The organism is Zhihengliuella sp., assembly GCF_031178195.1.
Lineage (GTDB): Bacteria > Actinomycetota > Actinomycetes > Actinomycetales > Micrococcaceae > Zhihengliuella.
On sequence record NZ_JAPSJL010000009.1, the window covers coordinates 57,672 to 155,954 of the forward strand.

Here is a 98,283-nt window from a genome sequence, read left to right on the forward strand (position 1 = left end):
GTCCGCCGGTCCGGCCGGCCGGGGCACGGCGCGCGTGTACGCGCGGGTCTGCGCGTGGTCGGTGGGGATGACGCTCGTGGCGTCGTCCGCCCGAAGGGAGCCGTCCGGGTCCAGCACCTGCGTGTGGTCGTCCACGTCCGAGCGGTCCTGACCGTCCGCTCCGGTCGGGAGGACCGCGGTCGCGTCGGACTGCATACCGCCGCGCTGCCCGAGGACCTCGGTGGCACCGTCGGTGCCGCTCTCGTGCCCGGCAGCGGTACGGCCCGCGTCCTCGGTGAGGACGCTCGTCGCGTCGGCGTCGGCCGCGGCGTCGGAGGCGGCCACGGGCGCCTCGGCCTGCGCCCGGGCGGCCGCGGCCACCGCGGCGGGCGCGACGACGCCGAGCTGCTCGTCGGTGAGCGTCGACCGGATGTGCTCGATCTCCCCGAGTAGGGCGTGTGCGTCGTGGGGGCGCTTCTCCGGGTCCTTGGCGGTGCACCACTCGACGAGCTCGTCGAGGTCCTGGGCGAGACCCGGGACGCGGTGGGAGGGGGGTGGGACGGTCTCGTTGACGTGCTTGAAGGCGACGTTGATCGGCAGTTCGGCGGCGTGGGGCTGCCGTCCGGTGAGCAGCTCGTAGAGCATGATCCCGACGGCGTAGAGGTCGCTGCGCTCCTCGGCCGGCTCGCCGGTGACGAGCTCGGGGGAGACGTAGGCGACGGTGCCGACGAGCGTGCCCGTGGCCGTGTGGTTGGTCGTGGCGCGTGCCAGCCCGAAGTCGGCGACCTTGACCCGGCCGGTCGCCGGCAGCAGGACGTTCTCGGGCTTCATGTCGCGGTGGACGAGTCCGGCGTCGTGCGCGGCCGCGAGTCCCTCGGTCACGTCCTGCATCAGCTCGAGCGTGCGGCGGGGCGTCAGTGCGCCCTCGGCCCGGAGCAGGTCGCGCAGGGTCCTGCCGCGGATGTACTCCATGACCAAGTAGGCGTGGGGGCCGTCGACGCCCTGGTCCAGGACGTTGACGATGTGCTCGTGGGAGACCTTCGCGGCGTTGACGGCCTCGGCCTCGAAGCGCGCGACGACCTGCGGATCCTGCGCCAGATGCGGGTAGAGGAGCTTGACGGCGACGTCGCGGAGCAGGCGCAGGTCCGTGGCGAGGTAGACGGTGGACATGCCGCCGTTGGCCAGCCGGTGCTTGATCCGGTACCGGCCGTCAATCGTCTGCCCCTGGAGTGGGTCGTCTCGCAACTGTGCCACCGTTCGATCGTAGTCAGCTCGGGCCTAGCCGCGACGGACCGACGCGGGCCCCGGCAGGGGATTCCCGCCAGGCGCGCGGCCGCGTCGGCGCAGCACTCCCGGCAGTCACCCTCCGGCCGTGGGGCGGCGAAAAGCCCCGCGGCCGGGATGCCCGCGGGGCTCGTGATGCCAGCTGTGTGCCAGTGCTAGAGGCGCTCGTTGCGGAGCGCCGGTGCCGTTCCTCCGGTCAGGAGGCGCGGCGGGCGCGTGCGGCGCGGCGCTTGAGCGCGCGGCGCTCGTCCTCGCTCATGCCGCCCCAGACGCCCGCGTCCTGGCCGGACTCGATCGCCCACTGGAGGCAGGTGTCGATCACTTCACACGTCCGGCAGACGCTCTTGGCCTCTTCGATCTGCAACAAGGCCGGGCCGGTGTTCCCGACGGGGAAGAAGAGTTCCGGGTCCTTGTCCAGGCAGGCCGCGCGGCTACGCCAATCCATGCTCGATGATGCTCCTAAATCTGAGGTACGTGGTGGTCGGGACGAAGCGCTCGAGGTGCGTTCCCGACGGTCGAAGCGGATCTGGGCCGCGTGACACCGTGCCTCAAATCGCCGACAATCAAGGCTGTCACGTTACGTATACGTAAACAAGGGTCCAACTGGAGAAAACGAGGCCCGCCGGTGAGGCCTTCATCACAACTCTGCCCTATGATGTGCCCGTCGCGGAAGGGTGCCGATGCGCTTTCCTCCGAGCCTCCCGCGGCCGGCTCGTCTGTCCGGCTCGAACGGGCCGCCGACGTCCGACTAGGCTCGTGCGCATGACCTCCGATCCCGTCGAGCCGCAGCGGTCGCACCAGGTGCGCGCCGGGCTGCGCACGCCGCAAGTCCTGACTGTCGTGGCCGTCCTCGCCGCGGAGGCGCTCCTCATGCTGGGACTGGCGGTGGCCGCGCTGATCGAGATCACGAGCCCCGGCATCGTGGGAGTGCCTGGACGCGTCTTCCTCCTGGTCATGATGCTTGCCGCAGCGGCGTGGCAGGGCTGGGTCGCGTGGAAGTACCTCACCGGCAAGGCGTGGACCCGCGCCGCGATCGTCGCGTGGCAGGTCTTCCAGATCATCCTCGCCGTGCCCATGCTCGATCCAGGCAACGGCAGTACGACGGCACTCACCGGCTGGGCGCTCCTTGTGCCGGCCGCCGTCGCACTCCTCTGCCTCTTCTCCCGCAGCTCCACCGAGCACCTCGCCGCAACGGAGGCCCGTCGCTAGCCTGACCCGGCCCGGCCGCCCCTGCGTCAGGCGTCACGCGCCGAGAGCACGCAGAACTCGTTGCCCTCCGGGTCGGCCAGGACCGTCCAGGTGGCGTCGGCCGGCTGGCCGACGTCGATGACGGAGGCTCCCAGGCGGACCAGGCGCTCGATCTCGGCTGCGCGTTCGTCGTCGGTCTGCGGGGCGAAATCCCAGTGGAGGCGGTTCTTTCCGGTCTTCGTCTGGCCGGAGGGTACGAAGACCATGTTCGGCGGCACGCGTTCGAAGGGCAGCTGGCTGGTCAGCTCGCCGGCCCACGGCGGGACGACCACCGCTTCGAGCTCCGAGTCGACCCACACCTGCCATCCGAGGGCCTCGGCCCACCAGTGGGCCAGCGAGTGGTGGTCCACCGCGTCGACCACGGTCGAGTACCAGCGCAGTCCCACGTCAGCGGTCGTCGTCCGTCAGGTCCTCGCGCATCGGTGCGTCCTGCACCTCTTGCGGGTCCGTGTCGTCCGTGAAGGGTTCGCTCTGCCGGAACTCCTCGCGGTGAGCCGGCTTGGCCCCTTTGATTCCGCCGTCCGCCTCGTGCTGCATCTCCTCGTCCAGCTCGGGCCCGTGCTTGTCGCTGCCGCGCTCTGCCATGGCTACGCCTCCGCCTGCTTGCTCGTCTGGTCGCTCGCCGTCTGATCGCTCTCGAGATCCGGGCCATCGTCGTCGGCGATGCCTCGTTCGGCCCGGATCGCCTCGTCGGACGTCCCCGGCGGCGCCGGGTCGGTCGCCGGCGGGACGTCGGCCGGAGCGAAGTCCTCGAGGCCCGCGGCGGCCCGCTCCCGCTCCTCGGCGGCCGTGTAGTCCTCGTCGCTCACGTCCTCGGGCATCTTGCCGTGGCCGCGGCGAGTCGGTGTCACCACCGGGTCCGCGCCTGAGTTGATGACATCGTCCAGATTCGGGCCGTCCGGATCCTGGTTTCCTGGGTTCTCGTCTGCTCTCATGATTCCTCCCCGCGGCTCGGGAGCCGCTCTGGTCGATCGGGCCTACTGCTCCGGCCCGCACGGGGCCGGGGCTGAGAACGCTACGCCGGGACGGCAGCGAACGACAGGGATCGCTGGGTTCGGGTGCAAGGTTCTGCGAGACTTCCCAGAGAGCGTTCGGGTGCTTCCCGGAAGCTTTCTCCGAGCTTCGAACCTGCCCTTGCCAGCCGGTGGCCATGAGCCTATCTTGAGCATTGTTAGTCCCCTTGAAAGGCCAAATGCGGCCGGAACGCCGGCCCCGATCTCAAGGAAGGCAAACCGATGAGCACACCGTCCAGAACCGAGGCAGGCCGAACTGCGCTGCAGAAGACCGCCATCGTCGTGGGAGCCGTATTCCTCCTCGTCGGCATCCTCGGCTTCATCCCCGGCATCACCACCAACTACGACCAACTGACGTTCGCGGGACACCACTCCGAGTCGATGCTCATGGGCATCTTCCAGGTGTCGGTCCTGCACAACATCGTCCACCTGCTGTTCGGCGTCGCCGGGCTCGCGCTCGCCAAGAGCCACGCGGGGGCGTACAACTTCCTGCTCTGGGGCGGAGTCATCTACCTGGTGCTCTGGCTCTACGGCCTCTTCATCGACCTCGACAGCGCTGCCAACTTCGTCCCGGTGAACTCGGCCGACAACTGGCTGCACTTCGTCCTCGGCGTCGGCATGATCGGCCTGGCGCTGCTCCTGCGCCGTCGCGGGGATCCAGCCGACCGTCGATAGGACGCTCACCCGCGACGATCAGTCTCGAAACCACGGGCTGCCCCGGTGCGCGAGCGCCGGGGCAGCCGGCTGTCCGGTCCGTCGCGGTGCCCCAGTGTGTGATCGTCGTCGAAGGGTCGCCTCGTCCCAGCGCTCGGTGACCGCGTGGCTAGTCGCAGAAGATCTGAATACTCTGGAGCCGACCGTCGATCATCGTCATTCCCCGGCCAGGGGGCGCATCGTCCGGCGGGGTGATGCGCCAGTTCCAGAGATCCCCGTCGCTCGAGGATCGGGGGCCGAGGAGTATGCCGTCCGGGGACTGTCGCGCATGGTGGCCCAACGGGAGGCTGGTGTAGAGCTGTGGGCCGGGGCGGGCTGCCATGACGACGGAGGTCCCAGCATCGAACCACTCTTCGACCTGCCGCCTCGCCGCTGTGTCGAGGCGTGTGGCGTCGTCGATGAGTACGACATCGGGGCGTTGACGCTGCGACGCGGCGGAGCCGCCTGGACCCGCCTCCGCGGGGAAGGCCGAGGTGGGTGCCCCGGGGGGTTCCCACCCCGCGTCGTCCCCGCTAGGGCAGTAGAGAACATCGGCGGACGGTTGTCGCTCGACGATCAGTCTGCACACGGTGGCGAGCAGCGTTGTCTTACCCGTGCCCGCGGCGCCGATGACGACACCGAGACGCCCCGGGCACCAGGCCCAGGGTGACCCATCGGGGGATCGGAGCCCAACCGGCAGGTCCCCCGCGGGGTCTCCAGACCGACGTGGACGCCCAGAGCAGTTGAGCGGCCCGGCGCCGGACTCAGCGAGCGCTGTGCCTGAGCTGCGACGTGCCGCACGGGCAGGCAGCGGTATTGCGCGGAACTGGGGCAGATACGCCGGTGGAGCTGTCGGATCGTCCTCGGAGGATGACACCGGAGCCCCGGAGCCCTGGAATTCTGGCCGCGGGCGTCGATCGTCCAACGGCGTCACGAGTTGCGCGGCGATGCCCTCCGGCGGGGACTCCGGACCGATATAGACACTTCGGCCGGGGTGGGAGCGGACCGGTACGGTTCGCGGCCACATCATCGTGGTCTCCCGGCCGAGCCCGCTCGGGCACAGGAGACGATGCTCGGCGAGCGCGAAGAATCGAGCCGAGGTAAGGTCTCGATCCCCAGTGATCACAAGACTGATATTGCGCGTCTCCGCAGTGCGGGCGAGCCGCGCGAGCGTCTCGTCCAGTCGGGCGAACTGCTGGGTGGGGAGAGCGGACGACCACCCGGCGAGCGACGCGACGACAATCAGAGTCGGCGCTGAGAATCGTGCCTCGTCCAGCACGTCGAGAACTTCAGCCAGCCGTTGCGGGGCCTCTGATGAGGCCCATCCGGACACACGCGGCAACTCAGCCAGCCCACCGGTCATCGTGCCGGAGCCGTCCAGGACGTAGACGTGGTGTTCTTCGTCGAGACGGGCGACCTGGTCGACGAGATGTACCAGCGTCGGTCCAGCGCCCGACTGTGGCCCGCCCACCAAGGCCAGACGGCGCATCTCGATAGACCAGATAAGGGGGCGGTGGCGAAGACGCTCCACGTCGTCGAGCAGGCCGATGGGGACGGCGGACGCACCGCTGTCGCTGGGCGCGCCCGCTGTCGGCAGGTCGGACGGTGGAAGCCGCAGCGGCAGCTCCGGCGAGAACAGGGCATGTGCGGCACGGATGCAGTCTGGCTGGGCGAGAGCCATCGGAGCCGTGGGGAGGGGCCGCACCCCGCGGTGCGCTGACCGCTGCCGGCTGGCCCCGATCGTCGCCCCGAGCTCGGTCAGAGACCAGTGGAGGACGCCATCGGTGACGCGGGCTCCCTGGAACGCGATGGCATCCTCGCCGCTGCGGCGTAGGAATCCACGTCCCGGTACGTCGCCCGTGAGCCGCGCGGGCGAGGTGGTTCCGACGAGGTCCTGGGCGTCGAAGTCGCTGAGCACGCGCAGACAGACTGTCGTGTTGATATTGGCGCGCATCTCTGCGGTGACGACGCCCTGCGGGCGTTGCGTGGCCAGAACCAGGTGAACGCCGAGCGACCGGCCGACAGCGGCGATGCGCAGCAGTTCCGGCAGCGCCTCTGGGACCTCGTCGGCCAGGACCCGGAACTCGTCGATGACGACCAGCAATCGGGGAAGGAACTCCTTCGGCGAGGGCTGATCTGCCGTCACGGACCGTGCCGCGCTGTAGCCGGGCACGCCCAGCCTGCCGAGGACTCGTTCGCGACGTCGCAGTTCGTGCCGCAGGCTGCGAAGGAAACGGGCCGCGGATTCCTCGTTCAGATCGGTCACCAGCCCGTGGGCCTGCGGCTCGCGTGCGAACTCGCCGAGCGTGGCGCCACCTTTGAAGTCGACGAGGACCAACGCGAGCTCGTTGGGACCGTAGCGGTGAATGAGGGAAGCAAGCATGGTCCGCAGCAGTTCCGACTTCCCGGAGCCGGTGGTGCCGGCGACGAGAAGGTGCGGACCGTCCTTCACGAGGTCGATGTCGAGGTCCCCGGCCGTGTCCCGTCCCAGAGCGAACCGGAGTGCGTCGGCGGTGGATCTGGCCCATCCCGGTTCCGTGGGGAACCAGACGGCCGATCCCGGGAGCGTGACGCCCGCCGGACGGCGCGGCGAAGAACTGGCCAATGCCGCAGCGAAGCGCCGGACCGTCGACCGGCGGGCCCCATCGAGCTCCACGGGATGGCGTTCGTCGCCGCTCTCCAGCCACGCCCTTGGAGGTCCCTCGTCTTGCCGCTTCCGAGGTCGGGGCCCTGACCACCGCGGCGAGACCGACGTCGTTTCAGAGGACGACGACGTCACGAGGCGCCAGGCGTCTCCGGAGTGCGCGACGCCGTCGTACACCACGACCGAAGGTGCCGCTCTGCTGCAGCCTTCGCCCGGGCGTGCGGCTGCCGCGGAAAGACAGCGGACGCGCTCGGCGGCGGCCGAGTGCTCTGATTCCGGCACCAGCCAGACGGAGGGCCGAGCGCCGGATGCCTCCGGAGTACCGCATCGCACGCCCGGGACGAACTCCAGCTCGACGGGGAGCGGGCATCCCGGCGAGATGTAGAGGTCCACCTCGCCCTGCGCCGCCAGCTCCAGCAGGCGCACGACGACGGCATTGCCGACCGCAGGAGGGACCGCACCGCAGGCGCCGGGTGCCAGATCGAGGATTCGGGGCCCCTGGGCGGTCGGTAGAGTCGTCGGCCGTCGCCCCTCCTGAAACCGTACGACGGGCACGACGGGACCGGCACCCAGGCGCAGGGCGATCGAGGAGGGCCGGCGCTCGCCGTCGGCGTGTCCTCGGGCGGGCACCGGCCCGTCGTGTGGGCGCTGGGAGGCAGCTGTCCTTCCGGATCTCCGCTCGGCGATCACCCGGAGGACGATGTCGCCCAGAGGCGGGCAGGCGTTCTCCAGTACCTCGGCTTGGCGGACGGCAGTGTCCCGGAGGCGTGCGACGAGCCTGCGTCGTCGCTGGATCTCGGCGACCGCGGGCACGCCGCCCGTGAGCAGACCGAGCGCGCTGAACGCCAGGAAGTACCAGGATCCCAGGGCGAGCGCGAGGACGACCGCGATCGCCACCGGAGCGGCAGCCGACGTCAGCATCAGCCAGGGGCGGGACCGGCCCGCGCCCTCGCCGAAATCATCGGCCGGCAGAGAACACGACGCGGATGAGGAGGGGCCGGGCTCCGGCGGTCCCAGCACACAGAAGTCGGTGGTGCCCATCCGAAAGTCCTCTCCGAGGCGGACGGGCGATACGACACCGTTTCCGGCGCGGACTGCTATCCCCGAGGTGTCGACCGTGAGCGTCGCCTCGCACCGGGAGATGGCCGGATCCAGGACCAGGAGTTCGCCGGTGTCCCGGCCGATGCGGTAGACGCCCCGGGCGAGGGGGAGGATGCGGCCGCTGTCGGGACCGGCACGGGTGACCAGCCAAAGGCCGGGCAGGCAGGCCGCACTCGTGCTCTCTCGCGGGAAGGGAGTCAGCAACAACGGCTCGGAGGCGTCGATCGAGGGGAGATCGTGGAGGGGGACACCTCCAGCGAAGAGCTCGTAATGCACATCGCGACTGCGGAGCGCCCCGGCGAGCATTCGCCCCGTCGGCGATTGCGCTGCATCGAGGCGGAAGTGCCGAACCGAGCCGGTGCCGTCTGGAGTGCACCCCGCCACTGTGACATGGGCGTGCATCGGGTTTCCCTTTCATTTCGAGGGCCTCAGGGCGGTCTCAATCTAAGGCGGAGGCGAGGTTGTTCACGGGCGCAGGGGGCCCGTTGTGGATCGGGAAACACTTATCCACATCAGGAAACGGCGGTTGGTCGTCCTCCGGCCCGCTGGCTAAGGTCGGATAGTCAACGGATGAGACCTACCCCACCCGGGCCAGCAGAAGGGCTACACGACACGTGAACGGCGTCAAGATCGTGGAGGAAGAAGTACGTGAGGTCATCCGTGCTCGCGGCCTCGACCCGGCCCGGGAGAGCAACGAAGTGCGGAGGATCGTTCGCGAAGCAGTTCGCGACTATGACCAGCGGTCTATTCGTGGCGGTCTGCCACGGTTGACCACTCTGGACGAAGCGTTCCGCGTTGTCTTCGATGCCGTTGCCGGCTTCGGGCCGCTCCAACCCCTGCTGGACGATCCGGAGGTCGAGGAGATCTGGATCAACGGGCCGACGCAGGTCTTCTGCGCCCGACACGGTGTCAGCGAGTTGACGTCGATCCGGCTGGAAGCGGAGGAGATCCAGACGCTGGTCGAGCGGATGCTGAAGCCGTCAGGACGCCGGTTGGACCTCTCCTCACCGTTCGTCGATGCACAGCTTCCGGACGGGTCCCGGCTCCACGTGGTCATACCCGACATCACTCGCGAGCACTGGTCCGTCAATATCCGCAAATTCATCGCCCGGGCACAACGGCTCGAGCAGCTCGTCGACCTCGGGTCTCTCACCGCTCAGTCGGCTCGGTACCTGCAGGCCGCCGTCTCCAGTGGCATGAACGTGCTGGTCTCAGGAGCCACCCAGGCGGGCAAGACAACTATGCTCAACTGCCTCGCCTCCGCCATCGGGAGTCGTGAGCGCGTCATCACCATCGAGGAGATCTTCGAACTGCAGGTCAAGCGTCGTGATGTGGTCTCGATGCAGTGCCGTCAGGCCAACCTCGAAGGCGGCGGAGAGATCTCGATGCGGCGTCTGGTCAAAGAAGCGCTGCGTATGCGCCCAGATCGGATCATCGTCGGCGAAGTGCGTGAAGCCGAGTCCCTCGACATGCTGATCGCCATGAACGCCGGCATCCCGGCCATGGCCTCGTTGCACGCCAACAGCGCCCGGGATGCCATCACCAAGATCTGCACCCTCCCGTTGCTCGCCGGCGAGAACATCTCGGCGCAGTTCGTGGTGCCCACCGTCGCGTCCAGCATCGATCTGGTCGTCCACTGCGAGAGGACCGTCTCCGGTCACCGGCAGATAGCCGAAATCGTCAAGCTCGGACGGCGGGTGGAGAACGGCATCATCGAGACGTCGCAGGTCTTCGACCGGCGAGACGGCGCGCTTGTCGTGAACGAGACTGCTGACCTCGAACACGACAAGTTCGACCGGCACGGTGTCCGGACGGCCGATCTCCTGACGGCAGTTCCATGAGCCTGCTGCTGGGAGCCCTCTTGGGGCTGGGACTGCTGCTGGTCTGGCAGTCGTTCTGGACGCGTCCGGAGAAACCGCGCCGCAACCGACGAGCGAGTCGGTTCGAGCGGTTGATCCTCCGGTCGGGAGTCCGCGGTCTCACCGTGAACGGCTATTACGCCGCGTCGGCCGTTTGCGCCGTCCTAGTCGCTCTGGTGGTCCTGATCCTGACCACCTCGCCGGTTATCGCCACAGTCTTCGCGCTTTTCGGATCCCTGGTTCCGACGGCGGTTCTGCGGTGGCGGGCGAATAAACGGACCAATGACCTCCGGGAACTCTGGCCGGATGTCGTCGATCACCTGCGGTCAGCCATCCGCGCGGGGCTTCCGCTACCCGACGCTCTCTCCCAGCTCTCCACCCAGGGGCCGGCCGAGCTCCGCGAACACTTCCGCGAGTTCGCCCTGGACTACCGAGCGACGGGTCGATTCGATGACTCCATCCAACGGCTCCGCCACCGGCTGGCCGACCCGGTGGCGGACAAAATCGTGGAGGCCCTGCGCATCACCCGCGAGGTCGGCGGCTCCGACCTGGGGATCATGCTCCAGACACTGAGCACCTTCCTCCGGGAGAGCGCCCGCACCCGAGGCGAGCTGGAGGCGCGGCAGTCCTGGACCGTCAACGCCGCGAGGCTGGCGGTCGCCGCGCCATGGATCATTCTCCTCCTGCTGGCGATGCAGCCGCAGGCGGTCGCGGCCTACTCCACCCTCGCCGGCGCCTTGGTGCTCGTCGGCGGACTCGCGGTGTCGGCCGTGTGCTACTGGGCGATGCTCCGCATTGGCACGCTGCCCCAGGAAGAGCGGGTGATCAAATGAGCGCTATGACCGCCTGGGCGGTCGCGGTGGGTCTTGCCTTCGGCTCCGGAGCCTGGCTCGTCGTGATCCGCAGTCCTGCTATGCGAGCGACGCGTTTCGCGGACCGCGTAGCACCCCAGCTCCGCACCGGACGTCCGGAAGCCCGTCTGCTCGAAGACGCGGGGGAGCCCTCTGCCTTCGGTCCGCTGGCTACGATCTTCGCGCCACTCCTGCGCGATCTTCTGGTCTGGGTGAACCGGGTCAATCCGGTCGGACGGAATCTGGAGGACCGCCTCGGACAGGCCGGACTGCGGATGACGCCCACAGACTTCAGGGCATCCCAACTCGTCTGGGCAGCCGGCGGATTTGCGGCCACTGTCGTTTGGTCCGTCCTGGCGGCGGGGCTCGGTACCGTCAACTGGTTCGTTGCCGGTGTCCTGATCCTGGTCGGGACGGTGGGCGGCTACGTTCTGCGCGAATGGTTCCTCGGAGAACAGGTGCAACGCCGCCGTCGACGCATCCTGAGCCAGTTCCCTGCGATCGCCGAGTTGTTCGCGCTCGCGGTCGCAGCGGGCGAGAGCACCACGGGAGCGATCGAACGGATCGCGCGCACGGCGGAGGGCGACCTTGCGGACGAGTTCAAGCTGACGCTCTCGGGTCTGCGCTCAGGACAGACGCTCTCCTTCGCCCTGCGAGCCATGTCGCGTCGCGTCGATCTCGCCGCGATGGGCCGGTTCGTCGATGCGCTGACCGTGGCCATCGAACGCGGCACGCCGATCGCGGATGTAGTGCGCGCCCAGGCGCAGGACGTCCGCGACGCCGCCAAACGCGAGCTCATGGAGACGGCGGGCAAGAAGGAGATCGGCATGCTGGTGCCCGTCGTCTTCGGAGTGCTCCCGTTGACGGTCGCGTTCGCCGTTTTCCCCGGCCTGTCCTTGATCGACCTCAGCCTATGACGCGTGTAGGCACCCCGCCCGGCCCGCCCTGAACCTGTCTTGACCGCTAATTTCACTTGCCCCGCTCATCAAGAGGAGACAACACATGAGGAAGAACCCCGGAAAAAGCATGGAAATCGGCCACCGCTTGCTGCTGGCGACAATGAGCGCAGTCCTCATGCTGGCTGAGCGTGCACGCCGCGACGAGCGTGGCGACGTGCCGGGCTGGGTGATGATCACGTTGATGTCCGCCGTCCTTGTCGCCGCGCTGCTCGCCATCGCCGGGCCGCGTCTGAGCGCTCTGTTCCAGCAGGCCATCGACCGCGTCTCCGGCCTGGGCTGACTGGTGACCGGGCACGGGGCGATGCGCCGTCGCCGCCCAACCACCCGTTGCGAGGAACGACGATGGACAGGATCCGGAAGTGGCAGGTGCCCACGTCGGGCAGCGAATCCGAGCGAGGCACGGCCGTCGCGGAGTTCGTCATGGTGGTCGCGCTGCTGACGGCCGTCTTCCTCTCTGTCCTCCAGCTGACACTGTTGCTCCATGTGCGGAATACGATCATGGACGCTGCTGCTGCTGGGGCGCGCTACGGCACACTGGCAGATCGGAGTCCCTCTGATGGAGTCGCCAGGACGCGAGAAATCGTCAGCGATTCGCTGTCGCCGGTTTTCGCCGAGCACGTGACGGCGCGGAGCATCAGTCGCGGAGACCTGCAAGGACTGGAGATCACGGTGGAGACCCACGTGCCACTCGTCGGATTTCTGCCGGTCGCGGGCCGCATGAGCGTCGAGGCGGAGGCGCTGCGCTATGACTGAACTCTCCCTGTCCCAGGAGCCCCGTACCGCGCCCCCAGGGACTCGGATGGCGCCGCGCTCAAGAGGCGGAGTCGTCTGGAGCGACGAGGCTGGATCCGCCATCGTCGAGTTCACGATGCTGGGGGTGCTGCTGCTGGTACCGCTCGTCTACGTCGTCCTGGCAGCCGGTCAGTTGCAGGCGGCCAGTTACGCCGCAGTCGCGGCCGCGGACCACGGAGCCCAGGTCTTCGCGATGGCGCCCGGTGAATCCGCGGGAGCAGCGAGAGCGAACGACGCCGTCCAACGGGCCGTGGCGAACATGGACCTTGGAACGGACGGAGCCGAGATGACGTACCGATGCCATGACGGGTGCATGAGTCGCGACGGATCGGTGACGGTCACCGTGCGCGTTCCAGTCCCGCTCCCGCTGCTTCCGCCGGGGGTCCAGACCTCCGTCGGGTCGGTCAGTGCGGAGTCGACGCGCGTGTTCGGGACGCTGTGATGGGTTGTCACCACCCGCGGGCAGGCCGCCCCGCGTCCGACGCCCGCCGACGGCGCCGATGCGAGGGCGAGGACGGGCAGACGACCGTGCTGATCATCGGATACGTCATGATTGCGCTGCTGGCTCTCGCCGCGATGCTCGCTGCGACGTCGGTCAATCTGGAGGCCCGGAGGCTGCAGTCGGTCGCGGACAGTACAGCCGACGCCGCAGCCAACGGAGCGACGACGACATCGAACGGGATCAGCGTCGGTCTCACCGACGGGACCGTCAGGGCGCGCTCAAGCGCCTTCCTCGCCACCATCAACGCCGAGGGGCGCTTCACGGGGCTTCGGCTGGATTCGGCGCGGGCCTCGGCCGACGGGACGACGGCGTTCGTCCGTCTCACCGCGACAGTCCGACCGCCGATCGTCGGCTGGATCACGCCCTGGCAGATACCGATTCACGTCTCTGGCGACGCACGGACCGCGATGCGGCAGTAGGCTCGCTCCCACGGGGTGCTCGTCGGCGACCGGAGGAGAAGCAGGACCCGTCCGTCAGTCGCCGAGAGCCAGGATGCCGCGCGAACTGGCCTCGACGACCTCATCCAGCCACTCCGGAACGGAGCTGCGGACATAGGGCCGGACCAGCCCGTAGGGCCCCTCGATCGCAGCCATCCGGACCAGGGTCTGGTGCCGCTGCGTCCGCCGGGGATAGCGCGCTTCGGCGAGTTCGGTCAGCCGGCGGTGGACGTCGACGTTCACCTGCTCCACCTCCGCCCGGCAGGACACCGGCGCGGTCTCCGCCAGACGGGACTGGCGGAACAGCGTCATGGCGGCGGCGTCGGACTGGTGCTCGCGCGTGAAACTAGGGACGGAGACGGCCATCCCCAGCAGGGCGCGCTGCGGGTCGGGGTCGCCGCCGGCAGCGAGATAGTGCTCGTGGAAGCGGCGGACGCTGCGCAGCCACAGCTGCACGAGGAGCTCGTCCCGGGAAGGGAATCGGTGGTAGATGGAGCCACTGGGCGCGCCGAGCCGGCGGGCGATGGCGCCGACCTTCACCTCCGTCCCGTGCTCCAGGACCTCGCGCGCCGCCGCGTCCAGGATCCCGTCGTGGGAGAACTTCGCTGCCGGCATCCCTCCATGCTAGCCCTCTGGCGAGAGGCCTCTCTAGAGAGTAGTCTCCAATAAGCGCGACGAAGGAGGCGGCTGTGCGCCGATCACTGTTCACTGGCTGGAGCGGGCGGGCGCTCGCCCCGTGTGCTGTGCTGACCGCCGCGGCCGGGATCGCCCTCGCGGTGCAGGGTCAGGCGGCCTACGCGGACCGCATCTCGCCGGTGTGGGCGCCGCTCGTCGGCGCGTTGCTCGCCTTGATGTGCGTGGCCGCGACCCGGCGCCGCAGGCTCTGGTGTATCGCCGCGACGGTCTTCCTCCTGCCCCCGACCATGGCGGGCGTGTTCCATGCGCTGCGGGTGCTGGGGGCGATCCCGTTGCCGGTCGACTGGCTGGCCCTCGTCGGCTCTGTCGGCGCCGCCCTCACTCTCTGGGCGGCGTGGGCGCTCTGCGACCCGTTGCGGAGCGGGAACGGCCGCCCGCTCCAGACACCCCGCTGGGTGGCCCTCGCCGGACTGTGCGCCGCCCTGGCCTATCCGGTGCTGAAGACCCTCTGGCTCGTCGGGCTGGACTGGCTCACGCCGCACGGTGTGAGCCACCGGGTCGACGCGGCCTACGCCGTACCGGTCGCCCTCGCGTTGCTCGGCGGAGCGGCCACGGTGGTCGCCCTGCGGTGGTGGGACGCACCCGCGCCGACCTGGGCGCACCCGGCGGCCGCGACCGGGGGCCTGATGCTCGTGGGGCTGGGGGCCTGCGGTGTGAACGCCACGCTCACGACGGCCACGGCCGAGGGGCCGGCCCTCGGCGCCGTGGTCTACGGCAGCTGGCTGCTGTGGGGCCTCGCGACGCTCGCCGTGGCGGCCAGGCTCTCCCCGGCGCGAGGCGCCCCCGTTGCGTCCCGCGCGGCGCCTCTGGCCCGCTGAACTCCGCCCGGCCAGGGCGAGGCGTCCGCGTCTGCCGGTGCGCCGTCGCGGTGAGCGGCGGCCGCGGCCGGTGCTCGATCGCGTAGGCTTGGGTCACCATGGCTTCAATTGATTTTTCCGAGGAGATCCGCGCGCTCCGCGCCACCTACGCCAACGTCGAGCAGGTGATCGACGTCGAGAAGCTGGAGGCCGACGTCGCACGCCTCTCCGAGGCGGCCGGCGTGCCGGACCTCTGGGACGATCCCGCCGCCGCGCAGAAGATCACCTCCGAGCTCTCCCACCGCCAGCACGAGCTCAAGCGCGTCCGCGAGATCGGCAGCCGCATTGACGACCTCGAGGTGATGGTGCAGCTCGCCGCCGAGGAGGACGACGCCGACACCCTGACTGAGGCCGGCAACGAGCTCACTGCGCTCAAGCGAGCGCTCTCCGAACTCGAGGTCGTCACCCTGCTCTCCGGCGAGTACGACGAGCGCGCCGCCGTGGTCACCATCCGCGCCGGCGCCGGCGGCGTCGACGCCGCGGACTTCGCCGAGATGCTGATGCGCATGTACCTCCGCTGGGCCGAGCGCAAGGGCTACCAGACCACCGTCATGGACACCTCCTACGCGGAGGAGGCCGGCCTGAAGTCCGCCACCTTCGAGGTCAACGCACCGTACGCCTTCGGCACGCTCTCGGTGGAGGCGGGCACGCACCGGCTGGTGCGCATCTCGCCCTTCGACAACCAGGGCCGCCGCCAGACGTCGTTCGCCGCGGTCGAGGTCATCCCGCTCATCGAGCAGACCGACTCGATCGAGATCCCCGAGAACGAGATCAAGGTGGACGTCTTCCGCTCGTCCGGGCCCGGCGGGCAGTCCGTGAACACCACCGACTCGGCGGTGCGCCTGACGCATATCCCGACCGGGATCGTGGTCTCCATGCAGAACGAGAAGTCGCAGCTGCAGAACCGCGCCGCCGCGCTGCGCGTCCTGCAGTCCCGGCTCCTGCTCGTGAAGAAGCAGGAGCAGGACGCCAAGAAGAAGGAACTCGCCGGCGACGTCAAGGCGTCGTGGGGCGACCAGATGCGCTCCTACGTCCTCAACCCGTACCAGATGGTCAAGGACCTGCGCACCGACCACGAGGTCGGCAACACCGGCGCCGTCTTCGATGGCGAGATCGACGACTTCATCGACGCCGGCATCCGCTGGCGGGCAGGTCAGCGCACCAACGCCGAGTAAGCGCTCATTAACTCCCTCTAGTGACCCAGCCCACTCCGGGGGCTAGGATCGGGGCAGGCGGCCGGACCGGTCGCCGACACCGTCGCGGGAGGACCCATGGCCATCGACAAGACCTTCAGCAGCGCCGACGAGGCGGTGGCCGACATCCCGGACGGCGCCACCCTCGCCGTCGGCGGGTTCGGGCTCTCCGGCAATCCCATGGCGCTTATCGAGGCGCTGCTGGAATCCGGCGCCACCGACCTCTCCGTGGTCTCCAACAACTGCGGTGTCGACGGCTGGGGTCTGGGCCTCCTGCTCGCCGCGGGACGGATCCGGAAGATGACCTCCTCGTACGTGGGGGAGAACAAGGAGTTCGCCCGCCGATACCTCTCGGGCGAGCTCGAGCTCGAGCTCACGCCCCAGGGCACGCTGGCCGAGAAGCTCCGCGCCGGAGGCTCCGGCATCGCCGCCTTCTTCACCCGTACCGGCGTCGGGACCCTCGTCGCCGAGGGCGGCCTGCCCCAGCGGTACGACGCCGACGGGAACGTCGTGCAGGCCTCCTCGCCGAAGGAGGTGCGCACCTTCGCGCCCGGGGGAGTCGAGAACGAGTACGTGCTCGAGGAGTCGATCGTCACCGACTTCTCCCTGGTGCACGCGCTGCGCGGGGACCGTCACGGCAACCTCGTGTTCAACAAGGCCACGCGCCAGTTCGCCCCGCCCGCGGCGATGGCCGGACGGGTGTGCATTGCCCAGGTGGAGGAGCTCGTCGAGCCGGGCGAGATCGACCCCGACCAGGTGCACCTGCCCGGGGTCTACGTCCACCGCATCGTCGAGGTCGGGCCGGACATCGAGAAGCGGATCGAGAAGCGGACCGTCCGCGCGGCGGAGGGGGAGGTCTGAGATGGGACTGACACGCGATCAGATGGCGCAGCGCGCCGCCCGGGAGCTCAACGACGGCGACTACGTCAACCTCGGCATCGGACTGCCGACGCTCGTGCCGAACCACGTGCCCGACGACGTGACCGTGGTGCTCCAGTCGGAGAACGGGATCCTCGGCGTCGGTCCCTACCCGCAGGAGGACGAGGTGGACCCGGACCTCATCAACGCCGGCAAGGAGACCGTCACGGTCAAGCCGGGGGCCAGCTTCTTCGATTCGGCCACCAGCTTCGCCATGATCCGCGGGGGGAAGATCGACGCGGCCATCCTGGGCGCCATGCAGGTCTCCGTCGCCGGCGACCTGGCCAACTGGATGATCCCGGGGAAGATGGTCAAGGGCCCGGGGGGAGCCATGGACCTCGTCCACGGTGCCGCCCGCGTGATCGTGCTCATGGAGCACGTCGCCAAGGACGGAACCCCCAAGATCCTGCCCGAGTGCACGCTGCCGCTCACGGGGCGCGGGGTGGTGGACCGCATCATCACCGACCTGGCGGTCATCGACGTGACCGACGACGGGCTGCGGCTGGTCGAGACGGCTCCCGGGGTGAGCGTCGAGGACGTCGTCGCCGCGACCGGTGCGCCGCTCACGACCGGTTGAGCGGCGCGCGAGCCCTGTGATCACGGCTCAATAACGACACGCAGGAGGTCCTGCGGGGGCGCGTCCCCGTCGACGACTAGAGTGCGAGGTGCCGGTGCTGTCACTTCTCCCAGCAAAAGTCCCGCGCCCATGATCGAAACCGGTGGTCTGCGCGGGCGGAACCGACATGATTCGATTCGAGAGCGTCACGAAGGTCTACGACCAGAAGTCGCGCCCCGCACTCAACGACGTCGACCTCGAGATCGACCGCGGGGACTTCGCCTTCCTCGTGGGTCCATCCGGATCCGGGAAGTCGACGTTCCTGCGCCTGATCCTCCGCGAGGATCGCGCCACCACCGGCAATGTCTACGTGGCCGGCAAGAACGTCGCTTCCGTGCCGTCCTGGCGCGTGCCCCGGCTGCGGCGTGGCATCGGCGTCGTCTTCCAGGACTTCCGCCTCCTGCCGAACAAGGACGTCTTCGGCAACGTCGCCTTCGCCATGCAGGTGATCGGGCGCAAGCGCCACGCCATTCGCGAGACGGTGCCCGAGGTCCTCAAGCTCGTCGGGCTCGAGGGCAAGGAGCGGCGGCTGCCGCACGAGCTCTCCGGCGGCGAGCAGCAGCGCGTGGCGATCGCCCGGGCCATCGTGAACAAGCCGGGCATCCTCCTGGCCGACGAGCCGACGGGCAACCTCGACCCGGCCACCAGCGTCGGCATCATGAACATCCTCGACCGGATCAACCAGAACGGCACCACCGTCGTCATGGCCACGCACGACGACGACATCGTCAACAGCATGCGCCGCCGGGTCGTCGAGCTGGACAACGGCAGCGTCGTCCGCGACGAGAGCGCCGGTGAGTACACGGCCATGATCCCGATCGTCAACGCCGACGGCACCCGCGAGCTACGCCCGGCCAAGGGCATCGCCCCCGCTGCCGGCGGGCAGGCCATCGCCCCCTTCGACTCCGAGGAGGACGAGCTGTGAGGCTCGCATTCATTCTGGGCGAGATCGGCACCGGTCTCCGCCGCAACCTCTCCATGGTCGTCTCGGTCGTGCTGGTCACCTTCGTCTCGTTGACCTTCGTCGGCGGCGCGGCCATGCTCCAGCAGCAGATCGGCCAGATGAAGGGTTACTGGTACGACCGTGTCCAAGTCGCGATCTTCCTCTGCGGCGAGAACTACGGCAGCGAGACCTGCGCGGACGGCGCGGTCACCGAGGAGCAACGGGCCGATATCGAGGCGATGATGGAGTCGCCGGCCGTCGCGCAGTACATCGAGAGCTACGTCTACGAGTCCAAGGACCAGGCGCTCGGCCACTTCCGCGAGCAGTTCGAGAACTCGCCGATCGTGGACACCGTGACCGCGGACCAGCTGCCGGAGTCCTACCGCATCCGACTCGTCGACCCGGAGAAGTACGAGGTCATCAACGAGCTGTTCTCCTCGATGCCCGGTGTCGACGTGGTGGTGGATCAGCGCGAACTGCTGGAGCAGATCTTCTCCATCATGACGGTCGCCTCGTTCGTCTCGCTGAGCATCGCCGGCATCATGATCGTCTGCGCGGTCCTGCTGATCGCGACGACCATCAGGCTCTCGGCCTTCAGTCGACGGCGGGAGACCGGCATCATGCGCCTGGTGGGCGCCTCGAAGCTGGTGATCCAGCTGCCGTTCATCCTGGAGGGGGTCATCGCGGCCCTCATCGGTGCCGCGCTCGCCACGGGTGCGCTGTGGGCCGTGGGCCAGTTCTTCATCGAGGGCAAGCTCGCCAAGGAGTATCCGGACACGGCGTTCATCTCGAGTTCCGACGTCTGGATCATCGCTCCCGGCCTCGTCGCCCTGGGCGTGGTTCTCGCCGGGGTCTCGTCAATGTTAACTTTGAGGCGGTACCTTAAGGTTTGACCGTTGTCATTCCGTGACAACACCTGCATCACCACCGCGTGCTCCGCGAACCGGGGAGCGCCGACCGGAAGGATACTTCTTGGCACAGCGACAGAGCTGCACCTGGCCTCGGGCCGTCCTCAGCAGCGCAGTGGCGGCGATGCTGGTCCTGAGTCTCGGTGCGACTGCTCGCGCCGACGACCTCGACGACAAGAAGCAGGAGATCGAGCAGCAGATCGACGGGCTGCAGACGGACCTGGAGTTCCTCGACGCAGACATCCAGGAGACCGCGGCGAAGCTGCAGGAGTACCAGTCGCAGCTGCCGGCCGCGCAGCAGGCACTTGCTGACGCCGAGGGACGCGTCCAGACCGCGAGCAACGAGGTCGCGGCCCTGGCCGGACGCGTGGCCGCCGCAGAGCAGACGCGCGACGACCTCAACCGCCAGCTCGAGGAGGACGAGGCGAAGATCGCCGAGACCCGCGAGATGATCGGACAGATCGCGACGTCGGCGTACAAGCGCGGCGGCGTCTCCACCGACCTCAGCCTGATCCTCGGTGCGGGCGAGGGCGGCGACCTCGCCAACGGCCTCGACCTGGCCGGGCAGGCGCTCCGCAGCCAGAATGCCGCCCTGACCGACCTCACGCAGCGCGCGGCCACCGAGCGCAACGCCGAGGCGCGCCTGGCCGCCGTCGAGCAGGAGATCAAGGAGCTCAAGGCCGAGGCCGACGCCGCCCTGGTCCGCGAGCAGCAGGCCCGCGACGCGGCGGCCGCGCAGAAGCGGGAGGTCGACTCGCTCATCAGCAAGGCGGCCGCGCTGAGCGAGGAGCTGGAGGCGAAGAAGCCGCAGATCCAGGAGCAGATCCAGGCCCACCAGGCGGAGCACGAGCAGGTCGTCGCCGACATCGCCGAGCGTCAGGAGCGCCTCCGCCGGGAGGCCGAGGAGGCCCGACGCAAGGCCGAGGCAGAGGCCAAGCGCAAGGCCGAGGAGGCTCGGCAGGCCGCCGAGCGCGCCCGGGCGCGCGCGGACGCCGCCGCGAAGGAGGAAGCCGAGCGCAAGCAGCGCGAGGCCGAGGCGGCCCGCAAGGCTGCCGACGAGGCCGGGGGAGGCGCGCCGTCGTCGAGCAGCGGCGGCGGTGGGCAGAGCAGCGGCGGCGGCAGCTCGAGCGCCAGCACCAGCTCGTGGGGCCTGCAGTCCCCGGCCCCGGCCGGCGCCTACATCACGTCCGGCTTCGGCTGGCGTCCCACGCCGGCGGGCACCATCGACTACGGCGGAGCCGGCGGCTACATGCACGCGGGCCTCGACTGGGGCGTCGGCGGTGCCTGCGGCCGGCCCGTGTACGCGGCCGCCGACGGCGAGGTCTGGTTCTCCGGCTGGGGAGGCAGCTCGGGCAACAAGGTGACGCTGAACCACGGCGTGGTCCGGGGCAACGCCCTGGCCACCAACTACCACCACCTCGCCTCGCAGGCGGTCAGCGAAGGCCAGAACGTCTCGCGCGGTCAGGTCATCGGCTACGTCGGGACCACCGGCAACTCGACCGGCTGCCACCTGCACTTCGAGACCATCCTCAACGGCAAGGCCGTCAACCCGATGGGTCTGCTCTGATCCTCGGGTGAGTGCCGCCGGAGGCGGCTCGGAGCGGTCCGCGGCGCATCCCGCCGCGGACCGCTCGCGTTCGCGGGTCTGCCGTAGGATGGAGGTTCTGCCATGGGGTTGAGTACGACGACGAAGGGAGGTTCCGTGGGCAAGAAGACGGAGGCCAAGGATCCCAGCAACAGGGTCATCGCGAGCAACCGCAAGGCACGTCACGACTTCGAGGTGCTCGACACCTACGAGGCCGGCATGGTGCTGACGGGCACCGAGGTGAAGTCGCTGCGCGAGGGCAAGGCCTCGCTCGTCGACGGTTTCGCGCAGTTCTACCGCGACGAGCTCTATATCGAGCAGATCTACATCCCGGAGTACCTCAACGGCTCCTGGACCAATCACACGGCGCGGCGCCGGCGGAAGCTGCTGCTCCACCGCCAGGAGCTCACGAAGATCCAGCGCCAGCTCGGCGATGCCGGCAACACGATCGTTCCGCTGCAGCTCTACTTCAAGGACGGCCGGGTCAAGCTCGAGATCGCGGTCGCACGCGGCAAGCGCGAGTTCGACAAGCGGCAGACGCTGCGGGAGAAGCAGGACAACCGCGAGGCGCTGCGCGCGATGCGCGAGCGCAACCGGCGCAGCGCCTGACGCCGACCGATGGCCCCGCCCGGCGCGGAGGGAGGCCCGGGTCGACAGGCGCTCGCGGGTGGCCTATCGTTAATGGGTGCCGCTCAGCGGTGCACCGAAGCTGTCGGGGCCGGGAATGAAACCGGCGTCGAGGGCGTTACACTGAAGGTCTGCGGTTCCGGCCGCGGAGGTCGCCGACGGTTCGCCGTCGTTGACAACAGAATACGGGGATGATCGGTTTCGACGGTGTGAGTCGCGTCGGGAGAAGCGGGCCGAGGATGCAGAGTTATCTCGTAAACGCTCTCTGCAAAACAATAAGTGCCGAATCTAAGCGCACTGACTTCGCTCTCGCTGCCTAAGCAGCCAGACAGTCCGTCAGCCAGAGGTTGCTATCGCCCCTGAATCTGGCGTCGATTAGATAGCCACTGCTGAGTGCACTTGTCGCTGGTGCACTCGGGACTTTTCAGCGACTGTGCCCAGGGATGACGAGCCGCTTGTTTGCGTGACGGCTCATGGGGCAGAGAAAACCCACAGCAAACTGCGCCCGGAGAAGACCAGGCAACACCACATCGGACGCGGGTTCAATTCCCGCCATCTCCACCCCTGAAGGGCCCCGGGATCACCTCGATCCCGGGGCCCTTCGCATGCCCGAAACCCCACGTCGCAGCGTGTTTCGTCGCGGTGCAACGGTGATCTGTGCGGGCCCGCGCCGTGCCCTAGAATGGTGAAGCCGCCGACCACTGGAGACGCCCCGAGGCGAACTCCGCAGCAGCGGCGTGCACTCAGCAGACCGGCAGAGAGGCGAACTAACGTGAAGGCAGCCAACGCAGCATCCTTCGTCCTCGAGGTCGCGTTCGTCTGCTCGGTGATCCTCTGGGCCATCGACGTCCCCGGGCTGAGCCCTCTGGTGGCGACCCTCGCCGCCGGGATCCCAGCGCTCGTCGTGACCGCGGTCTTCCTCTCCGCCCAATCGAAGTGGCGGCTGCTCTGGCCGTTGCGCGGCGTGGTCGCGCATCTGCTCTACCTCGGCGGTGCGATCGTGCTGATCGTGCTCGGATATCTCACGCTCGGCTGGATCTTCGTGCTCCTGGTGCTCCTCTCGGCGGTGCTGAACTGGCGGCTCCGTCGGGGCTTCGCCGCGCAGGACGCCGACATCGCGGCGAGCCGGAGCCGCGCCAGGGAACGCCGTCAGGCCCGCAGGACCGGAGCGACCGGACGCCGCGCAGCCCGGTGAGCTAGGACCGGTGAGCGAGGACCGGTGGGCGACGCGGACGCGCTAGCCCCCGGCGAGCCTCCACGTCATCCAGGCCGCCGCGGTCAGGCCGACGGCGGCGCCGCCCCAGCCGAGCAGCACGTTGAGCGAGAGGTTCAGCAGCGCTGCCCACCGGCGGTCCTCCCGCCACAGTGACGCGGTGGCGACGGCCAAGGAACTGTAGGTGCTCAGGCCCCCGCAGAGCCCGGCCGCGACCATCGTCTGGACCGCGTGGCCCAGCCCGAGCGATCCGGATGCCCCGATGGCCGCGCCCAGCACCAGCGAGCCGAGGACGTTCACCAGGAGGGTGCCGCGGGGAATGCGGAACGGGTGCGGGGGAGCGAGCCGGCCGTCCAGCCAGACCCGCAGGACGGATCCAGCCGCCCCACCCAGTCCGACGGCGATCACGACGCCGAGGGTCATCGCTCCGGCCTCCGCTCGTGAGGGGACTGTGTGTGCGGGTCCGGCGTGGCCGGATGCGGCATCGTCGGATGGCTCCTCGCGGCGCCGTGCCTGCTGCCGATGGCCAGACCGGCCGCCGCCAGCAGGCAGCAGACCAGCGCCATGCCCAGCGTCCAGCCCAGGGCGCCGGCGATGACGCCGGGGTCCGGCACGGAGGGCCCCGGGAGGGTTCGGCCCGGCAGCGACAGGACGCCCGGGAGCATCACCGCGACGGCCGAGAACGTCGTGAAGGAGCCGAGGAATCCGCCTCCGAGCGCCAACCGCCAGCGTTCGCCCATCCGGCCCGATGCCTGCCACCACCCGGTCAGGAGGCCGAGCACGAGGCACCCGGCCGCATTGGCTGCGAGCGTCCCCCACGGCAGGTGCGCGGCGTCGTCGTATGCCACGGAGAGGCCGAGGCGCGCGAGCGTGCCCGCGAACCCTCCGGCCCCTACCGCCAGGAGGGACCGGAAATCCGGTCGGCCGGTCACGGCTGCCTCACGCGTCCAGCCGCCGCACCCAGATGGAGCTGACGGCGGCCTCCGGCAGCACGGTTCGGGCCGGCGCCACGTCCAGGGTCGCGCCGGGAACCGCGCCGGCGTCGGCGCAGGCCCGCAGAATGTCCGGGCTGGAGTCGCTCACGCGGACCACCAGCGCTTCGCCGTCCGTCACCGTGTCCAGCCGCTCCGCCTCCTGCCGGCGCGGATCGCCCTGCGAGGTGGGGATCGGATCGCCGTGCGGGTCGGCCGTCGGATGGCCCAGCAGGGCGTCGATCCGGTCCACGAAGCGCTGCGAGACGGTGTGCTCGAGCACCTCGGCCTCGTCGTGCACCTCGTCCCACGAGTACCCGAGGTGCTCCACGAGGAAGGACTCGATCAGGCGGTGGCGGCGGACCACGGAGAGCGCCGCGCTGAGTCCCTCCGGGGTCAGGTTCACCGAGCCGTACGGCGGGTGGTCCAGGAAGCCCCGCGAGACGAGCTTGCCCACCATGGCCGTCGCCGAGGCCGGCGCGACGCCCAGAGCGGTGGCCAGCCGCCCCGTGGTGACGTCGGCGGGCGCCCACTCGCGCAGGGCGTAGACCACCTTCAGGTAGTTCTCCTCGCTGGGGCTGAGGCGGGGGACCGGGCTCGCCGGGGCCTCGGCCCCGGGCGCTGACGTCTCGGGCCCCGGGGCCGGGGGCGGCGGGTTCTCGGGCGGCGGGTTCTCGGGCGTCGGGTTCACGCGGCGGTCCTTCTGGCACGGGCTCGGGGGATGAGGCCCTGTTCGGGGGCTCCGACATACGCTACCGCGAAGGCCAGCGCCTGGGTCAGGACGATCGCGGCGCTGGCGGAGACGTCGACGTAGTAGGCCGCATAGAGGCCGGCCACGGCGGACGCCACGCCGAGCCCGGCGGCCCAGACCAGCATCCGTCCGAACCGGCGGGTGAGCAGGAACGCCGTCGCGCCGGGGATGATGAGCATCGCGACCACGAGGATGATGCCCATGGCCTGCAGGCTCGTGACGACGGTCAGCGCGAGCAGGCCCAGGAGCAGGAAGTGGAGGACCCGCGTGTTGATCCCGATCGCGTGCGCGTGCACGGGATCGAACGCCATGAGGGTCAGGTCCTTGCGCAGGTAGAGCACGACGGCGAGGGTCAGGACGCCGAGCACGCCCACCTGCACGAGCTCGCCCGTGCTCGTGCCCAGGACGTTCCCGAACAGGATGTGGCCCAGGTCCACCTCGCTGGGGGTCTTCGAGACGATCGCCAGGCCGAGGGCGAAGAGCGTGGTGAAGACGACGCCGATCGCCGTGTCCGCCTTCAGGTCGGTGGTGGAGCGCAGCCCGCCGATGAGGAGCACGGAGCCGAGGCCGAAGGCCAGCGCCCCGACGGCGAAGGGCAGGCCGAGCAGATAGGAGAGCGCGACGCCGGGGAGCACGGCGTGGGAGATCGCGTCGCCCATGAGGGACCAGCCCATCAGGACGAGCCAGCAGGACAGGACCGAGCAGACGAGCGCGGCCGCCAGCGCTGCGAGGAGAGCATGGGTCATGAAGCCGTAGGAGAACGGCTCGGTGAGGGCGTTGAAGACGGTCTCGATCATGGCGTGTCCTCCGTCGTCCTGGGGGTGTTCGGGTCCGGGGCGCCGCCCGGCCCGGGTGCTCGGGTCCGGTCGCTTCCCGGGGCCGGGCGCTCGGCCCGACCCGGTCCGCTGAACGCCTGGGCCAGGTTCGCCTCGGTCAGTACCTCCGCCGGGGTCCCGGACGCGACGACGCGCTGCTGCAGCAGGAGGGCGCGCGAGCAGTACTCGGGCACGCCCGCCAGATCGTGCGTGGACATGAGGATGGTCCGTCCCTCGTCGGTGAGGCGTCGGAGCTCGCCCATGATCAGCCGCTCCGAGGCCGTGTCGACGCCGGCGAACGGCTCGTCCAGCAGGAGTAGCTCCGCGCCCTGGGCGATGCCGCGCGCCACGAACGCCCGCTTGCGCTGCCCGCCGGAGAGTTGTCCGATCTGCCGGTCGGCGAGCCCGGCCAGGTCCACCCGGGCGAGTGCGTCGGCGACGGCATCGCGGTCGCCGGGGCGGGGCCGGCGTGAGCGCCCCATGCGTCCGTAGCGGCCCATCATGACGACGTCGTGCACGCTGACGGGGAACGTCCAGTCCACGTCCTCCGCCTGGGGCACGTAGGTGATGAGGCCCGATTTGCGGGCCGACGTCGGGCCGCGCCCGAAGAGGGAGACGGCACCGGCGGTGGGGGACACCAGACCCATGAGGGCCTTGAACAGCGTGGACTTGCCGCTGCCGTTGACGCCGATGAGCCCGCAGAGCTCGCCGGCCGGCAGGGCGAAGTCGACGTCGTCGAGTGCGCGGACGCTCCCGTAGTGCACGCTGACGCCGCGCACCTCGATGGCGGTGGTGGTCACGGGCGGGCCTCCGTTCCGAGGGCGTCGGTGATGAGCTCGAGGTCGTGGCGCAGCAGCGAGACGAAATCCGGAACGGGGCCGCCCGGGGGCGAGATGGAATCGACGTAGAGCGGGCCGGCGAGCTCCGCGCCCGTCGCCTCGGCCACGTGCCGCTGCGCTCCGTCGTCCACGGTGGTCTCGCAGAACACGGCGGGCACGTCGTGCGTGCGGACGAAGTCGATCTGCGCCTCGATCTGCCGGGGGGTCCCCTCGACGTCCGAGTTGACGGGCCACAGCGAGTGCTCGCGCAGGCCCAGGTCTCGCGCCAGATAGGAGAACGCGCCCTCGCAGGTCACCAGGGCGGCGTCGTCGGGCAGCCGGGCGGCGGCGTCCGCGACGAGGGCGTCCAGCTCACCCTTGAGCCGGTCCGCGTTCGCCCGGAAGTAGTCGGCGTCCCGGGGACTGAGCCGGGCGAGTGCCTCGGCCGCGTTGTCGGCGTACACGGCGGCCGCCGAGGGGGCCATCCAGGCGTGGGGGTTGGGACGGCCGGAGTACTCGCCCTGGGCGATGTCGATCGGCTCGACGCCGGCCGAGAGGATCACGCGCTCGGCCTCGAGCGTCTCCGTGAACTGCTCGAACCAGCGCTCGAGGCCCAGCCCGTTGTCCAGCACCATGTCGGCCTCCTCCAGCCGGACCAGGTCAGACGGCGTCGGCTCGTAGCCGTGGATCTCCACGCCGGGCTTGGTCAGCGAGATGACCTCGACCCGGTCACCGGCGACCGTCTGGACCAGCGAGGCGAGGACGCTGAACGTCGTCAGCACCACGGGCCCGTCGGCGGCGGGTGCTCCGGCGGTCGCGGAGCCGTGCGACGGCACCGTCGCATCGGGTGCGGAGCAGGAGGTCAGCGCGGCGAGCCCGGCGAGGGCCAGGGGCAGGACCACGGCCCGGAGGGCGCCCGCGCGCAGGCTCCCGGGCAGCGGGCGCGGTCCCGGCGGGCCGGCGACAGATTTAGCCATGCCTAAAAACGTCATGGCTCAATAGTGCACCCCGGCCCGCGCACGCGCAATCCGGGCCGCGGCCGTGACGCGGGGAGACCTGGTGCCGGTCGCTCGAGGGAGGGGTAGCGGGGGCGCGGATCTTCAGCGGGGAGCGAGGATCCCGAGTACCTGGTCGTGGAGGAGCGCGTTGGTCGCCAGGGCGTTGCCGCCGTCGCACCCCTCCACGCCGTCGAGCGACGTGAAGCGTCCGCCGGCCTCGCGGACGATCGGGACGAGCGCCGCCATGTCGTGCAGCGCGAGCTCCGGCTCGGTGGCGATGTCGACGGCTCCCTCGGCGAGCAGGCAGTAGGACCAGAAGTCGCCGTAGGCGCGGGTACGCCAGACCTGGTCGTGCAGCTCGAGCATGCTGTCCAGGCGGTCCTGCTCCTTCCAGCCCGTGAGGCTGGAGTAGGAGAGCGAGGCATCCGAGAGCTGGCCGACCTTGGAGACCTGGAGGCGGGAGGCACGGGTCATGGACTTGCCGGCGAAGGCGCCCATGTCCTTGGCGGCCCACCAGCGCTTGCCCAGTGCCGGGGCGGAGACGACGCCGACGACCGGCTCGTCCTCGTCCATCAGCGCGATCAGCGTCGCCCAGACGGGGACGCCGCGCACGAAGTTCTTGGTGCCGTCGATCGGGTCGACGATCCAGCGGCGCGGTCCGTGGCCGGTGGTCCCGAACTCCTCGCCGACCACGGCGTCGCGGGGACGCGAGCGGCGCAGCTGGCCGCGGATGGCCTCCTCGGCGGCCCGGTCGGCGTCCGTGACCGGCGTCAGGTCCGGCTTCGTCTCCACCGACAGGTCGAGCGCCTTGAAGCGGTCCATGGTCACCGAGTCGACGTTGTCGGCCATGACATGGGCCAGGCGCAGGTCGTCGTTGTACGTCATCACGTCGCGGGTCATGGATTCAAACCTACCGCAGGGCCGTCGCCGCAGGTCACCGCATGACCGGACGGCTGACACCGGGCCGGGCGAGCGCCGTCGGCCGGACGACGCCGTCTACTCGACCGTTCCGAGCTCCTTGACCGTCTCCGCGTCCTCGGCGCCGATGAGGCGCCGGTAGGAGGCGAGCCGCTCGGGGCCGCGGTCGCCGGCGTTCCCGGAGGCGACCCAGGCATCGAGCCCGCAACCGGGCTCGGTCGCCGCGTGCGTGCAGCCGCGCGGGCACGACTGGGAGCCGGGCAGGAGATCCTCGAACCCCTCGAGGATCCGGTCCGGCTCCACGAGGGCCAGTCCGAAGGAGCGGATGCCGGGGGTGTCGATGAGCCAGGAGCCGGCGCTGGCGTCCGGGATCCGCAGCGCGAGCGCCGAGGACGAGGTGTGCCGTCCGCGCCCGGTCACCGCGTTGACACCGCCGGTGGCCCGCTCGGCACCGGTGAGGGCGTTCACGAGGGTCGACTTCCCCACCCCGGAGTGGCCGAGGACCACACTGACCTGGCCGTCCATCAGGGCGAGGAGGCTCTCGAGCGCCTGCCGCTCGAGGCGGGCGGACGCGCCCTCGGCGGAGCGGGCATCGACCCCGCTGGCCTCGTCGGCGGTGCTGCGGCTGACCACGATGTCCAGATCGAGGTGCGTGTAGTTCGCCAGCAGGCCCGCCGGGTCCCTGACGTCCGCCTTGGTGACGCAGAGAACCGGGTGGATCCCGGCATCGTAGGCGGCGACGAGGGCACGGTCGATGAAGCCCGTGCGGGGTTCCGGGTTCGCGGCGGCCACCACGATGACGAGCTGGTCCGCGTTGGCGACGACGACGCGTTCGACCGGATCCGTGTCGTCGGCGCTGCGGCGCAGCACCGTCCTGCGCTCCTCGATCCGCACGAGCCGGGCGAGCGCGTCGGGCTGGCCGGAGGTGTCGCCGACGAGGCCGACGAAGTCGCCAGGGACCACGGGGCGCCGGTTGAGCTCGCGGGCCCGGGCCGCGACGACGAGGCGCTCCTCCCGGCCGCCCTCGTCGACGAGCGCGGTGTAGCGGCCGCGGTCGACCGTGATGATCCGTCCGCGGACCGCGTCGGCGTGGGCCGGACGGTCCTTGGTGCGTGGCCGTGTGCCCCGCTTGTTGGGACGGATCCGGACCGAGGACTCGTCCCAGTCCTCGTGGCGGCGCCCCATCAGGCGCCCTGGGCCGGCGCCGTACTGACCGGGGCGGCCGCGGCGGATCGGTCCGCTGTCGCCGCCAGGCCGGTCCACAGGTCGGGGAACTCGGGCATCGTCTTGCCGGTGGCGGCGATGTCCTCGACGAGCACCCCGTCCACGGCGAGGCCGAGGATCGCGGCGAACGTCGCCATGCGGTGGTCCGCATAGCTGCGCACGAGCGCGCCCGAGAGCGGTCGCGGCCGGATGACCAGGCCGTCCTCGGTCTCCTCCGCGTCGCCGCCGAGGCGGTTGATCTCCGTGACCAGGGCCTCGAGCCGGTTGGTCTCGTGCCCGCGCAGGTGCGCGATGCCGGACAGCCGCGAGGGGCCGTCGGCCAGGGCGCAGAGCGCGGCGACGGTGGGTGCGAGCTCGGACGTGTCGGCCAGGTCCGCGCCGTGGACGGCGCCCGTGCCGCGGACGGTGAGCACGCCGTCGTCGTACTCCACCTCGCCGCCCATCCGGGCGAGGATGCTGCGCCACTGGTCGCCGACCTGCGTGGTCTTCTCGGGCCAGCCCGGGACGCGGACGGTGCCGCCGGTGGCGAGCGCGGCGGCCAGGAAGGGGCCCGCGTTCGACAGATCCGGTTCGATCTCCACGTCGAGGGCGCGGACGGGGCCGGGCGCCACACGCCACGACGACGGCGCGGCGGATTCGACGTGCACTCCGCTCTCGCGGAGGACCTCGACCGTCATGCCGATGTGGTCGAGGCTGGGAACGGACTCGCCCACGTGCTCGACCACCAGACCGCCGGGAAGGCGCGCGCCGACGAGCAGGAGCGCGCTCACGAACTGGGAGGACTGGCTGGCGTCGATCCGCACCCGCGTGGGCTCGGCGGCCGAGGACGTGGCCAGCTCTCCGCCGGAGACGGTGAAGGGGAGCGAGCCGCGGCCGTCGTCGTCCACGTCGACGCCGAGCTGGCGCAGGGCGTCGACGACGGGGCCCATCGGCCGGGTGCGGGCGTGCGGATCGCCGTCGAAGGTGGCCTGCAGCCCGGTGAGCGCTGCCAGCGGCGGAACGAAACGCATGACCGTGCCCGCCAGGCCGCAGTCGACCGCGACGGATCCGCGCGTCTCGCGGGCGAAGTCGATGGGGGTGACCGCCAGATCCGGTCCGTACGGGCCGGACCCCTCGATCTCCTCGATCCCCGCGCCGAGCGCGCGCAGCGCCGCGATCATCAGCACCGAGTCACGGGAGTGCAGCGGCTTGCGCAGGCGGGAGGGGCCGTCGGCGATGGCTGCGAGGAGCAGGTAGCGGTTCGTCAGGGATTTCGACGCCGGGACCACGACGGTGGCGTCGACGCCGGAGCGGACGCGGGGTGCGGGCCAGCCGGCCGCTCCGGCCTCGCCGGGCCCGGGCGATCGGTGCGCGTCAGTGCTCAAGAATGCCCTCGGCGGTCTTGGCGGCGCTCTTGGCGCTGCGGCGGACGGTGCGGGAGGCCTTCTGACCGGCCTTGGTGAGATCCTTGCGGGCGCTGCGGCCGAGGTGCTGGGCGCGCCACGCGACGGAGGGGGCACCGCTCGTGTCGGCCGCGGCGAGCAGGACTCCGCCGGACAGCGAGGCGGTCTTCAGCTTGTCGGCGACGGAGAGGTCCTTGTAGTCGTCGGCGGCACCGATGAGGGACGAGACCACCAGGGCTGTGGCGGACAGGCGCGGGGAGCGGCCGAGCGCGTAGAAGAGGCCGGCCACCAGCTGCACGCCACCGAGCAGGCGGGCCACGGTCTCCGGCCGGTCGGCGAGCGAACGGACCTGCGGGCACTTCGACGCGATCTTCTTCAGGCTGCCGCGGAGGTTGTCGGCGGTCTCCTGCGGCTTGGTGAGGCGCTCGTATCCGGCATACACGAAACTGGATGCGAGCAGCGGGCGGGCGAGCACGCGGATGGCAGACATTCTTCCTCCAACTGGTTGAGGCGACGTTGTCGGCACTAGTCTTGCAGATTTTCCCGGCGCCGGGCCCCAGCATGACCGGTACTCAGGGAATAGCCAGCGTGGGTGGTGCGTTGATCCGAGCAGACCGGGCGGATTCCGCACGGTGGCGGACCGGCAGGAGCGACGAGGAGCGAGGTGGGCATGAGCGCAGGAGGAGTCCTGTTGGAGGCCCCGGGCCCGAGCGTAGACTGGGCGGCGATGACCGACTCAACAGATGGCCTGATCACCGCCGACTCCGACGGCGCCGCGGCGGAGACCGACGCCGAGCGGGATGCCCGGTTCGAGGCCGACGCGCTGCAGTACGTGGACCAGTTGTACTCGGCCGCGCTGCGCATGGCACGGAATCCCAGCGACGCCGAGGACCTGGTCCAGGAGGCGTACGCCAAGGCCTACTCCGCGTTCCACCAGTACAAGCCGGGGACCAACCTCAAGGCCTGGCTCTACCGGATCCTGACCAACACGTACATCAACCTCTACCGGAAGCGGCAGCGCGAGCCGCAGCGCTCCAGCACCGACACGGTGGAGGAGTGGCAGATGGCCCAGGCCGCCGAGCACACGTCCACGGGACTGCGCTCGGCCGAGGCGGAGGCCCTGGACCACCTGCCGGACTCCGCGGTGAAGGACGCGCTGGCCGCCATTCCGGAGGAATTCCGGCTCGCGGTCTACTTCACGGACGTCGAGGGGTACGCCTACAAGGAGGTCGCCGAGATCCTCGGCGTGCCGATCGGCACCGTCATGTCGCGCCTCCACCGCGGGCGCAAGCAGCTGCGCGAGCTCCTGGCCGACTACGCGGCGGAGCGCGGGCTGGGGCGGAGCAGCGGCAAAAAGACCACGGGCACTGAGCAGGAGAAGAAGTAATGGGCGACTGCAACTCGCTGGGCGATTGCGATGACACGCGCATCGAGCGCCTCTATGAGTACCTGGACGGCGCGCTGTCCAAGGAGGACCTCAACGATGTGCGGCGCCACCTCGAGCATTGCTCGGAGTGCGCGCAGGAGTACGACCTCGAGTGCATCATCCGCTCGGTGGTGAAGCGCAGCTGCACGGATACGGCGCCGCAGACGCTCAAGAGCCGCATCATGATGCGGATCAGCGAGATCCGGATCGAGGTCGGCCACGGCTGATGTACCGAGGCGGCTGCCTCGGCCTGTTACCGCAGGGCTCGCTGCAACGAAGGAGGCCGGCACCAGTCGAACTGGTGCCGGCCTCCTGTGCTTCGCGGCGGGAACGCTCCCGCCGGACGCGTCGACTAGCTGTTGGGACGCTTGCCGTGGTTCGCCCCGCCACGCTTGCGGTCGCGACGCTTGCGAGCTCGCTTGCTCATGGTGACTCCTTCGTTCGAGGTTTCATCCGAAAAGGACTGCCCATTAGTCTTCCATACCGGTCGGGCCCGGCCTAACGCAGGGCCGGCTCAGCCGGCGGTCGGCTCGGCCAGGCCGAGCCACTGATACCAGCCGCGATGCAGGACCAACCACGCCACGAGGCCGTGCCCCGCCTGGCCCGGCACACCGGAGTTGGCCGCCAGGTCCGATCGCCACTGCTGGTGGTTTTGGAGCGGCGAGAAGGTATCGACGAACGCGTGGTGGCGGCGGCTGGTGACATCGGCGTAGGCGGCTGAGAGCTCGGCCAGACGGGCGTTGCGCTCGGCGTCGAGGCTCGGGGGAGGCCCCACCACCAGGGCCTTGATGCTCGCCTGCGAGGCCGCGTCGAGGATGTTGGCCAGATTCAGCCGGCTGCGGGCCGTCGAGAGGTCCTCGTCGAGATCGGCGTCGGAGAGAGCGATGACCACGCGATTCTCGGCCGCTTCGGAGAACCGCGGCCCTGCCTCGGCCAACCAGCGCTGCGCGAGCGCCTCGGTGCCCTCCCGCGGCGCCGCCAGCTGGAAGCTCTCGATCCTGACGTCGTCGTTCTGGGTGCGGGCCAGGACGCGGCCGTACCAGCCGAGCGCCCGCGGGTCCCCGTGCCCGGCCAGCAGTTCGTCGCCGACCGCGACGAGGCGGATGATGCGCTGTTCCACGAATGACCTTTCTGGTGGGGTAAGGGCAACCCTAGCAACGCGCCCTGTTAATCGAGTGATCCGGTCGGGGACCGACTCGGACCACGAGGGGGACGGACGCGGCTGCGTCCGTCCCCCTCGTTGCCGTGCGTGCTATCCCTGGTGGGAGAACACCTGGTTGAGTAGTGTGGCCTGCTCGACCTCGTGCCGCTTGTGCGAGCCCGCCGCCGTGGAGGCGGAGGCCGGACGCGCGGCGAGGTGGAGCTCCCGGTCGAGCTCGTCGGCCAGGCTCAGGCCGATGAACGGCCAGGGGCCCTGGTTCTGCGGCTCGTCCTGGGCCCAGACGACGTCGGCGTTCGGGTACTTCGCCAACTCCGCCCGGATCTCGTCGACGGGGAGCGGGTAGAGCTGCTCCACGCGGACGATCGCGATGGTCCCGTCCTCGGCCTTCTTCCGCGCGGCCGCCAGATCGTAGTACAGGCGACCGGAGACCAGCACGACGCGCTTGACCTTGCCCGCGTCCAGCTCGCCGGCGTCCGGGATGACCTTCTGGAACTCGCCCTGCGTGAATTCCTCCACCGAGGAGGCCGCCGCCTTCAGGCGCAGCAGCTGCTTCGGAGTGAACACCACCAGCGGCTTGCGCGGACGGGCGTAGGCCTGGCGGCGCAGGAGGTGGAAGTGGTTGGCCCCCGTGGTCGGGTTGGCGACGACCATGTTGTCCTCGGCGCACATCTGGAGGAAGCGCTCGATCCGGGCGGAGGAGTGATCCGGTCCCTGGCCCTCGTAGCCGTGCGGCAGCAGGAGGACCACCGACGAGCGCTGGCCCCACTTCTGCTCGGCGGAGGAGATGAACTCGTCGATGACCGTCTGGGCGCCATTGACGAAGTCGCCGAACTGCGCCTCCCAGAGCACCAGAGTGTCCGGGCGCTCGACGGAGTAGCCGTACTCGAAGCCCATCGCCGCGTACTCGCTGAGCAGCGAGTCGTAGATGCGCACGTTCGCCTGGTCATCGGAGAGGTGCTGCAGCGGCATCCACTCCTCGCCGTTGGAGCGGTCGTGGAAGACGGCATGGCGCTGGACGAAGGTGCCGCGGCGCGAGTCCTGGCCGGCGAGTCGCACCTGCACGCCCTCCATGGCCAGCGAGCCGAACGCGGCCATCTCCGCGAAGCCCCAGTCGATGCCGCCCTCGGTGGCCATCTTGTGACGGCGCTCCAGGAGGGCCTTCAGCTTCGGGTGGACCGTGAAGGTCTCCGGGATCTCGACGTGGACCTCGCCGATCCGCGCCAGGGTCTGCGGGCTGATGGCGGTCGAGTGGGGGCTCGCCACACCCTCGTCGCGCTGCGAGTCCGGCAGCTCGAGATCGTTGATCGTCCCGTCGGCGTTGATGACCGGGATCGGGGACGTCTGGGCAGCGTGCGTCTCCGAGAAGACGCGCTCCAGACGCTCCTGGTAGTCGCGCAGCGCCTGGTCGGCCTCCTCCTGCGTGATGTCGCCGCGGCCGACGAGGGCCTCGGTGTACAGCTTGCGGGTGGAGCGCTTCGCCTCGATGAGGTTGTACATCATGGGCTGGGTCATCGAGGGGTCGTCGCCCTCGTTGTGGCCGCGGCGGCGGTAGCACACGAGGTCGATGACGACGTCCTTGTTGAACTTCTCGCGGTACTTGAACGCGAACTGCGCCACCCGGACCACGGCCTCGGGGTCGTCGCCGTTGACGTGGAAGACCGGCGCCTGGATCATCTTGGCCACGTCGGTGGAGTACACGGACGAGCGCGACGACGTCGGCGCCGTCGTGAAGCCGACCTGGTTGTTCACGACGACGTGGATGGTGCCCCCGGTCCGGTAGCCGCGCAGCTGCGACAGGTTCAGGGTCTCGGCGACCACGCCCTGCCCGGCGAAGGCGGCGTCGCCGTGCACGAGGATCGGCAGGACGGAGAACCCGTCGCTGCCCTTGTTCAGGCGATCCTGCTTGGCCCGGGCGATGCCCTCGAGCACCGGGTTCACGGCCTCCAGGTGCGACGGGTTCGCCGCCAGGTACACCTTGGTCTCGTTGCCGTGGTCCGAGACGTACTTGCCCTCGGTGCCCAGGTGGTACTTGACGTCGCCGGAGCCCTGCACCGAGCCGGGCACCTGCGTGCCCTCGAACTCGCGGAAGACCTGGGCGTAGGTCTTGCCGGCGATGTTGGTCAGCACATTGAGGCGGCCACGGTGGGCCATGCCGATGGTGACCTCGTCCAGGCCCTGGTCGGCGGCGTCGGAGATGATCGCGTCCAGCAGCGGGATCAGCGACTCCCCGCCCTCCAGGGAGAACCGCTTCTGGCCGACGAACTTCGTCTGCAGGAACGTCTCGAACGCCTCGGCGGCATTGAGCTTGCCCAGGATGCGCAGCTGCTCCTCGCGCGTCGGCTTGGAGTACTCGTGCTCCAGCTCCGACTGGAACCAGTCGCGCTCCTCGGGATCCTGGATGTGCATGTACTCGATGCCGGTGGTGCGGCAGTAGGAGTCGCGCAGGACGCCCAGGATCTTGCGCAGCTTCAGGCGCGGCTTGCCGCCGAATCCGCCCGTGACCCACTCGCGGTCCAGGTCCCACAGGGTCAGGCCGTAGGTCTGGATGTCCAGGTCCGGGTGCCGGCGCTGGACGTACTCGAGCGGGTTCGTGTCGGCCATCAGGTGGCCGCGGACGCGGTAGGCGTGGATCAGCTGCTGGATGCGCGCGATCTTGTTGACCTCGAGCTCCACGTCGACCTGGTTGTCGGCGACCCAGCGCACTGGCTCGTACGGGATGCGGAGCGCCTCGAAGATCTCGTCGTAGAAGCCCTGCTCGCCCAGGAGCAGGCTCTCGACGATGCGCAGGAACTCGCCCGAGCCGGCGCCCTGGATGACGCGGTGGTCATAGGTGGAGGTGAGGGTGATGATCTTGCCGATGCCCTGGTTGGCGATCGTCTTCTCCGCGGCGCCGCGGAACTCGGCGGGGTACTCGAGCGCGCCGACGCCGACGATCGTGGCCTGCCCCTTGGACAGCCGCGGGACGGAGTGGACGGTGCCGATGCCGCCGGGATTGGTCAGCGAGACCGTGGTCCCCGCGTAGTCGTCGGCGGTCAGCTTGTTGGCGCGGGCGCGGCGGATCAGGTCCTCGTACCCGTTCCAGTACTCGGTGAAGTTGAGCGTCTCGGCCTTCTTGAGGTTCGGGACCGCCAGCATGCGGGTGCCGTCCGGCTTGGGGAGGTCGATCGCGATGCCGAAGTTCACGTGCGCGGGCTGGACGGCGGCGGGCTTGCCGTCGATCTCGGCGTAGGTCACGTTCTGCGACGGGAAGAGCTTCAGCGCGCGGACGACGGCGAAGCCGATCAGGTGTGTGAAGGAGACCTTGCCTCCGCGAGCCCGGGCGAGGTGGTTGTTGATGACGATGCGGTTGTCGATCAGGGCCTTGGCGGGCACGGCGCGCACGGTCGTAGCGGTGGGGACCGTCAGCGATGCCTCCATATTGGTGACGATCGCCTTGGCCGGACCGCGCAGCGGCGAGACCTTGTCCTCCTCCGTCGACTCGACGGGCTCGGACTTGGGGAGTTCGGCCGGGATCGGGGCGGCCTTGGCCGGCTTCTTGGCCTCCTCCTTCGGAGCCTCCCCCTGAGAGGACTCGCCCTGGGCAGCCGGGTCCTTCGCTCCGGCGTCGCCCGTGCCGGGCTCGCTGGGGACCCGGTCGGCGGAGCGTCCGGCGGTGGACTCGCTCGAGGCATCGGCAGTGCTGGTCGTCGAGTCGACGACGCGTGCGTGGGTCGCGGCCGCACGCGGGGCGGCGTCCCGCGGCTCCTTCGCCGGTTCAGCCGCGGCCGGCGTCGCCGCGTCCCGGTTCGGGGCGCCGTCCTCGCCGTCCTCGAACGATTCGAAGATGTCCCACCACTTCTTGTCGACCGAGTTCTTGTCCTCGCGGTACTGCTGGTACAGCTCCTCGACAAGCCACTCGTTGCCTCCGAATTCCTCCGTCAGCTGGTGGTGCGGTTGATCTGGCACGTTGATACGCCTCTTCCCTGGGTTGCCTCGCCGCAAGCACCGCGCGGTCATGCCGCCACAGTGCAGTTTTGGACCTCGAGCCAGTCTAGTGACAATCGCGGCGCCGTTGCGAATCCCCCAGGGGACGATCGGCCGGAGGCGTTTCCCCCTGCGACGAGCGGTCCCGCGGCACTCGCTGCCCGGCTTGTCAGGCGCGCTCGGCCGGCTCCGAGGGGCCTGCCCCGTCGTCGTGCTCCGGCGTGTCGCGCGGCGGGCGGTCCGAAGGCGAGGGGTAGGGCGAGGGGGAGGGGGAGAGTGCCTCGTCGAGGGCGGCCAGTAGCCGGGCCTCCCCGATGACGCGGAAGTGCCCCATGGACTCGAGCTCGATGTTCACCGCGCCGGGAAGCCGGCTGCCGCCGGGGATGTGCGGGTCGAAGCTGCTGTAGACGCTGGTGATGCGCTGGTTGACGTGCAGGTTCTCCCGCAGCTGGCGCAGCGTGGCGTTCCGGGGCGAGAAGGCCCGGATGCTCGGCGCGAGGAAGAAGTCCGCGTACACCGACCCGGAGAAGGGGGAGTTCACGGCGACGAGCCGGGCCACCCGGTCGCCGGCCCCCGGCATCGTCATGAGGTACTTGCCGATCAGCCCGCCCTTGCTGTGCGCGACGAGGACCACGTCCCGGAGCTCCTGCTCCTCCAGGTAGTCCTTCACGAGCGCGGCCATCGCGGGAACGGTGCCGCGGTTGTAGCCGAGCTTGGAGACGACGTGCACCGGGTGCCCTGCCCGGTGGAGGTGCTCGGCGACGGGGTGCATGAACTGCCAGTTCTCGTAGATCCCCGGCAGGAGGACCACGGGTGGCTTCGAGGATCCCTCCGGGCGCCGCGCGTAGGCCGCGGCCTCGCGCCGGAACAGGAAGCCATGCACCTGCCAGTAGCCGACGTACGCGTAGTCCAGGGCCCAGGCCCACCCGAGCCGGACGCGTCTGCGGAGCCATCGCAGGGGCCCGCGGCCGGCGCGGCCCCTCACAAGGCCTCCGGCAGGCAGATCCGGGCGACGGCCCCCGGGCTCCCGTGCATCGCCACATGTGCCTCGCCGGGGATCTCCGCCACCTGCGCGGCCGGGCTGGACAGCCGCAGCCGCTCCAGCCACGCCAGCGGTGCGATCGGGTCCCGCTCGCCACGGATCAGGCGCACCGGGCCGTGCACCCGCTCCAGGGTCTCCTCGAGGCGATGCGCAAGCATCGGCCGGAGCGTGCGGAAGTACCAGACGGGGCCGGCGCGGAAGTAGTCGGAGAGCACGACGGCGTTGGCCGCTGCGGACTCGTGCAGCATGTCCTGGGCCAGCCGGAGTCCCTGGCGCAGCGCCGTGCGCTCCCGATCGTTCGTGGTGGGGCCCAGCAGCACCAGCGACCGGGCCAGCCCGGGGTGCCGGGCGGCGGCCTCGGCCGCGACCTGGCAGCCCATGGACTGCCCGACGAGGACGACGTCGGAGATGCCGGCCCGGCGCAGGGCCTCGGCGGCGGCGTCGGCGAACTCGGGGATGGCGAGGGTCCGGCCCGGCTTCGGCATGGAGCCGAAACCGGGGAGCTCGATCGCGTGCACCGCGGTCCGCTCGGCGAGCACGGCCGCCAGCGGTTCGAAGTACCGCGGCGAGACGCCGATCCCGTGGATCAGGACTACGGGCGGCACCGATCCGCGGCGGGTGCCCGCGGAGACGAGACCGACCAGGAGGTCGCCGACGGCGACGCGAGTCCTGCGGTCCCAGGGCCCTCGCGGCGACCTCCGCCATCGTGAGTACGCTCTCGGCAAAGTCGTCATGCTCCAGACTAGGCTCCCCGGGCCGGCTCCGCAGGGCCAGGCCGGCGCGTGGCTCGCGCGGCGCCGCAGCCCGGGCGGGCTCCGCGGGCCCGCCGGCAGGGTCTGCGGGCCGGGCACGACCGGACCGGCCGTGTCATGGACGTCTGCGGGGTGCCCGGGTCTGCCTCTAGACTGGAGGCCTTATGGACAGTCACTCTCTTGGCCGGCCCGTCGCTACCGTAAAGGGTGCGCGAAGTGCCGGCATCGCCCCAGTCTCTGTTTCTCACCACCCCGCCTCCCCTCGACCCGACGCCGATGCCGCGACCGGTCGCCCGGTCCCGTCGTCGGACGCGGAGGCTGCGGCACCCTCCAGCGGTGCGCAGGACCCCGCCGGGGACGCGTCCGGCTCGGAGCCCTCCCAACGGGTCCAGCCCGCATCCGCCGGCCCTCGGGGGGAGTGCTGAGATGGAATTCCTCTACCTCGGCTTCGGCCTGCTGCTGATCCTGGGCACCGGCTTCTTCGTCGCCGTCGAGTTCTCGCTCGTGGCGCTGGACCAGGGCAGCGTGCGCGCTGCAGTGAACGCCGGCGACACGAAGGCCGAGCCGCTCCTGCGCTGCCTCCGGTCGCTCTCGACCCAGCTCTCCGCCTGCCAGCTCGGCATCACCGTCACCACACTGCTCACCGGCTACGTCATGGAGCCGTCGGTCGGGCGCCTGCTGACCCCGGTCCTCGAGGGATGGGGTCTCGGCGCGGCCGCGGCCCCCGCATCGCTCGTCGTGGCCATGGTGCTCGCGACGCTGCTGTCGATGCTCATCGGCGAACTCGTCCCCAAGAACCTGGCGATCGCCAAGGCCTTCCCGCTGGGCCGGGCGCTCGCCCGGCCGCAGCTGATGTTCACCGCCGTGTTCCGCCCGGCGATCGTGGTGCTCAACGGGTTCTCCAACCGCGTCCTGCACCGCTTCGGGCTGGAGGCCAAGGAAGAGCTCTCCAGTGCCCGCAGTCCGCAGGAGCTCGCGTCCCTGGTGCGGCGCTCGGCCGACCTCGGCACCCTCGACCGGGACACCGCGAACTTCCTGTCGCGCTCGCTGCGCTTCTCCGAGCGGACCGCCGCCGACGTCATGACGCCGCGGCCGCGGATGGAGGCCGTGCGCGCGGAGGCGCCGCTGGCGGACGTCATCGGCCTCGCCCGCCGCACCGGCTACTCCCGCTTCCCGGTCATCGGCGACTCGGCGGACGACATCCTCGGCGTCACCCATGTCAAGAAGGCCGTGTCCGTCCCGCGTGAGAAGCGGCCCGGCCTGGTCGCCGCCAACATCATGTCCGACATCATCTCCGTCCCCGAGACGGTGCACCTGGACTCGCTCCTCTCCGACCTGCGGGAGGCCAACCTGCAGGTCGCCGTCGTTCTGGACGAGTACGGGGGCACCGCGGGCATCGTCACGCTCGAGGACCTCGTCGAGGAGATCGTGGGCGACGTCGCCGACGAGCACGACCGGACGCTGCCTGGCGTGCTGCAGGCCGCCGGCGGGGACTGGTACTTCCCGGGTCTGCTCCGGCCCGACGAGGTCGGCGAGCAGATCAAGGGCCTGACGATCCCGGACGATGCCGCGTACGACACGGTCGGCGGGTTCATCATGGACCAGCTGGGGCGGATCCCCGCCGTCGGGGACTCGATCGACTGCGACCACGGCACGCTCGAGGTCGTCCGCATGGACGGCCGCCGGGTGGACCGGGTGCGGTTCGTGCCCGCCCGGGACGACGACGCAGGCCACGACGGCGAACGCGCCGACGACGAGAGGAGCACCCGATGAGCGACTGGATGGGCATCTTCTGGCTCGTCGTTCTGCTGATCGGCAACGCGTTCTTCGTCGGCGCGGAGTTCGCCGTGATGTCGGCGCGCCGCAGCCAGGTCGAGCCGCTCGCGGAGTCCGGCAACGCGCGGGCCAGGACCGCGCTCTACGCGATGGAGCACGTCTCGCTCATGCTGGCCGTCTGCCAGCTGGGCATCACCGTCTGCTCCCTCCTCATCCTCAACGTCGCAGAGCCGGCCATCCACCACCTGGTGGCCGGCCCGCTGGAGGCCGTCGGCGTCCCGTACGGGATCGCCGGGCCGGCCGGATTCGTCGTCGCGCTGCTGCTGGTGACGTTCCTGCACGTGACCTTCGGCGAGATGGTGCCGAAGAACATCGCCGTCTCGGTCGCCGACCGAGCCGTGGTGCTGCTGGCAACGCCGTTGGTGGCGATGTCGAAGGTCTCCTACCCTGTGGTCGCCCTGCTCAACTGGCTGGCCAACGGCCTGCTGCGGCTGATGCGCGTGGAGCCCAAGGACGAGGTCACGTCGACGTTCACCCTGGAGGAGGTGCACAGCATCGTCGCCGAGTCGACCCGGGAGGGCCTCGTCGACGACGAGTCCGGGGTGATCTCCGGCGCCCTCGAGTTCTCCGAGCACGTCGCCGGAGGACTGATGGTCCCGCTCCACGAGGTGGTCACCCTGCCGGGCACGACGACGCCCACGGAGTTCGAGCGCGCCGTCGGCCGCACGGGGTTCTCGCGCTTCGTCATGGAGGACGACGACGGCGATCTGGCCGGCTACCTCCACCTCAAGGACGTCATGAGCATCCCGCCGCACCGCTCCGACGACCCCATCCCGGTCACGCGCCTGCGCTCGCTGGCCAACATCGGGTACGACGCCGAGGTGGAGGACGCGCTGTCCGTCATGCAGCGCACGGGCTCCCACCTGGCCCGCGTGATCGCTGCCGACGGAGAGACGCGCGGCATCCTCTTCCTCGAGGACGTGATCGAGGTGCTGGTCGGCGAGATCCGCGATGCCACCCAGTCCCGCGGGGCCCGGCGCCGGGGCGGCTCGGCCCACGGGACCAGCGCCGCGACGCCATAGCCAACGGCTAAATGAAAATCATTCGCATTTGATGTAGGGTGGGGGCGTCCGGCCGGAGGCTCCCACCCCGCCGGGACGACCCCGATGCTCAGAACCGCGGCTGCCGGAGCCGGTCCATCCGCTCCGGCGCCCTCGATGCGAAAGGCAGGACGCCCCGTGCGCCGTCGACCTCTTCCCCTCCTCGCTGTCGGCCTGACGGCCGGGACGCTCGTCCTCGCCGGCTGCTCGACCGGTGCCGCCTCCGGCGGCGGTGACGAGGGCGGCGCCGGCGGCATCACGGTGGTGGCCTCCACGAGCGTCTACGGCGACATCGCCGAGAAGATCGGCGGCGACGGAGTCAGCGTCGAGTCGATCGTCGATTCGGTGGCCCAGGACCCGCACTCCTACGAGGCGACCGTCCAGGACAAGCTGGCGGTCTCGAAGGCCGACGTCGTCATCGCCAACGGCGGCGGATACGACGCCTTCATGGAGCAGCTCCTGGCCGATACCGAGGTGGATCCCGCGCGGATCGTGACCGTCTCCGAGCTCGCGGAGGCCGCGCATGCTGAGGGCGACGCCGCGCCGGGGGAGAACACGGGAGGCACCGCCTCGCCGGAGGCCTCCCACGAGGGGCACGACGACGCAGCCCACGACGAGGCGGCCCACGACGAGGCCGCCCACGGCCACGAGCACGGAGATGGCAACGAGCACGTCTGGTACGACTTCCACGTCATGCAGGCCGCGGCCGAGGAGGTGGCCGCGGCGCTCGTGGCGGCCGACCCCGGGAACCGTCAGGCCTACGAGGACAACGCCGCCGCCCTGGGAGCGGAACTCGGGGAGCTCGAAACCCGGGTGCAGACGCTCGCCGAGGGCGCGGGGGGCCGCAGCTACGCCATGACGGAGCCGCTGCCGTACTACCTCATGGAGGAGGCGGGCCTCACCGACGCGACCCCGGAGGGTTACAGCGAGACCGTCGAGCACGGCGAGTCCGTGCCGCCGCTGCTCCAGAAGGAGCTGCTGGACGCCCTGGCCGCAGGCGAGATCGCCGTCCTGGCCTACAACCCGCAGAGCGCCAGCCCGCAGACGGAGGCCGTCCGGGCCGCCGCCGAGGAGGCCGGAGTGCCCGTCGTCGACCTGACGGAGACGCTCCCGGACGATCAGGATTATGCTGACTGGATGTCCGCGAACCTCGACGCGCTGGAGGCGGCCCTTGCCGGCTGACCCCTCCACCCCGCCCGACCGTCGCGCCGCACCGGCCGATCCCGGCGCATCTCTCACCCCAGCGGTGAGCCTGCGCGGTGCCACCATGGCGTTCGGCGACCGCGTCCTCTGGCAGGACCTCGACCTCGACGTCGCCCCCGGCGAGTTCGTCGCCGTGCTCGGCCCCAACGGGTCGGGGAAGTCGACCCTGCTGAAGGTCATCCTCGGGTTCAAGGAGCTCTCGGCCGGCGAGGTGCGGATCGACGGCCGCGCCCCGGACCTGCGGGCGCGCAACGTCGGCATCATCCCGCAGCAGAAGACCTTCCCCGAGGACACGCCGCTGCGGGCCCGGGACATGGTCGCCCTCGGCATCGACGGCCACCGCTGGGGACCCCGGTTGCTCGGGCGCAGGAGGCTCAGGGAGCGTGTGGACGCGCTGCTGGAGCAGGTGGGCGCGTCGTCCTACGCGGACCAGCCCGTCGGGATCCTCTCCGGCGGAGAGCAGCAGCGCCTGCGCGCGGCCCAGGCCCTGGCCGACGACCCGAAACTGCTCCTGTGCGACGAGCCGCTGCTCTCGCTGGACCTGCACCACCAGCGCGCCGTCTCGTCCCTGATCCACCACCAGGCCTGCGACCACGGAGCCGCGGTCCTGTTCGTAACCCACGAGATCAACCCCGTCCTGCAGTACGTGGACCGCGTGGTCTACCTCGCCGGCGGCCGGTTCCACATCGGCACCGTCGACGAGGTGATGACCAGCGAGGTGCTCTCCGACCTCTACGACAGCCCCATCGAGGTGTTCCGCACCAACGGCCGCATCGTCGTCGTCGGTGTCCCGGAGACCATGGAGCACCCGCACGGACTGCACGCCGAAGCGATCCACGAGTCGGAAGACGACGCCCGATGAGCCCGAACGACCTCTGGTCGACGATCTTCTCCTTCGAGAACTACGCCGAACTGCTGCCCCTGGTGCAGAACTCGATCATCGCCGGGGCCCTGCTGGGCCTGGTCGGCGGGATGATCGGCGTCTTCGTCATGATGCGGGACATGGCGTTCGCCGTGCACGGCATCGCCGAGCTGAGCTTCGCCGGCGCTGCGTTCGCGCTCCTGATCGGGGCCAACGTGGTGGGCGGGTCGATCGTCGGCGCGGTCCTGGCGTCCCTCGTCCTGGGCCTCATGGGCGCCCGCGCCAAGGACCGGAACTCGATCATCGGCGTCCTGATGCCGTTCGGACTCGGACTCGGCATCCTCTTCCTGGCGCTCTACGAGGGACGCAGTGCCAACAAGTTCGGCCTGCTCACCGGCCAGATCGTCGCGGTTGACACCGTCCAGCTCGGACTCCTCGCCGGCTGCGGCGCGGTGGTGATCGCGGGCCTGCTCCTCATCTGGCGGCCGCTCACCTTCGTCAGTGTCGACCCGGCCATCGCGGCCTCCCGCGGCGTGCCCGCCGGCTGGCTCTCCGTGGTGTTCATGGTCCTGCTGGGCCTGGCGGTGGCGCTGTCCATCCAGATCGTCGGGGCGCTGCTGGTGCTGAGCCTGCTGATTACCCCGGCCGCCGCGGCGCTCGCGGTGTCGGCCCGGCCGGGGCTAACGGTGGCGCTGTCGGTCCTGTTCGCGACCGTGTCCGTGGTCGGCGGCATCATGCTGGCCCTCGCGGGCCGGCTGCCGATCAGCCCGTACGTCACCACGCTCTCGTTCCTGATCTACGCGGTGTGCCGCGTCATCGCCTGGCGGCGGACGCGGGTGCGGCACCGCATCGCCGTCTGAGACGTGCACGACGGCGGTGCGTCGCGGGGCGGTCCGAGCGACCTCGCCGGACGGTCTCCGGGCTGCCGGACGCGTCGCGCCGTCGTGGGGGGCTACCCCCGGGAGCAGTCTGGGCAGAGCCCGAAGATCTCCACGGTGTGGCCGGGGTCGGTGAAGCCGTGCTCGGCGGCGATGCGTGCGGTCCATGCCTCCACGGTCGGGGCCTCGATCTCGACGGCTCGCCCGCACTGCCGGCAGACCAGGTGGTGGTGGTGCCCCGCGACCTCGCAGCGGCGGTAGATCGCCTCGCCCTCGCCGGAGCGGAGGACGTCCACGGCGCCGTCGTCGGCCAGGGACTGCAGGATCCGGTAGACGGTCGCGAGCGAGACCCGGTGGTCGCGGTCGTGGAGCCAGCGGTGCAGGTCCTGGGCGCTGACGAAGTCGTCGAGTTGCTCCAGCGCCCCGGTCACCGCCCGGCGCTGCTTGGTGACGCGGACGGTGCCCTCGCGTCCCTCGGCCGAAGCCGGAGCGGGGGCCGCAGCGGCAGGCGCCGCAGGGGAGGAGGGCGCCGGGACGCCGTCGGCCGTGCTGCGGGTGGGGTCTGGCGTGCCGGACATGCTCGCTCGCTCCTGCTGGTCGCCTTCTTGAGAACCGTTCCAGCCTACCAGCGGGGTCGATCCCGGCCGCCCAGCCGGGGTTGACCGCGCCGTGCCGGTGAATAGGGTGTGGCCATGGAACTCACGCGATTCGGACACTCCTGCGTCCGCCTCGAGCGCGACGGCCGCGCCCTGGTGATCGACCCCGGCACCTTCGCCGACGCCGCCGGCGCTCTGGCCGCGGGGCCCGTCCACGGGGTCCTCGTCACCCACGAGCACCCGGACCATCTGGACCACGACGTCGTCGTGCCGTGGCTCGCCGAGCACCCGGAGGTGCCGTTCCACGCGCCGGGCGTCGTCGTCGACGACGTGCGCTCGCGCCTGTCCGGGCGGTCCGGGCTGCACACGGCCGAGGCGGGGCAGAGGCTCGACGTCGCCGGGTTCGAGGTCCACACCGTCGGCGGGCAGCACGCCGTCATCCACCCGCTCATCCCCTACGTGGCCAATCTGGGCTACGTCGTCGACGGGAGCGTCTACCACCCCGGGGACGCCCTCGTGGTGCCGCCGGTGGAGGTGGACACCCTCCTGGTCCCGCTCCACGCGCCGTGGTCGAAGTCCGCGGAGGTCATCGACTTCGTGATCGCCGTCCGCCCGCGCCGCGCGATCCCGATCCACGACGGCCTCCTCAACGACCGCGGGCGCGAACTCGTCCTCGGCCATGCCGCCCGCCTCAGCGCGCCCTTCGAGGTGGAACTCGTCGATCCCGTGCCCGGTGAGCCCCTGCGGCTCCCGCCCCGCCGGAGAGCGCACGCGTCGGGTACATTCGAGCCATGAGCACAGTCTTCACCAAGATCATCGACGGCGAGATCCCGGGACGCTTCGTCTGGAGCGACGAGAACGTCGTGGGCTTCCTGGACGTGCGGCCGCAGACCACGGGGCACGTGCTGGTGGTCCCGCGCCGCGAAGTGGACCGGTGGACCGAGGCCGAGCCGGAGCTGCTCGGCGAGGTCATGCGCGTCGCGCAGGCCATCGGACACGCCCAGGTGGAGGTCTTCGGCTCCGCGCGGGCCGGGCTGACCGTCATGGGGTTCGAGGTCCCGCACCTGCACGTCCACGTCTGGCCCGTCGACTCGATGGCCGACTACGACTTCGCCCACCCGCAGGGCGCCACCGACGACGCCAGCCTCGACGCGGCGGCCCAGTCGCTGCGCGACGCGCTGCGACGCGCCGGCCATGGGGACGCGGTCCCCGCGGACTGAGCCGCGCCGACGCCTCGTCCGCCCGGGAGGGCGTCCTCAGCGTCCGGCGGGCAGCGCGGCCGCGGCCTCCCGCATCGCCGTCCTGATGCGCTTCTCGGAGACCGTGTGGGCCGTGCCGAGCTCCTGGGCGAAGAAGCTGACGCGCAGCTCCTCGATCATCCACTTCACCCGCGACAGCGCAGCCGGCGTCCGGACCCCGGTGGGCACCCGGTCGAGGGCGGCGTCGTACTCGTCCTCGAGCGCCTGGACGGCGAGCATGTGCTGGTTGTCCCGGGTGACCGCGCCGGCCTCGAGCTTGTCGAGCCGGATCTCGATGGCGCGCAGATAGCGCGGCAGGTGGGCCAGCTGTGCGTAGCCGGTCGCCGCGACGAAGCCCGGGTGCACCAGCTGGTCCAGCTGCGCCCGGATGTCGCTGAGCGCGTGCACGAGGGCCAGCGAGGACGCCTTCTTGATCCGCTGGTTGATCCGCCTCGCCGCCGAGAGGGCCTGCTCAACCACGGCGGTCACCGAGAACACCGTGTCGATCAGCTCGGCCCGCACGTGCTGGAAGAGCGCGTCGAACTCCGCCCGCGTGAACGGCAGGTCCGCCGGCACGAGCTTGTCGATGGCCGTCAGCGCGCAGTCGGCGATGAGCGACTCCACCGAACCGTGCGGGTTCTGCGTGAAGACCAGCTTCTCCTTGTTGTTCAGGTGGTCCAGGACGTAGCGGTTCGGCGACGGGACCTTGAGCATCAGGAGGCGCACGACGCCGGAGCGGTGCGCCGAGAGCTGCTCGTCCTCGTCGCGGAACACGGTCAGCCGGACCGAGTCGCCGTCGTCCACGAGGGCCGGAAAGCCGGTGATCGTCTGGCCCGCGACCTCGGAGCTGATCCGGCGCTCGATGGCGCCGGAACGGCCGAGGTCCTCCGTCCAGTCGGTGAGACCGGACCGCTCCCAGACGACGGCGGCCCCTGCACCGGTGCTCGGACTCGAACCGGAGGGGGGCCTCTGCGTGCCCCGACCGGCGGCGGCTCCGCTCCGGCGCGAGTCCTCGGCGCTGTGCCCGTGGCCGGTCGCCTTCCCGCCGGGGGCGTTCCCGCTGCGCCCGGGCACGGCGGTCGGGGTGGCGGCGTCGGCCAGCTGTTCGCCGCCGGCGCCGAGCGAGGCGGCGAGGGCACGCCGGTTCTCCGCCGCGAGGCGCTCCTGGAGCAGGGCGAGACTCTTGTCCGTGCCGAGGACCCTGCCGCCGTCGCCGATCACCTGGAAGGTGGGCTTCAGGTGCGGCGGGACGGCGTCCCAGTTCCACGAGCCGGGTGGGACGATCTCCCCGCGCAGGCGCCGCAGGGCCAGCTCGAGGGAGGGTTCCAGCTCGTCCGCGGCGGGATCGAAGTCCCGCTCGAGCGCCCCCACGGCCTGGCGGGCGACGTCGGGCGCGGGGACGAAGTTCTTCCGCACCTGCTTCGGCAGCGACTTGATGAGGGCGGTCACGAGTTCGTGCCGCAGGCCGGGGATCTGCCAGCGGAACCGCTCTGGATCGAGCTGGTTCAGGAACAGCACCGGGACGCGGACCGTGACGCCGTCGGTCTCCCTCGCCTCCTGGGTGGGGTCGAACTCGTAGGTCAGCTCGAGCGAGAGGCTCCCGTGCCGCCACTGGCGCGGGTAGGCCTCCAGGTCCACGTCGTCCGCGTCGACGGCGAGCACGGCGTCGGGGTCGAAGTCCAGCAGCGCCGGGTCGTCCCGCCGGGCCTGCTTCCACCAGCGGTCGAAGTGGCGTTCGGAGGTGACCTCCGCACCGAGGCGCTGGTCGTAGAAGTCGAAGAGATCCTCGTCCGAGATCCGCAGGTCGCGGCGGCGCAGACGCGTCTCGAGCTCCTCGACTTCTTGCAGCAGCTTCCGGTTGCGATGGAAGAACTTGTGGTGGGTGCGCCAGTCGCCCTCGACCAGCGCATGGCGGATGAACAGCTCCCGCGCCAGGGGAGCGTCCACGCGGTCGTACTGGATCCGGCGCTGGGCCACGATCGGCACGCCGAACAGGGTGACCTTCTCGTAGCCCATGACGGAACCGTTGCGGCGCGACCAATGGGGCTCGGAGAAGCTGCGCTTGACCAGATCGCCGGCGACCTCCTCCACCCACTCCGGCTTGAAGATCGCGACCGTGCGGGCCCAGAGGCGCGAGGTCTCGACGAGCTCGGCGGCCATCACCCAGTCGTGCTTCTTCTTGAACAGGGCCGAACCCGGGAACACCGCGAAGCGGGTCCCGCGCGCCCCGACGTACTCGCGCTTGCGGTCGTCCCAGAGGCCGATGTGGCTGAGGAGGCCGGAGAGCAGGGAGGTGTGGATCCGCTCCTCGAGTCCCGAGGGATCGACAGGCCCGGGGGCGAGCGTGATGCCCAGCGGCTTGGCGAGCTGGCGCAGCTGGGTGAAGAGGTCCTGCCACTCGCGGACCCGCAGGTAGTTGACGAACTCCTTCTTGCACAGCCGCCGGAAGGCGGAGGAGGAAAGGTCGCGCTGCCGCTCCTGCAGGTATTTCCACAGCAGCAGGAAACTCGTGAAGTCCGACTTCTCGTCACGGAACCGTGCGTGCAGCTCCGCGGCGCGCTGCCGCTGGCCCGTCTCCTCGCTCGGGCGCTCGCGGGGGTCCTGGATGGTCAGCGCGGCCGCGAGGACCATGACCTCCTTCGCGCACCCGCGACGGCCGGCCTCGATGATCATCCGCCCCAGGCGCACATCGAGGGGCAACTGGGCCAGCTGCCGGCCGATCTCCGTGACCCGCGGGCTCTTCCCGGCCGTCACGGCGCCGAGCTCGCGCAGCAGGGTGACGCCGTCGTTCACGGCCTTGGCGTCCGGCGGCTCCACGAACGGGAACTCGGAGACCTCGGCCGGGGAGCGGACCACGCCGATGGCGCTCATCTGCAGGATGACGGCGGCGAGATTGGTGCGCAGGATCTCCGGGTCCGTGAACTCCGGCCGGGACTCGAAGTCCTCCTGGGAGTAGAGGCGGATCGCGATGCCGTCGCTCACGCGGCCGCAGCGGCCGGAGCGCTGGTTGGCGCTGGCCTGGGAGACGCGCTCGATCGGCAGCCGCTGGACCTTGGTCCGGTGCGAGTACCGGGAGATGCGCGCGGTGCCCGTGTCGATCACGTACTTGATGCCGGGAACCGTCAGGGACGTCTCCGCCACGTTGGTGGCGAGGACGATGCGCCGCTGCGGGCCGGTCCGGAAGACCCGGTGCTGCTCGGCGAGCGACAGCCGCGCGAACAGGGGGAGGACCTCGGTCCCGGCGAGGCGCCGGCTGGCCGCGATCCTGGCGCGCAGGGCCTCCGCGGCATCGCGGATCTCCCGCTCGCCGGAGAGGAACACGAGGATGTCGCCGGGCGGCTCCTTCGCGAGCTCGTCGACGGCGTCACAGATCGCGTCCACCGGGTCCCGGTCCTCGTCGCGGGCCGCGGCCTCGTCGTCGAGCTCGTCGGCGTCGTGTGCCTCGGCCGGGTTCAGCGGCCGATAGCGAATCTCCACCGGGAACGTGCGCCCGGAGACCTCGATGATCGGCGCGGGGCGCTCCGGCTCCCCGAAGTGCTGCGCGAAGCGCTCCGGGTCGATGGTCGCCGAGGTGATGACGATCTTCAGGTCCGGGCGCTGGGGGAGGAGACGCTTCAGGTAGCCCAGGAGGAAGTCGATGTTGAGGCTGCGCTCGTGGGCCTCGTCGATGACGATGGCGCTGTAGCGCTTGAGCAGCTTGTCGTGCTTGATCTCCGCCAGCAGGATGCCGTCGGTCATGACCTTCACCCGGGTGCGCTTGGACACCTCGCCCGTGAAGCGGACCTGGAAGCCGATCTCCTCGCCGAGGTCGACGCCGGTCTCCTCGGCCAGGCGTTCGGCGACGGTGCGGGCCGCCAGCCGGCGCGGCTGGGTGTGGCCGATCATGCCGCGCTCGCCGAGTCCGAGTTCGAGGAGCATCTTCGGCAGCTGGGTGGTCTTGCCGGAGCCGGTCTCGCCGGCGACGACCACCACCTGGTGCTCGCGGATGGCCGCCATGATGTCGTCGCGGCGTGCGCTGACCGGCAGTGTCTCGGGATAGGTCAGGGAGATGGCCATGATGCCCGCCAGTCTATCCGCGGGCCCGGTCGCCCGCCCGCCGACGACGTACCGGGCGCGAACCTGTCGCCGCGTGGGCGACCCGACGGGATCCGGAGGCCGTTGGATCGACCCGGGGACGCGAGTCAATCCGGACGGTCGTCCACGGGAGCGGCCGCAACTCCGGCCGCTGGATGGACGATTCGTCGCCGGATTCCCGATACAAGCGCAATTTCGCAGCGCTGGTCCGTCGGAAAGCACCGAACCGTCCAGGGTGGCCGGTCCGGAGAGTAAAAAGTGATGTTTCTCACGGGTAGGATTCTGAGTACTTCGTGGGGGAGTCGAATGGACTGGGCGTTCCCCGTAGATGCGGGTATCCCCGCTGCAACAACAAGGAGCATCATGAAACTCGCAAAGGCAGCACAGGTCGCGGCAGGCATGGCCGCGACGGCGCTCGTCCTCTCCGCCTGCGGCGGATCCGGGAACGGCGGCGACGGCGGGGACGGTGGCGGCGGAGCCGCCGGCGAATCCGTCAAGATCGGGATCAGCCAGATCCAATCCCACCCGTCGCTCGACGCGGTGCGGGAAGGCTTCAAGACCGGCCTCGAGGAAGCCGGCTACACCGATGTGCAGTACGACGAGCAGAACCCGCAGGGCGACCAGGCGACGAACACGGCGATCGCCGGGCAGTTCGCCGCGGACTCGGAGATCGATCTGGTGCTCGGCATCTCGACGCCGTCCGCGCAGGCGCTGACCCAGTCCGTGACGGGGGTGCCGGTCGTCTTCTCGGCCGTGACCGACCCGGTCGAAGCCAGCCTCGTCGAATCGCTGGAGGCCCCCGGCGGCAACGTCACGGGCACCAGCGACAAGAACCCGGTGAAGGAGCAGCTCCAGCTGCTCCAGGAGCTGAGCCCCAAGGCCAAGAAGGTCGGCATCGTCTACTCCTCCGGCGAGGTCAACTCGCAGGTGCAGGTCGACTGGGCCAAGGAGGCCGCGGACGAGCTCGGCCTGACCATCGAGGTGGCCGCCATCTCGGCGTCGTCCGAGGTGCAGCAGGCTGCCGCAGGCCTCGACGTCGACGCGTTCTATGTGCCGACCGACAACGCGGTGGTCTCCGCCCTCGAGGGCCTCCTGCAGGTCGCCCAGGACAAGGGCGTTCCGGTCATTTCCGCGGATGGCTCCTCGGTCGAGCGCGGCGCGACCGCGACGTACGGCATCAACTACGAGAAGCTCGGCGAGCAGACCGGCCGCATGGCCGCCCGCATCCTCGACGGTGAGGCCGATCCGGCCACCACGCCGGTCGAGACCATCGAGGAGGTCGAGCTGTACGTCAACACGACCGCAGCGGAGAAGGTCGGCGTGGAGATCCCGCAGGAGATGCTCGACGAGGCCGCAGAGGTCTACGAGTAGACCTCGTGGCAGGGCACGGCGGCCGGAAGGCCGCCGTCCCGACCTCCAGCACCCTCCCTGCATGCCGTGTGGCCGGTCCCGCGACCGGCCACACGGCATGCCGAAACGCACCTTCCCACCACAAGCCAAAGGGATCCACCCATGATCACAGCGGTTGAGCTGGGTCTGATCTACGCGATCATGGCCCTGGGGGTCTACCTGACCTTCCGCATCCTCGACTTCCCGGACCTGACGGTCGACGGCTCCTTCACCACCGGTGCCGCCACCGCGTCCATCCTCATCGTCAACGGCACCGACCCCTACCTCGCGACGGCCGTGTCCTTCTTCGTCGGCGCGCTCGCCGGCGTCATCACCGGTCTGCTCCACACCAAGGGCAACATCGACGGCCTGCTGGCCGGCATCCTGACCATGATCGCCCTCTACTCCATCAACCTGCGCATCATGGGCAAGGCCAACGTGCCCCTCCTCGGCGAGGACACCGTCCTCTCCCCGCTGCGCGACAACGGCCTGCTCGGCACCTGGCCCTCGGTCGGGCTGCTGTTCGTCGGCTGCCTCGTGGCCGTGGCGATCATCGTCTGGTTCCTCCACACCGACCTCGGCATGGCCATGCGCGCCACCGGCGACAACCCGGAGATGATCCGCTCGCTCGGCGTCAGCACGGACAACCAGAAGATCCTCGGGCTCGCGATCTCCAACGGACTCGTCGCCCTCTCGGGCGCCTTCATCGCCCAGTACCAGGGTTTCGCCGACATCGGCATGGGCATCGGCCTCATCCTCATCGGCCTCGCCTCGGTGATCGTCGGCCAGGCGATCTTCTCGCAGCGGTACATCTGGTTGGCCGCCCTCGCGGTGGTCTTCGGCGCCGTCATCTACCGCGTGGTGATCCAGTTCGCGCTCAACGCCGGCCTGGAGGTCAACGACATGAAGCTGATCTCCGCAATACTCGTGGTGCTCGCCCTCGTGCTGCCGCAGATGAAGGCGTTCGGCGCGCTGGGCCGCCGCCTGCGGATCACCTCCCGCGGCGCCCGGGACACCGACCCGGACCCCGCCGTCGAGCCGGAGCCGAAGGAGGCTCAGAATGCTTGAGATCGCCAACCTGAACAAGACGTTCTTCCCGGGCACCGTCAACGAGCGCCGTGCTCTGCGCGACATCAACCTCACGCTGCAGGAGGGCGAGTTCGTCACCGTCATCGGCTCCAACGGCGCCGGCAAGTCCACGGTCCTGAACATGGCGGCCGGGAAGCTGTTCCCGGACACCGGGACCGTCCGCGTGGACGGCGAGGATGTCACCAAGCTGCCAGACTTCAAGCGGGCCAAATACCTCGGCCGCGTCTTCCAGGACCCCATGGCCGGCACCGCCCCCACGATGACCATCGAGGAGAATCTGGCCCTGGCCCTGGGACGCGGGCAGTTTCGCGGGCTCGGCACGGGAGTGACGAGCAGGAAGCGCGAGCAGTTCGTCGACGAGCTCGAGACGCTCGAGCTCGGACTCGAGAAGCGGCTGAAGACCAAGGTCGGGTTGCTCTCCGGCGGCCAGCGCCAGGCGCTCAGCCTCCTCATGGCCACGCTCACCGGCCCGAAGATCCTCCTGCTCGACGAGCACACGGCCGCGCTGGACCCCCAGCGGGCCGCTCTGGTGACCCGGCTGACCATCGAGGCCGTCGACCGGCACCGGCTGACGACGCTCATGGTCACGCACAACATGGAGCAGGCGCTCAAGGCCGGCAACCGGCTGATCATGATGCACGACGGTCAGATCATCCTGGACCTCGACGCGGAGGCGAAGGCCGCTATGACGGTCCCAGGACTGCTGCACGAGTTCGAGAAGATCAAGGGCGCCCAGCTGGACGACCGGACGATGCTCCAGTAGCACCGGCGGGAGCGCGGGGCGGGCACGGCTGCGGCCCCGCGCCCCCGCCCCGAGGACGACGAAGGCCCCGGAACCACCGATTCACTCGGCGGTTCCGGGGCCTTCTCACACGGTGCCCTCGAAAGGATTCGAACCTTCGACCTTCCGTTCCGGAGACGGACGCTCTATCCCCTGAGCTACGAGGGCCTTCATGCCCCACGCGCTGACTGCCGCAGGACCTAGAAGAGCTTAGCAGGACTCGGCCCGCAAACCCGAAATCGGCCCGACCGCGTCGCCGAGCACCCGGGCCGGTCGCGCCCCGCCGGTCGTCGGTCGGGGAACGGGCGGGCACGACCGCTATCCTTGACGCGTGACTCCAGAACAGCTCTCCCATGCCATTTCCGCTGCCCTCGCCGAATCCGTCGCCGCCGGCGACTTCGCGGTCGAATTACCGGACACGGTGAAGGTGGAGCGACCCAAGAGCAGGGAGCACGGGGACTGGGCGACCAACGTCGCCCTCCAGCTGGGCAAGAAGGCGGGGATGAACCCGCGCGACTTCGCGCAGGTGCTGGCGGCGCGGCTGGAGACCGTCGACGGGATCGCCGGCGCCGAGATCGCGGGCCCCGGCTTCCTGAACATCACGCTCGATGCGGCCTCCGCCGGCGCGCTCGCGCAGAAGATCGTCGAGGCCGGCACCGAGTACGGCACCAACGACGCATTGGCCGGACGCGTGGTGAACCTCGAGTTCGTCTCCGCCAACCCCACCGGCCCGCTGCACATCGGCCACACCCGATGGGCGGCCCTCGGCGACGCGATCGGCCGTGTCCTGCGCGCCTCCGGCGCCGACGTCACCCGCGAGTACTACATCAACGACGCCGGCAACCAGATGAACGTCTTCGCACAGTCGGTCTACAACCGTCTGCACGGCCTGCCCGTGCCCGAGGGCGGCTACCCCGGGGCCTACGTCCAGGAGCTGGCCGAGGCGGTCCGTGCGCGGCGCCCCGGCGTCGAGGAGCTGCCGGAGGCCGAGGCCCTCCCGGTCATCCGCGACCTCGCCTACCGCGCCCAGCTCGAGGACATCAAGGCCACCCTGGCGGACTTCGGCGTCGAGTTCGACGTCTACTTCTCCGAGCAGGAGCTGCACGACGGCGGCGCGGTCGAGCAGGCGGTGGCCCGCCTGCGCGAGCAGGGCCATGTCTTCGACGACGGCGGTGCCGTCTGGCTCCGCACCACCGACTTCGGCGACGACAAGGACCGCGTGCTGCTGCGCGCCAACGGCGAGCCCACGTACTTCGCGGCCGACGCCGCGTACTACCTCTCGAAGAAGGACCGCGGCTTCACCGAGAAGATCTATCTCCTGGGCGCCGACCACCACGGCTACGTCAACCGGCTCAAGGCGATCGCCGCGTGCGCCGGCGACGACCCGCAGGCGAACATCGAGATCCTCATCGGCCAGCTGATCTCCGTCAACGGGGCCAAGCTGTCCAAGCGCGCCGGCAACATCATCGAGCTGCGCGACCTCATCGACTGGCTCGGCGCCGACGCGCTGCGCTACTCGCTGGCCCGCTACCCGGCCGACTCGCCGATCGCGATCGACCCGGAGCTGCTGCAGAAGAAGACGAACGACAATCCGGTCTTCTACGTCCAGTACGCCCATGCGCGTTCCTGCGCCGCGGCCCGCAACGCGGCCGAGAAGGGCGTGGACCGCTCCGCGTTCGATGCCTCGCTGCTCACGCACGAGACCGAGAACGACCTGCTGGCCCTCCTGGCCCAGTACCCGCACCAGGTGGCCCAGTCCGCCGAGTTCCGCGAGCCGCACCGGGTGGCCCGCTACCTCGAGACCCTGGCCGGGGCGTACCACCGCTGGTACGGCGCCTGCCGCGTCGCCCCGCTGGCCGACGAGGAGGCCACCGACCTGAACCGCACGCGCCTGTGGCTCAACGACGCCACCACCCAGGTCCTCGCCAACGGCCTGGCACTGCTCGGCGTCACCGCACCGGAGAGGATGTAGCGCATGCCCGCCTCCGCACTCGCCCCCGCCTGGCTCTCCTACCCGACGGACGCCAACGCGCTCCGCGAGCCCCTCTGGGCCGCCGGCGTCGCCCGGAACGACGACGGCGAGGTCGCCGTCCAGGGGATCCCGGTCTCCGAGCTCGCCCGCGAGTTCGGGACCCCCCTGTTCGTCCTGGACGAGGACGACTTCCGCGCCCGCGCCCGCGCCTTCCGCGACGCGTACGACGAGGCCTTCGCCGATCTCGGCGGCGGGGTCGACGTCTACTACGCCGGCAAGGCCTTCCTCTCCGTCGAGGTGGCCCGCTGGGTCACCGAGGAGGGGCTCCGGCTGGACACCTCCTCCGGCGGGGAGCTCGCCGTCGCCCGCCGCGCCGGGGTGCCCGCGGCGAACCTCGGACTGCACGGGAACAACAAGTCGGTCGCCGAGATCGAGGCCGCCCTGACCATGGGCCTGGGCCGGATCATCGTCGACAGCCTGGACGAGCTGGAGCGGCTCGGCGCGATCGCCGAGCGCCTCGACGTCACCGGCCGGGTGATGCTGCGGCTGACCCCGGGCGTCCACGCCTCCACCCACGAGTACATCGCCACGGCGCACGAGGACCAGAAGTTCGGCCTCTCCATGGTGGACGACGGCGGGGGAGCGCCCGCCGAGCGCGCCGTGGCCGCCGCCCTGGCCCACCCGCACCTCGAGCTGCTGGGCATCCACGCGCACATCGGCTCGCAGATCTTCGACGCGGCCGGCTTCGCCGTGGCGGCGCAGAAGATGCTCGGCTTCCTCGCCCGCGTCCGCGACGAGCACGGCGTCGAGCTGCCCGAGCTGGACCTGGGCGGTGGCTACGGCATCGCCTACACCGAGCAGGACACGCCGCGTCCCCCGGCCGAGCTCGCGGCCGCGATGGCCGGCGTCGTACGCGAGACCCTCGCCGAGCACGGCCTGGCCGCGCCGCGCCTTTCCATCGAGCCGGGCCGGGCGATCGTCGGGCCCGCCGCGTTCACGCTCTACGAGGCCGGCGTGCGCAAGACCGTCCAGGTGGACCACGCGGACGGGACGCTGCCACGCCGCTACGTCTCCGTGGACGGCGGCATGAGCGACAACGCCCGCCCCGTGCTCTACGACGCGGACTACACCGCCGTCCTCGCCTCTCGTGTGACGGACTCTGACGCGATTGTTTCCCGCGTGGTTGGCAAGCACTGCGAATCCGGTGACATAGTCGTCAGGGATGTCTACCTGCCGGAGGACGTCGCTGCCGGCGATCTGCTCGCCGTGCCCGCCACCGGTGCCTACTGCTGGGCTCTGGCCAGCAACTACAACTATCTGGGGCGCCCGGCCGTCGTCGCGGTCCGGGACGGACGCGCGCGCGTCATCATCCGCAGGGAGACCGAAGACGACTTGTTGGCCCGAGACATGGGATAGGTACTGATTGATGACTGTGAAGGTTGCGCTGCTCGGCTGTGGGAACGTGGGATCGCAGGTGGCGCGGATCCTGCTGGAGCAGTCGGACGAGCTCGCCGCCCGCGTGGGCGCGCCGCTCGAACTGACGGGCATCGCGGTCCGCGATCCCGAGGCACCCCGTGAGGGCGACCTGCCGCGGGACCTCCTCACCACGGACGCGCACACCCTGATCGACGGCGCCGACATCGTCATCGAGCTCATGGGCGGCCTGGAGCCGGCCGGCGAGTACATCGAGCGGGCCCTGCGCCGCGGCGCGTCCGTGGTCACCGGCAACAAGGCCCTCCTGGCCGCGCGCCTCCCCGAGCTCACCGAGGCTGCCAACGACGGCGGTGCCCAGCTGCTCTACGAGGCGGCCGTCGCCGGTGCCATCCCAATCCTCCGCCCCATCCGCGAGTCCCTCGCCGGCGACGACATCACCAAGGTGATGGGCATCGTCAACGGCACCACCAACTACATCCTCGACGCGATGGACAGCTCCGGCGCGCAGTTCGACGAGGCGCTGGCTGACGCGCAGCGCCTCGGCTACGCGGAGGCTGACCCCACCGCCGACGTCGAGGGGCACGACGCCGCCGCGAAGGCCGCGCTGCTGGCCTCGCTCGCGTTCCACACCACATTCGCTCTCGAGAACGTCCACTGCGAGGGCATCACCTCGATCAGCGCGGAGGACGTCGCCGCGGCCGAGGACGCCGGCATGGTCATCAAGCTCCTCGCGATCGCCGAGCGCGGCACCGACGCCGGCGGCGGCGAGGGGATCAGCGTGCGCGTGCACCCCACGCTGCTGCCCCGCGAGCACCCGCTGGCCGCCGTGCGCGGTGCGTTCAACGCCGTGTTCGTCGAGGCGGAGAACGCCGGCGAGCTGATGTTCTACGGCCAGGGCGCCGGCGGCGCGCCGACGGCCTCGGCCGTCATGGGCGACGTCGTCTCCGTCGGCCGCACACGCGCCACGCAGGCCGCCGGCGCCTCCGTCGCCGAGCCGCAGCCGCGCCCGTCCCGCCCGCTCGGCATCGAGGACGCCACCACCAGCTACGCCCTGAGTCTGGACGTCTCCGACGAGACGGGCGTGCTGGCCGAGATCGCCGGCATCGTCGCCCGGCACGGCGTCTCGATCGAGACCATGCGCCAGACCGCCTCCGCGGAGGACGGTGCCGGGTCGGCGCGCCTGCGCATCATCACGCACGTCGGCCGCGAGGCCGCCCTGGCCGCCACGGTGGCCGACATCGAACAGCTCCCCGTCGTCAAGGCGGTCTCGTCCGTCGTGCGAGTCGAAGGAAAGTAAATGGCACATCAGTGGCGCGGCGTCGTCCGCGAGTACGCAGACCGCCTCCCGGTCACCGAGCAGACCCGGGTCATCACGCTGGGCGAGGGCGGCACCCCGCTGGTGCACGCCCCCGCGCTCTCGGCGCACACCGGCAACGAGGTCTACCTCAAGGTCGAGGGCATGAACCCGACCGGCTCCTTCAAGGACCGCGGCATGACCATGGCGATCACCGCCGCCGTCAACGCCGGGGCCAAGGCCGTGGTCTGCGCCTCCACCGGGAACACGTCCGCCTCCGCGGCCGCCTATGCGGCGCAGGCCGGTCTGACCTGCGCGGTCCTGGTGCCGGACGGCAAGATCTCCCTGGGCAAGCTGAGCCAGGCGATCGCCCACGGCGCCGAGCTGCTCCAGGTGGACGGCAACTTCGACAACTGCCTCGAGGTCGCCCGCAAGCTCAGCGAGAACTACCCGGTGTTCCTCGTGAACTCCGTGAACCCGGCCCGGATCGAGGGCCAGAAGACGGGTGCGTTCGAGGTCGTCGACATCCTCGGCGACGCACCCGACTACCACCTGCTGCCGGTCGGCAACGCGGGCAACATCACCGCGTACTGGAAGGGCTACAAGGAGTACGCCGCGCCGTACGCGTCGGAGACCGCCGGCGAGCTGCCCGCCGTATCCACCCGGACCCCCGTCCTGTGGGGCTTCCAGGCCGAGGGCGCCTCGCCGATCGTCAAGGGCTATCCGGTGACGGAGCCAGAGACCATCGCGACGGCGATCCGCATCGGCAACCCAGCCTCGTGGGAGCAGGCCGAGGCCGCCCGCGACGAGTCCGGCGGTCTGATCGACTCGGTGACCGACGAGGAGATCCTCGCCGCCCACCGCTGGCTCTCCTCCAAAGAGGGGGTCTTCGTGGAGCCGGCCTCCGCCGCGGGCGTCGCCGGGCTCCTGAAGTACCACGCGGCCGGCGAGGCGCCCGAGGGCAAGACCATCGTCATCACGGTGACCGGCCACGGCCTCAAGGACCCGCAGTGGGCCCTGAAGAACGCCGACGGCGAGGACGTCCAGCCCACCAAGGTGCCGTTCGACGTCGTCTCCGTGGCCGCGGCGCTCGGCCTGGAGGCATAGCGCCCCGTGGAATCAGCGCACGCGCCGCGGATCCGGACCGGCCAGCACGTCACCGTCACCGTCCCCGCCACCACCGCCAATCTCGGTCCGGGTTTCGACAGCCTCGGGCTGGCTCTGGACCTGACGGACACGCTCGAGGTCCGCACCCTCGCCCGCGGCGGTCTGGACCGCGACCTGCCCGGAGGCTCCGCGAGCGACTCCGCAGGGACCGACTCCGCAGCAACGGGGGACGCCGCCGCCCTGTACGAGGAGCTGACGACGCCGCAGGCGCGGGTCCGCGTCCTCGTCACCGGCGAGGGCGCCGAGTCGCTGCCGGACGACGAGACACACCTGATCGCCCGCACGATCCTCGAGCGCTGGGAGCAGCTCGGCGTCGCCGCTGCGGATCTGGAGATCCGGGCGACCAACCGGATCCCGCACGGCCGGGGACTCGGCTCGTCGGCGGCGGCCATCGTCTCCGCACTCGCCGCAGCCGACGCCCTGCTGCCGGAGACCGCTCGCGGCGGGCTGGACGGCCGCGACGCGCTCTTCGAGGAGGCCGCCCGCCTGGAGGGGCACCCCGACAACGTGGCCCCGGCCGTGTACGGCGGGCTGACCCTGTCCCTCACGGACGACGGCGGGATGCGCACCCACCGGCTGCCGCTGGACGCCGAAGTGGTCCCCGTGGTCGCGATTCCCGACGTCGAGCTCTCCACCCGCGCGGCGCGGGGACTGCTGCCCGCGACCGTCCCGCACGCCGACGCGGCGGCGAACTCGGGCCGCGCCGGACTGCTGATCCACGCCCTCACCAGCGCGCCGGAGCTGCTGCACGAGGGAACCCGCGACTACCTCCACCAGGACTACCGCGCCGAGGCCATGCCGGAGTCGAGTCGGCTCATCGCCGCCCTCCGAGCAGCGGGATACGCCGCCACCGTCTCCGGCGCCGGGCCAACGGTGCTGATCCTGGCCCACGGGTCCGACCAGGCCGAGGCCGTGGCCGCGCGGGTGCGCGCCGGCGAGTTCGACGACGGATCCGGCGCCTGGCGCGTGGAGATTCCGGGCCTGTGCGCCTCGGGTGTTATGGTGGAGAGGCATTAGCGGCCAGATCATGCTGGCGATGCATCGAGCATCGGTCTTCCATCCATGGTTTCCCTCCGGCCCAATGCGGCTCTCGCCGCCCAGACGTCCATGGGCATCCCTGATGCTCATCGACGGTGTTCAGTGCATTTCGCCTCTGGCCGGACACGCGTGAGTCCGAACGCCCATCGCGGCGTGTTCTCGACATAGGTCAGGCACCACCTCTCCGCGTGCCTGACGAGACACCATGACGCGGGCCAGATCTGACCTGACCCGCCCGACGAGGGAGAAGGAAACCTTCGTGACAGAAACCACGAGCCTCGAAGCAGGCGTGGACAAGACATCCGCCAACAACACCGGCCTGGCCGGACTCAAGCTGGCCCAGCTGCAGGCCCTCGGCTCGCAGCTCGGTATCACCGGCGCCCGCCGCATGCGCAAGTCCGACCTCGTGACGGCCATCGCCGACCACCAGCGCGGTGGAGCCGTCGCCGACCGGTCCAAGAAGCCGGCTGAGGCCGCCGCCGAGCAGTCCGGCACAGACGACGGCGCCCAGGCCAACGACGCCGCCCAGGCCGACACCGCGACGAAGGCCAAGTCCTCCAAGGCCAGGAGCGAGGGCCCGGTTGACACGGCCGAGTCCGACGACGCCGCCGAGGCGCCGGCCAAGCGCACCAGCCGCGGCCGCCGCAACCAGAAGGCCGCGGCGGAGCCGCAGGCACCGGCCGAGGCCGTCGCGGAACCGGCGAAGGAGTCGGCCTCCCAGGAGCCAGCAGCCGAGCAGCCCGCCGCCGAGGCCGAAGAGGCCACCGGCCGCGGTCGCCGCGGCCGCCGGGGCTCCCGCCGCGCCGAGTCCGCGCAGACCGACACCTCAGCACCGGCCGACGAGTCGGCACCGTCCAATGGGTCGGCACCGTCCAACGGGTCGGCACCGTCCAACGGGTCGGCACGGGGCGATTCCGCCGGCCAGGGCGACTCCGACGCTGCGGCCGACAAGTCCGGCGAGTCGTCCCAGGACGCCGCTCGCAAGACCAGCCAGGAGCCCGCGCGGAACGAGGGCTCCGAGAAGGCCGATGCGGCCTCCGAGCGCCAGCCCGCCCGGGACGACAGCTCCGACGAGCAGAACGAGCGCGGCGGACGCAACCGCCGCGGGCGCAACCGCCGTGGCCAGCGCGACGACAGTGACTCGGAGCAGCGCAATGACCAGCGCGGCAACGATCAGCGCGGCGCCGACCAGGGCAAGCAGCAGGACTCGGACCAGGGCGGCGACAACGACGACCGGAACGACGACGACCGCGGCGAGCGCCGCAATCGTCGCAATCGGAACCGGAACGACCGGAACGACCGCAACGACCGTTCGGATCGGAACGATCGCAACGATCGCAAGAACAACCGCAACGACCGCAACGAGCGCCGTCGGGGTCGCGGTCGCGGCAACCAGCCCGAGGTCGACGAGACCGAGCTGAGCGACGACGACGTCCTGCTGCCCGTCGCCGGCATCCTCGACGTCCTCGACAACTACGCATTCCTGCGCACCTCCGGCTACCTGCCGGGGTCGAACGACGTCTACCTCTCCCTGAACCAGGTCAAGAAGTACAACCTGCGCAAGGGCGATGCCGTCGTCGGCGCCATCCGCGCCCCGCGCGACGGCGAGAGCAACAGCAATGCCGGGAACCAGCGCCAGAAGTTCAACGCCCTGGTGAAGCTGACCAGCATCAACGGCAAGGCGCCGGAGGACAACAAGAGCCGCGTCGAGTTCAACAAGCTCGTGCCGCTGTACCCGCAGGAGCGCCTGCGCCTGGAGACCGACCCCAAGCTCGTCGGGCCGCGCGTGATCGACCTCGTCGCGCCCATCGGCAAGGGCCAGCGCGGCCTCATCGTCTCCCCGCCCAAGGCGGGCAAGACGATGGTGCTGCAGTCGATCGCCAACGCGATCACGCTGAACAACCCGGAAGTGCACCTCATGATGGTCCTCGTGGACGAGCGTCCCGAGGAAGTCACCGACATGCAGCGCTCGGTCAAGGGCGAGGTCATCGCCTCGACGTTCGACCGCCCGGCCGACGACCACACCACGGTCGCCGAACTGGCCATCGAGCGGGCCAAGCGCCTCGTCGAGATGGGCATGGACGTCGTGGTGCTCCTGGACTCCATGACCCGTCTGGGCCGTGCCTACAACCTGTCCGCGCCGGCCTCCGGCCGGATCCTCTCCGGCGGTGTGGACTCGTCTGCGCTGTACCCGCCCAAGCGCTTCTTCGGCGCCGCTCGCAACATCGAGAACGGCGGCTCGCTGACCATCCTCGCCACCGCCCTGGTGGAGACCGGGTCCAAGATGGACGAGGTCATCTTCGAGGAGTTCAAGGGCACCGGCAACATGGAGCTGCGCCTGTCCCGGAAGCTCGCGGACAAGCGCATCTTCCCGGCGGTCGACGTCAACGAGTCCGGCACGCGCCGCGAGGAGAACCTGCTCTCCCCGGACGAGGTCAAGATCATGTGGCGCCTGCGCCGCGTGCTCTCCGGCCTCGACACGCAGCAGGCCCTCGAGGTCCTGACCACCAAGATCCGGGAGACGCAGTCCAATGCGGAGTTCCTGATGACGGTGAGCAAGACCACGCTGGCCTCCAAGTCGGAGAACTAGCGACACAGCGCGCCCGGAGCCGCACCCCGCGCGGGGTGCGGCTCCGGGCGCGTCCGCGTTAACGCCGTCGTGCTCCTCCCCGCTCTGCCCGACGCCGGGCCGGGACGGGCACGACGGCGGTCGCGAACGAACCGCATACACTAGACAGGCGCGCAGCCACGCGCCGGAGGCGCCGCCGCCAGAACCGCCCACGCCGGGCGACACGGAAAGAAGTGAGTGATGTTTGAGTCCGTCCAGGGCCTGCTCGACGAGCACGCCGAGCTGCAGAAGCAGTTGTCCGACCCCGCGGTCTACGCCGATCAGGCGAAGGCGCGCAAGCTGGGACGGCGCAGCGCGCAGCTGAACGGCATCGTCGAGGCGCACCGGCGCTGGAAGCAGATGAGCGAGGACCTCGAGGCCGCCCGCACCATGGCCGACGAGGATCCCGAGTTCGCGGCCGAGGCCGAGGAGCTCGAGGCCGCGCTGCCCGCAGCGGAGGAGAAGCTGCGCCGGCTGCTGATCCCGCGCGACCCCAACGACGCCCGCGACGTGATCCTCGAGGTCAAGGGCGGCGAGGGCGGCGACGAGGCCGCCCTGTTCGCCGCGGACCTGCTGCGCATGTACTCCCGCTACGCGGAGGCCAGGGGCTGGAAGACCGAGCTGATCTCCTACACGGAGTCCGACCTCGGCGGCTACAAGGACGCGCAGATGGCCATCAAGGGCAACTCCAACGATCCGGCAGAGGGCGTCTACGCGCACCTGAAGTTCGAGGGCGGGGTCCACCGCGTCCAGCGTGTGCCCGTGACGGAGTCCCAGGGCCGTATCCACACCTCGGCCGCCGGTGTCCTGGTCCTGCCGGAGGTCGACGAGCCGGAGGAGATCGACCTCCACCCGAACGACCTGAAGATCGACGTCTACCGGTCCTCCGGCCCGGGCGGCCAGTCCGTGAACACCACGGACTCCGCCGTGCGCATCACGCACCTGCCCACCGGGATCGTCGTCGCGATGCAGAACGAGAAGTCCCAGCTGCAGAACCGCGAGGCCGCCCTCCGCGTCCTCCGGTCGCGGCTGCTGGCGCACCAGCAGGAGCAGATCGACGCCGAGAACTCCGCCGTGCGCGCCTCCCAGGTGCGCACGATGGACCGCTCCGAGCGCATCCGCACGTACAACTTCCCGGAGAACCGGATCGCCGACCACCGCACCGGGTACAAGGCCTACAACCTGGACACCGTCATGAACGGCGAGCTGGACCCCGTCATCCAGTCCTGCATCGAGATGGACGAGGCCCAGCGCCTCGCCGCCATCGGCGACGAAGCGCAGCCGTAGACCGTGCCGGCGCCGGGCCTGGACCCCTTCCTCCGGGAGTGCGCCGCGCGGCTCTCGGCCGCCGGCGTGCCCTCGCCGCGTGCCGATGCAGAGCTCCTCGCCGCGCACGTCCTCGGCGTGGGCCGCGGGCGGGTCGGTGCGCTCCGGCTGGCGGGCCACGCGCTCGCGGACGACGACGCCGAGCGCCTCGCGGCGCTGGTGGACGAGCGCGCGGCGCGAGTGCCCCTGCAGCATCTGACCGGCGTGGCGCACTTCCGGCACCTCGAGCTGCGGGTCGGCCCGGGAGTGTTCGTCCCGCGGCCCGAGACCGAGGCCCTGGCGGGCCTGGCGATCGATGCGGCCGCGGCGGTGATCGCGCGGCGGGGGAGCGCCGTCGTCGTCGACCTCGGCACGGGATCAGGCGCCATCGCCGCGGCCGTCGCCTCCGAGGTGCCCGCCGCGCGCGTCCACGCCGTCGAGCTGAGCGAGCACGCGGCGGCGTGGGCCGAGCAGAACCTCGCCCCGCACGGCGTCGACCTGCGCGTGGGCGACCTGCGGACCGCCTTCGAGGACCTGGACGGGACGGTCGACGTCGTCGTGTCCAACCCGCCCTACATCCCCGCCGGAGCGGTGCCCGTCGACCCGGAGGTGCGCGAGCACGATCCCGGACTCGCCCTGTACGGAGGAGGCGCCGACGGCATGGAGCTGCCGCGCGCCGTCGAGCGGACCGCGGCCCGGCTGCTCGTCCCCGGCGGCCTCGTCGCGCTCGAGCACGCGGAGGTGCAGGAGGAGGCCATGCAGGAGATGTTCCGCGGGGCCGGGGCCTGGGCCACGATCGCCGGGCACCGCGACCTGACCGGGCGGCCGCGCTGCACGTCGGCCGTCCGCCGGGAGGGCTGAGGTTCCGCTCCCGCTTCCCGGGGATCGCCCGGGGAACGTGCGAGAATGCATCTCGTGACTTCACGATTCGACTGCCAGGACGCCGCTGACCGCACCGCAGGTCTGGATGCTGCCCGGGAGGCCCTCGCGGCCCGACAGTGCGTCGTACTCCCCACCGACACGGTCTACGGCATCGCCGCTGACGCGTTCTCCCCGCAGGCCGTCGCCACGCTGCTGGCGGCCAAGGGTCGGGGCCGGACCATGCCGCCGCCGGTGCTCATCCCGCGCCCCGAGACCCTCGACGGGCTGGCCACCGAAGTGCCCGATGCCGCCCGCAAGCTCGCCGCCGAGTTCTGGCCGGGTGCCCTGACCATGATCCTCAACGCGCAGCCGTCCCTGACCTGGGACCTCGGCGAGACCAAGGGGACCGTCGCCCTGCGCATGCCCGACGACGACGTGGCACTGGAGCTGCTCCGTGCCGTCGGCCCGCTGGCCGTGTCCTCCGCGAACCGCTCCGGGAACGCGGCCGCAACGAACATCGACGCGGCGGAGGACCAGCTCGGCGAGGCCGTCGCCGTGTATCTCGGCGACGGGGAGCGCCGGCAGGGGGAGCAGGACGCGCTGCCGTCGACCATCGTCGACTTCACCGGCGACGTGCCTGCCGTCGTCCGTCAGGGAGCGATCGCCCTCGACGACCTCCGCCGCGTGGTGCCGGAGATCCTCGGCCTCGGCGAGCAGCCGGCCGGCACCGAGGAGCGCGGTTCGGCACTCGACGCAGCTGGCTCGGCCGTCACGGACCATCCGGAGGCCTCGGCCTCTGACTCGGGCTCCGCCGGGACCGGGGCCGGACCCGGCGTCACGGACCCGTCCGAGACGACGGAACGGTAGACCGGCCCCGCATGACCTCCTATCTCGTCCTGATCGCGCTCTCGTTCGTGACGGCGTTCGCCTTGACGCCGCTCGTCCGGCGGATCGGGCTCCGGGTCGGCGCGGCGTCGTCGATCCGGGACCGCGACGTGCACAGCGTCCCGATCCCCAAGCTCGGCGGCGTGGCCATGATCATCGCCATCCTGGTGGGGCTCGGCGTCGCCTCGCGGATGGATTTCCTGCAGGGCTCGTTCGCCGACCCGGGACCGGCCGTCGGCGTCCTCGTCGGGGCGCTGCTGGCGCTGGTGCTCGGCATCGTGGACGACCTCCTGGACCTGCGCTGGTACGTGCAGCTCGTCGGACAGGTCAGCATCGGCACCGTCGTGGCGCTCTCCGGGGTCCGGCTCGAAGCCATGCCCGTCGGCTGGATCGGCATCAAGTCCGGCCCGGTCCAGTTCGCGCTGACCGTGTTCCTGATCGTCCTGACGATGAACGCCATCAACTTCGTCGACGGGCTCGACGGCCTGGCCGCCGGCGTCGCGGTCATCGGCGCTACCGCGTTCTTCATCTACTGCTACACGCTGGCCCGTACGATCAACCAGTTCGACCACTCGAACTTCGCGGCGATGCTGATGGCCCTCCTCCTGGGCGCCTGCCTCGGATTCCTGCCGCACAACTTCAATCCGGCCAAGATCTTCATGGGGGAATCCGGGGCCCTGATCATCGGCCTGATGATGTCCGTCGCCGCCATCATGGTCACCGCGGACGTCGGCGCCCAGGAGGGCTACCGGTTCCGCAATATCCCCGCGTACATGCCGATCATCCTGCCGGTGGCCGTCATCCTGCTGCCGCTGCTGGACTTCGCGCTCGCGGTCATCCGGCGCACGGCGCACGGCCGCTCGCCCTTCTCCGCGGACCGCGGCCATCTGCACCACAAACTGGTCGACGGCGGCTACACCCAGCGCCAGGCCGTCCTGGTCCTGTACCTGTGGTCGGGGATCGTCGCGTTCGGGTCGGTGGCGTTCATCTTCCGCCAGTTCGACTGGAAGACCATCGTGGCCGTCGACCTGCTCCTCGCCATCGGCGCGGGCTATCTGACGATGCGCCCGTGGCTGCGCCGGGGCGTGGCGCAGCGGCGTCACGCGGCGGGCCTCGACCGGCCGCCGCACCACGGGTCGGGCAACGAGCCCCCGGGCGACGCCGGCGGCTGAGCCGACCGCGCACCGGACTCTCTACGTACTGTAGAATTGTGCGGGTGCCGTGGGGCGGCCGGTGGGCCGCCTCCCGCCGCACACGACTCTCCGCCAGGACCAGACCGACGGGACGTACATGGGCAGGACCGCTCCGCAGCACGGCGCGCGCATCCCGCGCGCTGCGGGGGAGACCCCGCAGCCGTGGCTGACGCTGCTGCGCGCCTGCTCGCTCGCCTCGGTGGGCCTGGCCGCCGCGCTGGCCATCGCGGGACTGCTGGCAGCGGGAATCGAGGCCGCGCTCAGCGCCATCGGGGCGGTCGTCCTCGTCCTCGTCTTCTTCGGCATCACGCTGCTGATCGGTCATGTCGTCGGCCGGCGCAACCCGCGCGCCGCCCTCGGGGCGTTCATGTTCGGGTACCTGATCAAGGTGGTCGGTTTCGGCGCTGCGGTGTTCCTGCTGGGCACGCCCGACTGGATCGACCGGCTCTGGTTCCTGATCGGCGGGGTCGCCGGAGTCGTCGTCTGGCAGGCGACGGAACTGATCGTCTTCTCGCGGCTCCGCTTCCAGTTGTACGACGACGAGTCCGCCCCGGCGGACAAGGGAGGCCGACCGTGAAGGACGACCACTTGGTCCATCGCGAACCGACCAACGGCTCGTGGACCCGCGAGTTCATCAACTACGGCGTTGGCGGGTTGATAGCCTTCGGTTTGATAGGCTGGGGTTTGGATTTCTTGCTGCAAACTCGCTGGATCTGGATCGCCGGCGCCGTTCTGGGCGCCGTAGCGGGATGCCTCCTGGCGAACGAGCACCGCAAGGCCTACCGGCAGCGCCAAGACCGCGGCGACACCGCCTCCTAAAGACTTCACGAAGTACACGTCCGTGCGATCATCCGACGGACACAGATATGCCCAAAGACGGACACTGCAGAGAGGAAACGCGTTGATCGCGCTTGCGCTTCCGGCGGCTACCAACGAATCCGAGGGATTCGTTCCCCCGACGATTGATGATTTGCACCTTCCGGAGATCCTTCCGTGGGGAGCACACTACGGCGAGGGATTCGGCAAGCAGATGCTGCTGGTCCTGCTCTCCGTCGCCCTGATCTCCTGGTTCCTGGTCGCTGCCTCGCGCCGCCGCCAGATGGTCCCGGGCAAGTTCCAGTTCCTCGGCGAGTTCAGCTACAACTTCGTCCGCAACAGCGTGGGCAAGGACCTGATCGGCGAGAAGGACTTCCGCCCGTACGTCCCCGTGCTGGTGTCGCTGTTCTTCTTCATCCTGGTGAACAACCTGTTCGGCTCGATCCCGCTGCTGCAGCTGCCGACGACCTCGCACGTGGGCACCTCCTACGCGCTGGCCGGCATCGTGTACATCCTCTGGATCGTGCTCGGCATCCGGACCCACGGCATCGGCTACTTCAAGGTCGCCGTCGTCCCGTCGGGCGTGCCGAAGGCGTTCCTGCTCCCGGTCGTCCTCATCGAGATCGTCTCGAACTTCGTGGTCCGCCCGCTGACGCACTCCCTGCGTCTCTTCGCGACCATGCTCGCCGGGCACATGATCATCGCCCTCGCAGCCTCCGGCTCGGCCTTCCTCCTGACCCAGACCTCGGGCATCGTCCCGGCGCTCGGTGTGCTCACCATGGCCGGGGGCGTCGGCATGTACCTGTTCGAGATCTTCATCCAGGTCCTGCAGGCCTACGTCTTCGTCCTGCTGACGGCCGTCTATATCCAGGGCTCGATCTCCGAAGCCCACTAATTAGGTGTCCCTCTTCGCGGGGGTCGACGTTAACGCAATCAACCTGCCCGATCGGTCCGACCGAGACGGCATCGTGAAAGGAAAACAATGGAAATCTCCGGCAACCTCAATGCGATCGGTTACGGCCTCTCCGCCATCGGCGGCGGCATCGGCGTGGGCCTCGTGTTCGCCGCCTTCATCAACGGCGTCGCCCGTCAGCCGGAGGCCCAGCGCGTCCTCCAGCCGCTGGCCTTCATGGGTCTGGCCTTCACCGAGGCGCTCGCCATCCTCGGTCTCGTGTTCGCCTTCGTCTGGCAGTGATTTCGGGCTGAACTTACCCAAAGTCAGTCCATACACTCTTCAGAAAGACGGGTGAAGTATGAACGACGCAGTTCTCTATGCGGCTAGCGAGGCCTCTAACCCGCTGGTCCCGAACGTGTGGGAGATCCTGGTCACCACGCTGGGCTTCGCAGTACTGCTCTTCATTGTGACCAAGTACGTCGTCCCTGCGTTCGAGAAGACGTACGAGGAGCGTGCACAGGCGATCGAGGGCGGCATCGCCAAGGCGGAGGCCGCGCAGGCCGAGGCCAACGCCGCGCTCGACGAGTACAAGAAGCAGCTCACGGACGCTCGCGCGGAGGCCAACCGCATCCGCGAGGAGGCCCGCGCCGAGGGCGCCCAGATCCTCGCGGATCTGAAGGAGAAGGCCGCTTCGGAGTCCGCGCGGATCACCGAGCAGGCCCACGTCCAGATCCAGGCCGAGCGCAACGCAGCGATCACGTCCCTGCGGACCGAGGTCGGCACGCTGGCCACGGAGCTGGCGAGCAAGATCGTGGGCGAGTCGCTCAACGACGACGCCCGCGCGGGCCGTGTCGTGGACCGCTTCCTGGCTGATCTCGAGACCCAGCAGAGTGCAGGTGCATCGAAGTAATGGCAGGCGTATCGAGCGAGTCATTGGCTGCGGCGCAGGCGCGGCTGGAACCGGTTCTGGCCGACGCTGACCTGTCGCTCGCCGAGGACCTCTTTTCCATCCTGGGCCTGCTGGACAGCAACGCCGGTCTGCGCCGCGCCGTGACGGATCCGGCACGCGACGGCAAGGACAGGGCCGCGCTGATGTCGCGGCTGGTCGCCGGCAAGGTCTCCGCCGCGGCGGAGAGCATTGCGGCGGACCTTGCCTCCGCGCGCTGGCGCTCGGCACGCGACATCGGGGACGCCCTGGAGACCCTGGCCGCGACCGTCGCCGTCGCGGTGGCGGAGCGGCACGGCGGCTCCGAGGGGCTGGGGGCACTCGAAGAGGAGCTCTTCGCGTTCACGGAGGTCGTCGGCTCGAGCCACGATCTCCAGCGTGCCCTCGACGATCCTCAGGCCGGCGGCAGCGCCAAGGCGGATCTGGCCCTCAAGCTGGTCCCGCTGGCCGGCGAGCCGGCCCGGCTGCTGATCCGCCAGGCCGTCTCGGCCCCGCGCGGCCTGAAGCCGGCCGCGCTGGTCAACCGGTTCATCGAGTTGGTGGCCGAACGGCAGCAGCGGTGGATCGCGCACGTCAGCGTCACCCGTCCGCTGACGGAGGACCAGATCAACCGGCTGCAGGCCGGGCTGAACAACGCATACGGTCGCACGCTGACGCTCAACGTCAGCGTGGATCCCGACCTCATCGGCGGCATCCGCGTCGCCATCGGCGACGAGGTGCTGGACGCGACCATGGTTGCGCGCCTGAACGAGTTGCGCCGCAAGGTGGCGGGCTAGACGCTCCGGCGTCCACCCGCCGCATTCAGACTGAATCAAACATCAGGTCGTCGCTCTGGGTCACCAGGGAAGGCGACAGAACACAGGAGAGCAGGGACTGCAGATGGCCGATTTGACCATCAATGCCGATGACGTCCGCAATGCCTTGACCGAGTTCGCGGCGTCCTACGAACCGGGCGCCGCAGATCGGGTCGAGGTCGGTCGCGTCACCACGGCAAGCGACGGCATCGCCAAGGTGGAGGGTCTTCCCTCCGTCATGGCCAACGAACTTCTTGAATTCCAGGACGGCACTCTGGGCCTGGCCCAGAACCTCGACACCCGCGAAATCGGCGTCGTGGTCCTCGGAGACTTCACCGGCATCGAAGAGGGCCAGGAGGTGAAGCGCACCGGCCAGATCCTCTCTGTCCCCGTCGGCGACAACTTCCTCGGCCGCGTGGTCGATCCGCTCGGCAACCCGATCGACGACAAGGGCCCCATCCAGGCCGAGGGCCGCCGTGCCCTCGAGCTGCAGGCCCCGGGCGTCACCGAGCGCAAGTCGGTCCACGAGCCGCTCCAGACCGGCATCAAGGCCATCGACGCCATGATCCCGATCGGCCGTGGCCAGCGTCAGCTGCTCATCGGCGACCGTCAGACCGGCAAGACGGCCATCGCCGTCGACGCCATCCTGAACCAGCGTGCCAACTGGGCGTCGGGCGACGTCAACAAGCAGGTCCGCTGCATCTACGTCGCCATCGGTCAGAAGGCCTCCACCATCGCCGGCGTCCGCCAGACGCTGGAGGACCAGGGTGCCCTCGAGTACACGACGATTGTCGCCTCGCCGGCCTCCGACCCCGCCGGCTTCAAGTACCTGGCCCCCTACGCCGGCTCGGCGATCGGCCAGCACTGGATGTACGGCGGCAAGCACGTCCTCATCGTGTTCGACGACCTGTCCAAGCAGGCCGAGGCCTACCGCGCCGTGTCGCTGCTCCTCCGCCGCCCGCCGGGACGCGAGGCCTACCCGGGCGACGTGTTCTACCTGCACTCCCGCCTGCTCGAGCGTTGTGCCAAGCTCTCCGACGAGCTGGGTGCCGGATCGATGACGGGTCTGCCGATCATCGAGACCAAGGCGAACGACGTCTCGGCCTACATCCCGACCAACGTCATCTCCATCACCGACGGTCAGATCTTCCTGCAGTCGGATCTCTTCAACGCCAACCAGCGTCCGGCCGTCGACGTGGGCATCTCGGTGTCCCGCGTCGGTGGTGCCGCGCAGGTGAAGTCGATGAAGAAGGTCTCCGGCACGCTGAAGCTCGAGCTGGCCCAGTACCGGGACATGCAGGCCTTCGCCATGTTCGCCTCGGACCTGGACGCCGCCTCGAAGCAACAGCTGACCCGCGGCGCGCGTCTCATGGAGCTGCTCAAGCAGGGCCAGTACAACCCGTTCCCCGTCGAGGAGCAGGTCGTGTCCGTCTGGGCCGGCACCAACGGTCACCTGGACGACATCCCGGTCGCCGATGTGCGCCGGTTCGAGGGCGAGTTCCTCGACTACCTGCGTCATCGCACGAGCATCCTCACCACGCTTGCCGAGACCGGCAAGATCGAGGACTCCACCGTCGATGCGCTGAACAACGCGATCACCGAGTTCAAGAAGGGGTTCCTCGGCGAGGGCGACGACGCGCTCGTCGGCCCGGGCCACGAGGAGCACGCTCCGCTCGATGAGGACGCCGTCGGCCAGGAAAAGATCGTCAAGCAGAAGCGCTGACATCGGCCGCCGCCCGGGTGGGCCGGTCCTGAGGACCGGCCCACCCGGGCAGCGGACAAGGAAAGGAAAAACATGGGAGCCCAGATTCGGGTCTACCGCCAGAAGATCGCGTCGACGCAGTCGATGGGCAAGATCTTCAAGGCGATGGAACTGATCGCCACTTCCCGTATCGGCAAGGCCCGCAGCCGCATGGCCGCGTCCCTGCCCTACGCCAACGCGATCACCCGTGCTGTTTCTGCTGCCGCGTCCGCGTCGGATGTCGAGCACCCGCTGACCACGGAGCACGCGCAGGCGCGCCGCTCCGCAGTCGTGGTCCTGACCTCCGATCGAGGCCTCGCCGGCGCCTACTCATCCAGCGTCCTCAAGCGGGCCGAGGCGCTCACCGAACTCCTCCGGGAGGAAGGCAAGGAAGTCAAGTTCTACCTGGTCGGCCGCAAGGCCCAGGCGTACTTCGACTTCCGCGGGCGCGACTACGCGAAGGTCTGGACCGGCGGAACCGACAACCCGGGATTCGAGATCGCACGCGAACTCGGTGCAGCCGTGCTCGAGGACTTCGTCGGCGAGTACGAGGACGGCGGCGTCGACGAGATCCACGTGGTGTACACGCAGTTCAAGTCGATGGTCCTGCAGGAGCCGGTCGTGACGCGCCTGCTACCCCTCGAGGTCGTCGAGGAGGAGGCCACGGACAGCTCGGACCTGCTTCCGCTGTACGAGTTCGAACCGGAGCCCGAGCAGGTGCTGGACGCCCTGCTGCCGCGCTACATCGAGTCCCGGATCTTCGCCGCGCTCCTGCAGGCGGCCGCTTCGGAGCTCGCCGCACGCCAGCGGGCCATGAAGGCCGCCGGCGACAACGCCTCCGAGCTTGTGAAGAAGTACACGCGACTTCGCAACAACGCCCGTCAGGCCGAGATCACGCAGGAACTGACCGAGATCGTGGGCGGTGCGGACGCACTGAACGCGTCCTAGCCAGCCGAACAACACGTAACCCCCCGCTATTTACACGAGCGAAGTGAGAGACATGACTGCCCAACTGAACGAGCAGGGAACCGCAGCCGCGGGCGCCGGTGCCACCGGCCGCGTCGCGCGCGTGATCGGTCCGGTCGTCGACGTCGAATTTCCGGCCGACGCCCTCCCCGCCATCTACAACGCACTGACCACCACGGTGACGCTGAACGGCGTGACCAAGACCCTGACCTTCGAGACCAGCCAGCACCTCGGTGACAACCTGGTCCGCGCCATCTCGCTCCAGGCCACCGACGGCCTGGTCCGCGGCACGGTCGTGGTCGACACCGGCGCCTCGATCTCCGTCCCGGTCGGCGACGGCGTCAAGGGCCACATCTTCAACGTCCTGGGCGAGCCGCTCGACGTCGAGGCATCCGAGATCCAGGCGAGTGATCGCTGGACGATCCACCGCGATGCTCCGAAGTTCGCGGATCTCGAGGGCGCCACCGAGATGCTGGAGACCGGCATCAAGTCGATCGACCTGCTGACCCCGTACATCAAGGGCGGCAAGATCGGCCTCTTCGGCGGCGCAGGCGTCGGCAAGACGGTGCTCATCCAGGAGATGATCACCCGTGTCGCCCGCAACTTCGGCGGCACCTCCGTGTTCGCCGGCGTCGGCGAGCGTACCCGTGAGGGCAACGACCTCTGGGTCGAGATGGAGGAGGCCGGCGTCCTCAAGGACACCGCCCTCGTCTTCGGCCAGATGGACGAGCCGCCGGGAACGCGTCTGCGCGTGGCCCTCTCGGCCCTGACCATGGCGGAGTACTTCCGCGATGTGCAGAACCAGGACGTGCTGCTCTTCATCGACAACATCTTCCGCTTCACCCAGGCCGGTTCCGAGGTCTCCACGCTGCTCGGCCGCATGCCGTCGGCCGTGGGCTACCAGCCGAACCTCGCCGACGAGATGGGTCTGCTGCAGGAGCGCATCACGTCGACCAAGGGCCACTCGATCACCTCGATGCAGGCGATCTACGTCCCGGCCGATGACTACACCGACCCGGCTCCGGCGACGACCTTCGCCCACCTCGACGCGACCACCGAGCTCTCGCGTGCGATCGCCTCGCGTGGTCTGTACCCGGCGATCGATCCGCTGACCTCGACGTCGCGCATCCTCGACCCGCAGTACGTGGGCCAGGAGCACTACGACGTGGCCGTGCGCGTCAAGCAGATCCTCCAGAAGAACAAGGAACTGCAGGACATCATCGCGATCCTCGGCGTGGACGAGCTCTCCGAGGAGGACAAGGTCACGGTCGCCCGTGCCCGCCGCATCGAGCAGTTCCTCTCGCAGAACACCTACACCGCCAAGCAGTTCACCGGCGTCGAGGGTTCGACGGTCTCCCTGAAGGACACCGTTGAGGGCTTCAAGGCCATCTGCGACGGCGAGCTCGACCATGTGGCCGAGCAGGCGTTCTACAACGTCGGCGGTCTCGACGACGTCGAGCGCCAGTGGGCCAAGATCCAGGAACAGACCAAGTAGCCATGGCCGAACTCGAAGTCGAAATCGTCGCTGCGGACCATTTCGTGTGGTCCGGGGCAGCGACTCTGGTCAAGGCGCGCACCAGCGACGGCGACATCGGCGTGATGCCGGGCCACACCCCGGTCCTCGCGGTGATGGAGGCCGGTCAGTTGGAGATCACTCCGGTGAACGGCTCGCGCATCACGGTCCAGGCCGACGGTGGCTTCTTCTCGGTCGACAACAACCGGGTCGTCATCGTCGCCGACAACGCCCAGCTCGACGAGGCCGCGGCAGCGGGAAACCGATAGTCCGGCCTTGAACGACCTCGGACTGCTGATCATCATCCTGGCCGCCGTGGCGGTCGCGCTGATGATGGGTGCCCTGCTGCTGCGCAGGTCGCAGCTGCGGGGCGCCCTGGGCACCTTCGACGCCTCCATCTGCCTCGTCTCCGGACGGTGGCGGATGGGGGTTTGTCGTTATGCGGAACAAGAGCTGGAGTTCATGTCGCTCTACTCGCTCTCGCCGATTCCGCGGCACCGCTTCCAGCGCAGCCAGCTGCAGATCAATGGGTGGCGCGAACCCCAGGGGGCTGAAGCGGCCAAGCTGCCCGGCGGCTGGATCGTCGTCGGGCTGGGCCACGGCGGCCAGGAGTTCGAGCTGGCCATGAACTACGGCGCCTATACCGGCCTGAGCGCGTGGCTGGAGGCAGGCCCGGTGGTCGGGATCGGCACCTGGCGCTAGGTCCTCCCGGTGCCATCGGGAGAGGCCGTACACGACAGGAGGGGTGGGAACGGAAGAACCGTTCCCACCCCTCCTGCGTTGCGTCCGGGCGTCTACAGCCCGACGACGCCGGTGGCCTGCGGGCCCTTGGTGCCCTCGCCGATCTCGAACTCCACGCGCTGGTTCTCGTCCAGTGTGCGGAAGCCCTGGGTCTGGATCTCCGAGTAGTGCACGAAGACGTCCTGCTCCGCGCCGTCCGGCGTGATGAAGCCGAAACCCTTTTCGGCGTTGAACCACTTCACGGTTCCCTGAGCCATTCTTTTCCTCCCGATCTCGATGTCGCTGCCGGCAACCGTTTCACCGGCAGTGCGGGGGAGTCGGCCAGGGAAAAGTCCCGGAGCCGCAAAAACTGATGTTTCCCACCCGCGTAGTGCTTTGCGGGATCGATACAACCAACACAAAGACTGGTTTCAGACTCACACACGCTCGTGGCCCCGGCAAGAGCCCCGGACCAACATTGCGTGAATTGACCTCGGCCGGAGCGGCCGGGGCGTACGCGACCTCCGTATGACGTCTTCGTGACACGACGTCCGACCTCTGATCGCTCCGGCTGGAGGCCGTCGCTCAGGAGAGCACGCGGCGCCCGTGTCGGTAGACGGCCAGCGGCTCGAGCTGCTCCGTGGCGACAAGGACGTCGGCGCTGAAGCCGGCGTGGAGCTGCCCCACCTCGTCGGCCAGCCCGATCAAGGAGGCAGGGATGCTCGTCGCTGCGGGCACTGCGCGCTGGACGGGGATCCCGGCGGCGACGACGCTTCGCAGGCCGTCGAGCAGCGTGGAGGTGCCACCGGCGAGCCTGCCGTCCGCGGTGCGCCCGACGCCGCCGGACACGGTGATCTCCTGATCGCCGAGGCGGTGCGTGCCGTCGCTCAGTCCCACCGCCGAGGTGGCGTCCGAGACGAGCATCAGCGCGGACTCGGGGAGCAGGTTGAAGAGCATGCGGACCGTCTGCGGCGCCAGGTGGTGGCCGTCGCCGATGACCTCGAGGACGGCGTCTTCCTCGGCTGCGGCGTCGAGGGCCGCCCCGGCGGCGCCGGGCGCCCGATGGTGCCAGGGAGCCATGCCGTTGAAGCAATGCGTGACCGTGGGCACTTCCGCGTAGCCGTCGAAACCGGCCGAGTCGAGCTCCTCGGCGGCCAGGGCGAGGGATTCGGCGGCGGTGGCGACATCGGCGTCGGTGTGGCCCAGCGAGGGTACGACGCCGTGGGTGACGAGCTGCTCGACCAGGGCGTCGCTGTCCTCGAGCTCCGGCGCGTAGGTCATGGTGCGCAGCTGTCCCGCGGCGGCCTCGGCGAGGGCGTCGACTAAGTCGGCGTCGTAGGCCAGGAGGTGTTCGGCGGGCTGCGCCCCGCACCGTGTCGGCGCCAGGAAAGGGCCCTCGGCGTGGACGCCGGCGATAGTCCCCGTGGCAGCGAGGGCGCCGAGCCGCTCGCAGGCGGCGACCATGCGCTCGGCAGGGGCCGACATGATGGAGGCGAGCAACGTCGTCGTCCCCGTGGCGTAGAGCCGGGGGAGGGCGGCCTCGATCTCCTCCTGGCTGGAGCTGGTGAAGTCCACGCCGTAGCCGCCGTGGCAGTGCAGATCGACGAGACCTGGCAGCAGGAGTGCGTTCCCGGGCAGGTCCTCCACCGCATAGGTCGACGGGCCCGCGTCGCGGGCGAAGACATCCCACGGCCCCACGTAGTCGAGCCGGTCCCCGTCGATCACCACGACGGCGTCCATCAGCTGCAGACCCTCCGTCACCACCGTCCCGCGCAGCGCGAGGCGCGGGGAGCCGGCCGCGGCGGGCTCGGTCTCGGGGGCGGCGGGCACTGGGCCCGAGGAGGCGTCGTCGGGGGACGTCGGGACGGGGAGGGGGACCATGGGCCCATCCTAGGGGAATGCGGGGCGGGCCCGACAGGGCGGCCGGGCCGGAGCGGACTCGGCGGCGCGCCTAGAAGAGCCGGGAAGCGGAATCGTCGACCCCGCGCATCTGGTCGTAGTCCAGCGTCACGCACTCGATGCCGCGGTCGGTGGCGAGCGTGCGGGCCTGCGGTTTGATCTTCTGGGCGGCGAAGATGCCGCGCACCGGGGCCAGCAACGGGTCGCGATTCATGAGCTCGAGGTAGCGTGTCAGCTGCTCGACGCCGTCGATGTCGCCGCGACGCTTCAGCTCGATCGCGACCGTCCGTCCCTCCGCGTCGCGAGCGAGGATGTCGACCGGTCCGATGGCCGTCATGTACTCGCGACGAACCAGGGAGAAGCCGCTGCCGAGAGTCTCGATCTGTTCGGCCAGCAGGCGCTGCAGGTCGGCTTCGACGCCGTCCTTGATGAGCCCCGGATCGACTCCGAGCTCGTGGGTGGAGTCGTGGATCGTCTCGTGGATGCGGACGATCAGCCGATCGTCGCTCTTGGCGTTCTGGACCCGCCAGACGGCTTCGACGCCCGACTCCCGGTCGTCCTCGTCCGGCTCGACGGTACGCAGGACCGCCGGCGGGCTCATCCAGTTCAGGGGCTTGTACGAGCCGCCGTCGGAATGGACGAGGACGGAGCCGTCCGCCTTGACCACCAGCAGGCGTGTGGCCAGCGGGAGGTGGGCGCGCAGACGGCCCTCGTAGTCTACGGAGCAGCGGGCAATGACGAGACGCACAAGAGGACACTCTAGCGAGGTGCGCCGGATCGCGCAGGCCGGCCCTTGTTGGCACAATGGCGGACATGCCCCGATCGCACCTTCCGCGCCGCCCGTCCGCCGCCCCGGGCAAGGGGAAACGTCGCAACAAGTGGCAGGCCGCGGCGGAGGAGCGTCCCGTCGAGGACATGACGTTCGGGTTCCCCTCCCGCCAGAGCGCGCGCGACGGAGAGTGGCACGTGCGCCGCATCGCCGGGCACCGTGCAGAGAAGCACTACACCTGCCCCGGCTGCCACCTGCAGATCGCCCCGGGAGTCGAGCACATCGTCGCCTGGCGGGCCGACCACTGGTCCGGCGACGAGGTGGCCGCCGCCGGGCGTCGGCACTGGCACGCGCACTGCTGGAACACGCGTACGGGCCGGTGAGTATCCCCGCCGGGCTGGTCTGCGGGGCTTCATCGTGTGAGACTCGTCCCAAAGTGGGAACCATCGGGCGTGACCGCGTCGTTATCATTGAGATCGGGCGGCGCGCCCCTGTGGACCCCAGCAGCGCCGTGGTCGAGTCCTGTTCCCAGCCGTAAGGTGAGTAAGTCCGTGAGAATCCTGTCAGCCGCCGTCGCGATCGTGCTCGGCGCCGTCGCCCTGCTCGTCGGGATCGGCCAGAAGACCTTCTGGGCGCCGTCCGAAACACTCACCGCCAGCGTGTCGGGGCTGCCCGATGCCCCGCTGACGGTCATCGAGCCCGCCGTCGCCGACGTCCACGACGAGCCGGTCGAGATCACGATCGAGTCCCCGGCCGAGTTCAACGTGATGCTCGGGCGCAGCGGGGACGTGGACGCCTGGGCCGAGGGCGCGGCCGTCAACCGGGTGACCGGGATCGACGCCGAGAACTTCACCGTCCAGACCGAGCACGTCGAGGGCGAGGCGTCCGTGCCGAGCCCTGCGCAGTCGGACCTGTGGGTCGCCACCGACAAGGTCGACCAGCAGACCACCCATACCTGGACGGAACCGGCCGAGGGCGATTGGTCGCTCCTGCTGGCCGTCGACGGGGAGCAGCCCGCGCCGGTGGACATCACCTTCGAATGGCCGAACGACGCCGGCACCCCGTTCGCCCTGGCGCTGATCATCATCGGCGCCCTCCTGCTCCTGTTGGGCCTCATCCGGCTGATCATGCCCGGCGGGAAGCCGGGCGAGAAGGCGGGCGAGGAGACCACCGCCAACGGAGGCACGAACGGCGGGAAGCCGACGAGCGGCGTCGCCCGCCGTGTCGTGGCCGCCGTGACGGCGGTCGGGCTCGGCTTCGGCGGAGCCAGTGCCGCTCACGCCTCTCCCAGCGGCGAGGCCTCCGAGAGCGCCGCCTCCGAGAGTGCGTCCGCGACGCCGTCGGAGTCCGCGCCGGAATCCGCCCCGGCCGATGGGGAGTCGGACGCCGAGTCCGCCGAGGAGGACCGCTACCCTGTGGTCCTGGAGACCCAGCTGGAGCGGATCCTCACGGACGCCTCCGAGACCATCGCCGCAGGGGACGAGGCGCAGGACGTGGAGGCGCTGCGGCCGCGCATGGACGGCACCGCGCTTGCCCTGCGGGCACTGAACTATCAGCAGCGTCAGGACGGACTCGAGGTCGACCCGGCGGAGCCGGTCGCCGCCGGGCCCATCCTCTCCGCCGCCGTGACTACGGATACTGCCTGGCCGCGAACCGCCGTCGCCGTCACGCAGGTCGAGGGTAGTGACTTCCCACGCGTCCTCACGCTCGAGCAGGCGTCGCCGCGTGAGAACTACAAGCTCGTCAACAACGTGCCGATGCTCCCGGGCACCAGTTTCCCCGGCATCGCGGTCGGCGACCCCGCCGTCCAGCCGCTCGACCCCGCCGATGAGAACGGGCTCCTGGCCTCGCCGGAGGCCGCGCTCAACGGGCTGAGCCAGTTCCTCTCCGACCCGGCTGCCGCCGAGAAGGACCTCTTCGCCGAGAGCGTCTTCATCCAGCGCGTGCACGAGGCACAGGAGGCGGTGCGCGACAACGAGGACAACCGCGAGTTCGCGCGTGTGAACTTCGAGCGGGCCGTCGACGTCTCCGAGACCAACGTCCTGGCCACGCCCGACGGCGGAGCCATCGTCACCGCCGCCATCGACTCGCGGATGCTGACCATGCCGGCGGAGGAGGGCGGCACGGTGTCCCTCGTCGACGAGCTGCACATCGAGATGGCCGGCGACGACGAGACGACCGGCACCGCGACGTTCAGTTATACCGATACCGTGGCCCTGTACATCCCGGCCTCGGGCAGCAAGGACAAGATCCAAGTGATTGCGGGCGACACCACCCTGAAGTCCGTGACCATCGACGAGTAAGGACGAACCACCCGGCATGAGCCTCCCCACCGAACCGACGCACGAACCGACGCCCGGCTCCCACGAGCCGATCGCTGCACCGGCCTCGACCCGCGGCGCCGTGGACCTCTCGGCCCTGAGCGGGCAGCCCGGAGGGGCCCCCGCCGGGAGCGGGGCTCCGTCCGCAGGAGCCACCTGGGTCAAGCGCATCGGCCAGGCCGAGTTCGAGCAGGCCCTCCAGTGGTCGACGACCGCCCCAGTCGTCGTATCGCTGGGTGCTGCCTCGGCTCCCGAGTCGGTCCAGTTGGACGAGGCGATGGGGGCCCTGATCGATGGCTACGGCGGGCGGCTCGCCCTGCTCCTCGTGGACGCGCAGAAGGAGCAGGCGGTTGCGCAGGCCTTCCGGGTGCAGCAGATCCCGGCCGTCGTCGCCGTAGTGCGGGGCCAGCCCGTGCCGCTCTTCCAGGGTGCGGCGTCGCCGGAGCAGATGAAGTCCCTCTTCGACGAACTCCTCCAGCTGGCGGTCCAGCACGGTGTCACCGGGACGCTCGCGCCGTTTGCCGCTGCAGATCCCCAGGCCGAGCCGGAGCTGCCGCCACTGCACCAGAAGGCCTTGGAGGCGCTGGATGCCGGGGACTACGCTGCGGCCGAGTCGGCGTACCGGGAGGCGCTGGCCCAGAAGCCCAACGACCACGACGCCGAGATCGGCCTGGCCAACGTGCAGTTGCTCGGTCGCGTGCAGTCGATGGACGCCCAGGTCGTCCGCACGGCCGGCGCCGACCGACCGGACGACCTCGAGGCGCAGCTGGACGTCGCGGACCTGGATCTTGCCGGCGGCCACGTCGAGGATGCATTCCGCCGTCTGATCGGCTTCGTCGCCCGTAGCTCCGGCGACGAGCGCGAGACTGCGCGGACCCGCCTGGTCGAGCTGTTCGACGTCGTCGGAGCTCAGGACGACCGGGTGCGAGCGGCGCGCCAGCGGCTCGCGCGCGTCCTCTTCTAACGGCCAGCTGCCGGGCCGACGCCCTCCCGACGGCGGTGGAGAGCCCGGGCGAGGCTCGCAGAAGGGCGGCAGTTTCATCCGAAAGGATGAAGCCTCCGCCCCTTCGCCATTGCTAGATTGGCGCCATGGTCGACGAGGGCACGGACACGGGACACCCGCACGCAGCGATCGCGGTGCGGGGTCTGGGCAAGCGCTTCGGCGAGAAGGTCGCGGTCAACGCCATCGACCTCGACGTGCCGGCGGGATCGTTCTACGGGCTTGTCGGGCCGAACGGGGCCGGCAAGACGACGTCCCTGTCGATGGCCACCGGCCTGCTGCGACCGGACGCCGGACGGGTGTGGATCCATGGAATAGACGTCTGGGAACGACCCCTCGAGGCCAAGCGGATCCTGGGCGTCCTCGCCGACGGCGTGAGGCTTTTCGACCGCCTCACCGGCCGCCAGCTCGTCACCTACGCGGGACGGCTGCGCGGCATGGATCCGACGACGGTCGCCGAGCGGACTGAGGATCTCCTCCGGGTCCTGGACCTCGAGGATGCCGCTTCGAAGCTCGTGGTCGACTATTCGGCCGGCATGACCAAGAAGATTGCGCTCGCCACCTCCCTCATCCACTCGCCGCGCGTGCTGGTCCTTGACGAACCCTTCGAAGCAGTCGACCCCGTGTCGGCGACCAACATCCGCTCGATCCTCGCCGGCTACGTGGAGCGCGGTGGAACGGTCGTCGTCTCCAGCCACGTGATGGACCTGGTTCAGCGGATGTGCTCGCATGTGGCCGTCATCGCGGCCGGCAACGTGCTGGCCGCCGGGACCGTCGACGAGGTACGTGACGGCGCCACCCTCGAGGATCGCTTCGTGGACCTCGTCGGCGGCCGGGCCCAGGGCGGGGGGCTGCAGTGGTTGCAGAGCTGATCCGGCTCAAGGCCGCACTCCTGGTCAACGGCTTCCGGCGCAGCCCGTGGCAGCTCGTCGGCGTCGTCCTCGGAGCGCTCTACGGTCTGTTCATCACCGCCATGCTGATCGTCGGGCTGTTCGGCCTGGGCGGGAATGATGACCGCCTGCTGATCGGCACCGTCCTGATCCTGGCCGGTGGGCTGACGACCCTGCTCTGGGCCGTGATCCCCGTCCTGGCCGCCGGCGTAGACGCGACCCTCGACCCCCAGCGCTTCGCGTCGCTGCCGATTCCGCGCCGCGACCTCGCCGCGGGCCTGCTGCTGACCGGATTCGTGGGCGTCCCCGGTGCCGTGACGGTGATCCTCTTCCTCGCCCAGACGCTGGCCTGGCGTCAGTGGACGACCGCGGCCGTCGTAGCGTTGCCGGCCGGAGCGCTCGGAGCCCTGTACTGCCTGGCCCTCGCCCGGATGACGACGACCGCAGCGCATGCGCTGACCGCCAGCCGGCGCTTCCGCGAGGTCGGCACCATCCTGCTCTTCGTGCCTCTGGTCCTGCTCGGCCCCATCATCGGCGGGATCGAGAGCTGGATCTCCTCCGAGGGGTCCGAGCTGATGGGATGGCTGCCGCAGGTGGCCGACATCGTCGCCTGGACACCGCTGGGAGCCTTCGCCGCGCTGCCCGCTGACGCTGCTGCCGGGGCGTGGGCGGTCCTCGGGATCCGACTGGCCGTGGCCCTCGCCTACCTCGCGGCAACCGTGGGGCTCTGGGCCGTGCTGCTCCAGCGCTCCCTCGAGCAGCCCGCGAGCAGCGGCGGAGGCGGCCGGTCCCATGCCGGACTCGGAACCCTCCGCTGGTTCCCGGCGGCGCCGTGGGGTGCCGTGGCGGGCCGGGCGTTGACTTACTGGTTCAAGGACCCGCGGTACGCCGCGAGCATCGTCGTCGTCCCGTTGATCCCGATTGCGTTCTGGTATGCCTCCTCCCAGGCCGGATCGCCGTTTATGCTCTACGCCGCGGCGCCGCTGGTCGCGGTCATGCTCGGTTTCTCGATTTCCGCCGACGTCTCCTACGACTCGACCGCGTTCGCCCTGCACGTCACCACAGGTCTCCGGGGCGTTCACGACCGGCTCGGCCGGGTCGTGGCCTGCGCGGCGATCTCGGTCCCCCTCGTCGTGCTCCTCTCCTTCATCCCGCTGGCCGCCGGCGGCGACCCGGTGGATGCGCTCGCGATCCTTGGAGTGAGCCTCGGCGGGCTGCTCTCCGGGCTAGGCGTGTCGTCGGTTGTCTCGGCACGATGGACCTACAGCGTCCCGCTGCCCGGGGAGAATCCCTTCAAGACGCCGCCTGGAGCGGGCGCGCGGGTCGCGATCGTGCAACTCGGGACCTTCGCTGTCGCCACCCTCGCCTTGCTGCCCGAGCTGGGGCTGCTGATCGCGTACTTCGTCACAGGGCATCCCGTCTACGCGTGGCTGACGCTGCTCGTGGGACTGGTGCTCGGCGGGGTCCTGCTGGCCCTGGGCGTCCGGGTCGGCGGCCGCTGGTTCGACGCCCGGCTGCCGGAGCTCATGCAGGCGGTCACACTGAACAAGTAGGGCGCGGTTGATAGAATGGAGCTCATGAGCCTGCCTGCGAACTCCATCGAGAACGATCCCTTCGACGGCGGAAGCCGCGGTGGTACCGCGACGGTCGAGCGCGAGGAGACCCGCCAGCTGATCGAGCCGGGCGACTCCGAACGGTTCGCGCACTACGTGCGCAAGGAGAAGATCATGGAGTCCGCGGTCACCGGTGACCCGGTGATCGCGTTGTGCGGCAAGGTCTGGGTCCCGGGCCGGGACCCGCAGAAGTTCCCCGTCTGCCCCGAGTGCAAGGCCGTCTACGACGGCTTCCGCGACGCCGACGAGAACAGCTGACGCGCCGGAGGCGCCGCGGCGCCTCAGCGCTGAGAGCTGAATGACCGTGCGGCCCGCTGCCGCGTCGGTTCACATCGTCGACTTCCGAAGGGGACACCCGTGACCGAAGCGCTCTTCACCGTGGGCGAGAGCATGCCCCCGGCCTATCCGGAACGCGCTGCGTGGGGAACCGCGCCGAAGCTCAGGCAGTGGCAGCAGGAGGCCCTGCAGCTCTACATCGACAAGTCGCCGAAGGACTTCCTGGCCGTCGCGACGCCGGGTGCCGGCAAGACCACGTTCGCCCTGCGCATCGCGCGGATGCTGGTCGACGCGGGAACGGTGAACCGCATTACCGTCGTCGCTCCGACGGAACACCTCAAGAGCCAGTGGGCGGACGCAGCGGCGAGGATCGGCCTCTCCATCGACCCGAACTTCAAGAATTCCGACGGCCGCCACGGCGCCGGTTACATCGGGGTGGCGGTGACCTACGCCCAGGTGGCCTCCAAGCCGTTGCTGCACCGGGCCAAGACCGAGGCCGCGCGTACCCTGGTGATTCTCGACGAGATCCACCATGGCGGTGACGAGCTCAGTTGGGGCGACGGCATCCGGGAGGCGTTCGAGCCTGCCACCAGGCGTCTCGCGCTGACCGGTACGCCCTTCCGTTCGGACACGGCCGCCATCCCGTTCGTCGACTACGTCGAGGACGGAGAGGGAATCCGGCGCTCCAAGGCCGATTACACGTACGGTTACGGCGACGCGCTCAAGGACAACGTGGTCCGTCCAGTGCTCTTCATGGCCTACTCCGGCCAGATGCGCTGGCGGACCAGCGCCGGCGAGGAGATGGAGGCCAACCTCGGCGAGGGATTCACCAAGGACATCACTGCCCACGCCTGGCGCACGGCGCTCAACCCCGAGGGCGAGTGGATTCCAGCCGTGCTCTCGGCGGCGGACCGGCGGCTCAGCGAGGTCCGCAGGACCGTTCCTGACGCCGGCGGCCTGGTCATCGCGACGGACCACGATGATGCCCGCGCTTACGCCGCGCAGCTCGACGCGATGACGGGGGAGCGGACCACGGTCATCCTCTCCGACGACCCCAAGGCCTCGAGCCGGATCGAGGAGTTCTCTGCCGGGGAGAGCCGATGGATGGTCGCTGTCCGCATGGTCTCCGAGGGCGTCGATGTGCCGCGGCTCTCGGTGGGTGTGTACGCCACGAGCACCTCCACTCCACTGTTCTTCGCTCAGGCCGTCGGCCGCTTCGTCCGCTCGCGGAAACGCGGAGAGGTCGCCAGCGTTTTCCTGCCCTCCGTGCCCATCCTCATGGCCCTCGCCAACGAGATGGAGGTCGAGCGCGACCACGCTCTGGACCGGCCGGAGAAGCACGTCGAGGATCCGGACTTCGTCCCGGAGGAGGGCCTGCTCGACGAGGCGAACCGTGAGGAGAAGGCCTCGGATGAGCTGACGAAGCAGAAGTTCGAAGCCCTGCAGTCGAACGCTTCCTTCGATCGCGTCCTGTTCGACGGCGGGGAGTTCGGCACCGGCGGCGCCATCGGCTCGGACGAGGAGCACGACTTCCTCGGGATCCCTGGACTGCTCGACGCCGACCAGGTGGGGGCGCTGCTCCGGCAGCGCCAGGCGGAACACGTCAAGCGCCGCTCGTCGGCGTCGGAGCAGGCGTCGGCGGCCGCCGTCGTCGACCACCGTCGGTTGCTGGACCTGCGCCAGCAGCTCGCCAAGAATGTCTCGGCCTGGGCAGCCCGCACCGGTACCGCGCACGGGTCCATCCACAACAAGCTCCGCGAGGTCTGTGGGGGACCGCCCGTCGCCCAGGCGAGCGCGGACCAGCTGGACGCACGGATCAAGAAGCTCCAGGACTGGTTCGTCGGCCGCAAGTAGCGTCGGACCCGGAGGCCGCGGTTCGAGCGGCGCAGCTCGGCGAGCCCGGGGTCGACCGGCCGGGCAATTCGAGCCAGGGTGCCCGTCCGGTCAGCGGTCTGACTGGCTCAACGAGTGACGAGCTCGGTCGGGATCACTGGCTCGCCCTTCTGCAGCTTGCGGGCGATGCCCGGCAGCTCCTGCACGCTGGCCTGGTGTCGCTCGGCGGCTCGACGCACGCCCTCGGGGCCCGTGAATCCGGGCTGGACCTCCCCGTCGAGCACGAGGGGGACGATCAGCTCGCGATCGTTTGAGTCCGCTTCCGGGCGGAACCCCACGCCGACCAGCTCGGCCGTGGCACGCCCGCGCTCGTTGATCTGGCGCACCGCCAGCTTCCTGCCCCCCACGCTGGCCTTGTTCTTGGCGGCCTTGGCCACGTCGACGAATTCGCCGGACTCGTTCTGCCGAGAGACCAGCTTGTACACCATGGACGCTGTCGGCGCGCCGGAGCCGGTCACTAGCGATGTCCCTACGCCGTAGGCGTCGACCGGCGCCGACTGCAGGGCAGCAATGGCGTATTCGTCCAGGTCGCTCGTGACCATAATGCGCGTGTTGTGGTTGCCCAGGTCGTCCAGGAGGACGCGGACCCAGCGGGCCTGATCGACCAGATCGCCTGAGTCCAGGCGGACGGCGCCAAGCTCGGGCCCGGCGACCTCGACAGCCGTGCGGACGCCTTCCTCGACGTCGTACGTGTCCACCAGCAGAGTGGTGTCGCGTCCGAGCGAGGCGACTTGTGCCTCGAATGCCGCGCGTTCTGAGTCGTGCAGCAGCGTGAACGAGTGCGCCGCAGTCCCGACCGTCGGCAGACCGTACCGGAAGCCAGCCTCTAGATTGGAGGTGGAGCCGAATCCGGCGATCACCGCGGCGCGGGCGGCGGCCACGGCCGACTCCTCCTGCGTGCGGCGCGAGCCCATCTCCACGCACGGGCGACCGTGGGCCGCAGCGACCATGCGCGATGCGGCGGACGCAATCGCGGAGTCGTGGTTGAGGATCGAGAGAATCAAGGTCTCCAAGATGCACGCTTCCGCGAACGTCGACTCGACAGTCAGCAGCGGGGACTGAGGGAAGTAGAGCTCGCCTTCGGCATACCCGTGGATGCTACCGGTGAAGCGGAACTCACGTAGGAAGTCGAGCGTCGGGTCGTCCACTACACCGTTGTCCGCGAGGAAGTCGAGCTCCTCCATGGAGAACCGGAACCGTGGCAGCGCTTCCAAGATCCGGCCTGTGCCGGCGACCACGCCGTAGCGACGGCCCTCGGGGAGTCGACGGGAAAATGCCTCGAAGACGGATCGGCGGTGCGCAGCTCCGGACCGCAGTGACGCCTGGAGCATCGTCAGTTCGTAATGGTCGGTGAAAAGCGAGGTCGGCTGCTGCCGCATGGGTGGCTCCTGCTGGGTGCTGACGTACTGGCCGGGACGCGCTGGCGCTGCCGATCACTCTAAACCGTTCGGAGCTGTGAACCGTTGCCGCCGTTCCGTAGGCGGTCAGCTCAGAAGGGGATGGGTGTCGGTTCGGGTGGGTCGAGGGGCAGGAGTGCTGTCTGGTCGGCTGTTTCGGGGTGGAAGTAGGGGTTGCGCATCAGGGGCCTCTGCGGGTCGACGGTCGCCGGTGGGCGCCAGAGTGGGATGCCGGTGGTGGTGTCGATGTCCCAGGTGCTGTTGTCGGCCAGGGTGTGGTGGAACAGGCAGCACAGGGCTCCGTTGGATACGTCGGTGGTCCCGCCTTGGTGCCAGGGGATGATGTGGTGGGCCTCGCACCAGGTCGCCGGGACCGTGCAGCCGGGGAACGTGCACCCCCGGTCGCGGATGGTGAGGGCGCGGCGCTGGGCGGCAGTGAAGGTCCGCTGGGCCCGCCCGAGGTCCAGGACCTGGCCCTGGTCGCCGAGCACGGCCGGCAGCACCGCCGCGTCGCAGGCCAGTTCCCGCAGCTGCGCCGGCGGCATGGTCGGGGTGTAGATGCCCCGGCTGATGGGCAGCCGCCACGACGAACCACCCGACAGCTCAGCCAGTGAGTCGCCCGACGGCTCATCCGGTAACTCGCCCGGTGGGTCATCCGGTGAGTCGCCCGATGGACCGGGCCGGGCGGCTGGGCCGTTGAGCCCGTTGGGCCCGTCGGTTCCGTTCGTCTGGTGCAGCAGGGTCTGGTGGTCGATGGTGACCATGACGACGGGGCGTTGGCCGCCGGTGGAGGGCAGCCGGTCCGTGGCCAACGCGATGTTCAGGGCGGCGAGGATCCCGTCGAGCTCCTGCTGCGCCCGCGACCGATCATCCGCGAGCGCGGCGCCGGGCTCGGGCAGGAACGCCACCGGAACCGCCGAAGCACCGGGACCCGGATCAGGATCAGGATCAGGGCCGGCACCGGCGGCGACGCCGCCGCCGGCGGTCGTCTCGCCGCCGCCGGCCGCGGAACCGCCATGATCCTTCTCGTGCTCGTGCTCGTGCTCGTGCTCGTGCTCGTGCTCGTACGCGTGCCCGTGCTCGTGTCCGTCGGCGTCGGCGTCGACGCCGACGTCGCTGCTCGTGCCCGTCCGGTCCGTCTCCGCCGTGGCGGTCGCGGAGTCGCCACGCCCGTTCTCGTTCTCATTCTCGTGTCCGTCGACGCCGCCACCGGCGTCCGTTCGCGCCCCGCCGGCCGCGGATACAAGCCCGTCGGCGGCCACGTCGGAAAGCGGGCCGCCTGCTCCCGGCCCATCCTGGCCGTCGGCGGCCACGTCGGAGAGCGGGCCGTCTGCTCCCGGCCCGTCCGTATCGGGGACGGGCCCGCCGGCGGCAGATCCCTTCGCTCCGGTCGCCTCGTCGTTGATGTCGTTGATGTCGTTGATGTCGTTGATGTCGTTGATGTCGTTGTTGGTGCGGGGGTTGGTGGCGGCGCCGGTGACGGTGCGGAGGATCTCGAACTGCGCGGTCGTGACGTTCAGGTGGAACCGGTGCAATCCCTGCCGCCGGCCCTTGTAGAACAGTCCCTGCTGGGACTGCTTGACCGCCGCGGAGGGCTCGAGGCCGTCCTGGTCGATCGCGACCTCCCACTGCTGGGCCACGGCCTCGACAGTGCGCGGATCGAAACGCCGGGCCGCCTGCGCGAGGTTCTCCTCCATCGCCTCCCACATCCGCACCGCGTCCGGGCCGAGCTGTCCGGCCCGCGGGGCCACCCGGTCCAGGCAGCGCACCGCGATCACCGCGGCCTCCGCGGAGACCTCCCCGGCAGCAGCAGCCTCGCCCAGGTGCGGGTACCTCGGCACCAACGCCTCACCGGTGAGCGCACGGCGGGGCAGCAGAGACCCGGCCAGGTTCAGGCGCCGGTTCGTCTCGGTGGTCGTGACGCGTTCGGCGTGCCGGTACCAGTCCGCGGTGCTCTTGAACTCCGACAATCCCCGGCCCGTCCCGCCGGCCCCGGCCCCGGCGAGATCGGCCTCCTCCGCGACCCGCGCCCCCAGGACCCGCCCGAAGTCCGTGCCCCGGCCCACGCCCTCGAGCAGGTGCACCAGCCGGGCCGCCGGCCCCGGATCCCACGGGCCTTCGCAGACCGCCTCGGCCGTCTCCGCGAGAAGCTCCCGGACCACCACACCCAAGGCCTCCCACCGCTCCACCAGGCCAGAGCGCCCGAGCGCGGAGCCTGCGGCCACCGCCGAGGCCACAGCGGCGGACCCGTCAGGGGGAGTCTCTGCGGCCCCGGCGCCAGAAGCGGACGAAGCCGAAGGACCCGGCCACGGATCGGTCGACACGGCAGAAACAGGCGCGGCATCTGCTGCTGCTGCCGCAGGCGCTCCGCCCGCCCCATCCGCTCCGGTGAAATCCATGTATCCATCCTCGCCCGCCATCAGGTTGGACGCCCGGACAGCCGGCACCACTGTGCACGGCAACGCCCGCCAACGGACCTGTGGAGGACAAGTCGCTGGGTCTGGACCCCTCTGCCGTTGCGTCAGCCGGGGACAGGAAAGGGCCACGGCCGCCGCTCCCGGTAAGGAGGCGCCGACCGCACAGGGAACGTGTGGGTCCGGGCACTGGAGGCCGCGTGGGCTCCTGGCGTGGGCGAGACGGCGAAACGGATTTAGACTGGAGGAATGCCCGTGCTGACCCCCGAGACAGTGGAAGAGACCGCGGCCGACACGTCGCCGGCCTACGAGATCCCGTACGTCCTGATCGTCTGGAACGATCCGGTGAACCTCATGAGCTACGTGAGCTGGGTGTTCCGCAGCTACTTCGGCTACTCGAAGGCCAAGGCCGACGAACTCATGATGGAGGTCCACACCCTGGGCCGATCGGTGGTGGCTACCGGGTCGCTGGAGAAGATCGAGGCGGATGTGGCGGCGATGCACCGTTACGGTCTCTGGGCGACGTTCAAAAGGGCGGATGAGGCCTGATGGCGCGCGCCTTCAAGAACACCCGTCGCGGAGTCACCGGCCATCTGGAGCGCGCGGAGCGCGATCTCCTGCGCAATCTGTTCGACGACGTCATCACCCTGCTGGAACCGGACGAGGACGCCCCGGCCGTGCCGCCGTCGTCCCCTGAACGGGATCCGCTGTGGGAGCTGACGGGCCTGAGTCCGGAGGACTTCGCGGCCAGCGCTGGGGGAGCAGCGGTCGAGCCGCCCCGAGACCCTGCCCTGCGGCGACTACTGCCGGACGCAGTGAAGGACGACGACGCCGCCTCGGCCGAGTTCCGCGGCCTCACGGAGCACGCGCTCCGGCAGTCCAAGACGGCCTCGCTGCGGGCTGCGAAGCTGGCGTTGGAGACCTCGCGTCTGCATCTGGACGACGCGTCGGCTCCGCGCTTCGCTGCGGCGCTGAACGACGTTCGGCTCGTTCTCGCGGAGCGGCTGGGCATCGAGACGGAGGAGGACGCCGAACGCGTGCACCGGTTGGAGGACTGGGCGGAGGCCGAATCGGTCGACGACTACCTCGCACTCGTCTACAACTTCGTCACCTGGGCCCAGGACAGCCTGATGGTGGCATTGTCCGACCGAATCGAGCTGGACCTGGACGGCCCCTTCGGCGAGGGCCACGTTCGCTAGGGATGTCGGGATGATCACACGGGCGCCGGCGACCGCATCGGATATTGTCGGGTGATCATGAACGTCGTTCCTGTCGGCACCGGTGAGGTGCCCCATCCTCCGCAGTCCGCGGAGCCGGTGCGGCAGCTGCGCGCCTCGGCCCCCATCGGGATCTTCGACTCAGGCGTCGGCGGCCTGACCGTCTCGCGCGCGGTGCTGGACCAGTTGCCCAACGAGTCGACGCTGTACGTCGGCGACACCGCTCGCAGCCCGTACGGGCCGCTGCCGATCGCCGAGGTCCGCGCGAACGCCCTCGGAATCATGGACGAGCTCGTCGACGCCGGTGTCAAACTTCTGGTGATCGCCTGCAATTCCGCCTCGGCCGCCGTGTTGCGCGACGCGCGGGAGCGTTACACCGCGCGGTACGGCATCCCGGTTGTCGAGGTCATCCAGCCAGCCGTCCGGCGCGCGGTCGCCGCGACCCGCAACGGCCGGATCGGCGTGATCGGCACACGCGCCACCGTGGGCTCGCGCGCCTACGACGACGCGTTCGCCGCCGCCCCCCATCTGCAGGTCTCCTCGGTCGCGTGTCCGCGGTTCGTCGAGTACGTCGAGCGCGGCGTCACCACGGGCGAGGAGCTGCTGGCGACCGCAGAGGAGTACCTGGCCCCCCTCAAGGCGGCCGGCGTCGACACCCTGGTGCTCGGCTGCACGCACTACCCTCTGCTGACCGGCGTCCTCTCCTACGTCATGGGCGACGGGGTCACACTCGTCTCCAGTGCCGAGGAGACGGCCAAGGACGTGTACGCGGCCCTGATGCGTACGGGGCTCTCGCGGGTGGACTCCACGGACCCGAGCCATCACTTCATCGCCACCGGCGACGCGACCGCCTTCGAGTCGCTCGCGCGCCGGTTCCTCGGTCCCGAGGTGCTCGGCGTCGAGCACGTCGATCACGTCGCGGCTCGCTACCCGACGGGTTCCATCGCTATGGTGACTCCAGAGATGACCGCCCGTGCGTCCATCGGCGACAGTGCCAGGAAGTAGACCATGAAACTCACCATCATCGGCTGCACGGGCTCCTTCCCGGGCCCGGGATCGCCGGCCTCCTGCTATCTGGTGTCAGCGTTCGACGGCGAACGCGAATGGAAGATCCTGCTCGACCTCGGGTCGGGCGCGCTGGGCGTCCTGCAGCGCTACACGGATCTGAAGGACCTCGACGGGATCATGATCACGCATCTGCACCCCGACCACTTCATGGACCTGTGCGGCATGCATGTGGCCATCCGGTGGGATCCGAACGGCTGGGGGCGTGAACGGATGACCGTCTACGGTCCCGGCGCCACGGAGGACCGGATCGGCACCGCCTACGGGCTGGCGCCGACGGACCCCGAGGGCATGCACAAAGACTTCGACTTCCGTGCCTGGGAACCTCTGACGCCGGTCGAGATCGGTCCGTTCCGGATCACCCCGTACCCGGTGCGCCACCCCATCGAGGAGGCGTACGCGCTGCGCGTGGAAGCGACCGAACCGGTGGCCGACGGGACCCTCATGACGTCCGTCCTGACCTACTCGGGGGACACCGACGCGTGCGAGGGCCTGAACGAGGCCGCCCGCGACGCCGACATGTTCCTCTGCGAGGCCGCGTTCGAGGAGGGCAGGGACGACGCGATCGAGGGCGTCCACCTGACCGGCAAACGCGCGGGGGAGGCCGCGAGGGACGCGGGTGTCCACCGGCTCCTGCTGACCCACATCCCGGTCTGGACGGGCATCAACCAGGTCGTCGACGAGGCGACGGAGGTGTACGACGGCGGCATCGCCGTCGCGGTCTCCGGCGTCACCTACGGCGTGTGGTCCGGCACGCGGCTCGGAGACCCACGCGACATGCCGACCGCTCCGGTCGCGCTCGTCCGTCCGGATCCCGAGCAGCGCGTGTGGCCGGGCCGTCCTCGGCGCGCGCCGGGCAGTAGGGGAAGCGGGCGCTAGCCACCGCTGCACCGCGCGGGGCCCCGGGAGTGCCCCAACCGAGGGGCCGTCGCGCCTAGACTTGAATGCATGACGAGCACACCCCCACAGGCCAGCGTGACCGCAACCGGAGCAGACATCCTGCGCGCCGACGGGCGGACCAACGACCAACTCCGACCGATCACCATCACCCGCGGCTGGTCGAGCCAGGCCGAGGGCTCGGCTCTGATCGAGTTCGGCAACACCCGAGTGCTGTGCACCGCCTCCTTCACCGAGGGCGTGCCGCGGTGGCTGAAGGGCGAGGGCAAGGGCTGGGTCACGGCCGAGTACGCCATGCTGCCCCGCGCGACCAATACCCGTAGCTCGCGCGAGTCAGTCAAGGGCAAGATCGGCGGCCGCACGCACGAGATCTCCCGGCTCATCGGCCGGTCCCTGCGGGCGATCATCGACACCAAAGCGCTGGGCGAGAACACGATCGTCCTCGACTGCGATGTGCTCCAGGCCGACGGGGGGACGCGAACCGCGGCGATCACGGGGGCCTTCGTCGCACTGGCCGAATCGATCCGCTGGGCCCGGCAGCAGGGGCTCGTCCACAGGAATGCCAAGGTCCTCACGGACACCATCTCTGCGGTGTCGGTCGGCATCATCGACGGCCTGCCGATGCTGGATCTGCCCTACGTCGAGGACGTGCGCGCTGAGACCGACATGAACGTGGTGGTGACCGGGTCAGGGGACTTCGTCGAGGTCCAGGGCACTGCCGAGGGCGCCCCGTTCAAGCGCGAGGAGTTGGACGCCCTCCTGGATCTGGCCCTGGCCGGCACAGCCGAGCTCTCCCGGATCCAGCGTGAGGCCCTCGGGGTCGAGGGCGGGGAGAGCCTGTGAGCGGGCCAGCCCCCCGACTGGTCCTCGCCACGCACAACCAGGGCAAGGTCCGCGAGCTGCGCGAACTGCTGCGCGGACAGGTCCCCGGCCTGGACGTGGACACCCAGGTCGTCGACGCCGGCGCCGTGGACGCCCCCGACGTCGCCGAGACCGGGCTGACCTTCGCGGAGAACTCCCTGCTCAAGGCGCGCGCCGTCGCCGAGGCCACCGGCTTGCTGGCCATCGCCGACGACTCGGGGCTGGCTGTGGAGGTGCTTCATGGCGCCCCCGGGATCTTCTCCGCCCGTTGGGCCGGCCGGCACGGTGACGATCAGGCCAATCTGGACTTGCTCCTGGCGCAGCTGCAGGACATCCCCGACGAGCACCGCGGAGCGGCGTTCGTGTGCGCCGCGGCACTGGCGGCGCCGCACGGCGACGCAACGGTGCGGGAGGGGCGACTCGAGGGTCGGCTGCTGCGCGAACCGCGGGGGGCCGGCGGTTTCGGCTACGACCCCGTGCTGCTTCCCGTGGGCGAGACCCGCAGCTGCGCCGAGCTGAGTCCGGCGGAGAAGAATGCGATCAGCCACCGCGGTCAGGCCTTCAGGGCGCTGCTGCCGGAGATCACCGCCGCACTGGCGGGCTGACCCGCCCCTCCACCGGCGAGGGCCGGTGGAGCCCCGACGATTGGATCCATGTGAATGCGATGACGACAACCGCGCCCGCTTCCGGCGGATGGCTCAGCGGCCTCGCCGACTGGGCTGTCGGCCTGATGGAGACGATCGGAGCGCCAGGCGCGGCCCTCGCCATCGCCCTGGAGAACCTGCTCCCTCCGCTGCCCAGCGAACTGATCCTGCCCATGGCCGGGTTCGCGGCGAGCCGCGGCTCCTTCACCATCGCGGAGGCCTTGATCTGGACGACCCTCGGGTCCGTCGTCGGCGCGTACCTGCTGTACTGGATCGGACGGGCGCTCGGCAGAGACCGCACCCGCCGCCTCTTCGGTAGACTTCCACTGGTCTCCCCGGAGGACGTCGACCGGGTCGAGGCGTGGTTCGACCGGCACGGGAGCAAAGCCGTGTTCTTCGGCCGCATGGTACCCGTCTTCCGGTCGGTGATCTCGATCCCCGCTGGAGTGACCGCTATGCCGCAGAGCCGGTTCCTGACCCTGACCTTCGCCGGCAGCGCCATCTGGAACACGATCTTCGTCCTCGCCGGGTACTTCCTCGGCGAACAGTGGCACGTGGTGGAGCAGTACGCTGGCATCTTCCAGAAGCTCGTCGTCGCCGCGATCGTCGTCGCGGTGGCCATCTGGCTGCTCAAGCGGATCCGTGCGCGCCGAGCCTCCCGAGACCAGAACCCCGCCGCCTGAGCACCGACTGCGAGCCATGACTTACGACTTCACCGCCATCGACTTCGAGACCGCCAACGGCTTCCGTGGATCGGCCTGCTCCGTGGGCGCCGTCAGAGTCCGGAACGGCCGCATCGTCGAGGAGCAGCTGTGGCTGATGCGGCCGCCGGCCGGCTACGACCATTTCGACCCACGAAATGTCCAGATCCACGGCATCACCCCGGAGCGGGTGGCTTCGGCGCCCCGCTTCCGCGAGGTCTTCGGAGCCCTGAATGATTTCATCAACGGGGACCTCGTCGTCGCGCACAACGCGGCGTTCGACCTGGGCGTCATCCGCTCCGCCCTCGAGGTCTCGGAGCTGTCCGGGCCCGCGTTCGAGCACGCCTGCACCGTCATCCTCTCTCGACGCAGCTACCGGTTGGCGTCGTACTCGCTGCCCTTCGTCGCCGAGGCCGCCGGGGTGCCGCTGATGAACCACCATGATGCGCTGGAGGACGCGCGCGCCTGCGCCGGAATCATGATCGACGTCGGACGGATCCACGGCGCCGCCGCCCCGCGGGAGCTGAGCGCAACGGTCGGAGCCGCCTTCAGCACGGCTCCGGCCTACGCCGTGGGCGACGAGCTCTCCCGTGCCACCCGGGACGCCCGCAACTGGAGGGCCAGCGGCGCGCCCATCCCGAAGCAGCCGGACTGGGCCGTGTGGCCGCAGGAGGGCCCGAACCCGGATCCCGATCCAAGGGCTGATGCCTCACATCCGCTGTACGGCCAGACTGTCGTCTTCACCGGCAATCTCGGGATCAGCCGCCCGGAGGCGAAGCAGCGGGCGGCCGGCTGCGGAGCGCAGACGGCCAGCCGTGTCACGCGCAGCACCAGCATGCTGGTCGTCGGCGACGGATTCGTCGCCACGGACCTCCGGTCGGGCCGTCTGACCTCGAAGGCCCGGCAGGTCCTGCGCTATCGGGAGGCCGGGCAGGAGGTCGAGATCGTCTCGGAGGGGGAGTTCCTCCAGATGGTCGGCGGAGGCTGGTCCGAGGGGACGCGCGCCGCCCGCTCCGGAAGCGCGGCATTCGGCGACGCCGCCTCCTGAACGCGGTACTCCTCCGCAGTCGCCAGCATCGGCGAGGCCGCCGGGCGCGGTCCGGAGACCTGGGTCAGGCCGGAAGGACGAGCATCCGCCAGCGGCGAGCCGTCTCCACGGCCAGAGAGGAGCCCCGCCGGTCGCGCCACGTCCCCGGAAGTGCCGCAGTACCGTGGGCTGCGCCGGCGAGGGCCAGCGACAGAAGCAGAACCCCCGGGTCCTCCGCAGCCGTCCCGGCCAACAGTCGATCGGCGGCCCCTTCCGGCCCGGCCGCCGTAACCACGGCCCCGAGCGCGGGGCCGAGACCGGGGACGTCGCGGTGCGCCGCGTGGAGTTGTGCGAGCACGGCCCGCGCGTCCTGGGCCGAGACCAGCTGCCGCACCGCGGCCGCAGTCGTCGCGGCCGGTTCGAAGAGACTGCGCTGCGAGATCAGTGCGGCGGCGTCCGTCCCCAGATGCCGTGCGGTGGCATCGGCGGTCTGCGGAAGGAGTCCTGGCACGGCAGCGCAGAGGAGAGCCGCGGCGGAGTCGGTCCCGGACGAATTGGGGCGGGACGTGCTGCCCATCTCCACCCGATCCAGGGCTGTGGCCACCGCTCCGGGGGCACGTGTCAGCCGGTGCCCTGGACCTCGCACGACGTCGTCGTCGATCCAGCGGTCCAGCGGTTCCGGCGCGCCGGCGGGGAAGGCACCGGTCGTGCGGCGGTGCCAGCGCAGGGCCGCCAGCCACATGCATGCGGCCTCGTCCGAGCCCACGCCCTGATTCGCCCATTCGAGCGCCTCGAGCAGCCCGTCCGCGATGTAGAGCTGGAGGAGATGCAGGCCGTCCAGTTCGTCCGGGGCGGAGACCAACCCGGGAGCGGCCCAGAACGCGGTGGCACGGTCGAGGAACACGTCGACGGAGAGGGGCGGGGGTGTCGTTGGAAGGCTCACTCCTCCATTGTCCACGTCGGCAGGTGTCCGTGCGCCAACGTATCGGCGTCGCGTCCTAGGTGTTCTGTCCTTGGAGGTTGGGTACGCGGTCTGCCGGTGAGGCGCCTGCGAGTGCGGTGTGGCCGCGGTGGTGATTGTAGTGGTGTAGCCAGTCCTGGAAGGCGGCGACGCGTTCGGCTTCG

General features: G+C 70.2%; 96 protein-coding genes, 1 tRNA gene, 1 other RNA gene and 1 pseudogene (1 of these 99 cut by a window edge). 67 read left to right on the forward strand and 32 right to left on the reverse strand.

Translation table 11 applies throughout. From position 1 onward, the window contains the following. Both RIN46_RS12335 and RIN46_RS12340 read right to left on the reverse strand, forming a co-directional pair. On the reverse strand, window positions 1–1,233 hold the 5' portion of the coding sequence (locus RIN46_RS12335) for a PASTA domain-containing protein (RefSeq protein WP_309082029.1). 1,053 nt of this gene lie to the left of the window's left edge; 1,233 of the gene's 2,286 nt are visible here — the first part of the coding sequence; the start codon lies at window positions 1,231–1,233; its stop codon lies off the left edge, out of view. 226 nt (window positions 1,234–1,459) lie between these two features. Continuing rightward, the gene (locus tag RIN46_RS12340) at window positions 1,460–1,708 is read right to left on the reverse strand and encodes a WhiB family transcriptional regulator (protein ID WP_309082030.1); all 249 of its coding nucleotides are present in this window, start codon (window positions 1,706–1,708) and stop codon (window positions 1,460–1,462) included. A gap of 317 nt (window positions 1,709–2,025) precedes the next feature. Between RIN46_RS12340 and RIN46_RS12345 the strand changes: the two genes are divergently transcribed. Further along, window positions 2,026–2,472, forward strand: coding sequence for a hypothetical protein (locus RIN46_RS12345; protein ID WP_309082031.1), 447 nt, complete (start codon window positions 2,026–2,028; stop codon window positions 2,470–2,472). Window positions 2,473–2,498: 26 nt separating this feature from the next. Here the strand turns inward: RIN46_RS12345 and RIN46_RS12350 are convergent, their stop codons facing one another. From RIN46_RS12350 to RIN46_RS12360, 3 genes are read right to left on the reverse strand one after another with little or no spacing between them, the layout of a single operon-like run. Next, entirely contained in the window at window positions 2,499–2,897 is a 399-nt protein-coding gene (locus tag RIN46_RS12350) for a VOC family protein (protein ID WP_309082032.1), read from the reverse strand. Between the two features lies 1 nt (window position 2,898). Continuing rightward, window positions 2,899–3,096, reverse strand: a complete 198-nt coding sequence (locus tag RIN46_RS12355; RefSeq protein ID WP_309082033.1) for a hypothetical protein — start codon at window positions 3,094–3,096, stop codon at window positions 2,899–2,901. A 2-nt stretch (window positions 3,097–3,098) separates the two neighbouring features. Next, window positions 3,099–3,446 (reverse strand): hypothetical protein, encoded by a 348-nt coding sequence (locus RIN46_RS12360; protein ID WP_309082034.1) that lies wholly within the window; start codon window positions 3,444–3,446, stop codon window positions 3,099–3,101. A 300-nt stretch (window positions 3,447–3,746) separates the two neighbouring features. Between RIN46_RS12360 and RIN46_RS12365 the strand changes: the two genes are divergently transcribed. After that, window positions 3,747–4,199 carry a DUF4383 domain-containing protein gene (locus tag RIN46_RS12365; protein WP_309082035.1) on the forward strand — a complete coding sequence of 151 codons (453 nt, stop codon included), beginning with the start codon at window positions 3,747–3,749 and terminating at the stop codon, window positions 4,197–4,199. A gap of 148 nt (window positions 4,200–4,347) precedes the next feature. On the opposite strand, the gene RIN46_RS12370 is transcribed toward RIN46_RS12365, so the two are convergent. Next, the gene (locus tag RIN46_RS12370; RefSeq protein ID WP_309082036.1) at window positions 4,348–8,364 is read right to left on the reverse strand and encodes an FtsK/SpoIIIE domain-containing protein; all 4,017 of its coding nucleotides are present in this window, start codon (window positions 8,362–8,364) and stop codon (window positions 4,348–4,350) included. Between the two features lie 212 nt (window positions 8,365–8,576). Between RIN46_RS12370 and RIN46_RS12375 the strand changes: the two genes are divergently transcribed. The 7 genes from RIN46_RS12375 to RIN46_RS12405 all read left to right on the forward strand — a co-directional run bounded on the left by RIN46_RS12375 (window position 8,577) and on the right by RIN46_RS12405 (window position 13,344). Then, window positions 8,577–9,803, forward strand: a complete 1,227-nt coding sequence (locus RIN46_RS12375; RefSeq protein ID WP_309082037.1) for an ATPase, T2SS/T4P/T4SS family — start codon at window positions 8,577–8,579, stop codon at window positions 9,801–9,803. Further along, a complete protein-coding gene (locus RIN46_RS12380; protein ID WP_309082038.1) occupies window positions 9,800–10,654 on the forward strand; it encodes a type II secretion system F family protein in 855 nt (284 codons plus the stop codon). The genes RIN46_RS12375 and RIN46_RS12380 overlap by 4 nt, the downstream gene beginning before the upstream one ends. Before the next feature lie 5 nt (window positions 10,655–10,659). Next, the gene (locus tag RIN46_RS12385; protein ID WP_309082039.1) at window positions 10,660–11,589 is read left to right on the forward strand and encodes a type II secretion system F family protein; all 930 of its coding nucleotides are present in this window, start codon (window positions 10,660–10,662) and stop codon (window positions 11,587–11,589) included. Window positions 11,590–11,731: 142 nt separating this feature from the next. Beyond that, complete coding sequence (locus tag RIN46_RS12390) at window positions 11,732–11,911, forward strand: hypothetical protein (protein WP_309082128.1); 180 nt, start codon at window positions 11,732–11,734, stop codon at window positions 11,909–11,911. Between the two features lie 62 nt (window positions 11,912–11,973). Further along, window positions 11,974–12,384 (forward strand): TadE/TadG family type IV pilus assembly protein, encoded by a 411-nt coding sequence (locus RIN46_RS12395; protein ID WP_309082040.1) that lies wholly within the window; start codon window positions 11,974–11,976, stop codon window positions 12,382–12,384. After that, window positions 12,377–12,865 carry a hypothetical protein gene (locus RIN46_RS12400; RefSeq protein WP_309082041.1) on the forward strand — a complete coding sequence of 163 codons (489 nt, stop codon included), beginning with the start codon at window positions 12,377–12,379 and terminating at the stop codon, window positions 12,863–12,865. The genes RIN46_RS12395 and RIN46_RS12400 overlap by 8 nt, the downstream gene beginning before the upstream one ends. An 86-nt stretch (window positions 12,866–12,951) precedes the next feature. Next, complete coding sequence (locus RIN46_RS12405) at window positions 12,952–13,344, forward strand: hypothetical protein (protein WP_309082042.1); 393 nt, start codon at window positions 12,952–12,954, stop codon at window positions 13,342–13,344. 54 nt (window positions 13,345–13,398) lie between these two features. Here the strand turns inward: RIN46_RS12405 and RIN46_RS12410 are convergent, their stop codons facing one another. Then, window positions 13,399–13,977, reverse strand: coding sequence for a TetR/AcrR family transcriptional regulator (locus RIN46_RS12410; RefSeq protein ID WP_309082043.1), 579 nt, complete (start codon window positions 13,975–13,977; stop codon window positions 13,399–13,401). Between the two features lie 74 nt (window positions 13,978–14,051). Here RIN46_RS12410 and RIN46_RS12415 point away from each other — a divergent pair, with 74 nt between their 5' ends. The 10 genes from RIN46_RS12415 to RIN46_RS12460 all read left to right on the forward strand — a co-directional run bounded on the left by RIN46_RS12415 (window position 14,052) and on the right by RIN46_RS12460 (window position 22,900). Beyond that, on the forward strand, window positions 14,052–14,876 hold the full coding sequence (locus RIN46_RS12415) for a hypothetical protein (RefSeq protein ID WP_309082044.1): 825 nt from the start codon (window positions 14,052–14,054) through the stop codon (window positions 14,874–14,876). Window positions 14,877–14,974: 98 nt separating this feature from the next. Continuing rightward, entirely contained in the window at window positions 14,975–16,090 is a 1,116-nt protein-coding gene (prfB, locus tag RIN46_RS12420; protein WP_309082045.1) for a peptide chain release factor 2, read from the forward strand. 96 nt (window positions 16,091–16,186) lie between these two features. Next, window positions 16,187–16,969, forward strand: coding sequence for a CoA transferase subunit A (locus RIN46_RS12425; protein ID WP_309082046.1), 783 nt, complete (start codon window positions 16,187–16,189; stop codon window positions 16,967–16,969). A 1-nt stretch (window position 16,970) separates the two neighbouring features. Beyond that, window positions 16,971–17,603, forward strand: coding sequence for a CoA transferase subunit B (locus tag RIN46_RS12430; RefSeq protein ID WP_309082047.1), 633 nt, complete (start codon window positions 16,971–16,973; stop codon window positions 17,601–17,603). A 166-nt stretch (window positions 17,604–17,769) separates the two neighbouring features. Beyond that, the gene (ftsE, locus tag RIN46_RS12435) at window positions 17,770–18,567 is read left to right on the forward strand and encodes a cell division ATP-binding protein FtsE (protein ID WP_309082048.1); all 798 of its coding nucleotides are present in this window, start codon (window positions 17,770–17,772) and stop codon (window positions 18,565–18,567) included. Further along, window positions 18,564–19,478, forward strand: a complete 915-nt coding sequence (ftsX, locus tag RIN46_RS12440; RefSeq protein ID WP_309082049.1) for a permease-like cell division protein FtsX — start codon at window positions 18,564–18,566, stop codon at window positions 19,476–19,478. The genes ftsE and ftsX overlap by 4 nt, the downstream gene beginning before the upstream one ends. Window positions 19,479–19,557: 79 nt before the next feature. Then, window positions 19,558–21,060: a peptidoglycan DD-metalloendopeptidase family protein gene (locus RIN46_RS12445; protein ID WP_309082050.1), complete on the forward strand. Its 1,503-nt coding sequence runs from the start codon at window positions 19,558–19,560 to the stop codon at window positions 21,058–21,060. A gap of 135 nt (window positions 21,061–21,195) precedes the next feature. Then, on the forward strand, window positions 21,196–21,687 hold the full coding sequence (gene smpB, locus RIN46_RS12450) for an SsrA-binding protein SmpB (RefSeq protein ID WP_309082051.1): 492 nt from the start codon (window positions 21,196–21,198) through the stop codon (window positions 21,685–21,687). 205 nt (window positions 21,688–21,892) lie between these two features. Beyond that, window positions 21,893–22,269: a transfer-messenger RNA gene (ssrA, locus tag RIN46_RS12455) on the forward strand. 208 nt (window positions 22,270–22,477) lie between these two features. After that, complete coding sequence (locus RIN46_RS12460) at window positions 22,478–22,900, forward strand: DUF2568 domain-containing protein (protein WP_309082052.1); 423 nt, start codon at window positions 22,478–22,480, stop codon at window positions 22,898–22,900. A 42-nt stretch (window positions 22,901–22,942) separates the two neighbouring features. Here the strand turns inward: RIN46_RS12460 and RIN46_RS12465 are convergent, their stop codons facing one another. The 10 genes from RIN46_RS12465 to RIN46_RS12510 all read right to left on the reverse strand — a co-directional run bounded on the left by RIN46_RS12465 (window position 22,943) and on the right by RIN46_RS12510 (window position 31,285). Next, window positions 22,943–23,341 carry a CrcB family protein gene (locus tag RIN46_RS12465; RefSeq protein WP_309082053.1) on the reverse strand — a complete coding sequence of 133 codons (399 nt, stop codon included), beginning with the start codon at window positions 23,339–23,341 and terminating at the stop codon, window positions 22,943–22,945. Beyond that, window positions 23,338–23,850 carry a CrcB family protein gene (locus RIN46_RS12470; RefSeq protein ID WP_309082054.1) on the reverse strand — a complete coding sequence of 171 codons (513 nt, stop codon included), beginning with the start codon at window positions 23,848–23,850 and terminating at the stop codon, window positions 23,338–23,340. Before RIN46_RS12470 ends, RIN46_RS12465 begins: the two co-directional genes overlap by 4 nt. Before the next feature lie 7 nt (window positions 23,851–23,857). Next, on the reverse strand, window positions 23,858–24,580 hold the full coding sequence (locus RIN46_RS12475) for a metal-dependent transcriptional regulator (protein ID WP_309082055.1): 723 nt from the start codon (window positions 24,578–24,580) through the stop codon (window positions 23,858–23,860). Beyond that, window positions 24,577–25,437, reverse strand: coding sequence for a metal ABC transporter permease (locus RIN46_RS12480; protein WP_309082056.1), 861 nt, complete (start codon window positions 25,435–25,437; stop codon window positions 24,577–24,579). The genes RIN46_RS12475 and RIN46_RS12480 overlap by 4 nt, the downstream gene beginning before the upstream one ends. After that, window positions 25,434–26,255, reverse strand: coding sequence for a metal ABC transporter ATP-binding protein (locus RIN46_RS12485; protein WP_309082057.1), 822 nt, complete (start codon window positions 26,253–26,255; stop codon window positions 25,434–25,436). Before RIN46_RS12485 ends, RIN46_RS12480 begins: the two co-directional genes overlap by 4 nt. Further along, window positions 26,252–27,250, reverse strand: a complete 999-nt coding sequence (locus RIN46_RS12490; protein ID WP_309082058.1) for a metal ABC transporter solute-binding protein, Zn/Mn family — start codon at window positions 27,248–27,250, stop codon at window positions 26,252–26,254. The genes RIN46_RS12485 and RIN46_RS12490 overlap by 4 nt, the downstream gene beginning before the upstream one ends. 123 nt (window positions 27,251–27,373) lie before the next feature. Next, window positions 27,374–28,171 carry a histidinol-phosphatase gene (gene hisN, locus RIN46_RS12495; RefSeq protein ID WP_309082059.1) on the reverse strand — a complete coding sequence of 266 codons (798 nt, stop codon included), beginning with the start codon at window positions 28,169–28,171 and terminating at the stop codon, window positions 27,374–27,376. A gap of 96 nt (window positions 28,172–28,267) precedes the next feature. Next, entirely contained in the window at window positions 28,268–29,374 is a 1,107-nt protein-coding gene (locus tag RIN46_RS12500) for a ribosome small subunit-dependent GTPase A (protein ID WP_309082060.1), read from the reverse strand. Beyond that, window positions 29,374–30,777 carry a 3-phosphoshikimate 1-carboxyvinyltransferase gene (aroA, locus tag RIN46_RS12505; RefSeq protein ID WP_309082061.1) on the reverse strand — a complete coding sequence of 468 codons (1,404 nt, stop codon included), beginning with the start codon at window positions 30,775–30,777 and terminating at the stop codon, window positions 29,374–29,376. Before aroA ends, RIN46_RS12500 begins: the two co-directional genes overlap by 1 nt. Beyond that, the gene (locus tag RIN46_RS12510; RefSeq protein ID WP_309082062.1) at window positions 30,767–31,285 is read right to left on the reverse strand and encodes a DoxX family membrane protein; all 519 of its coding nucleotides are present in this window, start codon (window positions 31,283–31,285) and stop codon (window positions 30,767–30,769) included. The genes aroA and RIN46_RS12510 overlap by 11 nt, the downstream gene beginning before the upstream one ends. 237 nt (window positions 31,286–31,522) lie before the next feature. Between RIN46_RS12510 and RIN46_RS12515 the strand changes: the two genes are divergently transcribed. After that, window positions 31,523–32,182, forward strand: coding sequence for a sigma-70 family RNA polymerase sigma factor (locus tag RIN46_RS12515; RefSeq protein ID WP_309082063.1), 660 nt, complete (start codon window positions 31,523–31,525; stop codon window positions 32,180–32,182). Then, window positions 32,182–32,448: a mycothiol system anti-sigma-R factor gene (rsrA, locus tag RIN46_RS12520; protein ID WP_309082064.1), complete on the forward strand. Its 267-nt coding sequence runs from the start codon at window positions 32,182–32,184 to the stop codon at window positions 32,446–32,448. Before RIN46_RS12515 ends, rsrA begins: the two co-directional genes overlap by 1 nt. Window positions 32,449–32,573: 125 nt before the next feature. Here rsrA and RIN46_RS14360 read toward each other — a convergent pair whose 3' ends face one another. The 5 genes from RIN46_RS14360 to RIN46_RS12540 form a co-directional block, all read right to left on the reverse strand. Further along, on the reverse strand, window positions 32,574–32,648 hold the full coding sequence (locus RIN46_RS14360; RefSeq protein ID WP_369299107.1) for a 50S ribosomal protein bL37: 75 nt from the start codon (window positions 32,646–32,648) through the stop codon (window positions 32,574–32,576). Between the two features lie 87 nt (window positions 32,649–32,735). Continuing rightward, window positions 32,736–33,341, reverse strand: coding sequence for a GDSL-type esterase/lipase family protein (locus tag RIN46_RS12525; protein WP_309082065.1), 606 nt, complete (start codon window positions 33,339–33,341; stop codon window positions 32,736–32,738). Between the two features lie 132 nt (window positions 33,342–33,473). Next, window positions 33,474–37,328: a multifunctional oxoglutarate decarboxylase/oxoglutarate dehydrogenase thiamine pyrophosphate-binding subunit/dihydrolipoyllysine-residue succinyltransferase subunit gene (locus RIN46_RS12530; RefSeq protein WP_309082066.1), complete on the reverse strand. Its 3,855-nt coding sequence runs from the start codon at window positions 37,326–37,328 to the stop codon at window positions 33,474–33,476. Window positions 37,329–37,515: 187 nt separating this feature from the next. Continuing rightward, window positions 37,516–38,331: an alpha/beta fold hydrolase gene (locus tag RIN46_RS12535; protein WP_309082067.1), complete on the reverse strand. Its 816-nt coding sequence runs from the start codon at window positions 38,329–38,331 to the stop codon at window positions 37,516–37,518. Continuing rightward, on the reverse strand, window positions 38,328–38,993 hold the full coding sequence (locus RIN46_RS12540; RefSeq protein WP_309082068.1) for an alpha/beta hydrolase: 666 nt from the start codon (window positions 38,991–38,993) through the stop codon (window positions 38,328–38,330). Before RIN46_RS12540 ends, RIN46_RS12535 begins: the two co-directional genes overlap by 4 nt. Before the next feature lie 573 nt (window positions 38,994–39,566). Between RIN46_RS12540 and RIN46_RS12545 the strand changes: the two genes are divergently transcribed. From RIN46_RS12545 to RIN46_RS12565, 5 genes are all read left to right on the forward strand, one after another. Beyond that, a complete protein-coding gene (locus RIN46_RS12545) occupies window positions 39,567–40,913 on the forward strand; it encodes a hemolysin family protein (protein ID WP_309082069.1) in 1,347 nt (448 codons plus the stop codon). Further along, window positions 40,910–41,998, forward strand: a complete 1,089-nt coding sequence (locus RIN46_RS12550; RefSeq protein ID WP_309082070.1) for a hemolysin family protein — start codon at window positions 40,910–40,912, stop codon at window positions 41,996–41,998. Before RIN46_RS12545 ends, RIN46_RS12550 begins: the two co-directional genes overlap by 4 nt. Window positions 41,999–42,154: 156 nt before the next feature. Continuing rightward, on the forward strand, window positions 42,155–43,198 hold the full coding sequence (locus RIN46_RS12555; protein WP_309082071.1) for a metal ABC transporter solute-binding protein, Zn/Mn family: 1,044 nt from the start codon (window positions 42,155–42,157) through the stop codon (window positions 43,196–43,198). A gap of 64 nt (window positions 43,199–43,262) precedes the next feature. Then, window positions 43,263–44,081, forward strand: a complete 819-nt coding sequence (locus RIN46_RS12560) for a metal ABC transporter ATP-binding protein (protein WP_309082072.1) — start codon at window positions 43,263–43,265, stop codon at window positions 44,079–44,081. Next, window positions 44,078–44,941, forward strand: a complete 864-nt coding sequence (locus RIN46_RS12565; RefSeq protein ID WP_309082073.1) for a metal ABC transporter permease — start codon at window positions 44,078–44,080, stop codon at window positions 44,939–44,941. Before RIN46_RS12560 ends, RIN46_RS12565 begins: the two co-directional genes overlap by 4 nt. A 92-nt stretch (window positions 44,942–45,033) precedes the next feature. On the opposite strand, the gene RIN46_RS12570 is transcribed toward RIN46_RS12565, so the two are convergent. Continuing rightward, window positions 45,034–45,537: a Fur family transcriptional regulator gene (locus tag RIN46_RS12570; protein ID WP_309082074.1), complete on the reverse strand. Its 504-nt coding sequence runs from the start codon at window positions 45,535–45,537 to the stop codon at window positions 45,034–45,036. A 114-nt stretch (window positions 45,538–45,651) separates the two neighbouring features. On the opposite strand from RIN46_RS12570, the gene RIN46_RS12575 reads away from it, so the two are divergent. After that, a complete protein-coding gene (locus RIN46_RS12575; RefSeq protein WP_309082075.1) occupies window positions 45,652–46,350 on the forward strand; it encodes an MBL fold metallo-hydrolase in 699 nt (232 codons plus the stop codon). After that, a complete protein-coding gene (locus RIN46_RS12580; RefSeq protein WP_309082076.1) occupies window positions 46,347–46,775 on the forward strand; it encodes an HIT family protein in 429 nt (142 codons plus the stop codon). The genes RIN46_RS12575 and RIN46_RS12580 overlap by 4 nt, the downstream gene beginning before the upstream one ends. Before the next feature lie 36 nt (window positions 46,776–46,811). Here RIN46_RS12580 and hrpA read toward each other — a convergent pair whose 3' ends face one another. Further along, on the reverse strand, window positions 46,812–50,849 hold the full coding sequence (gene hrpA / locus RIN46_RS12585) for an ATP-dependent RNA helicase HrpA (protein WP_309082077.1): 4,038 nt from the start codon (window positions 50,847–50,849) through the stop codon (window positions 46,812–46,814). A gap of 381 nt (window positions 50,850–51,230) precedes the next feature. Here hrpA and RIN46_RS12590 point away from each other — a divergent pair, with 381 nt between their 5' ends. The 3 genes from RIN46_RS12590 (at window position 51,231) to RIN46_RS12600 (ending at window position 54,108) form a co-directional block, all read left to right on the forward strand. Beyond that, window positions 51,231–52,238 (forward strand): ABC transporter substrate-binding protein, encoded by a 1,008-nt coding sequence (locus RIN46_RS12590; RefSeq protein ID WP_309082078.1) that lies wholly within the window; start codon window positions 51,231–51,233, stop codon window positions 52,236–52,238. Window positions 52,239–52,379: 141 nt separating this feature from the next. Next, complete coding sequence (locus RIN46_RS12595; protein ID WP_309082079.1) at window positions 52,380–53,324, forward strand: ABC transporter permease; 945 nt, start codon at window positions 52,380–52,382, stop codon at window positions 53,322–53,324. Continuing rightward, window positions 53,317–54,108 carry an ABC transporter ATP-binding protein gene (locus RIN46_RS12600; RefSeq protein ID WP_309082080.1) on the forward strand — a complete coding sequence of 264 codons (792 nt, stop codon included), beginning with the start codon at window positions 53,317–53,319 and terminating at the stop codon, window positions 54,106–54,108. Before RIN46_RS12595 ends, RIN46_RS12600 begins: the two co-directional genes overlap by 8 nt. A 113-nt stretch (window positions 54,109–54,221) precedes the next feature. On the opposite strand, the gene RIN46_RS12605 is transcribed toward RIN46_RS12600, so the two are convergent. Further along, a tRNA-Arg gene (locus RIN46_RS12605) sits at window positions 54,222–54,294 on the reverse strand. Between the two features lie 163 nt (window positions 54,295–54,457). Here RIN46_RS12605 and argS point away from each other — a divergent pair. From argS to RIN46_RS12710, 21 genes are all read left to right on the forward strand, one after another. Then, window positions 54,458–56,098 (forward strand): arginine--tRNA ligase, encoded by a 1,641-nt coding sequence (argS, locus tag RIN46_RS12610; RefSeq protein ID WP_309082081.1) that lies wholly within the window; start codon window positions 54,458–54,460, stop codon window positions 56,096–56,098. Window positions 56,099–56,101: 3 nt separating this feature from the next. Beyond that, complete coding sequence (gene lysA / locus RIN46_RS12615) at window positions 56,102–57,514, forward strand: diaminopimelate decarboxylase (RefSeq protein ID WP_309082082.1); 1,413 nt, start codon at window positions 56,102–56,104, stop codon at window positions 57,512–57,514. Window positions 57,515–57,524: 10 nt separating this feature from the next. Further along, entirely contained in the window at window positions 57,525–58,829 is a 1,305-nt protein-coding gene (locus RIN46_RS12620) for a homoserine dehydrogenase (protein ID WP_309082083.1), read from the forward strand. Further along, on the forward strand, window positions 58,830–59,933 hold the full coding sequence (gene thrC, locus RIN46_RS12625; protein ID WP_309082084.1) for a threonine synthase: 1,104 nt from the start codon (window positions 58,830–58,832) through the stop codon (window positions 59,931–59,933). A 6-nt stretch (window positions 59,934–59,939) separates the two neighbouring features. Then, window positions 59,940–61,010: a homoserine kinase gene (gene thrB / locus RIN46_RS12630; protein ID WP_309082085.1), complete on the forward strand. Its 1,071-nt coding sequence runs from the start codon at window positions 59,940–59,942 to the stop codon at window positions 61,008–61,010. A 280-nt stretch (window positions 61,011–61,290) separates the two neighbouring features. After that, on the forward strand, window positions 61,291–63,621 hold the full coding sequence (gene rho / locus RIN46_RS12635; protein WP_309082086.1) for a transcription termination factor Rho: 2,331 nt from the start codon (window positions 61,291–61,293) through the stop codon (window positions 63,619–63,621). A gap of 219 nt (window positions 63,622–63,840) precedes the next feature. After that, window positions 63,841–64,926: a peptide chain release factor 1 gene (prfA, locus tag RIN46_RS12640; protein ID WP_309082087.1), complete on the forward strand. Its 1,086-nt coding sequence runs from the start codon at window positions 63,841–63,843 to the stop codon at window positions 64,924–64,926. Between the two features lie 3 nt (window positions 64,927–64,929). Next, on the forward strand, window positions 64,930–65,805 hold the full coding sequence (prmC, locus tag RIN46_RS12645) for a peptide chain release factor N(5)-glutamine methyltransferase (protein WP_309082088.1): 876 nt from the start codon (window positions 64,930–64,932) through the stop codon (window positions 65,803–65,805). 45 nt (window positions 65,806–65,850) lie between these two features. Continuing rightward, window positions 65,851–66,672: an L-threonylcarbamoyladenylate synthase gene (locus tag RIN46_RS12650; RefSeq protein ID WP_309082089.1), complete on the forward strand. Its 822-nt coding sequence runs from the start codon at window positions 65,851–65,853 to the stop codon at window positions 66,670–66,672. Between the two features lie 11 nt (window positions 66,673–66,683). Next, window positions 66,684–67,862 (forward strand): MraY family glycosyltransferase, encoded by a 1,179-nt coding sequence (locus RIN46_RS12655; protein ID WP_309082090.1) that lies wholly within the window; start codon window positions 66,684–66,686, stop codon window positions 67,860–67,862. 49 nt (window positions 67,863–67,911) lie between these two features. Next, window positions 67,912–68,460: a hypothetical protein gene (locus tag RIN46_RS12660; RefSeq protein WP_309109470.1), complete on the forward strand. Its 549-nt coding sequence runs from the start codon at window positions 67,912–67,914 to the stop codon at window positions 68,458–68,460. After that, a complete protein-coding gene (locus RIN46_RS12665; RefSeq protein WP_309082092.1) occupies window positions 68,457–68,702 on the forward strand; it encodes an AtpZ/AtpI family protein in 246 nt (81 codons plus the stop codon). The genes RIN46_RS12660 and RIN46_RS12665 overlap by 4 nt, the downstream gene beginning before the upstream one ends. A gap of 82 nt (window positions 68,703–68,784) precedes the next feature. Then, on the forward strand, window positions 68,785–69,594 hold the full coding sequence (gene atpB / locus RIN46_RS12670) for a F0F1 ATP synthase subunit A (protein ID WP_309082093.1): 810 nt from the start codon (window positions 68,785–68,787) through the stop codon (window positions 69,592–69,594). 87 nt (window positions 69,595–69,681) lie between these two features. Continuing rightward, the gene (gene atpE / locus RIN46_RS12675) at window positions 69,682–69,894 is read left to right on the forward strand and encodes an ATP synthase F0 subunit C (RefSeq protein WP_309082094.1); all 213 of its coding nucleotides are present in this window, start codon (window positions 69,682–69,684) and stop codon (window positions 69,892–69,894) included. A gap of 58 nt (window positions 69,895–69,952) precedes the next feature. Continuing rightward, window positions 69,953–70,504, forward strand: coding sequence for a F0F1 ATP synthase subunit B (locus tag RIN46_RS12680; RefSeq protein ID WP_309082095.1), 552 nt, complete (start codon window positions 69,953–69,955; stop codon window positions 70,502–70,504). Continuing rightward, window positions 70,504–71,316 (forward strand): F0F1 ATP synthase subunit delta, encoded by an 813-nt coding sequence (locus RIN46_RS12685; RefSeq protein WP_309082096.1) that lies wholly within the window; start codon window positions 70,504–70,506, stop codon window positions 71,314–71,316. The genes RIN46_RS12680 and RIN46_RS12685 overlap by 1 nt, the downstream gene beginning before the upstream one ends. A gap of 103 nt (window positions 71,317–71,419) precedes the next feature. Next, entirely contained in the window at window positions 71,420–73,057 is a 1,638-nt protein-coding gene (atpA, locus tag RIN46_RS12690) for a F0F1 ATP synthase subunit alpha (RefSeq protein ID WP_309082097.1), read from the forward strand. A gap of 72 nt (window positions 73,058–73,129) precedes the next feature. Next, window positions 73,130–74,023, forward strand: a complete 894-nt coding sequence (locus tag RIN46_RS12695; RefSeq protein WP_309082098.1) for a F0F1 ATP synthase subunit gamma — start codon at window positions 73,130–73,132, stop codon at window positions 74,021–74,023. Window positions 74,024–74,075: 52 nt separating this feature from the next. Then, window positions 74,076–75,536 carry a F0F1 ATP synthase subunit beta gene (atpD, locus tag RIN46_RS12700; RefSeq protein ID WP_309082099.1) on the forward strand — a complete coding sequence of 487 codons (1,461 nt, stop codon included), beginning with the start codon at window positions 74,076–74,078 and terminating at the stop codon, window positions 75,534–75,536. Between the two features lie 2 nt (window positions 75,537–75,538). Further along, window positions 75,539–75,823, forward strand: coding sequence for a F0F1 ATP synthase subunit epsilon (locus tag RIN46_RS12705; RefSeq protein WP_309082100.1), 285 nt, complete (start codon window positions 75,539–75,541; stop codon window positions 75,821–75,823). Window positions 75,824–75,830: 7 nt separating this feature from the next. After that, window positions 75,831–76,256, forward strand: a complete 426-nt coding sequence (locus tag RIN46_RS12710) for a DUF2550 domain-containing protein (protein WP_309082101.1) — start codon at window positions 75,831–75,833, stop codon at window positions 76,254–76,256. 92 nt (window positions 76,257–76,348) lie between these two features. On the opposite strand, the gene RIN46_RS12715 is transcribed toward RIN46_RS12710, so the two are convergent. The 3 genes from RIN46_RS12715 to nucS all read right to left on the reverse strand — a co-directional run bounded on the left by RIN46_RS12715 (window position 76,349) and on the right by nucS (window position 78,921). Next, a complete protein-coding gene (locus RIN46_RS12715) occupies window positions 76,349–76,552 on the reverse strand; it encodes a cold-shock protein (protein WP_309082102.1) in 204 nt (67 codons plus the stop codon). Between the two features lie 307 nt (window positions 76,553–76,859). Then, entirely contained in the window at window positions 76,860–78,155 is a 1,296-nt protein-coding gene (locus RIN46_RS12720) for an amidohydrolase family protein (protein WP_309082103.1), read from the reverse strand. Window positions 78,156–78,225: 70 nt separating this feature from the next. After that, window positions 78,226–78,921: an endonuclease NucS gene (gene nucS, locus RIN46_RS12725; RefSeq protein ID WP_309082104.1), complete on the reverse strand. Its 696-nt coding sequence runs from the start codon at window positions 78,919–78,921 to the stop codon at window positions 78,226–78,228. Window positions 78,922–78,986: 65 nt separating this feature from the next. On the opposite strand from nucS, the gene RIN46_RS12730 reads away from it, so the two are divergent. From RIN46_RS12730 to RIN46_RS12760, 7 genes are all read left to right on the forward strand, one after another. Then, complete coding sequence (locus RIN46_RS12730) at window positions 78,987–79,325, forward strand: hypothetical protein (RefSeq protein WP_309082105.1); 339 nt, start codon at window positions 78,987–78,989, stop codon at window positions 79,323–79,325. 168 nt (window positions 79,326–79,493) lie between these two features. Next, window positions 79,494–81,245: a hypothetical protein gene (locus RIN46_RS12735; RefSeq protein WP_309082106.1), complete on the forward strand. Its 1,752-nt coding sequence runs from the start codon at window positions 79,494–79,496 to the stop codon at window positions 81,243–81,245. A 16-nt stretch (window positions 81,246–81,261) separates the two neighbouring features. Continuing rightward, on the forward strand, window positions 81,262–82,227 hold the full coding sequence (locus RIN46_RS12740; protein ID WP_309082107.1) for a tetratricopeptide repeat protein: 966 nt from the start codon (window positions 81,262–81,264) through the stop codon (window positions 82,225–82,227). Between the two features lie 125 nt (window positions 82,228–82,352). Then, the gene (locus RIN46_RS12745; protein WP_309082108.1) at window positions 82,353–83,135 is read left to right on the forward strand and encodes an ABC transporter ATP-binding protein; all 783 of its coding nucleotides are present in this window, start codon (window positions 82,353–82,355) and stop codon (window positions 83,133–83,135) included. Then, the gene (locus tag RIN46_RS12750) at window positions 83,120–84,706 is read left to right on the forward strand and encodes a transporter (RefSeq protein WP_309082109.1); all 1,587 of its coding nucleotides are present in this window, start codon (window positions 83,120–83,122) and stop codon (window positions 84,704–84,706) included. The genes RIN46_RS12745 and RIN46_RS12750 overlap by 16 nt, the downstream gene beginning before the upstream one ends. Before the next feature lie 24 nt (window positions 84,707–84,730). Beyond that, window positions 84,731–85,024 carry a DUF3039 domain-containing protein gene (locus RIN46_RS12755; RefSeq protein ID WP_309082110.1) on the forward strand — a complete coding sequence of 98 codons (294 nt, stop codon included), beginning with the start codon at window positions 84,731–84,733 and terminating at the stop codon, window positions 85,022–85,024. A gap of 99 nt (window positions 85,025–85,123) precedes the next feature. Beyond that, a complete protein-coding gene (locus RIN46_RS12760) occupies window positions 85,124–86,896 on the forward strand; it encodes a DEAD/DEAH box helicase (protein ID WP_309082111.1) in 1,773 nt (590 codons plus the stop codon). A gap of 107 nt (window positions 86,897–87,003) precedes the next feature. On the opposite strand, the gene RIN46_RS12765 is transcribed toward RIN46_RS12760, so the two are convergent. Then, the gene (locus RIN46_RS12765; RefSeq protein ID WP_309082112.1) at window positions 87,004–88,314 is read right to left on the reverse strand and encodes a nicotinate phosphoribosyltransferase; all 1,311 of its coding nucleotides are present in this window, start codon (window positions 88,312–88,314) and stop codon (window positions 87,004–87,006) included. Window positions 88,315–88,424: 110 nt separating this feature from the next. Continuing rightward, a complete protein-coding gene (locus RIN46_RS12770; protein ID WP_309082113.1) occupies window positions 88,425–90,557 on the reverse strand; it encodes a DUF222 domain-containing protein in 2,133 nt (710 codons plus the stop codon). A 438-nt stretch (window positions 90,558–90,995) separates the two neighbouring features. On the opposite strand from RIN46_RS12770, the gene clpS reads away from it, so the two are divergent. From clpS to RIN46_RS12810, 8 genes are all read left to right on the forward strand, one after another. Then, window positions 90,996–91,295, forward strand: coding sequence for an ATP-dependent Clp protease adapter ClpS (gene clpS, locus RIN46_RS12775; RefSeq protein WP_309082114.1), 300 nt, complete (start codon window positions 90,996–90,998; stop codon window positions 91,293–91,295). Beyond that, a complete protein-coding gene (locus RIN46_RS12780; RefSeq protein WP_309082115.1) occupies window positions 91,295–91,945 on the forward strand; it encodes a DUF2017 domain-containing protein in 651 nt (216 codons plus the stop codon). Before clpS ends, RIN46_RS12780 begins: the two co-directional genes overlap by 1 nt. 57 nt (window positions 91,946–92,002) lie before the next feature. Continuing rightward, the gene (murI, locus tag RIN46_RS12785; protein ID WP_309082116.1) at window positions 92,003–92,968 is read left to right on the forward strand and encodes a glutamate racemase; all 966 of its coding nucleotides are present in this window, start codon (window positions 92,003–92,005) and stop codon (window positions 92,966–92,968) included. Window positions 92,969–92,971: 3 nt separating this feature from the next. Next, window positions 92,972–93,907, forward strand: a complete 936-nt coding sequence (locus RIN46_RS12790) for an MBL fold metallo-hydrolase (protein ID WP_309082117.1) — start codon at window positions 92,972–92,974, stop codon at window positions 93,905–93,907. A gap of 69 nt (window positions 93,908–93,976) precedes the next feature. After that, a complete protein-coding gene (gene rph, locus RIN46_RS12795) occupies window positions 93,977–94,768 on the forward strand; it encodes a ribonuclease PH (RefSeq protein WP_309082118.1) in 792 nt (263 codons plus the stop codon). After that, a complete protein-coding gene (rdgB, locus tag RIN46_RS12800; protein ID WP_309082119.1) occupies window positions 94,765–95,391 on the forward strand; it encodes an RdgB/HAM1 family non-canonical purine NTP pyrophosphatase in 627 nt (208 codons plus the stop codon). The genes rph and rdgB overlap by 4 nt, the downstream gene beginning before the upstream one ends. Before the next feature lie 59 nt (window positions 95,392–95,450). Further along, window positions 95,451–96,113, forward strand: coding sequence for a DedA family protein (locus RIN46_RS12805; RefSeq protein WP_309082120.1), 663 nt, complete (start codon window positions 95,451–95,453; stop codon window positions 96,111–96,113). A gap of 16 nt (window positions 96,114–96,129) precedes the next feature. Next, a complete protein-coding gene (locus tag RIN46_RS12810) occupies window positions 96,130–97,179 on the forward strand; it encodes an exonuclease domain-containing protein (RefSeq protein ID WP_309082121.1) in 1,050 nt (349 codons plus the stop codon). 64 nt (window positions 97,180–97,243) lie between these two features. Here the strand turns inward: RIN46_RS12810 and RIN46_RS12815 are convergent, their stop codons facing one another. Both RIN46_RS12815 and RIN46_RS12820 read right to left on the reverse strand, forming a co-directional pair. After that, window positions 97,244–98,101 (reverse strand): hypothetical protein, encoded by an 858-nt coding sequence (locus RIN46_RS12815; protein WP_309082122.1) that lies wholly within the window; start codon window positions 98,099–98,101, stop codon window positions 97,244–97,246. Window positions 98,102–98,156: 55 nt separating this feature from the next. Continuing rightward, window positions 98,157–98,283: pseudogene (locus RIN46_RS12820) on the reverse strand (IS481 family transposase); the annotation flags it as partial.

Bases quoted from the DNA above. Each gene is read 5' to 3' on its own strand.
- RIN46_RS12580 (WP_309082076.1), top strand. From the start codon at position 46,347: ATGAGCACAGTCTTCACCAAGATCATCGACGGCGAGATCCCGGGACGC.
- RIN46_RS12355 (WP_309082033.1), bottom strand. From the start codon at position 3,096: ATGGCAGAGCGCGGCAGCGACAAGCACGGGCCCGAGCTGGACGAGGAG.
- RIN46_RS12620 (WP_309082083.1), top strand. From the start codon at position 57,525: ATGACTGTGAAGGTTGCGCTGCTCGGCTGTGGGAACGTGGGATCGCAG.
- RIN46_RS12425 (WP_309082046.1), top strand. From the start codon at position 16,187: ATGGCCATCGACAAGACCTTCAGCAGCGCCGACGAGGCGGTGGCCGAC.
- RIN46_RS12720 (WP_309082103.1), bottom strand. From the start codon at position 78,155: ATGGTCCCCCTCCCCGTCCCGACGTCCCCCGACGACGCCTCCTCGGGC.
- RIN46_RS12380 (WP_309082038.1), top strand. From the start codon at position 9,800: ATGAGCCTGCTGCTGGGAGCCCTCTTGGGGCTGGGACTGCTGCTGGTC.
- rph (WP_309082118.1), top strand. From the start codon at position 93,977: ATGACGAGCACACCCCCACAGGCCAGCGTGACCGCAACCGGAGCAGAC.
- RIN46_RS12765 (WP_309082112.1), bottom strand. From the start codon at position 88,314: ATGCGGCAGCAGCCGACCTCGCTTTTCACCGACCATTACGAACTGACG.
- atpE (WP_309082094.1), top strand. From the start codon at position 69,682: ATGGAAATCTCCGGCAACCTCAATGCGATCGGTTACGGCCTCTCCGCC.
- atpD (WP_309082099.1), top strand. From the start codon at position 74,076: ATGACTGCCCAACTGAACGAGCAGGGAACCGCAGCCGCGGGCGCCGGT.
- RIN46_RS12715 (WP_309082102.1), bottom strand. From the start codon at position 76,552: ATGGCTCAGGGAACCGTGAAGTGGTTCAACGCCGAAAAGGGTTTCGGC.
- RIN46_RS12680 (WP_309082095.1), top strand. From the start codon at position 69,953: ATGAACGACGCAGTTCTCTATGCGGCTAGCGAGGCCTCTAACCCGCTG.
- RIN46_RS12360 (WP_309082034.1), bottom strand. From the start codon at position 3,446: ATGAGAGCAGACGAGAACCCAGGAAACCAGGATCCGGACGGCCCGAAT.
- RIN46_RS12595 (WP_309082079.1), top strand. From the start codon at position 52,380: ATGATCACAGCGGTTGAGCTGGGTCTGATCTACGCGATCATGGCCCTG.
- hrpA (WP_309082077.1), bottom strand. From the start codon at position 50,849: ATGGCCATCTCCCTGACCTATCCCGAGACACTGCCGGTCAGCGCACGC.
- RIN46_RS12730 (WP_309082105.1), top strand. From the start codon at position 78,987: ATGCCCCGATCGCACCTTCCGCGCCGCCCGTCCGCCGCCCCGGGCAAG.
- rsrA (WP_309082064.1), top strand. From the start codon at position 32,182: ATGGGCGACTGCAACTCGCTGGGCGATTGCGATGACACGCGCATCGAG.
- RIN46_RS12780 (WP_309082115.1), top strand. From the start codon at position 91,295: ATGGCGCGCGCCTTCAAGAACACCCGTCGCGGAGTCACCGGCCATCTG.
- RIN46_RS12510 (WP_309082062.1), bottom strand. From the start codon at position 31,285: ATGTCTGCCATCCGCGTGCTCGCCCGCCCGCTGCTCGCATCCAGTTTC.
- RIN46_RS12600 (WP_309082080.1), top strand. From the start codon at position 53,317: ATGCTTGAGATCGCCAACCTGAACAAGACGTTCTTCCCGGGCACCGTC.
- RIN46_RS12570 (WP_309082074.1), bottom strand. From the start codon at position 45,537: ATGTCCGGCACGCCAGACCCCACCCGCAGCACGGCCGACGGCGTCCCG.
- RIN46_RS12575 (WP_309082075.1), top strand. From the start codon at position 45,652: ATGGAACTCACGCGATTCGGACACTCCTGCGTCCGCCTCGAGCGCGAC.
- RIN46_RS12755 (WP_309082110.1), top strand. From the start codon at position 84,731: ATGAGCCTGCCTGCGAACTCCATCGAGAACGATCCCTTCGACGGCGGA.
- hisN (WP_309082059.1), bottom strand. From the start codon at position 28,171: ATGACCCGCGACGTGATGACGTACAACGACGACCTGCGCCTGGCCCAT.
- RIN46_RS12550 (WP_309082070.1), top strand. From the start codon at position 40,910: ATGAGCGACTGGATGGGCATCTTCTGGCTCGTCGTTCTGCTGATCGGC.
- RIN46_RS12745 (WP_309082108.1), top strand. From the start codon at position 82,353: ATGGTCGACGAGGGCACGGACACGGGACACCCGCACGCAGCGATCGCG.
- prfB (WP_309082045.1), top strand. From the start codon at position 14,975: ATGGCTTCAATTGATTTTTCCGAGGAGATCCGCGCGCTCCGCGCCACC.
- RIN46_RS12655 (WP_309082090.1), top strand. From the start codon at position 66,684: ATGACCTCCTATCTCGTCCTGATCGCGCTCTCGTTCGTGACGGCGTTC.
- RIN46_RS12790 (WP_309082117.1), top strand. From the start codon at position 92,972: ATGAAACTCACCATCATCGGCTGCACGGGCTCCTTCCCGGGCCCGGGA.
- RIN46_RS12590 (WP_309082078.1), top strand. From the start codon at position 51,231: ATGAAACTCGCAAAGGCAGCACAGGTCGCGGCAGGCATGGCCGCGACG.
- RIN46_RS12695 (WP_309082098.1), top strand. From the start codon at position 73,130: ATGGGAGCCCAGATTCGGGTCTACCGCCAGAAGATCGCGTCGACGCAG.
- RIN46_RS12565 (WP_309082073.1), top strand. From the start codon at position 44,078: ATGAGCCCGAACGACCTCTGGTCGACGATCTTCTCCTTCGAGAACTAC.
- lysA (WP_309082082.1), top strand. From the start codon at position 56,102: ATGCCCGCCTCCGCACTCGCCCCCGCCTGGCTCTCCTACCCGACGGAC.
- RIN46_RS12410 (WP_309082043.1), bottom strand. From the start codon at position 13,977: ATGCCGGCAGCGAAGTTCTCCCACGACGGGATCCTGGACGCGGCGGCG.
- RIN46_RS12685 (WP_309082096.1), top strand. From the start codon at position 70,504: ATGGCAGGCGTATCGAGCGAGTCATTGGCTGCGGCGCAGGCGCGGCTG.
- RIN46_RS12395 (WP_309082040.1), top strand. From the start codon at position 11,974: ATGGACAGGATCCGGAAGTGGCAGGTGCCCACGTCGGGCAGCGAATCC.
- RIN46_RS12385 (WP_309082039.1), top strand. From the start codon at position 10,660: ATGACCGCCTGGGCGGTCGCGGTGGGTCTTGCCTTCGGCTCCGGAGCC.
- RIN46_RS12365 (WP_309082035.1), top strand. From the start codon at position 3,747: ATGAGCACACCGTCCAGAACCGAGGCAGGCCGAACTGCGCTGCAGAAG.
- RIN46_RS12515 (WP_309082063.1), top strand. From the start codon at position 31,523: ATGACCGACTCAACAGATGGCCTGATCACCGCCGACTCCGACGGCGCC.
- RIN46_RS12810 (WP_309082121.1), top strand. From the start codon at position 96,130: ATGACTTACGACTTCACCGCCATCGACTTCGAGACCGCCAACGGCTTC.
- RIN46_RS12650 (WP_309082089.1), top strand. From the start codon at position 65,851: ATGCATCTCGTGACTTCACGATTCGACTGCCAGGACGCCGCTGACCGC.
- RIN46_RS12545 (WP_309082069.1), top strand. From the start codon at position 39,567: ATGGAATTCCTCTACCTCGGCTTCGGCCTGCTGCTGATCCTGGGCACC.
- murI (WP_309082116.1), top strand. From the start codon at position 92,003: ATGAACGTCGTTCCTGTCGGCACCGGTGAGGTGCCCCATCCTCCGCAG.
- RIN46_RS12345 (WP_309082031.1), top strand. From the start codon at position 2,026: ATGACCTCCGATCCCGTCGAGCCGCAGCGGTCGCACCAGGTGCGCGCC.
- RIN46_RS12490 (WP_309082058.1), bottom strand. From the start codon at position 27,250: ATGGCTAAATCTGTCGCCGGCCCGCCGGGACCGCGCCCGCTGCCCGGG.
- RIN46_RS12340 (WP_309082030.1), bottom strand. From the start codon at position 1,708: ATGGATTGGCGTAGCCGCGCGGCCTGCCTGGACAAGGACCCGGAACTC.
- RIN46_RS12740 (WP_309082107.1), top strand. From the start codon at position 81,262: ATGAGCCTCCCCACCGAACCGACGCACGAACCGACGCCCGGCTCCCAC.
- clpS (WP_309082114.1), top strand. From the start codon at position 90,996: ATGCCCGTGCTGACCCCCGAGACAGTGGAAGAGACCGCGGCCGACACG.
- atpA (WP_309082097.1), top strand. From the start codon at position 71,420: ATGGCCGATTTGACCATCAATGCCGATGACGTCCGCAATGCCTTGACC.
- RIN46_RS12480 (WP_309082056.1), bottom strand. From the start codon at position 25,437: ATGATCGAGACCGTCTTCAACGCCCTCACCGAGCCGTTCTCCTACGGC.
- ftsE (WP_309082048.1), top strand. From the start codon at position 17,770: ATGATTCGATTCGAGAGCGTCACGAAGGTCTACGACCAGAAGTCGCGC.
- RIN46_RS12500 (WP_309082060.1), bottom strand. From the start codon at position 29,374: ATGGGGCGCCGCCACGAGGACTGGGACGAGTCCTCGGTCCGGATCCGT.
- RIN46_RS12400 (WP_309082041.1), top strand. From the start codon at position 12,377: ATGACTGAACTCTCCCTGTCCCAGGAGCCCCGTACCGCGCCCCCAGGG.
- RIN46_RS12430 (WP_309082047.1), top strand. From the start codon at position 16,971: ATGGGACTGACACGCGATCAGATGGCGCAGCGCGCCGCCCGGGAGCTC.
- RIN46_RS12370 (WP_309082036.1), bottom strand. From the start codon at position 8,364: ATGCACGCCCATGTCACAGTGGCGGGGTGCACTCCAGACGGCACCGGC.
- prfA (WP_309082087.1), top strand. From the start codon at position 63,841: ATGTTTGAGTCCGTCCAGGGCCTGCTCGACGAGCACGCCGAGCTGCAG.
- RIN46_RS12465 (WP_309082053.1), bottom strand. From the start codon at position 23,341: ATGACCCTCGGCGTCGTGATCGCCGTCGGACTGGGTGGGGCGGCTGGA.
- RIN46_RS12805 (WP_309082120.1), top strand. From the start codon at position 95,451: ATGACGACAACCGCGCCCGCTTCCGGCGGATGGCTCAGCGGCCTCGCC.
- RIN46_RS12390 (WP_309082128.1), top strand. From the start codon at position 11,732: ATGAGCGCAGTCCTCATGCTGGCTGAGCGTGCACGCCGCGACGAGCGT.
- RIN46_RS12705 (WP_309082100.1), top strand. From the start codon at position 75,539: ATGGCCGAACTCGAAGTCGAAATCGTCGCTGCGGACCATTTCGTGTGG.
- thrC (WP_309082084.1), top strand. From the start codon at position 58,830: ATGGCACATCAGTGGCGCGGCGTCGTCCGCGAGTACGCAGACCGCCTC.